The organism is Streptomyces sp. NPDC002680, assembly GCF_042889145.1.
Taxonomy (GTDB): Bacteria; Actinomycetota; Actinomycetes; order Streptomycetales; family Streptomycetaceae; genus Streptomyces; species Streptomyces adonidis.
On record NZ_JBIAQP010000018.1, the window covers coordinates 1 to 113,237 of the forward strand.

97 protein-coding genes, 2 pseudogenes and 1 riboswitch (1 of these 100 running past the window's edge) are annotated in these 113,237 nt (G+C 71.2%); of the genes and pseudogenes, 50 read left to right on the plus strand and 49 right to left on the minus strand.

Annotated elements, in window-relative coordinates; all coding sequences use genetic code 11:
* Positions 1–181: 181 nt before the first annotated feature.
* The gene (locus ACFYXF_RS37690) at positions 182–1,408 is read right to left on the minus strand and encodes a cytochrome P450 (RefSeq protein WP_389356481.1); all 1,227 of its coding nucleotides are present in this window, start codon (positions 1,406–1,408) and stop codon (positions 182–184) included.
* An 84-nt stretch (positions 1,409–1,492) separates the two neighbouring features.
* Complete coding sequence (locus ACFYXF_RS37695) at positions 1,493–2,143, minus strand: TetR/AcrR family transcriptional regulator (RefSeq protein ID WP_389356482.1); 651 nt, start codon at positions 2,141–2,143, stop codon at positions 1,493–1,495.
* A gap of 158 nt (positions 2,144–2,301) precedes the next feature.
* Here ACFYXF_RS37695 and ACFYXF_RS37700 point away from each other — a divergent pair, with 158 nt between their 5' ends.
* Both ACFYXF_RS37700 and hemC read left to right on the plus strand, forming a co-directional pair.
* The gene (locus ACFYXF_RS37700) at positions 2,302–3,825 is read left to right on the plus strand and encodes an MFS transporter (protein ID WP_389356483.1); all 1,524 of its coding nucleotides are present in this window, start codon (positions 2,302–2,304) and stop codon (positions 3,823–3,825) included.
* 31 nt (positions 3,826–3,856) lie between these two features.
* A complete protein-coding gene (gene hemC, locus ACFYXF_RS37705; protein WP_389356484.1) occupies positions 3,857–4,792 on the plus strand; it encodes a hydroxymethylbilane synthase in 936 nt (311 codons plus the stop codon).
* 33 nt (positions 4,793–4,825) lie between these two features.
* On the opposite strand, the gene ACFYXF_RS37710 is transcribed toward hemC, so the two are convergent.
* From ACFYXF_RS37710 to ACFYXF_RS37725, 4 genes are all read right to left on the minus strand, one after another.
* Entirely contained in the window at positions 4,826–5,383 is a 558-nt protein-coding gene (locus tag ACFYXF_RS37710; protein WP_389356485.1) for a hypothetical protein, read from the minus strand.
* A 202-nt stretch (positions 5,384–5,585) separates the two neighbouring features.
* Positions 5,586–6,437, minus strand: a complete 852-nt coding sequence (locus ACFYXF_RS37715) for an ABC transporter permease (protein WP_389356486.1) — start codon at positions 6,435–6,437, stop codon at positions 5,586–5,588.
* A complete protein-coding gene (locus tag ACFYXF_RS37720; RefSeq protein ID WP_389356487.1) occupies positions 6,397–7,284 on the minus strand; it encodes an ATP-binding cassette domain-containing protein in 888 nt (295 codons plus the stop codon). Before ACFYXF_RS37720 ends, ACFYXF_RS37715 begins: the two co-directional genes overlap by 41 nt.
* Positions 7,281–7,736, minus strand: a complete 456-nt coding sequence (locus ACFYXF_RS37725) for a MarR family winged helix-turn-helix transcriptional regulator (RefSeq protein WP_389356488.1) — start codon at positions 7,734–7,736, stop codon at positions 7,281–7,283. Before ACFYXF_RS37725 ends, ACFYXF_RS37720 begins: the two co-directional genes overlap by 4 nt.
* Before the next feature lie 266 nt (positions 7,737–8,002).
* Between ACFYXF_RS37725 and ACFYXF_RS37730 the strand changes: the two genes are divergently transcribed.
* A complete protein-coding gene (locus ACFYXF_RS37730; protein WP_389356489.1) occupies positions 8,003–8,842 on the plus strand; it encodes a SigB/SigF/SigG family RNA polymerase sigma factor in 840 nt (279 codons plus the stop codon).
* A 151-nt stretch (positions 8,843–8,993) separates the two neighbouring features.
* Here ACFYXF_RS37730 and ACFYXF_RS37735 read toward each other — a convergent pair whose 3' ends face one another.
* On the minus strand, positions 8,994–9,341 hold the full coding sequence (locus ACFYXF_RS37735; protein WP_389356490.1) for an ANTAR domain-containing protein: 348 nt from the start codon (positions 9,339–9,341) through the stop codon (positions 8,994–8,996).
* A 166-nt stretch (positions 9,342–9,507) separates the two neighbouring features.
* On the opposite strand from ACFYXF_RS37735, the gene ACFYXF_RS37740 reads away from it, so the two are divergent.
* Positions 9,508–10,323, plus strand: coding sequence for a VOC family protein (locus ACFYXF_RS37740; protein WP_389356491.1), 816 nt, complete (start codon positions 9,508–9,510; stop codon positions 10,321–10,323).
* Here the strand turns inward: ACFYXF_RS37740 and ACFYXF_RS37745 are convergent.
* Both ACFYXF_RS37745 and ACFYXF_RS37750 read right to left on the minus strand, forming a co-directional pair.
* Complete coding sequence (locus ACFYXF_RS37745) at positions 10,306–10,845, minus strand: hypothetical protein (protein WP_389356492.1); 540 nt, start codon at positions 10,843–10,845, stop codon at positions 10,306–10,308. The genes ACFYXF_RS37740 and ACFYXF_RS37745 overlap by 18 nt on opposite strands.
* Positions 10,846–10,946: 101 nt before the next feature.
* Positions 10,947–11,450, minus strand: coding sequence for a pep a2 (locus ACFYXF_RS37750; protein WP_389356493.1), 504 nt, complete (start codon positions 11,448–11,450; stop codon positions 10,947–10,949).
* A gap of 232 nt (positions 11,451–11,682) precedes the next feature.
* Here ACFYXF_RS37750 and ACFYXF_RS37755 point away from each other — a divergent pair, with 232 nt between their 5' ends.
* The 8 genes from ACFYXF_RS37755 to ACFYXF_RS37790 all read left to right on the plus strand — a co-directional run bounded on the left by ACFYXF_RS37755 (position 11,683) and on the right by ACFYXF_RS37790 (position 23,277).
* The gene (locus ACFYXF_RS37755) at positions 11,683–11,979 is read left to right on the plus strand and encodes a DUF5133 domain-containing protein (protein WP_389356696.1); all 297 of its coding nucleotides are present in this window, start codon (positions 11,683–11,685) and stop codon (positions 11,977–11,979) included.
* A gap of 63 nt (positions 11,980–12,042) precedes the next feature.
* Complete coding sequence (locus ACFYXF_RS37760) at positions 12,043–14,031, plus strand: alpha-1,4-glucan--maltose-1-phosphate maltosyltransferase (RefSeq protein ID WP_389356494.1); 1,989 nt, start codon at positions 12,043–12,045, stop codon at positions 14,029–14,031.
* A 4-nt stretch (positions 14,032–14,035) separates the two neighbouring features.
* A complete protein-coding gene (gene treS, locus ACFYXF_RS37765) occupies positions 14,036–15,754 on the plus strand; it encodes a maltose alpha-D-glucosyltransferase (RefSeq protein WP_389356495.1) in 1,719 nt (572 codons plus the stop codon).
* Positions 15,755–15,782: 28 nt separating this feature from the next.
* Positions 15,783–17,159: a maltokinase gene (locus ACFYXF_RS37770; RefSeq protein ID WP_389356496.1), complete on the plus strand. Its 1,377-nt coding sequence runs from the start codon at positions 15,783–15,785 to the stop codon at positions 17,157–17,159.
* 5 nt (positions 17,160–17,164) lie between these two features.
* Entirely contained in the window at positions 17,165–19,381 is a 2,217-nt protein-coding gene (glgB, locus tag ACFYXF_RS37775) for a 1,4-alpha-glucan branching enzyme (RefSeq protein WP_389356497.1), read from the plus strand.
* A 173-nt stretch (positions 19,382–19,554) separates the two neighbouring features.
* On the plus strand, positions 19,555–21,462 hold the full coding sequence (locus ACFYXF_RS37780) for an AMP-dependent synthetase/ligase (protein WP_389356498.1): 1,908 nt from the start codon (positions 19,555–19,557) through the stop codon (positions 21,460–21,462).
* Positions 21,463–21,563: 101 nt separating this feature from the next.
* On the plus strand, positions 21,564–22,457 hold the full coding sequence (locus ACFYXF_RS37785) for a Gfo/Idh/MocA family protein (RefSeq protein ID WP_389356499.1): 894 nt from the start codon (positions 21,564–21,566) through the stop codon (positions 22,455–22,457).
* 364 nt (positions 22,458–22,821) lie between these two features.
* Positions 22,822–23,277, plus strand: a complete 456-nt coding sequence (locus ACFYXF_RS37790; protein WP_369031211.1) for a cyclic nucleotide-binding domain-containing protein — start codon at positions 22,822–22,824, stop codon at positions 23,275–23,277.
* 20 nt (positions 23,278–23,297) lie between these two features.
* Here ACFYXF_RS37790 and ACFYXF_RS37795 read toward each other — a convergent pair whose 3' ends face one another.
* Both ACFYXF_RS37795 and ACFYXF_RS37800 read right to left on the minus strand, forming a co-directional pair.
* Entirely contained in the window at positions 23,298–24,599 is a 1,302-nt protein-coding gene (locus tag ACFYXF_RS37795) for an MFS transporter (RefSeq protein WP_389356500.1), read from the minus strand.
* A 34-nt stretch (positions 24,600–24,633) separates the two neighbouring features.
* Positions 24,634–25,374, minus strand: a complete 741-nt coding sequence (locus tag ACFYXF_RS37800; protein WP_389356501.1) for a TetR/AcrR family transcriptional regulator — start codon at positions 25,372–25,374, stop codon at positions 24,634–24,636.
* A 160-nt stretch (positions 25,375–25,534) separates the two neighbouring features.
* Between ACFYXF_RS37800 and ACFYXF_RS37805 the strand changes: the two genes are divergently transcribed.
* Positions 25,535–26,752, plus strand: coding sequence for a saccharopine dehydrogenase family protein (locus tag ACFYXF_RS37805; protein ID WP_389356502.1), 1,218 nt, complete (start codon positions 25,535–25,537; stop codon positions 26,750–26,752).
* A 37-nt stretch (positions 26,753–26,789) separates the two neighbouring features.
* Here the strand turns inward: ACFYXF_RS37805 and ACFYXF_RS37810 are convergent, their stop codons facing one another.
* Positions 26,790–28,214, minus strand: coding sequence for a M1 family metallopeptidase (locus ACFYXF_RS37810; protein ID WP_389356503.1), 1,425 nt, complete (start codon positions 28,212–28,214; stop codon positions 26,790–26,792).
* Between the two features lie 161 nt (positions 28,215–28,375).
* Between ACFYXF_RS37810 and ACFYXF_RS37815 the strand changes: the two genes are divergently transcribed.
* Positions 28,376–28,741, plus strand: a complete 366-nt coding sequence (locus ACFYXF_RS37815; RefSeq protein ID WP_389356504.1) for a DUF488 domain-containing protein — start codon at positions 28,376–28,378, stop codon at positions 28,739–28,741.
* Here the strand turns inward: ACFYXF_RS37815 and ACFYXF_RS37820 are convergent.
* Both ACFYXF_RS37820 and ACFYXF_RS37825 read right to left on the minus strand, forming a co-directional pair.
* On the minus strand, positions 28,738–30,411 hold the full coding sequence (locus ACFYXF_RS37820) for an FAD-binding dehydrogenase (RefSeq protein WP_389356505.1): 1,674 nt from the start codon (positions 30,409–30,411) through the stop codon (positions 28,738–28,740). The two genes, ACFYXF_RS37815 and ACFYXF_RS37820, sit on opposite strands and share 4 nt — an antisense overlap.
* A 17-nt stretch (positions 30,412–30,428) precedes the next feature.
* On the minus strand, positions 30,429–31,070 hold the full coding sequence (locus tag ACFYXF_RS37825) for a TetR/AcrR family transcriptional regulator (RefSeq protein WP_389356506.1): 642 nt from the start codon (positions 31,068–31,070) through the stop codon (positions 30,429–30,431).
* A gap of 126 nt (positions 31,071–31,196) precedes the next feature.
* Between ACFYXF_RS37825 and ACFYXF_RS37830 the strand changes: the two genes are divergently transcribed.
* The 3 genes from ACFYXF_RS37830 (at position 31,197) to ACFYXF_RS37840 (ending at position 33,974) form a co-directional block, all read left to right on the plus strand.
* Positions 31,197–31,826, plus strand: coding sequence for an alpha-ketoglutarate-dependent dioxygenase AlkB (locus tag ACFYXF_RS37830; protein ID WP_389356507.1), 630 nt, complete (start codon positions 31,197–31,199; stop codon positions 31,824–31,826).
* Positions 31,827–31,915: 89 nt separating this feature from the next.
* Complete coding sequence (locus tag ACFYXF_RS37835; protein ID WP_389356508.1) at positions 31,916–32,674, plus strand: MBL fold metallo-hydrolase; 759 nt, start codon at positions 31,916–31,918, stop codon at positions 32,672–32,674.
* Between the two features lie 46 nt (positions 32,675–32,720).
* Positions 32,721–33,974: a DUF4032 domain-containing protein gene (locus tag ACFYXF_RS37840; protein ID WP_389356509.1), complete on the plus strand. Its 1,254-nt coding sequence runs from the start codon at positions 32,721–32,723 to the stop codon at positions 33,972–33,974.
* Position 33,975: 1 nt separating this feature from the next.
* Here the strand turns inward: ACFYXF_RS37840 and ACFYXF_RS37845 are convergent, their stop codons facing one another.
* Positions 33,976–34,848 carry a universal stress protein gene (locus ACFYXF_RS37845; RefSeq protein ID WP_389356510.1) on the minus strand — a complete coding sequence of 291 codons (873 nt, stop codon included), beginning with the start codon at positions 34,846–34,848 and terminating at the stop codon, positions 33,976–33,978.
* Positions 34,849–35,093: 245 nt separating this feature from the next.
* Between ACFYXF_RS37845 and ACFYXF_RS37850 the strand changes: the two genes are divergently transcribed.
* Genes ACFYXF_RS37850 through ACFYXF_RS37865 form a run of 4 tightly spaced genes read left to right on the plus strand, consistent with a single transcriptional unit; the run spans position 35,094 to position 41,671 of the window.
* The gene (locus tag ACFYXF_RS37850; protein WP_389356511.1) at positions 35,094–36,770 is read left to right on the plus strand and encodes an FAD-dependent oxidoreductase; all 1,677 of its coding nucleotides are present in this window, start codon (positions 35,094–35,096) and stop codon (positions 36,768–36,770) included.
* The gene (locus tag ACFYXF_RS37855) at positions 36,767–38,257 is read left to right on the plus strand and encodes an ATP-binding protein (protein WP_389356512.1); all 1,491 of its coding nucleotides are present in this window, start codon (positions 36,767–36,769) and stop codon (positions 38,255–38,257) included. Before ACFYXF_RS37850 ends, ACFYXF_RS37855 begins: the two co-directional genes overlap by 4 nt.
* The gene (locus tag ACFYXF_RS37860) at positions 38,254–38,604 is read left to right on the plus strand and encodes a UBP-type zinc finger domain-containing protein (RefSeq protein ID WP_389356513.1); all 351 of its coding nucleotides are present in this window, start codon (positions 38,254–38,256) and stop codon (positions 38,602–38,604) included. Before ACFYXF_RS37855 ends, ACFYXF_RS37860 begins: the two co-directional genes overlap by 4 nt.
* Before the next feature lie 46 nt (positions 38,605–38,650).
* Complete coding sequence (locus tag ACFYXF_RS37865; RefSeq protein WP_389356514.1) at positions 38,651–41,671, plus strand: AAA family ATPase; 3,021 nt, start codon at positions 38,651–38,653, stop codon at positions 41,669–41,671.
* Positions 41,672–41,692: 21 nt separating this feature from the next.
* On the opposite strand, the gene ACFYXF_RS37870 is transcribed toward ACFYXF_RS37865, so the two are convergent.
* Positions 41,693–42,883 (minus strand): ROK family protein, encoded by a 1,191-nt coding sequence (locus ACFYXF_RS37870; RefSeq protein WP_389356515.1) that lies wholly within the window; start codon positions 42,881–42,883, stop codon positions 41,693–41,695.
* A gap of 148 nt (positions 42,884–43,031) precedes the next feature.
* Here ACFYXF_RS37870 and ACFYXF_RS37875 point away from each other — a divergent pair, with 148 nt between their 5' ends.
* The gene (locus ACFYXF_RS37875) at positions 43,032–45,161 is read left to right on the plus strand and encodes an alpha-galactosidase (RefSeq protein ID WP_389356516.1); all 2,130 of its coding nucleotides are present in this window, start codon (positions 43,032–43,034) and stop codon (positions 45,159–45,161) included.
* Between the two features lie 113 nt (positions 45,162–45,274).
* A complete protein-coding gene (locus ACFYXF_RS37880; RefSeq protein WP_389356517.1) occupies positions 45,275–46,771 on the plus strand; it encodes a CAP domain-containing protein in 1,497 nt (498 codons plus the stop codon).
* A gap of 51 nt (positions 46,772–46,822) precedes the next feature.
* Here ACFYXF_RS37880 and ACFYXF_RS37885 read toward each other — a convergent pair whose 3' ends face one another.
* A complete protein-coding gene (locus tag ACFYXF_RS37885; protein WP_389356518.1) occupies positions 46,823–47,638 on the minus strand; it encodes an SAM-dependent methyltransferase in 816 nt (271 codons plus the stop codon).
* A 149-nt stretch (positions 47,639–47,787) separates the two neighbouring features.
* Between ACFYXF_RS37885 and ACFYXF_RS37890 the strand changes: the two genes are divergently transcribed.
* The 4 genes from ACFYXF_RS37890 to ACFYXF_RS37905 all read left to right on the plus strand — a co-directional run bounded on the left by ACFYXF_RS37890 (position 47,788) and on the right by ACFYXF_RS37905 (position 52,440).
* The gene (locus ACFYXF_RS37890) at positions 47,788–48,465 is read left to right on the plus strand and encodes an AIM24 family protein (protein ID WP_389356519.1); all 678 of its coding nucleotides are present in this window, start codon (positions 47,788–47,790) and stop codon (positions 48,463–48,465) included.
* Between the two features lie 215 nt (positions 48,466–48,680).
* A complete protein-coding gene (locus tag ACFYXF_RS37895; RefSeq protein ID WP_389356697.1) occupies positions 48,681–50,357 on the plus strand; it encodes a serine/threonine-protein kinase in 1,677 nt (558 codons plus the stop codon).
* 169 nt (positions 50,358–50,526) lie between these two features.
* A complete protein-coding gene (locus tag ACFYXF_RS37900) occupies positions 50,527–51,669 on the plus strand; it encodes a hypothetical protein (RefSeq protein WP_389356520.1) in 1,143 nt (380 codons plus the stop codon).
* A gap of 99 nt (positions 51,670–51,768) precedes the next feature.
* Positions 51,769–52,440, plus strand: coding sequence for a DUF2238 domain-containing protein (locus tag ACFYXF_RS37905; protein ID WP_389356521.1), 672 nt, complete (start codon positions 51,769–51,771; stop codon positions 52,438–52,440).
* Here the strand turns inward: ACFYXF_RS37905 and ACFYXF_RS37910 are convergent.
* On the minus strand, positions 52,425–52,925 hold the full coding sequence (locus ACFYXF_RS37910) for a DUF6328 family protein (protein WP_389356522.1): 501 nt from the start codon (positions 52,923–52,925) through the stop codon (positions 52,425–52,427). The two genes, ACFYXF_RS37905 and ACFYXF_RS37910, sit on opposite strands and share 16 nt — an antisense overlap.
* A 151-nt stretch (positions 52,926–53,076) precedes the next feature.
* Here ACFYXF_RS37910 and ACFYXF_RS37915 point away from each other — a divergent pair, with 151 nt between their 5' ends.
* A complete protein-coding gene (locus ACFYXF_RS37915; protein ID WP_389356523.1) occupies positions 53,077–53,424 on the plus strand; it encodes a hypothetical protein in 348 nt (115 codons plus the stop codon).
* A 28-nt stretch (positions 53,425–53,452) separates the two neighbouring features.
* Here the strand turns inward: ACFYXF_RS37915 and ACFYXF_RS37920 are convergent, their stop codons facing one another.
* Positions 53,453–54,436, minus strand: coding sequence for an aldo/keto reductase (locus ACFYXF_RS37920; protein WP_389356524.1), 984 nt, complete (start codon positions 54,434–54,436; stop codon positions 53,453–53,455).
* Positions 54,437–54,557: 121 nt separating this feature from the next.
* Between ACFYXF_RS37920 and ACFYXF_RS37925 the strand changes: the two genes are divergently transcribed.
* Positions 54,558–56,279, plus strand: coding sequence for a cholesterol oxidase substrate-binding domain-containing protein (locus ACFYXF_RS37925; RefSeq protein ID WP_389356525.1), 1,722 nt, complete (start codon positions 54,558–54,560; stop codon positions 56,277–56,279).
* A gap of 7 nt (positions 56,280–56,286) precedes the next feature.
* Here the strand turns inward: ACFYXF_RS37925 and ACFYXF_RS37930 are convergent, their stop codons facing one another.
* The 5 genes from ACFYXF_RS37930 to ACFYXF_RS37950 form a co-directional block, all read right to left on the minus strand.
* Entirely contained in the window at positions 56,287–56,910 is a 624-nt protein-coding gene (locus ACFYXF_RS37930) for a TetR family transcriptional regulator (protein WP_389356526.1), read from the minus strand.
* Complete coding sequence (locus ACFYXF_RS37935) at positions 56,907–58,394, minus strand: MFS transporter (protein WP_389356527.1); 1,488 nt, start codon at positions 58,392–58,394, stop codon at positions 56,907–56,909. The genes ACFYXF_RS37930 and ACFYXF_RS37935 overlap by 4 nt, the downstream gene beginning before the upstream one ends.
* 105 nt (positions 58,395–58,499) lie before the next feature.
* A complete protein-coding gene (locus tag ACFYXF_RS37940) occupies positions 58,500–59,741 on the minus strand; it encodes an FAD-dependent monooxygenase (protein ID WP_389356528.1) in 1,242 nt (413 codons plus the stop codon).
* Positions 59,742–59,892: 151 nt separating this feature from the next.
* A complete protein-coding gene (locus ACFYXF_RS37945; RefSeq protein ID WP_389356529.1) occupies positions 59,893–60,585 on the minus strand; it encodes a ribonuclease H in 693 nt (230 codons plus the stop codon).
* A gap of 46 nt (positions 60,586–60,631) precedes the next feature.
* Positions 60,632–61,432, minus strand: a complete 801-nt coding sequence (locus ACFYXF_RS37950; RefSeq protein WP_389356530.1) for a VOC family protein — start codon at positions 61,430–61,432, stop codon at positions 60,632–60,634.
* A gap of 119 nt (positions 61,433–61,551) precedes the next feature.
* Here ACFYXF_RS37950 and ACFYXF_RS37955 point away from each other — a divergent pair, with 119 nt between their 5' ends.
* From ACFYXF_RS37955 to ACFYXF_RS37965, 3 genes are all read left to right on the plus strand, one after another.
* A complete protein-coding gene (locus ACFYXF_RS37955; RefSeq protein WP_389356698.1) occupies positions 61,552–62,568 on the plus strand; it encodes a zinc-binding alcohol dehydrogenase family protein in 1,017 nt (338 codons plus the stop codon).
* A gap of 84 nt (positions 62,569–62,652) precedes the next feature.
* Positions 62,653–63,042, plus strand: coding sequence for a hypothetical protein (locus ACFYXF_RS37960; RefSeq protein ID WP_389356531.1), 390 nt, complete (start codon positions 62,653–62,655; stop codon positions 63,040–63,042).
* 112 nt (positions 63,043–63,154) lie between these two features.
* Positions 63,155–63,790 (plus strand): DUF3105 domain-containing protein, encoded by a 636-nt coding sequence (locus ACFYXF_RS37965; protein WP_389356532.1) that lies wholly within the window; start codon positions 63,155–63,157, stop codon positions 63,788–63,790.
* Positions 63,791–63,848: 58 nt separating this feature from the next.
* Here the strand turns inward: ACFYXF_RS37965 and ACFYXF_RS37970 are convergent, their stop codons facing one another.
* The 6 genes from ACFYXF_RS37970 to ACFYXF_RS37995 are packed head-to-tail and all read right to left on the minus strand — an operon-like array spanning position 63,849 to position 71,685.
* The gene (locus ACFYXF_RS37970) at positions 63,849–64,553 is read right to left on the minus strand and encodes a TetR/AcrR family transcriptional regulator (RefSeq protein WP_389356533.1); all 705 of its coding nucleotides are present in this window, start codon (positions 64,551–64,553) and stop codon (positions 63,849–63,851) included.
* Complete coding sequence (locus tag ACFYXF_RS37975) at positions 64,520–66,538, minus strand: CocE/NonD family hydrolase (protein ID WP_389356534.1); 2,019 nt, start codon at positions 66,536–66,538, stop codon at positions 64,520–64,522. Before ACFYXF_RS37975 ends, ACFYXF_RS37970 begins: the two co-directional genes overlap by 34 nt.
* Positions 66,535–68,274, minus strand: coding sequence for a dipeptide ABC transporter ATP-binding protein (locus ACFYXF_RS37980; protein WP_389356535.1), 1,740 nt, complete (start codon positions 68,272–68,274; stop codon positions 66,535–66,537). Before ACFYXF_RS37980 ends, ACFYXF_RS37975 begins: the two co-directional genes overlap by 4 nt.
* Positions 68,274–69,140 carry an ABC transporter permease gene (locus ACFYXF_RS37985; RefSeq protein ID WP_389356536.1) on the minus strand — a complete coding sequence of 289 codons (867 nt, stop codon included), beginning with the start codon at positions 69,138–69,140 and terminating at the stop codon, positions 68,274–68,276. The genes ACFYXF_RS37980 and ACFYXF_RS37985 overlap by 1 nt, the downstream gene beginning before the upstream one ends.
* Positions 69,137–70,093 carry an ABC transporter permease gene (locus ACFYXF_RS37990; RefSeq protein WP_389356699.1) on the minus strand — a complete coding sequence of 319 codons (957 nt, stop codon included), beginning with the start codon at positions 70,091–70,093 and terminating at the stop codon, positions 69,137–69,139. Before ACFYXF_RS37990 ends, ACFYXF_RS37985 begins: the two co-directional genes overlap by 4 nt.
* A 5-nt stretch (positions 70,094–70,098) precedes the next feature.
* Positions 70,099–71,685 carry an ABC transporter substrate-binding protein gene (locus ACFYXF_RS37995; RefSeq protein WP_389356537.1) on the minus strand — a complete coding sequence of 529 codons (1,587 nt, stop codon included), beginning with the start codon at positions 71,683–71,685 and terminating at the stop codon, positions 70,099–70,101.
* A gap of 809 nt (positions 71,686–72,494) precedes the next feature.
* On the opposite strand from ACFYXF_RS37995, the gene ACFYXF_RS38000 reads away from it, so the two are divergent.
* Both ACFYXF_RS38000 and ACFYXF_RS38005 read left to right on the plus strand, forming a co-directional pair.
* Positions 72,495–73,379: an aminoglycoside phosphotransferase family protein gene (locus ACFYXF_RS38000; RefSeq protein WP_389356538.1), complete on the plus strand. Its 885-nt coding sequence runs from the start codon at positions 72,495–72,497 to the stop codon at positions 73,377–73,379.
* A gap of 92 nt (positions 73,380–73,471) precedes the next feature.
* Positions 73,472–75,241 carry an ABC transporter ATP-binding protein gene (locus ACFYXF_RS38005; RefSeq protein WP_389356539.1) on the plus strand — a complete coding sequence of 590 codons (1,770 nt, stop codon included), beginning with the start codon at positions 73,472–73,474 and terminating at the stop codon, positions 75,239–75,241.
* Positions 75,242–75,287: 46 nt separating this feature from the next.
* On the opposite strand, the gene ACFYXF_RS38010 is transcribed toward ACFYXF_RS38005, so the two are convergent.
* The 9 genes from ACFYXF_RS38010 to ACFYXF_RS38050 all read right to left on the minus strand — a co-directional run bounded on the left by ACFYXF_RS38010 (position 75,288) and on the right by ACFYXF_RS38050 (position 83,488).
* Complete coding sequence (locus ACFYXF_RS38010; RefSeq protein WP_389356540.1) at positions 75,288–75,767, minus strand: VOC family protein; 480 nt, start codon at positions 75,765–75,767, stop codon at positions 75,288–75,290.
* A 94-nt stretch (positions 75,768–75,861) separates the two neighbouring features.
* The gene (locus ACFYXF_RS38015; RefSeq protein ID WP_389356541.1) at positions 75,862–76,473 is read right to left on the minus strand and encodes a DinB family protein; all 612 of its coding nucleotides are present in this window, start codon (positions 76,471–76,473) and stop codon (positions 75,862–75,864) included.
* A gap of 40 nt (positions 76,474–76,513) precedes the next feature.
* A complete protein-coding gene (locus ACFYXF_RS38020; protein ID WP_389356542.1) occupies positions 76,514–76,903 on the minus strand; it encodes a VOC family protein in 390 nt (129 codons plus the stop codon).
* An 88-nt stretch (positions 76,904–76,991) separates the two neighbouring features.
* Complete coding sequence (locus ACFYXF_RS38025; protein ID WP_389356543.1) at positions 76,992–77,816, minus strand: ABC transporter ATP-binding protein; 825 nt, start codon at positions 77,814–77,816, stop codon at positions 76,992–76,994.
* On the minus strand, positions 77,813–78,805 hold the full coding sequence (locus tag ACFYXF_RS38030) for an ABC transporter ATP-binding protein (protein WP_389356544.1): 993 nt from the start codon (positions 78,803–78,805) through the stop codon (positions 77,813–77,815). The genes ACFYXF_RS38025 and ACFYXF_RS38030 overlap by 4 nt, the downstream gene beginning before the upstream one ends.
* Before the next feature lie 7 nt (positions 78,806–78,812).
* Complete coding sequence (locus ACFYXF_RS38035; RefSeq protein WP_389356545.1) at positions 78,813–79,679, minus strand: ABC transporter permease; 867 nt, start codon at positions 79,677–79,679, stop codon at positions 78,813–78,815.
* A complete protein-coding gene (locus ACFYXF_RS38040; protein WP_235472665.1) occupies positions 79,676–80,629 on the minus strand; it encodes an ABC transporter permease in 954 nt (317 codons plus the stop codon). Before ACFYXF_RS38040 ends, ACFYXF_RS38035 begins: the two co-directional genes overlap by 4 nt.
* Before the next feature lie 5 nt (positions 80,630–80,634).
* Complete coding sequence (locus ACFYXF_RS38045; RefSeq protein ID WP_389356546.1) at positions 80,635–82,281, minus strand: ABC transporter substrate-binding protein; 1,647 nt, start codon at positions 82,279–82,281, stop codon at positions 80,635–80,637.
* Between the two features lie 52 nt (positions 82,282–82,333).
* Positions 82,334–83,488, minus strand: coding sequence for a C45 family autoproteolytic acyltransferase/hydolase (locus tag ACFYXF_RS38050; protein ID WP_389356547.1), 1,155 nt, complete (start codon positions 83,486–83,488; stop codon positions 82,334–82,336).
* A 111-nt stretch (positions 83,489–83,599) separates the two neighbouring features.
* Between ACFYXF_RS38050 and ACFYXF_RS38055 the strand changes: the two genes are divergently transcribed.
* Positions 83,600–84,508 carry a MurR/RpiR family transcriptional regulator gene (locus tag ACFYXF_RS38055; RefSeq protein WP_389356548.1) on the plus strand — a complete coding sequence of 303 codons (909 nt, stop codon included), beginning with the start codon at positions 83,600–83,602 and terminating at the stop codon, positions 84,506–84,508.
* A 6-nt stretch (positions 84,509–84,514) separates the two neighbouring features.
* On the opposite strand, the gene ACFYXF_RS38060 is transcribed toward ACFYXF_RS38055, so the two are convergent.
* The 3 genes and pseudogenes from ACFYXF_RS38060 to ACFYXF_RS38070 form a co-directional block, all read right to left on the minus strand.
* On the minus strand, positions 84,515–86,947 hold the full coding sequence (locus ACFYXF_RS38060) for a SpoIIE family protein phosphatase (protein ID WP_389356549.1): 2,433 nt from the start codon (positions 86,945–86,947) through the stop codon (positions 84,515–84,517).
* 102 nt (positions 86,948–87,049) lie between these two features.
* A complete protein-coding gene (locus ACFYXF_RS38065; RefSeq protein ID WP_389356550.1) occupies positions 87,050–87,604 on the minus strand; it encodes an SMI1/KNR4 family protein in 555 nt (184 codons plus the stop codon).
* 76 nt (positions 87,605–87,680) lie between these two features.
* Positions 87,681–88,138 (minus strand): annotated as a pseudogene (locus tag ACFYXF_RS38070) (ABC transporter ATP-binding protein); the annotation flags it as partial.
* A riboswitch (cobalamin riboswitch) is annotated at positions 88,132–88,314 on the minus strand. It overlaps the preceding pseudogene by 7 nt.
* Positions 88,315–88,402: 88 nt before the next feature.
* On the opposite strand from ACFYXF_RS38070, the gene ACFYXF_RS38075 reads away from it, so the two are divergent.
* From ACFYXF_RS38075 to meaB, 3 genes are read left to right on the plus strand one after another with little or no spacing between them, the layout of a single operon-like run.
* Positions 88,403–90,211, plus strand: a complete 1,809-nt coding sequence (locus tag ACFYXF_RS38075) for a methylmalonyl-CoA mutase family protein (protein ID WP_389356551.1) — start codon at positions 88,403–88,405, stop codon at positions 90,209–90,211.
* On the plus strand, positions 90,211–92,385 hold the full coding sequence (gene scpA, locus ACFYXF_RS38080; RefSeq protein WP_389356552.1) for a methylmalonyl-CoA mutase: 2,175 nt from the start codon (positions 90,211–90,213) through the stop codon (positions 92,383–92,385). The genes ACFYXF_RS38075 and scpA overlap by 1 nt, the downstream gene beginning before the upstream one ends.
* On the plus strand, positions 92,382–93,365 hold the full coding sequence (meaB, locus tag ACFYXF_RS38085; RefSeq protein WP_389356553.1) for a methylmalonyl Co-A mutase-associated GTPase MeaB: 984 nt from the start codon (positions 92,382–92,384) through the stop codon (positions 93,363–93,365). The genes scpA and meaB overlap by 4 nt, the downstream gene beginning before the upstream one ends.
* A gap of 304 nt (positions 93,366–93,669) precedes the next feature.
* Here the strand turns inward: meaB and ACFYXF_RS38090 are convergent, their stop codons facing one another.
* Complete coding sequence (locus ACFYXF_RS38090; RefSeq protein WP_389356554.1) at positions 93,670–94,485, minus strand: sulfotransferase family protein; 816 nt, start codon at positions 94,483–94,485, stop codon at positions 93,670–93,672.
* Positions 94,486–94,654: 169 nt separating this feature from the next.
* Between ACFYXF_RS38090 and ACFYXF_RS38095 the strand changes: the two genes are divergently transcribed.
* Both ACFYXF_RS38095 and ACFYXF_RS38100 read left to right on the plus strand, forming a co-directional pair.
* On the plus strand, positions 94,655–95,317 hold the full coding sequence (locus ACFYXF_RS38095) for a hypothetical protein (protein WP_389356555.1): 663 nt from the start codon (positions 94,655–94,657) through the stop codon (positions 95,315–95,317).
* Between the two features lie 78 nt (positions 95,318–95,395).
* Complete coding sequence (locus ACFYXF_RS38100; RefSeq protein WP_389356556.1) at positions 95,396–96,121, plus strand: DUF1775 domain-containing protein; 726 nt, start codon at positions 95,396–95,398, stop codon at positions 96,119–96,121.
* 325 nt (positions 96,122–96,446) lie between these two features.
* On the opposite strand, the gene ACFYXF_RS38105 is transcribed toward ACFYXF_RS38100, so the two are convergent.
* Positions 96,447–96,806 carry an ArsR/SmtB family transcription factor gene (locus ACFYXF_RS38105; protein ID WP_389356557.1) on the minus strand — a complete coding sequence of 120 codons (360 nt, stop codon included), beginning with the start codon at positions 96,804–96,806 and terminating at the stop codon, positions 96,447–96,449.
* A gap of 180 nt (positions 96,807–96,986) precedes the next feature.
* On the opposite strand from ACFYXF_RS38105, the gene ACFYXF_RS38110 reads away from it, so the two are divergent.
* Positions 96,987–98,330, plus strand: a complete 1,344-nt coding sequence (locus ACFYXF_RS38110) for an MFS transporter (protein WP_389356558.1) — start codon at positions 96,987–96,989, stop codon at positions 98,328–98,330.
* A gap of 20 nt (positions 98,331–98,350) precedes the next feature.
* On the opposite strand, the gene ACFYXF_RS38115 is transcribed toward ACFYXF_RS38110, so the two are convergent.
* Positions 98,351–99,343, minus strand: a complete 993-nt coding sequence (locus ACFYXF_RS38115; protein ID WP_389356700.1) for a M23 family metallopeptidase — start codon at positions 99,341–99,343, stop codon at positions 98,351–98,353.
* A 213-nt stretch (positions 99,344–99,556) separates the two neighbouring features.
* Positions 99,557–101,215 carry a tetratricopeptide repeat protein gene (locus tag ACFYXF_RS38120; protein WP_389356559.1) on the minus strand — a complete coding sequence of 553 codons (1,659 nt, stop codon included), beginning with the start codon at positions 101,213–101,215 and terminating at the stop codon, positions 99,557–99,559.
* Between the two features lie 211 nt (positions 101,216–101,426).
* Here ACFYXF_RS38120 and ACFYXF_RS38125 point away from each other — a divergent pair, with 211 nt between their 5' ends.
* From ACFYXF_RS38125 to ACFYXF_RS38155, 7 genes are all read left to right on the plus strand, one after another.
* Positions 101,427–102,239 carry an SAM-dependent methyltransferase gene (locus ACFYXF_RS38125; protein ID WP_389356560.1) on the plus strand — a complete coding sequence of 271 codons (813 nt, stop codon included), beginning with the start codon at positions 101,427–101,429 and terminating at the stop codon, positions 102,237–102,239.
* Between the two features lie 96 nt (positions 102,240–102,335).
* Complete coding sequence (locus ACFYXF_RS38130; RefSeq protein ID WP_235472682.1) at positions 102,336–102,707, plus strand: DUF6479 family protein; 372 nt, start codon at positions 102,336–102,338, stop codon at positions 102,705–102,707.
* A 225-nt stretch (positions 102,708–102,932) separates the two neighbouring features.
* The gene (gene tgmA / locus ACFYXF_RS38135) at positions 102,933–103,124 is read left to right on the plus strand and encodes a putative ATP-grasp-modified RiPP (RefSeq protein WP_389356701.1); all 192 of its coding nucleotides are present in this window, start codon (positions 102,933–102,935) and stop codon (positions 103,122–103,124) included.
* A 16-nt stretch (positions 103,125–103,140) separates the two neighbouring features.
* The gene (gene tgmB / locus ACFYXF_RS38140; protein WP_389356561.1) at positions 103,141–104,133 is read left to right on the plus strand and encodes an ATP-grasp ribosomal peptide maturase; all 993 of its coding nucleotides are present in this window, start codon (positions 103,141–103,143) and stop codon (positions 104,131–104,133) included.
* A 62-nt stretch (positions 104,134–104,195) separates the two neighbouring features.
* The gene (locus tag ACFYXF_RS38145; RefSeq protein ID WP_389356562.1) at positions 104,196–105,158 is read left to right on the plus strand and encodes an LLM class F420-dependent oxidoreductase; all 963 of its coding nucleotides are present in this window, start codon (positions 104,196–104,198) and stop codon (positions 105,156–105,158) included.
* 86 nt (positions 105,159–105,244) lie between these two features.
* Positions 105,245–105,370 carry a hypothetical protein gene (locus tag ACFYXF_RS38150; RefSeq protein WP_389356563.1) on the plus strand — a complete coding sequence of 42 codons (126 nt, stop codon included), beginning with the start codon at positions 105,245–105,247 and terminating at the stop codon, positions 105,368–105,370.
* A 132-nt stretch (positions 105,371–105,502) separates the two neighbouring features.
* A complete protein-coding gene (locus ACFYXF_RS38155; protein WP_389356702.1) occupies positions 105,503–106,630 on the plus strand; it encodes a S1 family peptidase in 1,128 nt (375 codons plus the stop codon).
* A gap of 88 nt (positions 106,631–106,718) precedes the next feature.
* On the opposite strand, the pseudogene ACFYXF_RS38160 reads toward ACFYXF_RS38155, so the two are convergent.
* Positions 106,719–109,129, minus strand: a pseudogene (locus tag ACFYXF_RS38160) (GH92 family glycosyl hydrolase).
* A 960-nt stretch (positions 109,130–110,089) separates the two neighbouring features.
* On the minus strand, positions 110,090–110,959 hold the full coding sequence (locus ACFYXF_RS38165; RefSeq protein ID WP_389356564.1) for a DUF2236 domain-containing protein: 870 nt from the start codon (positions 110,957–110,959) through the stop codon (positions 110,090–110,092).
* Positions 110,960–111,135: 176 nt separating this feature from the next.
* On the opposite strand from ACFYXF_RS38165, the gene ACFYXF_RS38170 reads away from it, so the two are divergent.
* Both ACFYXF_RS38170 and rpmF read left to right on the plus strand, forming a co-directional pair.
* A complete protein-coding gene (locus ACFYXF_RS38170; protein ID WP_389356565.1) occupies positions 111,136–112,722 on the plus strand; it encodes a serine/threonine-protein kinase in 1,587 nt (528 codons plus the stop codon).
* 84 nt (positions 112,723–112,806) lie between these two features.
* Entirely contained in the window at positions 112,807–112,971 is a 165-nt protein-coding gene (gene rpmF / locus ACFYXF_RS38175) for a 50S ribosomal protein L32 (RefSeq protein ID WP_389356566.1), read from the plus strand.
* A gap of 9 nt (positions 112,972–112,980) precedes the next feature.
* Here rpmF and ACFYXF_RS38180 read toward each other — a convergent pair whose 3' ends face one another.
* On the minus strand, positions 112,981–113,237 hold the final stretch of the coding sequence (locus tag ACFYXF_RS38180) for a TIGR03943 family putative permease subunit (protein ID WP_389356567.1). Its footprint extends 463 nt past the window's final position; 257 of the gene's 720 nt are visible here — the last part of the coding sequence; its start codon lies beyond the right edge, outside the window; the stop codon is at positions 112,981–112,983.

Consider the following 113,237-nt stretch of genomic DNA (forward strand, 5'->3'; position numbering starts at 1 on the left):
ATCAGCCACCGCATCCCCTTCAACGAGGTCGACACCGCCTTCACCCTCGCCCTCACCCCCGGAGCCGCCGAAAAGGTCGTCGTCACCTTCGACGACCAGACCGGCGAGTAGTCAGTAGGGCGAGCAGACGGGCGGGCCCGGGGAGACACGGCTCCCCGGGCCCGCCGTCACGCACGAAGTGTCACCACTCGACCGGGAGTTCGTAGACCCCGTACACCGAGCCGTCGTGCTTGAAGGTGATGTTCTCCAGGTCCGTGGCCAGGCGCAGGGTCGGGATGCGGCGGTACAACGTGCCGTAGACGACCTCCAGTTCCAGCCTCGCCAGGGGCTGGCCGAGACACTGGTGCACCCCGAACCCGAAGGCGATGTGCCGGCGGGCGTCGCGGGTGAGGTCCAGGCGGTCGGGGTCGGGGAAGGTGTCGGCGTCCCGGTTGGCGAGGTCGTTCGGCGCGATGACGCCCTCGCCGGCCCGGATGACCTCCCCCGCGAACTCGATGTCCTCCAGGGCCGCCCGGCGCCGTCCGCTGTGGGCGATGTTGAGGTACCGCAGCAGTTCCTCCACCGCCGAAGCGATCAGCTTCGGGTCGTCCGAGTCGCGCAGCAGGGCGAGTTGGCCGGGGTTCTGGAACAGGGCGAGGGTGCCGAGGGCGATCATGTTGGCGGTCGTCTCATGGCCCGCGACCAGCAGCAGGACACCCATCTGGGCAGCCTCGTTGCGGCTCAGCTCCCCCGTCTCGATACGGCCGACCAGTCCGGAGAGGAGGTCGTCGCCCGGGGCGGCGATCTTCGCGGCCATCAGGTCGTCGAGGTAGTTGAGCAGATTGGTGCTGGCGGTCAGCCGCTCCTCGGGATCGATGTCCCGCTTGATCAGGATCTTGCTGTTGTCCTGGAAGAAGTCGTGGTCCGTGTACGGCACTCCGAGCAGGTCGCAGATCACCAGGGAGGGCAGCGGCAGGGCGAACGCCTCGACCAGGTCGACCGGCCGGGGACCGGCCAGCAGGCCGTCGATCAGGTCGTCCGTGAGTTTCTGGATGGCCGGTCGCATCGCCCGGGTGCGTTTCACGGTGAACGCGGCCGTCACCATCCGGCGCAGCCGGGCGTGTTCGGGGTCGTCCTTGAGGATGAAGCTGATGTTCGTCTCGCCGGTCACGGCGCTGGACAGCGGGTAGCCGGGGGTCGCGGGGTCGGAGCTGAGCCGAGGGTCGCCCAAAAGGGTCCGCTGGTCCTCGAACCGGGTCACCAGCCAGGGCGTACTGCCGTTCCACAGCCTGACCCTGCGCAGTCGGGCGTCCTGCTGGAGGTCCTTGAGGACGGGTGGGGGGTCGAAGGGGCAGCGGGCCGCCCGGGACATGGGGAATTCCGGGACCTCGGCCGGGTGTGCGGTGGGGGGTTGGGCTGTGCTCGTCATGACGTACTCCGGTACTCCGTGAGTGGGGGGAACGGTGCCTCGTACGTGGTTTCGGCTGCCTCCCGTCGGTGCTTGTCCCGGTGCTCAGCCGGTGTGCGTGACCGGTGCCAGCCAGAGGCCGACGATCGCGTCCACCAGACCGGTGGCCGTGTCGTGCCAGTTGGTGCGGGGGGTGGTGCTGTGGTCGGCCAGGGCGCGTTCGCGCTCGGCGCACATGTTCAGGATCAAATGGCGGGCCATGTCGCCCCGTTCGGCCCGGACGTCGGCCGGGAGGTGGGGCAGACAGCGGTTCAGACCGTCGATGATCTCCCGCAGTGTCGAGGAGGCGAGGGCCTCCTCGGTCATGATCTCGTAGAGGGCGGGGTCGGCCATGACCTGGACGCAGAACCGCGCGTACCAGGTGGGGTTGCCCAGGGCCGCGAGGTGCTCGGGGATCGGCCGGACCAGACAGTCCACCCAGTCCCGCAGGTCGGCGTCGGCGCGCAGACCGGCCAGCAGCCGCCGACGCACCTCCTCGATCTCCTGGGCGTGCTTGCGGACGATCGCCCGTACGAGGTCCGCCTTGGTGCCGAAGTGGTAGCCGACCGCCGCGTTGTTGCCCTGCCCTGCCGCCTCGCTGACCCGGCGGTTGGACACGGCGTACACACCGCGCTCGGCGAAGAGCCGCTCCGCCGCGGTGAGGATCAGCTCGCGGGTCGCGTCGGCCCGCTCCTCCCGCACCGTTCTGGCCGGCATGGTCCACCGCCTCACTGGGACCTCGCGCGGCCTGCGACTGGCGGTCCCTCCGGTCGCGGGGCGTTTCCTCAACCCCGCACGATCAGGCAACTCCTGTGGCTAGCCTAAGTCAAGCAACTGACTTAACTTGACGGAAACCGTTCGCTCGGAGGCGCCGCATGTCCGAAGCACCTGCCCGACCTGCGGATTCGGCCGGACCGGCCGAATCGGGGGTGCCCGGCCCGCCGCACGCGAACGCCGTCGTGGCGGTCCTCGCCTTCGCGGGGATCGTCGTGGCGCTGATGCAGACGCTGGTGATCCCGCTGCTGCCCGAGCTGCCGAAGCTGCTCGCCGCCTCGCCCTCGGACGCCACCTGGGCGATCACCGCGACCCTCCTGGCGGGGTCCGTCGCGACGCCGGTCGTCGGACGGCTCGGCGACATGTACGGCAAGCGCCGGATGCTGCTGGCGAGCCTGGCCCTGCTGGTGGCGGGCTCGGTGGTCTGCGCCCTCAGCGACAGCCTGGCCCCGATGCTCGTCGGGCGGACCCTGCAGGGGATGTCGTCCGGGGTGATCGCGCTGGGGATCAGCATCATGCGCGACGAGCTGCCGAGCGAGCGGCTCGCGGGCGCGACCGCGCTGATGAGCGCCTCGCTCGGGGTCGGCGGCGCCCTCGGTCTGCCGGCCGCCGCGTTGCTGGCCGATCACGCGGACTGGCATGTCCTGTTCTGGGCCTCCGCGGGCACGGGCGTCGTGGCCACCGCGCTCGTCGTACAGATCGTGCCGGAGTCGCCGGTGCGCACGGGCGGGCGCTTCGACGTGGTGGGCGCGGCCGGGCTGTCGACGGCGCTGGTGTGTCTGCTGCTGGCGATCTCGAAGGGCGCCGGCTGGGGCTGGGGCAGCGCCCGGACCCTGGGTCTGCTCCTCGCGGCGGTCGTCGTGCTGCTGGCCTGGGGCCGCTGGGAGCTGCGCGCCGGGCAGCCGCTGGTGGACCTGCGCACCACCGTCCGCCGCCAGGTGCTGTTCACCAACCTCGCGTCGCTCGTGTTCGGCTTCTCGATGTTCGCGATGGTGCTGGTCTTTCCGCAGATCCTGCAGTTGCCCGAGGCGACCGGATACGGTCTGGGCCGGACGATGCTGACCGTCGGCCTGGTCCTGGCCCCGCAGGGCCTGGTGATGATGGCGACGGCCCCGCTCTCGGCCCGCCTGTCGAGGACCAAGGGCCCCAAGGTCACCCTGATGACCGGCGCCCTCGTGGTGGCCGCCGGTTACGGCCTGAGCCTGTTCCTCATGGCCACCGTGTGGCAGCTCGTCCTGGTCTCCTGTGTGATCGGGGCGGGCGTCGGACTCTCGTACGGGGCGATGCCCGCGCTCGTCATGGGGGCGGTCCCGGTCTCGGCGACGGCCGCCGCGAACAGCCTCAACACACTGATGCGGTCCATCGGTACGGCGGTGTCGAGCGCGGTGGCAGGCGTCGTACTCGCCCGGATGACCACCTCGTTCGGCGGAGTGCCACTGCCCTCCGAGAACGGGTTCCGGGTGGTGATGGGCATCGGGGCCGGGGCCGCCGTGCTGGCCTTCGGCTTCGCCTCCTTCCTGCCCCGCGGGCAGGCCGGCGCACCGGCCGTGGAGCCCGCCGAGGGGCGGTTGGTGGCGTCCGCGCCGGGTGCGAACTCCCGCGACGAAGCGACCGGTTCGGAGTAGGAGGGTGCTCCTGAGGGTCTATCGTGTCGGCATGTCCGTCCCTGAACTGATCCGTATCGTCTCCCGTGACTCGCCCATGGCCCTGGCCCAGGTGGAGCGGGTACGTGCAGAACTGGCCGTCGTCCACCCGCACACGCGCACCGAGGTCGTCCCCGTGAAGACGACCGGCGACAAGTGGATGGGCGATCTGTCCAAGGTCGAGGGCAAGGGGGCGTTCACCAAGGAGGTCGACGCCGCGCTGCTCGCCGGTGAGGCCGATCTCGCGGTGCACTGCGTCAAGGACGTGCCCGCCGACCGACCGCTCCCGGCGGGCACGATGTTCGCCGCGTTCCTCAAGCGGGACGACATCCGCGACGCGCTGATCCACCCGGGCGGTCTGACCCTGGACGAGCTGCCGGACGGCACCCGGATCGGTACGTCCTCGGTGCGCCGGATCGCCCAGCTGGCCGCCTCGCACCCGCATCTGGAGTGCGTGCCGTTCCGCGGCAACGCCAACCGGCGGCTGGAGAAGCTCGCGGCCGGCGAGGCGGACGCGCTGCTCCTCGCGGTGTCCGGGCTCGAGCGCATCGGCCGGATGGACGTGGTCAGCGAGGTCCTCTCCCCCGAGACGATGATGCCGCCGATCGGGGCGGGCATCCTCGCCCTCCAGTGCCGTGAGGGCGACCACGAGCTGATCGACGCGGTCAGCGGCCTCGGTGACCCGGACACGCATCGGGAGGCGACGGCCGAGCGGATGTTCCTGCACGTGCTCCAGGGGCACTGCAACAGCCCGATCGCCGGGTACGCGAAGGTGTCCCGCAACGGTGAACTCTCGCTGCGCGCCTGTGTGTTCACCCCGGACGGCAAGGTCCAGCTGAACGCCCACGAGTGGGCGGGCCGTCTGGATCCGGCCACGCTCGGCACGTCCGTTGCGGTGGCGCTGCTGCGGCAGGGCGCGCGCGAGCTGATCGACAACATCGCGCACTGAGAGACGAGGGCGGGCAGCAGACGGGCGGGCGGGTCAGGTGGGTTCCGTCTGGCCCTTCTGGTCCCGCTGTTCCCTCAGGTCCCGCTGTTCCTTCAGGAAGTTGCTCGCCTGGACGGCCACGCCGTCCCGGGCCGTGCCGTGGTGCGCGCCGGTGCCGGTGAAGTCCTCGGGGAGGCCGATCCCGCCCGCCCAGAGGTGCCGGGCGGTCCACTCCTCCTCGACCCGCAGCTGGATCTGTACGTCCACCTGCGCCAGGGACGCTTCCGGTCCTGCGGCGTACAGGACGGCCGTGGCGCGGCGCAGCGGGTGGACGTCGAAGCCCTCGATGAACTGCGAGTTCCGCCAGTCGATGAAGGCGCCCTCGCCGTCGGGGCCGAGCCGGACATCGACCTGACCGTCCTCCAGATGGACGCCGTAGTGCCGGTCGCCACGGTTCTCGACGGTCACCCGGAGGCTGAAATAGGTCAGCCCCTCGGCGGCGTCGTCCCGCCCGCGCGGCGGTTCGGCCGCCACCAGACGGTGTACGCGGACACGCAGGCCGGCATGCTCGTCGTACTCGTGCCAGTCCCCGACCACGTTCGGCTCGCGCACAGTCCACCTCTCGACCTCGGATGGCTGCTTCCTATCCTTGTGCCCGGCGCACAGTCAAATGAGCGGAATGCGCTGTGGCCAGCGAATTCGCCCCCTTGATCACTGATCAAGCGGTGTGCAGCGGAAATCCACCGAAGGGCCGCCCAACCACGGCCGGGCGCGTGCCGCACATCACGTTCAGGTGCATGGTCGTGACCGGCGTTCAGCGGGCCAGCCGGCCGAGGAGCGAGGAGGCCGCCACGATGCTCAGAACGGCCGCGAGCAGCAGGACCCCGAAGTCGACGGCGAGGTTGGACGGGGTGCCGAGGAGGAGTCCGCGCAGGGCGTTCACCTGGTAGCTCAGCGGGTTGATTTTGCTGACCGTCTGGAGCCAGCCCGGCATCACGCTCACCGGGTAGAGGGCGTTGGAGCCGAAGAAGAGCGGCATGGTGATGGCCTGGCCGATGCCCATCAGCCGGTCGCGGGTGAGGACGATCCCGGCGATCGTCATCGACAGACAGGAGAAGAAGCCGGAGCCGAGGACGACGGCCGCCGCGACGCCGAGCAGCTTGAGCGGGTTCCAGGTCAGGGCAACCCCGAGCAGGGCGGCGATGACGATCACGACGACGGCCTGGATCAGCGCCTTCACACCGGCCGCGAAGGCCTTGCCGGTGACGAGGGCCGCGCGCGGGGTGGGGGTGACGAGGAGCTTGGTGAGGATGCCGGCGTCCCGCTCCCAGATGATCATGATGCCGTAGAAGATGGCGATGAACATCGCGGACTGGGCGATGATGCCGGGCGCCAGATAGTCGAGGTAGGGGATGCCACCGGTCGGTATCGCCTTGATCCGGGTGAAGGTCTCGCCGAAGATCAGCAGCCAGAGCGCGGGCTGGACGGCCCGGGTGTACAGCTCGGTGCGGTCGTGGCGGAGTTTCTGCAGTTCGACGGCGCACATGGCGCCGACCCGGGCGGGCAGCAGCCGCCAGCCCGTTCTGGGCGTGGGCGGTACGAGCAGCAGGTTCAGGGCGGTGGGGTCAGCCGACGCGGGACGCGGTGCGGCGGGTGCTGCGGACATCGCGGAAGTCTCCTGACCGTTCGTCGAGGCCGCTGCCGGCGATGTCCCGGAAGACGTCCTCCAGCGTGGGCGGCGGGGCGGTGTCGGACGCGCCCTCGGCCCGGCGCCGTTCGCCGAGTCCCGCGCGGAGTTCGTCGGGGGTGCCGAGGGCACGGATGCGGCCGTGGTGCATCAGGGCGACGCGGTCGCAGTACTGGTCGGCCTCGTCCATGTAGTGCGTGGTGACCAGGACGGTCATACCGGTGGCCGCGCGCACGGCGTCGATGTGCTCCCACACGCCCGTTCTGGCGATGGGGTCCAGCCCGATGGTCGGTTCGTCGAGGATGAGCAGCCGGGGCGCGCTGACCAGCGCCTGGGCCAGCTCCAACCGGCGCACCATGCCTCCGGAGTACGTCCCGGCGAGCCGGTCGGCGGCGTCGGTGAGCCCGACCGCCGCGAGCGCCTGTCCGACCCGCTCGGCGCGCTCGCGGCGCGGGACGTCGAAGACCCGTGCGAACAGGACGACGTTCTCGCGTCCGGTGAGCCCGGAGTCGGCGGACAGCTGCTGCGGTACGTACCCGAGCAGCCGGCGCACCGCCATCCGGTCCCGGGCGGCGTCGTGCCCGAAGACGCGGACCATGCCGGCGGGCACCGGAAGCAGCGTGGTGACACAGCGGATCGCCGTGGTCTTGCCCGCGCCGTTGGGCCCGAGGAGGCCGAACACCTCCCCCTCCCGGACGCCGAGATCGAGCCCGTCGACGGCGTTGGTCTCACCGAAGGCGTACACGAGTCCGGTACAGCTGACGGCTTCCCGGCTCTCGGCGATCTTGGTGCTCTCGGCGATCTCGGTGGTCCTGTCGTACGTCATGACTCCTCCGCCTCCTCGCGCAGGTTCCGGGCCAGTTTCCGCAGGGCCGGGAGCGCGGCCCGCAGGGCCTCCCGGTCGGCGTCGTCGAGACGCGCCACCTGCCGTCGTACGAGAGCGGTGCGCCGTTCCCGCCAGTCCCTGAGGCGTGCCTCGGCCGCCGGGGTGGGCAGCAGCCGGGCGGCCCGCCGGTCGGCGGGGTCCGTACCGCGGATCAGATAGCCGTCCTTGACCAGCTGGTTCACCAGCGTCGACACGGAGTTGCCCGCGAGGTACAGCTCCCTGGCCGCGTCCGAGATACCGATGCCGGGGCGGTCCATGACCAGGCGCAGCAGCTCGACCTCGGCGCCCCGCAGCCGGGGCACCTTGGTCCCGCCGCGCAGTCGGCGCCGGATGAGCCGCTGCACTCCGAGAAGCGCGTCGGCCAGTTCGTCCGCGAAGGTCACTGGTTCCACACGCCGAGATTAGCTCTGTGTCAGAGGTATTGAGACCACGGGCAAGGAAAGGAGAAGTCAAGAACACACCGGAAGCGATACATCACCTTTTAGGAGTATTTGTTTCCATACCGCCGAGAGCGGGAATTTCCTCTTCAGTGCTTCGGACAGGAGGCACGTCCGTGGGAGCCGGTTCGCCGGGCCTTCGGCCGTCCTCCGTGCGGTCCGTGAGCGCGCCCCTCCCGCGGTGTCTGTCCAGCCGGCACCGACCGAGGAAGGTGCGCGCGATGCGTATCGCCACGAGAACGAATCGCCATCCGCACGACGACGCCCCCGACACCGCCGCCGACTTCGAACGCCTCGTCGGCCTGCCCGAAGGGCCGGAGCACCGCGCCCTCCGCGACGACCTCGTACGGGCCTGGCTGCCCATGTCGGAGCGGATCGCCGTCCGGTTCCGGGGCCGCGGCGAGACCCTGGAGGACCTCTACCAGGTCGCGGCCATCGGTCTCGTCAAGGCCGTCGACCACTACGACCCGACGCGCGGCGCCGCCTTCGAGGCCTACGCCGTGCCGACCGTCACCGGTGAGATCAAGCGCCACTTCCGCGACCATCTGTGGGCACTGCATGTGCCGCGCCGGGTCCAGGACCTGCGCAACCGGGTCCGCAGCGCCTCGAAGGAACTGTCCGCCACCGTCCCGGGCCGGCCCCCGACCGTCGCCGAGATCGCCGCGTACACCGAGCTGAGCGAGAGCGAGGTGCGTACGGGCATGGAGGCCCTGGAGTGCTTCTCCGTGCTGTCGCTGGAGGCCGAGCTGCCGCGCACCGAGGGGTACGCGCTCGCGGACACGGTCGGCGGAGCCGATCCGGGCTTCGACCTCATCGTCGACCGCGTGGCCGTCGCTCCCTGTCTGCGGGCTCTGCCCGAACGGGAGCGGACCATCCTCTACCTGCGGTTCTTCGGCGGGATGACGCAGAGCCGGATCGCCGGGCAGCTCGGCATCTCGCAGATGCACGTCTCGCGACTGCTCAGCGCCTGCTGCGCACACGTACGCGAGGAACTCGATCTCGACGCCGCACCGTCCGACGCGGAACCGTCCGACGGAGAACTGCTCGCCGACGCCTGCTGAGGACGGGCCCCGTACACCCCAGTCGCCCGGGCAGGTCATTCACGGCCGGGCGACTGAGGGGCGGGCTCACTGCCGAACCCTCCCGGGAGCGATTCCCCAGTGTGCCCTGCTCCCCGGTGTCACCGCAGGGGCGGGGTTGAAACACTTCCGCTCAGGAATAGCGCTCCGTGTCCGGTGCGCCACCCGGAATCCGGGTGGGTCCGACGCGGTCCAGCACGTCTTCCAGTTCGGCACGGACGTCGGACGGCATTTCTCCGTTCCGTCCCCAGATCAGAATCATCTCCGCGAGATTGCGGAGTTTGATGTTGGTGTGCTGGGAGACCTCTTTCAGTACTTCCCAGCCCTGGTCCGGGGTGACCCGCCCCAGCGCGACCATCATGCCGATCGCCTGGTCCACGACGGCATGGGAGGTGACGGCCTCCTTGAGCTGATCGACCTCGGCCCGCAGGGCGACGACCTGGTCGTCCTCGCTCGGGCCACCGTCCATGGGCATGGACATGGTCACCTCCGGGTCGTGTCCAACGTACTCCCCCATCGTCGCCACTGGGCCCGCCCGGTGCCAACAGGCCCGATCGGGGTACTCGACATGGCACCGGGACGGGGTTCGGCCGGAGACTGGTGACTGGCCGGCGGACGCCGGTGGACGGAACCAGGACGCGAGTGCCATGAACCACGACACGACACAGCCCAGCGGCGCGACGGACGTCGTCTCGACCCATTCCGTGTTCGGCGCCCCCTGCTGGGTGAGTCTGACCAGCCGCGATCTGCGGGCCACCGAGGCGTTCTACAGCGCCGTACTGGGCTGGCGGTGGCGTTCGGCCCGGCTCGGCGACCGCTTCCGGGTGGCGCTGGTGCAGGGCACACCGGTCGCGGGGATCGCCGCGGTGGCCTCCGTATGGCAGGTGGCGGTCGCCTGGATCCCGTACTTCGCCGTGCCGAGCGCGGACGAGGCGGCGGCCCGGGCCCGCGAGCGCGGCGGTACGACGGCGGTCGGACCGATCTCCTTCCCGCCCGGCCGGGCCGCGCTGCTGGCCGACCGCGACGGGGCCACCTTCGGGATCTGGGAGGGCGAGCTGCTCGGCGGCTGGGAGGCCTGGCGACGCGCGGCACCGGCGTTCGTACGGCTGCACACCCGCGACGCGTTCGACGCGGCCATCTTCTACGGGGAGATCCTGGACTGGGCCTCGGACCGCCCCGGTTGCTGCGAGGTCCACTACGAGGCCGACGAGGTCGTGCTGCGCAGCCGGGGCGACGTCGTGGCCCGAATCGTCTCGGGCGCCCTGGAAGCGGCGCCCGATCCCACGATCCGGCCGCACTGGCAGGTCCACTTCGCGGTCGAGGACGTGGCGGCCTGCGTGAAGGCCGCGGAGAACAACGGCGGCAGCGTGCTGCGGTACGACGCCGGTTCGATGCCGTTCGAGGCGGTGCTGCGCGATCCGGACGGGGCACAGTTCACGGTGACCTCACGCGTTCCGCGCTGAATGCTCCGGCTGCCGGACCGACGAGTAGAGGTACTGGTCGTCCTCCAGCGGCTGGGTACGGATCCTGCCTCTCCAGAGCAGCAGGCCGTGCCGCCGCTCCCAGCGGGCGACCCACCATGCGCGGGCCGACCACGCCGGCACGAAGACCAGCGGGAAAAGGGCCAGATCGCGCTCCAAGAACAGACCGCCGCCCACAGCGGACGCGGCCAGGAGGACGAAGAACAACACGTTGACGCAGTTGCGGTACCCCTCGCCCCGCGTCGGCAGGACCGAGGCCGGGTCCCGCAGCGGAACGGCCTTGTCGAAGTCCCGCCCTTCACCGAACCACTTGATCCGGGAGACGGTGAGCACCCCGAACCCGGCGACGAGCGCCAGATAGACCAGCCCGAGGACGATCGCCCGGTCGGCACCCCCCGGCGTCTCGGGGACGCCCTCCACCCCGAACACCACCACCGCGCTCACCAGCGCCGCGCAGACCGCGAGGAGCGCGCAGATCACCTCGTAGTGGACGTACCTGAACACGGTGTTCCCCCTGCGCACGATGCTCCCCCTGTGCCCCACCCCGGCCCCGAGGCAGAGTGCCAACTCCACTATGCCCCGGGGGAGTCCGGAATGTGCCGCTCCTACACGTTCACGAGGGCGTCGCGCGCCCTGTCCGTCGCGCCGACGAAGGACGGGACCACTCGGGGCACCGGGCGCACCTCCCGCAGGGTCGGCGCGGGTCCGGTCGAGATCAGCGGGACACCTTCGCAGGAGCGGGCCCGGCGCGAGAACCAGATGATCTTGGCGCCGGTGTCCGTGGCGCAGCAGCCCCAGCCGTCGCTCAGGGCGGCGATCCACGCGAGGCAGCCGCGCAGTTCCCGGTCGGGGCGCAGATCGCGGTCGTGCTCGGCGATAGCGGTGATGAGGTGCTGGCCGTTCCACCACATCTCGATCACCGCGCGCTTGTCGGTCGCGTGCTCGTCGATGGCGCGCAACAGCACTTCGGTGCCGTGACAGACGGGTCCGACGAGGTGCTCCAGGTCCCAGAGGCGCAGGTGAGCCGCGAGGATGCGCTTGACCTGGCCGACCCGTTCGGGGCAGACATCCACGTCGAGGTGGTAGTAGCAGGGCTCTGCGGTCTTCATCGTCGTTGGCTCCTCACGGCGGACCCACTCTTCCGAACGCGAAGCGTGAGCACTGTTCGCTTCTGAGTCAGCTCCAGAGTGGGAGCGCTAGTCCATTCGTGCAACACGAGCGTCATCCGTGATTGTTGAAGACCCAACAAGACGCTGGGTCGCCACACATGCACCATGAGTGAAGGTCTCGCTGTAGAAGCAGTCCGTCACGGAGTCAGTCATGAGGAAGGGGACCAGCGCCATGCTGCTGCCCGCCAAAGCCGAGGTCGCCCGACAGCTGAACAAGTACCGGGCGTGGGAGCGCGTCATGCTCGCGGCCCCGTCCGACCGTTCGGCGCGCGACAGTTTCGAGGACTCGGGCTACACCTTGTGCGTACTGATGGGGAAGCGGTGCGCGCGGGAGGCCGCACACGCCGCCGAACGCTATCTCCGCACGAGCCTGGTCACCTACCTGCGCGAGCAGGCCGGCTGGACCCACAGCGACCGTTTCACCGGGCACGCTCCGCCCGCCGTCCAGCGCTCCGCCGCAGGCGGATAGCCGACAGCACCGCCCGCGACGCCCGTCCCGACCCCCCACCCCAGCACGGCAGAGGTGAGACCCATGAGCCCGACTCCGGCCATCGGCCGCATCCCGGTCCGGGACGTGCGCCCGGCCGTCGAGGGCGGCAGACGCCCGGCGAAGGCCGTCGTGGGAGAAACCTTCCAGGTCACCGCGACGGTCTTCCGCGAGGGCCATGACGCGGTCGCCGCGAACGTCGTGCTGTGCGACCCGGAGGGCCGCCCTGGCCCCTGGACGCCGATGCGCGAACTCGACCCCGGCTCCGACCGCTGGGGCGCGGACGTCACTCCGGACGCGACGGGCAACTGGACCTACCGGGTCGAGGCGTGGGGCGACCCGATCGCCACCTGGCGGCACCACGCGGGGATCAAGATCCCGGCCGGGATCGACACCGGGCTGGTGCTGGAGGAAGGCGCGCAGTTGTACGAGCGTGCCGCCGCGGGTGTGCCGCAGAAGGCGGCCCGTGCTGTCGTGCTGGCCGCCGCACGGGCCCTGGGCGACGACTCGCTCCCTGTCGCGGATCGTCTCGCGCCGGCACTGACCCCGGCGGTGGACGAGGTGCTGGACCGGTTCCCGTTGCGTGAACTGGTCACCGTGAGTGAGCCGTTGAAGCTCGTCGTGGAGCGGGAGCGGGCCCTGTACGGGGCCTGGTACGAGTTCTTCCCCCGCTCCGAAGGCACGCCCACGCAACCGCACGGGACGTTCCGCACCGCCGCGCGGCGGCTGGCGTCGATCGCCGCGATGGGCTTCGACGTCCTCTACCTCCCCCCGATCCACCCCATCGGCCACACCTTCCGCAAAGGCCCCAACAACACCCTCTCCGCCACCCCCGACGACGTCGGCGTGCCCTGGGCGATCGGTTCCGAGGCCGGCGGGCACGACGCCGTCCACCCCGACCTCGGCACCCTGGACGACTTCGACTTCTTCGTCGCCGAGGCCGCCCGCCACGGCCTGGAGATCGCCCTCGACTTCGCCCTCCAGTGCTCCCCCGACCACCCCTGGGTGCAGAAACACCCCCAGTGGTTCCACCACCGCCCCGACGGGACCATCGCGTACGCGGAGAACCCGCCGAAGAAGTACCAGGACATCTACCCCATCGCCTTCGACGCCGACCTCCCCGGCCTCATCGCCGAGACGGTGCGCGTCCTGCGGCACTGGATGGACCACGGCGTGCGGATCTTCCGCGTCGACAACCCGCACACCAAACCCGTCGTCTTCTGGGAACAGGTCATCGCGGACATCAACCGCACCGACCCCGACGTCATCTTCCTCGCCGAGGCCTTCACCCGGCCCGCGATGATGCACACCCTCGCCCAGACCGGCTTCCAGCAGTCCTACACCTACTTCACCTGGCGCACCACCAAACCCGAACTCACCGAATACCTCACCGAACTGTCCGGTGACCCGGCCGCGTACATGCGCCCGAACTTTTTCGTCAACACCCCCGACATCCTCCACGCGTACCTTCAGCAGGGCGGGCGCCCGGCATTCGAGGCCCGCGCCGTCCTGGCCGCCACCCTCTCCCCCACCTGGGGCGTCTACAGCGGCTACGAACTCTGCGAGAACACCCCTCTGCGCGAGGGCAGCGAAGAATACCTGGACTCCGAGAAATACCAACTCCGGGCCAGGGACTGGGAATCGGCCGAACGGAACGGACAGTCGATCGCCCCGCTGATCACCACGCTCAACCGGGTCAGGCGCGACCATCCCGCCCTGCGCCGGCTCAGGAATCTGCACTTCCACCGGACCGACAACGACGCGGTGATCGCGTACAGCAAGCGCACCGGCGACGACACGGTCCTGGTGGTCGTGAACCTCGATCCTCACCACACCCAGGAGGCGACGGTCTCGTTGGACATGCCGCAACTCGGCCTGGACGAGCGGGAACCCGAACGGCATTCCCTCGCGGTACATGACGAGTTGAGCGGCGAGACCTACCACTGGGGCCGGACCAATTACGTACGTCTGGAGCCAGGCAGGGCACCCGCACACGTCTTTCACCTGCTGCGGTACTCGACTGGAGGCCAGTAACGCCGTGACCGTCAACGATCCCGTCCCGGACACCTTCGAGGACACTCCCGCCAAGGACCGGGACCCCGAGTGGTTCAAACGCGCCGTCTTCTACGAGGTCCTCGTCCGCTCCTTCCAGGACAGCAACGGCGACGGAGTCGGCGACCTCAAAGGCCTCACCGCCAAACTCGACTACCTCCAGTGGCTCGGCATCGACTGCCTCTGGCTCCCCCCCTTCTTCAAATCCCCGCTCCGTGACGGCGGTTACGACGTCTCCGACTACACCGCCGTCCTCCCCGAATTCGGCGACCTCGCCGACTTCGTCGAGTTCGTCGACGCCGCCCACCAACGCGGCATGCGCGTCATCATCGACTTCGTCATGAACCACACCAGCGACGAACACCCGTGGTTCCAGGAGTCCCGGAGCAACCCCGAAGGCCCGTACGGCGATTACTACGTCTGGGCCGACGACGACAAGCAGTTCCAGGACGCGCGGATCATCTTCGTCGACACCGAGGCCTCCAACTGGACCTTCGACCCGGTCCGCAAGCAGTACTACTGGCACCGCTTCTTCTCCCACCAACCGGACCTCAACTACGAGAACCCGGCGGTACAAGAAGAAATTCTCGCGGCTCTCCGCTTCTGGCTGGACCTCGGAATCGACGGCTTCCGTCTCGACGCGGTTCCGTACCTGTATCAGGCCGAGGGCACCAACTGCGAGAACCTGCCGCGTACTCATGAATTCCTGAAGCATGTGCGCAAGGAGATCGACGCCCACTACCCGGACACCGTACTGCTGGCGGAGGCCAACCAGTGGCCCGAGGACGTCGTCGACTACTTCGGCGACTACCGCAGCGGCGGCGACGAATGCCACATGGCGTTCCACTTCCCGGTCATGCCACGCATCTTCATGGCCGTGCGCCGTGAATCGCGCTACCCGGTCTCGGAAATCCTCGCCAAGACCCCCGCCATTCCCTCGAACTGCCAGTGGGGCATCTTCCTGCGCAACCACGACGAGCTCACCCTCGAAATGGTCACCGACGAGGAACGCGACTACATGTGGGCCGAATACGCCAAGGACCCGCGTATGCGCGCCAACATCGGCATCCGGCGGAGGCTCGCCCCGCTCCTGGACAACGACCGCAACCAGATCGAGCTGTTCACCGCCCTGCTGCTGTCCCTGCCCGGCTCGCCGATCCTCTACTACGGCGACGAGATCGGCATGGGCGACAACATCTGGCTGGGCGACCGCGACGCGGTGCGTACACCGATGCAGTGGACCCCGGACAGGAACGCAGGCTTCTCCTCCTGCGACCCGGGCCGTCTCTTCCTGCCCACGATCATGGACCCGGTCTACGGCTACCAGGTCACCAACGTCGAAGCATCGATGTCGTCCCCGTCCTCGCTCCTGCACTGGACCCGGCGCATGATCGAGATCCGGAAGCAGAACCCGGCCTTCGGGCTCGGCTCGTACACCGAACTGCCCTCCTCCAACCCGGCCGTCATCGCCTTCCTGCGCGAACACAAGGACGACCTCGTCCTGTGCGTCCACAACTTCTCCCGCTTCGCCCAGCCCACCGAACTCGACCTACGGGCGTTCAGCGGCAGCCACCCCGTCGAGCTCATCGGCGGAGTCCGCTTCCCCGCCATCGGCGAACTCCCCTACCTGCTCACCCTCGCAGGACACGGCTTCTACTGGTTCAGGCTCACCCGAGCCACCCCGCGCACTGGCCGACGACATTGAGTGTGTGCCCGCGAAAGGACGCGTCACCATGCCGAAGACCGCTTCTCTTCGCCCGAGCAGGACGGACCTCGCCCGGCCGCTGACCTCGCTCGGTGGGCCGCTGCGCGAATGGCTGCCCCAGCAGCGCTGGTTCGCGGGCAAGGACCGGCCCGTCACGGACCTGGGCCTGCTCTCGATGACCGAGCTGTTTCCGGGCTGTCTGCACCTGCTCGTCCGCACCGGCCACACGCCCGTCCCCGCCCCCGGCGGCACTCCCCCGCCCGGCGACTGCTACCAACTGCTCCTCGGCGTACGGGACCGCATGTCACCGCACCTCCGCCGGGCCCTCATCGGCCGTGCGGAGGAAGGGCCCTTGGCGGGGCTGCTGGTCTACGACGCCCTCCAGGACCCCCGGGCGGCGGAACTCCTGCTGGAGCGCCTCCGGCGACCCGGAACGGCCGGCCCCCTGCGTTTCGAGGCCGACCCCGGCGTCACCGTGCCCGCCGGACTCGCCCCGCGGCTCCTCGACGTCGAGCAGTCCAACTCCTCGCTCGTGTACGGCGACTCGTTCATCCTGAAGGTGCTCAGACGCGTCCAGCCGGGTGTCCACCCCGACCTGGAAGTGCCCGCAGCTCTCGCCCGCCAGGGCTGTGCCCGCGTACCCGCCCCGGCCGCCTGGTTCCGGACCGACCTGCCGCAGGACGCGACTCTCGGCGTGCTCCAGCCGTTCCTGCCCGGCGCCTCCGACGGCTGGACGCTGGCCCTGCGCGCCCTCGCCTCGGGGCACCCGTTCACCGACGAGGCCCACGAACTGGGCCGCGCCACCGCCGACGTACACCTGGCGCTCGCGACCGCCTTCCCCGATGACACCCGCAGCATGCGGCACGACACACGTACGGCGGCCGCGATGGCCGAGCGTCTCGACGCCGCCGTACGCCATGTACCGGCGCTGCGGCCGTACGCCCGGGGGCTGCGAGCCGCCTTCGACGCGCCTGCCGGGTTCGACCCGGGGCCGGCCGCGCAGCGCGTCCACGGTGATCTGCACCTCGGGCAGGTGCTGTGCACCGGGGGTACCGGCGGGGACTGGTTCGTGATCGACTTCGAGGGCGAACCGTCCCGTCCACTCTCCGAGCGCCGCAGCGCCCAGTCGCCGGTGCGGGACATCGCGGGCATGCTGCGCTCCTTCGACTACGCCGCCCGTACGCGCCGGCCGTGGCACCCCGAGTGGGCGCAACGCTGCCGGGACGCCTACTGTGCGGGCTACGCCGCCCGCGCCGGGTGGGACCCGCGCCGTATCCCCGGGCTGCTGCGCGCGTACGAGACCGACCGGGCCGTGTACGAGGTCGTCTACGAGGCCCGGCACCGCCCCGACTGGCTCCCCGTCCCCATGGCGGCGATCGAGCGACTCGCCGTCCGAGGAGGCTGACCGCTGTGGCCCTGTACGACTCCGCCCTCCCCGACCCGTCCTCCCTGGGCAGACCCGATGCCCTGTGGGATGCCGACGAGAAGCAGCGCCTGCTCTCCGGCACCCATCACGACCCGCACGCACTGCTCGGCGCGCATCCCGTGCCGGGCGGCGGGGTCGTCTTCCGCGCCCTGCGCCCGCACGCGCTTGGCGTGAGCGTGGTCGTGGACGGGCTGGTCAGCGCGCTCGACGACGACGGTGACGGGTTCTTCAGCGCCGTACTCCCCCTCGATCGCCCCTTCGCCGAGTGCCCCGACTACACGCTGCTGGTGGCGTACGAGGGCGGTGAGTCGAAGGCCGAGGATCCGTACCGTTTCCTGCCCGCCCTCGGTGAGCTGGATCTGCATCTCATCCGTGAAGGGCGGCACGAGGAGCTGTGGCGGGCGCTGGGCGCCGAGCCGATGGCCCACCAGGGCGTCACCGGCACCCGCTTCACCGTCTGGGCGCCCAACGCACGCGGGGTCCGGGTGGCCGGGGACTTCAACTTCTGGGACGGCACCGGGTATCCGATGCGGTCGCTCGGCTCCTCCGGGGTGTGGGAGCTGTTCGTGCCCGGCGTCGGCGAGGGCGAGCGGTACAAGTTCGAGGTCGTGGCGCGGGACGGCGGCCGGGTCATGAAGGCCGACCCGATGGCCCGGCGTACCGAGGTGCCGCCCGCGACGGCGTCCGTCGTCGCCGTCTCCCACTACGAGTGGGGTGACGAGGAGTGGCTCGCGCGTCGGTCCGGCAGTACCGTGCACGAGGAGCCGTTCTCCGTGTACGAGGTCCATCTGCCGTCCTGGCGCCCCGGGTTGACGTACCGTCAGCTGGCCGATGAACTCCCCTCCTATGTCACGGACCTGGGCTTCACGCATGTGCAGCTCATGCCGGTCGCCGAGCATCCCTTCGGCGGGTCCTGGGGATACCAGGTCACCTCGTACTACGCCCCGACCGCCCGGCTGGGTTCCCCCGACGACTTCCGGTATCTGGTCGACGCGCTGCACCGGGCCGGTGTGGGCGTCCTGTTGGACTGGGTTCCGGCGCATTTCCCCAAGGACGACTGGGCGTTGGCCAGGTTCGACGGGGAGCCCCTCTACGAGCCCGGCGACTCGCGGCGGGCCGAGCACCCGGACTGGGGGACCTACGAGTTCGACCTCGGACGGACCGAGGTGCGGAACTTCCTGGTCGCCAACGCCGTGTACTGGTGCGAGGAGTTCCACCTCGACGGGCTGCGGGTCGACGCGGTCGCCTCGATGCTCTACCTCGACTACTCGCGCGACTCCGGCCAGTGGACGCCGAACGTGCACGGCGGCCGGGAGGATCTGGACGCGGTCGCCTTCCTCCAGGAGATGAACGCCACCGTCTACCGGCGGGTCCCGGGGGTCATGACGATCGCCGAGGAGTCCACCGCGTGGGGCGGGGTGACACAGCCGACCGACAGCGGCGGGCTCGGCTTCGGGCTGAAGTGGAACATGGGCTGGATGCACGACTCGCTCGGCTATGTGGGGCACGAGCCGGTCCATCGCAAGTACCACCACAACGAGATGACGTTCTCCATGGTGTACGCGTACAGCGAGAACTACGTCCTGCCCATCTCCCACGACGAAGTGGTCCACGGCAAGCGGTCGTTGGTGTCGAAGATGCCGGGCGACTGGTGGCAGCAACGGGCCAACGAGCGGGCGTACCTCGGTTTCATGTGGGCCCATCCCGGCAAGCAACTCCTCTTCATGGGACAGGAGTTCGCCCAGGGCTCGGAGTGGTCCGAGGCCGACGGGCCGGACTGGTGGCTGCTGGACAAGGAGTATGCGGCCGAGCCCGACCACCGGGGCGTGCGCGATCTGGTCCGCGATCTCAACACCGTCTACCGGCGCACCCCCGCTCTCTGGCAGCTCGACACCGACCCCGCCGGTTTCCGGTGGGTGGCCGGGGACGCCGCCGAGGACAACGTCTTCGCGTTCCTGCGCTACGACGCGGCCGGGGCGCCCCTGTTGGCCGTCAGCAACTTCTCGCCCGTGGTCCGCCACGACTACCGTCTCGACGTGCCAGGCTCGGTGCCCGCGTGGCAGGAGGTCCTCAACACCGATGCCGCCCGCTACGGGGGCAGCGATGTCCGCAGCTCCGGGCAGTTGAAGCCCCGTTCGTCGAGTGTCCGGCTGACATTGCCGCCGCTCGCCACGGTGTGGCTGGCGCCGGTGCGCGGGTGAGGTGACGCGCGGGGAAGTGCGGAAAGCGTCTTCCGAAACCACTTCCGTTGCCTCTTCCGGAAAGCTACTTCACAGTTCCCGACAACAACGTCCGCCACCTGAGCTAGATTCGTTCACCGTCGATAACTCCACTCGTCGGCGCGGTCACAGTCAGTACGATCCAGGAGCAGCGCATGCGCGACTTCGCCCTCGCTCCCCCCACCACCGCACCGCTGACAGGCGGTCTCGCCGACAGCGTCTTCGACACGGCGCTGCGGGAACCGAACCTGCCGCAGATCGCGCGGCGCCTCGACCCTGCCAGACCGGACTGGACCGAGGTGACGGCCGCCGAACTGCGGGACGAGGTCGTCGATCTCGCCAAGGGGTTCGTCGCCTCCGGCATCTCACCGGGCCACCGCGTGGCCATCATGGCCCGCACCCGCTACGAGTGGACGGTGCTCTGCTACGCGCTCTGGACGGTGGGCGCCGAGGTCGTGCCGATCTACCCGACCTCCTCGCGCGACCAGGTCGCCTGGATCCTCTCGGACTCGCAGTGCAGCGCCGTCGTCGTCGAGGACGAACAGGGCCTGATGACCGTCGGCTCGGTGTGCACCTCACTGCCCCTGCTGCGCAACGTGTGGCAGCTGGACGACGGAGCCCTGCCCCAACTCGTGGAGCTTGGGCGGCAGGTGCCGATGGCCACGGTCGACTCCCTGCGCCGGATCGTGCTGCCGGACTCGACCGCGGTGATCGCCTACACCTCCGGCACGACCGGGCATCCGCGCGGCTGCGCCCTGAGCCACCGCAACCTGGCCAGCCCCTGCGACACCCTGCTCGCGGGCTGGCGGCAGACGGCGGCACCGCCCGGCGAGCAGCCCAGCGTCCTCGCCTTCCTGCCCTTCTCGCACGTGTACGGCCTGATGATCCAGGGCCTGTGTCTGCGCGGCGGCATGCTGATGGGGCACGAGCCCGACCTGAGCGGGGAGGCGCTGTCGTCGGCGCTGCTCTCCTTCCGGCCGACGTATCTGTACGCGGTGCCGTCGGTGTTCGAGAAGATCTACAAGAACTTCCTGCGCGCCGCCCAGCAGGCCGGCCGGGGCACCCTGTTCGAGCGGGCCGTGGGCACCGCGCGGGACTTCGCGACGGCTGTCGAACGGCAGCGGCTGGGCACCGGCTCCGGACCCGGCTTCGATCTGCGGCTCCAACACGCCCTATACGAACGGACGGTGTACCGCAAACTCCGGGCCGCCCTCGGCGGGCGGGTGTGCGGCGCGGTGTCGGGCGGCTCGCCTCTCAACCGTGAACTGGCCCTGTTCTACGCGGGTATCGGCATCCTCGTCCACGACGGCTACGGCCTCACCGAGACCAGCGGCGGCATCACCGCGCAGCCCGTGGGCCGCGAGAAGTTCGGGACGGTCGGGCAGGCGCTGCCCGGCTCGGAGATCCAGGTCGCGGACGACGGCGAGATCATGGTGTACGGCGCCTCCGTCTTCCAGGGGTACGTCAACGACGACGCCTCCACCCGGGCGGCGTTGTACGGCGGCTGGCTGGCCACCGGGGACATCGGGCGGCTGGACCAGGACGGGTATCTGACGATCACCGGGCGCAAGAAGGACATCATCATCACCAGCAGCGGCAAGAGCGTCGCGCCGGCCGCCCTGGAACAGCGGCTGCGCGTGCATCCGCTGGTGCACCAGGCGGTGATCGTGGGCGACAACCGGCCGTGCGTGGGCGCCCTGATCACCCTCGACCCGGAGTTCCTGGCCCACTGGCGGGGCTCGCTCACCTTCCAGGAGGACGCCCCGGAGCGCCAGGCACGTGAGGAGAACGCCCTGCGGGAGGAGATCGGACGGGCCGTCGCCGCCGCCAACAGCACGGTGTCGCGGTCCGAGTCGATCCGGGTGTTCCGGGTCCTCGGGGAGCCCTTCGCCCTCAGCAACGGTCTGCTGACGCCCTCGATGAAGCTGCGCCGGGACGCGATCGTGCGGCACTACGCCGTCGAGATCGACGCGATGTACCAGGCCCGGGCGCCCATTCCCCGGCCGAACCCGGCGGCGGAGGAACTCGCGCGCTGGGAGGACGCCGACAACATGTTCCGCTGAGCGGACGGCGCGTACACGGGGCGGATGTTGGTTGACGGTACGGCGGGCGGGCCCGCAGAGTGATCTCCGTATCGGCCCTCCCGTACGGATTGGACCCTGTCGTGACCAGTACCTCCGCACCGTGGTCGCATCCGCCCGTCAAGGTCGGGCTCGTCGGCTCCGGGCCCTGGGCACGGGGAGTGCACGCGCGCGTGCTGGCCGCCGGGCCCGAGACCGAGCTGGCCGGGGTCTGGGCGCGCCGCCCCGAGGCCGCCCAGGAGACGGCGGCTCCGTACGGGGCGCCGGTCGCCGCCCGGTTCGAGGAACTGCTCGACTCCTGCGAGGCGTTGGCCTTCGCCGTGCCGCCCGCCGTACAGGCCGAGCTCGCCCTGCGCGCCGCGAAGGCGGGCAAGGCGGTGCTGCTGGAGAAGCCGATCGCCGAGGATCTCGGGGCGGCCCGGCGACTGGTGGACGCGATCGACGAGGCCGGGGTCGTCTCCCAGGTCACCCTGACCAACCGCTACCACCCCGAGACCCGGCGGTTCCTGGAGGCGGCGGGCGAGGCGGACGTGTTCGGCGCGCGGGCGGCCTTCCTGAGCGGCGCCTTCCTGGGCGGCGCGTTCTCGACCCCCTGGCGGCTCGAACACGGCGCGCTGCTCGATCTGGGGCCGCACGCCCTCGATCTGCTCGACGCGGCCGTGGGGCGGATCGTCCGGGTGCGCGGGGCAGGGGATTCGCGGCGCTGGATCGAACTGACCTGTGAGCACGAGAACGGCGCGGTCAGCCAGGCCTCCCTGTCCGGTTCGGTGAACGTGAGTCAGGGCGTCTCCCGCATCGAACTCTTCGGTTCGGGACCGGAGTTGGTGTTCGACAGTGACGCGCTCGACCACGAGGAGAGCTGGCCGGTGCTGCGCCGCGAGTTCGCGACCGCCGTACGCACCGGTGTCTCCGGCGAACTGGACGCCCGTCGGGGCCTGCATCTGCAGACGTTGATCGCCCAGGTGTCGGAGGGCTGAGCAGCCCCGGACACCCCCGAAACCGGACGTGACGTGGATCACGCCCCGCTGGAGAGTCGATGCGGAACAACCTGGAGGGGTCGGCCGTTCTTACCTACGTGGCTGCGGAGGGGACAGTGTCCCCGGGCCTCACCTATAGCCCATGGGGAAGATCGTTCGGCTGAAGCCCCATGGAGCCTTTCGCCGAGAGGCGACCGCCCTCCGCGTGCCACCACCTACGGCCCTGGCTGGTCTCCCCCGTCCAGCCAGGGCCTTCTCATGTCAAAAATCGGTCTTGTTCCCGCTGCCGAGGTGCCCGAGGCGTCCGCAACGGCTCAAATGGGGGTAGGGGAAGCATCCAGATCGCCGGCGAGGAGCCCTGCTCATGACCAAAGCGACCAAGCTGCTGTCCGCCCTTCCCCCGCCCCGCCGTGAGCGGCTGCTGGCACTCGCGACCGAGGTGTCCTTCGCCGAGGACCACACGATCTTCGAGGCGGGCGGCACCGCCGATCGCTTCTGGGTCGTCCGCTCCGGCGCGGTCTCCCTGGTCCAGCAGGTGACACCGGTGCAGCGGGTGACCGTGGCGAGCCTCGGCGCGGGCGATCTGCTCGGCTGGTCCTGGCTCTTCCCGCCCCATCAGTGGGACTTCGGCGCCGAGGCCTTCAGCCCCGTACGCGCGTACGAGTTCGACGCCGAGGCGGTGCTCAGGCTCTGCGACGAGGAACCGGCGCTCGGGCTGCAGCTGGTGCGGATCATCGCCGAGATCCTCGCCTACCGGCTGGAGCTGACCCGGGGCAAGCTCATGGACCACTACTCCCTGCACAAGCGGGGGCCCGGGTAAGGAGCGCTCCGGGCCGGTGCTCAGATGCGGTAGCGGCGCAGCGCCGGCATCGCGGCCGTCAGAGCCAGGGTGAGGGCGACGACCAGGAGGCCGCCGCCGGCGACGGCCGTGCGGGTGCCCAGGGCGGATGCCGTGGTGCCGTGCAGCAGGTCGGCCAGGCGGGGACCGCCCACGACGACCACCGTGAAGACGCCCTGCATCCGGCCGCGCATCTCGTCGGTCGCCGCCGACAGCAGGATCGCCACCCGGAAGACGCTGGAGACCATGTCGGCGATCCCGGCGGCGACCAGGAACGCCACGGCCACCCACAGGCTGGTGCTCAGCCCGAAGCCCGTGATCGCCAGCCCCCAGGCGACGACCGCCCCGATCACCATCCAGCCGTGCCGCCGCGCCCGCGAGAACGTGCCGGAGAACAGTCCGCCGACCACCGCGCCCACGGGGATCGCCGCGAACATCAGCCCGAGGGCGAGTCCCTCCCCGTACGGGGCGTACGTCTGGGCGGCGAGCTGCGGGAACAGGGCGCGGGGCATGCCGAAGACCATGGCGACGATGTCCGCGAGGAAGGACAGCAGGAGCACCTTGTGCAGGGCGATGTAGCGGAATCCGGCGACGACCTCCCGTGGGCCCGCCTTCCGGGAGGCCGCCGCCGACGGCGGGAGCGCGGGCAGCCGTACGACGGACCAGAGGGTGACGCACAGGGCCAGCGCGTCGATCAGATACAGCTCGGCGAGGCCGATGACGGGTATGAGGGTGCCGGCGAGCAGCGGGCCCGCGACCAGGCCGGTCTGCATGACGGTCGTACCGAGGGCGTTGGCCGCGGCGAGTTCCTCCTCGGGAACCAGCTGGGCGACGACGGACTGTCGGGCCGGTGAGTTCAGGCCGAAGAAGGCCTGCTGGAGGGCGAGCAGGATCATCAGGGTCGCCACCGAGTCGAGGCCGACGAGGGCCTGGATCCAGAACAGCAGCGAGGTGACGGCGATGCCGGTGTTGGTGATCAGCAGGAGCTTGCGGCGGTCCATGCTGTCGGCGATCGCGCCGCCCCACAGGGCGAACACGACGAGGGGCAGGAGTCCGGCGAGGCTCGCGTAGCCGACCCAGGCGGAGGAGCCGGTGATGTCGTAGATCTGCTTGGGCACGGCGACGGCGGTGAGCTGGCTGCCGACGGCGGTGACGGCGGTCGAGGACCACAGGCGGCGGTAGGCGGGGCGGCGCAGGGGCCGGGTGTCCATGGCCCAGCGGCGTCCGGCCGGGCGGGGCTCGTCCGTGGGGTTCTTCGGCTGGGACTCCTCGTCGCTGCCGGTACTGCTCTCGCTGGGGTCCACTGATGTCCTGGTTGCTCGTTACATCCAAATCGGCTCAGCTTTCAATATCACAAGAGCCAGAGGGGCTGCCGGGGCCTTCCACGGCGAGCGTCCGGGCGGCGCTGTCCAGCAGCATGTCGAGGGCCGTCGGATAGGCGCTGGCGACCATACGGGCGGCGAGCAGCGGGGCCGCCTCGGCGATACGGGGGTGGGTGCTGCGGGGCAGGCGGGCGTAGGTCGAGCGCCACATGTCCTCGTCGGCGGTGAGGCTGGCGCGCGGCAGGGCCAGGGAGGCGGCGTCGAGGGCGGCGAAGGCCAGCGTCTGGTCGATGAAGGCATGGTAGATCCGTACCGTCTCGGGCAACGGGAAACCGGCGGTGCGCAGAACATCGAGGATGGCCTCGTCGGCGGCCAGTTCGTTGGCTCGGCCCGTGACGCGGCTGGCGGTCAGGACGGCGGCCTGCGGATGGCCGACGTACACGGCGTGGATGCGCAGCCCGATGGCCCGTAGGTCCGCCGACCACTCCCCCGTCGGTTGCCAGCCGTGGAGCGCCTGGCCGATGAGGGCGTCGCCGATGGCGAGGGTCAGGTCGTCCATGCCGCGGAAGTAGCGGTAGAGGGTGCTGGGGTCGGCGTCCAGGGCGAGGCCCAGGCGGCGGGCGGTGAGGCCGGCGCTGCCGTGTTCGCGGAGCATGCGCAGGGCGGTGTCGACGATCAGCCGCTCGGACAGCACGGTGCCGCTCCTGGTGGGGCGGCGGCGCCGTCGTTTCTCCTCCGGTACCACCGGTTTCGGCACGGTCGGTCGCCTCCGTGGTTCGTTCGTGGTCCGTTCGCGGGGTCTTATGCCAACGCCATTGACCTTAGACGACGGCGAGGCGTTGGATCGGCGGACAACGGCAGCGGAACCGCCGTAACCATCAGATACTTCGGAACCTTCACAAACAGGGAGTTCTGCCATGCGTGTGCTGCTCGTGGGCGCCGGCGGTGTAGGGACCGCGATCACCCGGATCGCCGCCCGGCGCTCCTTCTTCGACCGGATGGTCGTGGCCGACTACGACCCGGCGCGGGCCGAGGCGGCGGTCGCCGGGGTCGGGGACGGGGACCGGTTCGTGGCGGAGCGGGTCGACGCGTCCGACGAGGGCGCGGTGGCGGAGCTGCTGGCCCGGCACGAGTGCGACGTGCTGCTCAACGCGACCGACCCGCGCTTCGTGATGCCGCTGTTCCGCGCGGCCCGCGCCGCCGGGGCCACCTATGTCGACATGGCGATGTCCCTGTCACGTCCGGATGCCGAGCGGCCGCACGAGGTGTGCGGGGTGAAGCTCGGCGACGAGCAGTTCGCGGCGGCCGACGAGTGGGCGAAGGCGGGCGCGCTGGCCATCGTCGGGATGGGTGTGGAGCCGGGCATGTCCGATGTCTTCGCCAGGCACGCGGCGGACGAACTCTTCGACGAGATCGAGGAGATCGGCATCCGCGACGGAGCGAACCTCACCGTCGACGGCTATGACTTCGCGCCGTCCTTCAGCATCTGGACGACGATCGAGGAGTGCCTCAACCCACCGGTCGTCTACGAGTCCGGCCGGGGCTGGTTCACCACCGAACCCTTCAGCGAGCCCGAGGTGTTCGACTTCCCCGAGGGCATCGGCCCGGTGGAGTGCGTGAACGTCGAGCACGAGGAGGTGCTGCTCGTGCCGCGCTGGATCGACGCACGCCGGGTCACCTTCAAGTACGGCCTGGGCGACGAGTTCATCCAGACCCTCAAGACGCTGCACCTGCTGGGCCTGGACCGCACCGACCCCGTGACCGTCCCGAGCGCCGCAGGACCGGTCGCCGTGTCGCCCCGGGACGTCGTCGCCGCCTGTCTGCCCGACCCGGCGACGCTGGGCGAGCGCATGCATGGCAAGACGTGCGCGGGGACGTGGGTCAAGGGTACGAAGGACGGGGCGCCGCGCGAGGTGTACCTGTACCACGTGGTCGACAACCAGTGGTCCATGGCGGAGTACGGCTCCCAGGCGGTGGTGTGGCAGACGGCGGTCAATCCCGTCGTCGCCCTGGAACTCGTCGCCACCGGCGCCTGGACCGGCTCGGGTGTCCTGGGCCCGGAGGCGTTCCCGGCCCGCCCCTTCCTGGACCTGCTGGAGGCGTACGGCTCGCCGTGGGGCATGCGCGAGCAGTGATGCCCTCCCCGGGCCGAAACCCGGGGAGGCTGGAGCCCTAGGGAGCGGACGGCTTGCCCTTCGTGCCGATCCAGGTCTTGAACAGCGGGTCCAGGTCCTTGCCGGAGACGTGCTCGGCGAGGGCGGTGAACTGGGCGGTCGTACCGTGACCGTTGCGGTGCTGGGCGGCCCAGGTGCGCAGGATCTTGAAGAACGCCGTGTCACCGACCGCCTTGCGGAGCTTGTGCAGGGCCATGGCGCCACGGTCGTAGACGGGCCTGCCGAAGATGTTCGCGCCGCTGCCCGGGTCGGCGGGCGGGAAGGACCACAGGTCGTCGTCGGCCGCCGTGGCGTACAGGTCGTCGAAGGTCTTCTGGGCGCTCGGGCCGCCGTGCTGCTCCGTGTACAGCCACTCCGTGTACGTCGCGAAGCCCTCGTTGAGCCAGATGTCCTTCCAGCTGGTGAGGGCGACGGAGTCGCCGAACCACTGGTGCGCGGACTCGTGGACGAGGGTGCTCAGGTCCGGTGCCTGGTCGTACACGGGCCGGGTCTGCGTCTCCAGCGCGAAGCCGACCTGCGGGGCGCGGTCGACGATGGCTCCGGCGGCCTTGTACGGGTAGGGGCCGAAGAGCTTGGCCTCCCACTCCAGGACGGACGGCAGCTTCTTCAGCACGGGCGCGGCGGCGGTGGCCTCGCGCGGATCGACGGCGTTGTAGACCTTGATGCCGCTCCGGGTGGTGTACTGCTCGACCTTGAACCTGCCGACCGTGGCCGTGGCCAGGTAGGAGGCCATCGGCTCGGACTGGCGCCAGCGGAAGGTGCTCTTGCCGCCCGCGGTCCTCTGGCCCAGGAAGACACCGTTGGCGACCGCGGTGCGCCCCTGGGGGACGGTGATCGTGAAGTCGTACGAGGACTTGTCCTTGGGGTGGTTGTTGCCGGGGAACCAGCTCATGGAGCCCTGCGGCTCCCCGGCGACGAACACGCCGTCGTCGGTGGGGATCCAGCCGTCCTTCGAGCCGTCCGGGTCGATGACCGTCTTCGGGACGCCGGAGTAGGTGACGGCGACCTGGAAGGTCTGGTTCTTGTTCAGGGCGCGGCGCGGGCTGACGATCAGTTCCTGCCCGGAGCGCCGGAAACCGGCCTTGACGCGGTCGACGGTGAGGGCGGTGACCTTCAGCCCGCTGAGGTCGAGGTTGAAGCGGGTCAGCTTCTGGGTGGCGCGGACGGTGAGCACGGCCTTGCCGTCGAGGCGGCGGCTGGTGGGGTCGTAGCGGAGGTTCAGGTCGTAGTGGCCGACGTGATAGCCGCCGTTTCCGGACAGCGGGAAGTACGGGTCCCCGACACCGGAGGTGCCGGTGGTCGCGGCTCCCGCCGGTCCGGCGGCGGCCAGCAGGGCCGCGAGGGCGACGGGCACGGTTGCGAGGACGGCGTCCCGGCGGAGGACCGCGGTGCGTGTGCCGACGTACTTCCTGGGGGGTCTCACGCGAGCTCCTACGGTGTTCGGTCTGATCATCTTCAGGCTTTTCACCCTAGAGGCGCCACCGCACGGAATCCTCCTCCTTTTGGTCAAGTTGCGAGCCCCGGCGGCCGACCCCATCATTCTTTCGGCCAGTGAACCCGTCTCTCCCCCGCCGGAGGCCGCTCGTGACCGTCCGCGTCCGCCGTGTCTACGACCCTCCCGAGCCGGACGACGGCGTACGCGTCCTGGTCGACCGGCTGTGGCCGCGCGGCCTGTCCAAGGAGGCGGCGCAAGTCGACGAGTGGCCGAAGGCGCTCACCCCGTCGACCGAACTGCGCCGCTGGTACCACGCCCAGGAGGCCGACGCGTACGAGGAGTTCCGGCGCCGGTACGAGGCGGAGCTGGCCGCACCTGCGGCGGCCGAGCCCCTCGACGCGCTGCGTGAACTGGCCGCCAAGGGCCCGGTGACGCTCGTGAGCGCCACCAAGTCCCTTGAGCGGAGCCATGCTTCGGTACTGGTCGGCCTATTGACGTCCGGCGACGGACCCTAGGCCGTCGCGCGTGCCGCCGCCCGTCCTGCCGCGCGGCCCGAGAAGAGGCAGCCGCCGAGGAAGGTGCCCTCCAGGGCGTTGTAGCCGTGGACACCGCCACCGCCGAAGCCGGCCACCTCACCGGCCGCGTACAGCCCCTCGACGGGTTCGCCCGTCGCGCCCAGTGCGCGTGAGTCGAGGTCCGTCTGGATGCCGCCCAGGGTCTTGCGGGTGAGGGTGTGCAGTTTGACGCCGATGAGCGGGCCCGCCTCGGGGTCGAGGATGCGGTGCGGGGTGGCGGTGCGGCCGAGCCGGTCGCCGATGTAGCGGCGGGAGTTGCGGATGCCCTGGATCTGCGCGTCCTTGCTGTACGGGTTGGCGATCTGGAGGTCGCGGGCCTCGATCTGGCGGCGCACCCGGTCCGCTTCGAGCAGCGGCTTGTCGGTCAACCCGTTCATCTTGCCGATGAGTTGGTCGAGGTTGTCGGCGATCACGAAGTCCGCGCCGTGCTTCACGAAGTCGGCCACGGGGCCGGGGGCGCCCTTGCCGAGGATGCGCTCCTTGAGGAACGCCTTGCGGTTCTTGGCCGTGATGTCGGGGTTCTGCTCGGAGCCCGACAGCGCGAACTCCTTCTCGATGATCCGCTGGGTGAGGATGAACCAGGAGTGGTCGTGCTCGGCCAAATCCTCGGTGGTGCGCAGGTACTTGAGGGTGCCGAGGGTGTCGTACCCGGGCAGGCAGGGGTCCGGGAGGCGGCGGCCCAGCGCGTCGAACCACATCGAGGACGGGCCGGGCAGGATGCGGATGCCATGTCCTGGCCAGATCGGGCTCCAGTTCTGGATGCCCTCGGTGTAGTGCCACATGCGGTCGCGGTTGACCAGCCGGACGCCGGCCTCGGCGCTGATGTCGAGCATGCGGCCGTCGACGTAGGCGGGCACACCGGTCACCATCTGCGCCGGGGCCTTGCCGAGCCGCTCGGGCCAGTACTGGCGCACGATGTCGTGGTTGGCGCCGATGCCGCCGGTGGTGACGATCACGGCCTGGGCGGTGAGTTCGAAGTCGCCGATGCGGTCCCGATTGGACGCCACTCCGCGCGGTGAGGTGTCCTCGGCGAGGACCGTGCCGCGTACCCCGCGCACGGCGCCGTCCGTGAGGACGAGCTCGTCGACCTGGTGGCGGTGGTAGAAGGTCAGCAGCCCCGCGCGGGAGGCCTGCTTGGCGCTGAGCACGAACGGCTCGACGACTCCGGTGCCGGTGCCCCAGGAGACATGGAAGCGGGGTACGGAGTTGCCGTGGCCGTGGGCGCGCAGATCGCCGCGCTCCGCCCAGCCGACCGTCGGCAGGAACGAGATGCCGTGACCGGCGAGCCAGGACCGCTTCTCCCCCGCCGCGAACTCGACGTAGGCGCGCGCCCATTTGACCGCCCAGGAGTCCTCGTCGTCGACGCGGTCGAACTGGGCGCTGCCCTGCCAGTCGCTCCAGGCGAGGTCGAAGGAGTCCTTGATGCCGACGCGCCGCTGCTCCGGCGAGTCGACGAGGAACAGCCCGCCGAAGGACCAGAAGGCCTGCCCGCCGAGGTTGGCGGCGTTCTCCTGGTCGACGAGCGCGACCCGTCGGCCCTTGCTGGTCAGCTCGTGCGCCGCGACCAGTCCGGCGAGGCCGGCTCCGACGACGATGACGTCCGCATCCATGGCGACCGTTCCCTTTCTCATCCGCCGCTGCGCGCGGCCGGGTTGTCGCTGCCGTGGGTGAGCAGTGCGGTGAGCAGCTGCTTGAGCCACGCGCGCGCGTGCTCGACGTCCTTGTCGAGCAGCAGTTGGGTGGTGACCCCGTCGTACGCGGCGATCACCGCGTGGGCGGCGCCCTCGGCGTCGCCGAGTACGGCGGGCAGTTCGGTGTGCCCGGTGGCCCGGGCGAGCCGGTCCGCGATGGCTCCCCGGAGGCGTTCGCGGTGCTCCAGGAGGGTCTGGGCGACGGCTGGGGACCTGGCCGCGTGGACCAGGAAGTCGGTCTTGACCAGCAGCCAGTCCAGGTCGAGCAGCAGGACCTCGGTGACCCGGTCGACGGCGGCGGGCACGTCGAGGTCCGGGCCGTCCAGGGCGAGGGCGCCCGCGACCTGGTCGGCGATCAGGCCGGCGCGTTCCCCGTAGAGGGCGAAGAACAGCTCGTCGAGGCTGTCGAAGTTGGAGTAGAAGGCGCCTCTGCTGTAGCCGGCGGCCTCGCAGACCTCTTCGATGGAGACCCGCCCGAACCCCTTCGCGGCGAACACCGCGAACGCGGCCTCCAGCAGATTGGCCCGCGTGCGGACCCGGCGCCTGGTCACCCGCCCGGTTGCTCCCTCGACCGCCATGTCCAGCCCTCCGTTCGATACGGGAATGTATCCGATACATCGATGTATCCAAAGTGGTCGGGAGGGACAAGATTTCGCCACGCCCAAATAGGAACACGTATTCGAATAGCGGAGTACGCTGGTTCCATGACCGCGCATCTCCAGGGCTCCCTCTTCGACCAGACCGACGAGCTGCGGCTCGGCGCGCTGACCGGAATGCGCCGTACGACGCTCGGTCACGGTGCCTGGATCGACGAACTGCCCGGCTGGCTGGGCGGCGCCGACGCCCTGTTCGAACAGCTGGCCGCCGAGGTCCCCTGGCGGGCCGAGCGCCGCAAGATGTACGACCAGGTCGTGGACGTACCCCGGCTGCTGGCCTTCTACGGCGAGGGGGACGAGCTGCCGCACCCGGTGCTGGCCCGCGCGCGGGACGCGCTCGGCGCGCACTACGCCGCCGAACTCGGGGAGCCGTTCACCACGGCCGGGCTCTGCTACTACAGGGACGGGCGGGACAGTGTCGCCTGGCACGGTGACCGGTTCGGGCGTGGTGCGCGGGAGGACACCATGGTCGCGATCCTCTCCGTGGGCGCGCCGCGCGACCTGCTGCTGCGGCCGATGCGCGGCGGCGGCGAGACGGTACGGCGTCCGCTGGGGCACGGGGACCTGATCGTGATGGGCGGCTCCTGTCAGCGGACCTGGGAGCACGCCGTTCCCAAGAGCACACGGGCCACGGGCCCACGGATCAGCGTCCAGTTCCGGCCGCACGGGGTGCGGTAGGGCAGCGGGGCCCGCCCCGTGGTGAGCCACTCCCCCGCCGTCTGCTTTGCTGTGCGTCATCCGGCAGCGAACTGCAGAACGGGAAGATCATGCGGGCAGACGTCCAGCAAGTCGCCGATGGCATTTACCTCGTGCACGGAAGCAACACCAACTGGGTGATCATCGGCGAGGGGGACGCCGTCACCCTGATCGACACGGGGTACCCCGGCGACCGCCAGCTGGTGCTCGACTCGCTGTCCCAGGTGGGCAGTTCACCGGAGGCGGTCGCGGCGATACTCGTGACGCACGCCCACAACGACCACATCGGCTCGGCCGAGTACCTGCGCTCCACGTACGGCACGCCGGTGCTGACCCACGAGGCCGAAGTGCCGCACGCGCGCCGGGACTTCCTGCACCAGGTGAGCGTCGGCGAGGTGCTGAAGAACGGGTGGCGGCCCGGCGTACTGCCGTGGGCGGTGCACGCGATCCGTTCCGGGGGTACGGCGCAGGTGCCGGTCATCGAGCCGCAGCCGTTCCCGGAGTCGCTGGACCTGCCGGGCGGGCCTGTTCCCGTGCACACGCCTGGGCACACCGACGGGCACTGTGCCTTCCATCTCCCGGACGCAGGGGTCGTCATCTCGGGCGACGCCCTGGTCAGCGGTCATCCGACATCCCGCCTGAAGGGCCCGCAGCTGCTGCCCGACATGTTCCACCGCGAGCGGGCGCGTGCCGTGGCCTCACTGGACCTGCTGGAGGGACTCGCGGCGGACGTCGTACTCCCCGGCCATGGTCCCGTGCACCACGGCAGCGTGCGGGAGGCGGCCGGGCAGGCGCGGGAACGGGCCCAGCGACGTGGCGTTCTAGAGTGAGCTGCCGATCACCGGCGGGACGAGAACGAACGAGAACGGTCAAGCCATGGCATTGCAGATCAGCGCCACCAACCCCGAGCACCCCGTACTCCTGCTCGAACTGCCCTGGCACCTCCCCCTGGAGGAGTGGCCCGACCGCTATCTCGTTCCGCTGCCGCGCGGTATCTCCCGCCACGTCGTGCGCTACGCACGCGCCGGCGACGAGGTGATCGCCGTCAAGGAGCTGGCGGAGCGCCCGGCGCTGCGCGAGTACGAGCTGCTGGTGGACCTGGACCGGCTCGGCATCCCGGCCGTGGACCCCCTCGGTGTGGTCACCGGTCGGGCCGACGACGACGGTGAGCCCCTGGAGCCGGTGCTGATCACCCGGCACCTGGGCGGCTCGATGCCGTACCGCTCGATGTTCGAGACGACCATGCGTCCGGCCACCATGCACCGCCTGATGGACGCGCTGGCCGTCCTGCTGGTCCGCCTCCACCTCGCCGGCTTCGCCTGGGGCGACTGCTCCCTCTCCAACACCCTCTTCCGACGCGACGCGGGCGCGTACGCCGCCTACCTCGTCGACGCCGAGACCGGCGATCTGCACCCGCAGCTCAGCGACGGGCAGCGCGAGTACGACCTCGACCTGGCCCGCGTCAACATCAGCGGTGAGCTGCTGGACCTGGAGGCGTCGGGGGCGCTGCACCCCTCCGTGGACCCGATCGAGTTCGGCATGGAGATCTGCGCCCGCTACCAGCGGCTCTGGCAGGAGCTGACCCGCACCTCCGTCTATCCGGCGGGCAAGTACCACTACATCGAGCGCCGCATCCGGCGCCTCAACGAACTCGGCTTCGACGTGGCCGAGATGCAGATCCAGCACTCCTCGAACGGCGACACGGTCACCTTCGTACCGAAGGTCGTCGACGCGGGCCACCACCAGCGGCAACTGCTGCGGCTGACCGGGCTCGACACCGAGGAGAACCAGGCGCGGCGGCTCCTGAGCGACCTGGAGAGCTGGATGGCCACCCAGGACGACTACGAGCCGGGCGACCCGCTCGGCGCCAGCCCGGAGGTGCTCGCGCACCGCTGGGTGCGGGAGGTGTTCCGGCCGACCGTGCGCGAGGTGCCGCGCGAGCTGCGCGGCAACGTGGACCCGGCCGAGATCTACCACCAGCTCCTGGAACACCGCTGGTACCTGTCCGAGCGGGCGCAGCACGACATCGGGCTGGGCGAGGCGGTCAAGGACTACATCGTCAACATCCTCCCCAAGGCCCGCGAGTCGCTGCCCCTGCCGACGGACGAGGAGGCGGCGCCGCCCGTCTGAGTCAGTCGTGCGGTACGACGGCCACCGGGCAGTGCGCGTGGTGCAGTACGCCGTGGGCGACCGAGCCGATCCGCGCGCCCACGGCCGAGCGGCGGGCGCGCCTCCCGACGACCAGGAGCTGTGCCCGCGAGGCCACCGACAGCAGCACCTCGCCCGCGCTGCCCATCTCCACGTGCTGGGTGACGGGCACGTCGGGGAAGCGTTCGATCCAGGGTTCCAGCGCGGCGGCGAGCGCGTTCCTCTCGTACGGTTCCATGCCGCCGGCCTCGTCGAGGAGCTTCAGCGAGCCCGGGCTGTACGCGAACAGCGGCGGCAGGCTCCACGCCCGTACGGCGCGGACGGAGGCGCCGCGAGCCGCCGCGGCCTCGAACGCGAACCGGAGGGCCGGTGCGCTCTCCTCCGGGTCGCCGTGCTGCCCCACGACGACCTCGCGCCCGCCGGCCTCGCCGGAGGCGCGGTCCTCCGCCCGTACGAGCACCACGGGCCGCGTCGACTCGGCGATCACGTGCTGCCCGACGGACCCGAGCAGGAACCCGACGAGGACCCCGTGCCCACGGGAGCCGAGCACCAGCAGCTCGGCCTCCGCGGCGGCCTCGGCGAGGGTGTGCGCCGTGCTGCCCTCGATCACGTCGACGGTGACGTCCAGCTCGGGGTGGCGTTCGGCGACGGTCCGCGCGGCCTCGTCCACGCCCTCCCGCACCCACGCGTCATGGGTCTCCCGGGAGGCGGCCCCGAACGCCTGGTCCGGCACCAGCTGCCAGGCGTGCAGCACGCGCAGCGCGAGGTTCCGGCGTACGGCCTCACGGGCCGCCCAGTCCAGCGCCGCGTGACTTTCGGGCGTTCCGTCCACCCCTGCCGTGATCGGGCGCGTCATACGGTTCCCTCCGTGTCGTGGTCCGGTCGTGGTCAGTCGTGATCATGCGTACCGGACCCCAGTCTTCACTACCGTGTGCCCACGACTTCGGAGCGGGAACAGGTGATCGTGGACGCGGCGGACCTGGCAGCGCCGGGGAACCGAACCGGAGCGAAGCGGGGCCATCGAACATACGATGGGGCGGAGGCGGCGCGCCGCACCGGTGACGCCGCCCGGTGAATCCGACCACTCGGGGTGGGAGACGTATGGCACAGGCCGCGGACGCAGCGCGGACCGTCATCATGACCGTGGACGACGATCCCGGAGTGTCCCGGGCCGTCGCCCGGGACCTGCGGCGGCGCTACGGCGAGTCGTACCGGATCGTGCGCGCGGAGTCCGGCGAGTCCGCGCTGGACGCGCTGCGGGAGCTGAAGCTGCGCGGTGATCTGGTGGCGGTGATCCTGGCCGACTACAGGATGCCGCAGATGAACGGCATCGAGTTCCTCGAACAGGCTCTCGATGTCTATCCGGGCGCCCGGCGGGTGCTGCTCACCGCCTACGCGGACACCAACGCCGCGATCGACGCGATCAACGTCGTCGACCTCGACCACTACCTCCTCAAGCCCTGGGACCCGCCGGAGGAGAAGCTCTATCCGGTGCTCGACGATCTCCTGGAGGCGTGGCGGTGCAGTGACTTCCGGCCGGTGCCGAGCACCAAGGTGGTCGGGCACCGGTGGTCGGCGCGGTCGTCGGACGTAAGGGAGTTCCTGGCCCGCAACCAGGTGCCGTACCGCTGGTACTCCACCGAGGAGCCCGAGGGGCAGCGGCTCCTGGCGGCCTGCGGGCAGGACGGACAGCGGCTGCCGGTCGTGATCACGGCCGAGGGTGCGACGCTCGTCGAGCCGGAGGTGCCGGAGCTGGCCGCGCAGGTGGGCCTTGCGACGACCCCCACGGCCGAGTTCTACGACCTCGTCGTCATCGGCGGCGGGCCGGCCGGCCTTGGCGCTGCCGTGTACGGGGCCTCCGAGGGGCTGCGGACCGTACTGGTGGAGCGGTCGGCGACCGGTGGGCAGGCCGGGCAGAGTTCGCGCATCGAGAACTACCTCGGGTTCCCGGACGGGGTGTCCGGCGCCCAGCTCACCGACCGGGCGCGGCGGCAGGCCACGAAGTTCGGCGCCGAGATCCTCTCCGCGCGGGAGGTGACCGGCCTGGAGGTGAGCGGTGCGGCTCGGCTCGTGCGGTTCGCGGACGGGTCGGCGATCGCCGCGCACAGCGTGATCCTGGCGACCGGTGTGTCGTACCGGCAGCTGGAGGCGCCGGGGGCCATCGATCTGTCGGGCTGCGGGGTGTTCTACGGGTCGGCGCTGACCGAGGCCGCCGCCTGCCAGGGCCACGACGTGTACATCGTGGGCGGCGCCAACTCGGCGGGGCAGGCGGCGATGTACCTGTCCCGGGGCGCCAAGTCGGTGACGCTGCTGGTGCGCGGGGCGGATCTCACCGCGTCGATGTCGTACTACCTGATCCAGCAGATCGCCGAGGCACCGAACATCTCGGTGCGGGCCGCCACGGTCGTCGAGGCCGCGCACGGCGGCGACCACCTGGAACAGCTGACGTTGCGCGACACGGCGAGCGGACAGACCGAACTGGTCGACGCGCAGTGGCTGTTCGTGTTCATCGGCGCGGCCCCGCTGACCGACTGGCTGGACGGCACGGTACTGCGCGACGAACGCGGCTTCATCCTGGCCGGCCCCGACCTGACCGCCGACGGGCGGCCCCCGGCGGACTGGGAGCTGGACCGGCCGCCGTACCACCTGGAGACCAACATCCCCGGCGTGTTCGTCGCGGGGGACGCTCGCGCGGAGTCCGCCAAGCGGGTCGCGTCCGCCGTCGGAGAGGGAGCCATGGCAGTGATGCTCGTACACCGGTATCTGGAGCAGTCGTGAGCGGGCGGCTGATGCCGTGCAGCCCGGCGGAGATCGGCGCGCTGTTCCTGTTCGAGAAGCTGACCGCCGAGCAGCTCGGCAGGCTGTGCGGCGAGGGACGGGTCGAACTGTTCGACCCCGGGCCGGTGTTCACCGAGGGCGACCCGGCCACCTGCTTCTACGTGATGATCGAGGGCACGGTCGTGATGTCGCGCCGGGTGGGCGGCGACGACGTCGAGGTGAGCCGTACGTCCCAGACCGGGGTGTACGCGGGGGCCGTGCAGGCGTATCTCGGGGACCGGAAGCCACAGGTGTACCGGAACTCGCTGCGGGTCCCGGAACCGACCCGGTTCTTCGTGCTGCCCGCCGACTCGTTCGCGGACATCATGCACGAGTGGTTCCCGATGGCGGTCCATCTCCTGGAGGGGCTGTTCCTCGGTTCGCAGAACACCCAGCGGGCCATCGGACAGCGCGAACGGCTGCTGGCGCTGGGCTCGTTGTCCGCCGGTCTCACCCATGAACTCAACAACCCGGCCGCCGCGGCCGTACGGGCCACCTCGTCGCTGCGGGACCGGGTCGCGCACATGCGGCAGAAGCTCGGGATCCTCGCCTCGGGCCCCTACCGGGGCGACTCCCTGAAGAGCCTGGTCGCCATCCAGGAGCGGACGGCCGAGCGGGTCGCCAAGGCCCAGGCGCTGAGCCCCCTCGAAGCCTCCGACCGGGAGGACGAACTCGCCGACTGGCTCGACGACCACGGCGTCCAGGGCAGTTGGCAGATCGCGCCGACCTTCGTGCAGGGCGGCCTCGACGTCGACTGGCTGGAACAGGTCGCGGCGGCCGTGGAGGCGGAGATGCTCCCGAACGCCATCGGGTGGCTCAACTACACGATCGAGACCGAGCTGTTGATGAACGAGATCGAGGACTCCACCACCCGTATCTCGCACCTCGTCGACGCCGCCAAGCAGTACTCGCAGCTCGACCGCGCCCCCTACCAGGTGGCCGACGTGCACGAACTCCTCGACAGCACCCTGCTGATGCTGTCGGGCAAGATCGGCGCGCAGGTCAAGGTCGTGAAGGAGTACGACCGTTCGCTCCCGAGGATTCCGGCGTACCCCGCCGAGCTGAACCAGGTGTGGACCAACCTCATCGACAACGCGGTCTGCGCGATCAAGGGCGAGGGCGGCGGGGAAGGGACGTTGACCGTACGCACGGCGCTGGTGCACGACCGGCTGCTGGTGGAGTTCCGCGACACGGGCCCGGGGGTGCCGGCGGAGATCCGTGGCCGGATCTTCGACCCGTTCTTCACCACCAAGCCGGTGGGCGAGGGCACGGGTCTGGGGCTCGACATCTCCTGGCGGATCGTCGTCAACAAGCACCACGGCGACCTGAAGGTCGAGTCCGTCCCCGGCGACACCCGCTTCCAGGTGCTGCTGCCCCTCACCGCTGTCGACCCCGACAGCGACACCGACACCGCCGGGGGCTCCGCCCCGGCCGAGGAGCCGTCATGACCAAGGACACCGGAATCGACCCCAGCGTCCCGCCCAGCGGTGCCGGATGCGTCGAGTGCGACGCCGTCGGCGGCTGGTGGTTTCATCTGCGGCGCTGCGCCCAGTGCGGTCACATCGGCTGCTGCGACGACTCCCCGGCCAAGCACGCCACCGGCCACTTCCGGGAGACCGGCCATCCGGTGATCGCCAGTTACGAGCCGGGCGAGCACTGGTTCTGGAACTTCGAGACCAGCGAGCTGTACGAGTCCGGCCCGGCCCTCACTCCCCCGGCGAGCCACCCGGCGGACCAGCCGGCTCCGGGGCCCGCGGGGCGCGTGCCGGCGAACTGGGCGGAGACCTTGCGCTGAGCCTTGGTGGGCCTGGGTTGTCAGTGGTGTCTGTCAGGATTCGTTCGTGTCTCAAAACCTCTTCAACACCCCTCTCATCGGCCGTGACGACGAGCTGAGCCGTCTCTCCGGCGTCCTGGACCGTGCCCGGGTCCGTGAAGCCCGGGCCGTGCTCATCGCCGGAGACGCCGGGGTGGGGAAGACTCGGGTGCTCGCGGAGGTCGCCGGGCAGGCCTCGGACCGGGGTATGACCGTGCTCACGGGGCACTGTGTCGATCTCGGTGATGTCGGTCTGCCCTATCTGCCGTTCACCGAGGTTCTCGGGGTGCTGGCCGCCGACGAGCGGTTCGCGGGGGCGCTTGCCGCGCATCCCGTGGTCGGGCGGCTGCTCGGGAGCGGGGCCGAGGAGGGGATACGGGACGCCGGTGGGCGGCTGCGGCTGTTCGAGGGGATGGCCGGGCTGCTGGCCGATGTCACCGAGGTCGCTCCGCTGCTGCTCGTCCTGGAGGACCTGCACTGGGCCGACCAGTCGTCCCGGGATCTGCTGCGGTTCCTGCTCAGCCGGGGCGTGCTCCAGGGGCCCACGGGCGGGGCGCCGGGGCATCGGCTCGCGGTGTTCGCGTCGTACCGCGCGGACGATCTCCATCGTCGGCATCCGCTGCGTCCACTCCTCGCGGAGCTGGTGCGGCTGCCCGCCGTGGAGCGGCTGGAGCTGCGGCCGATGGACGACGCCGAGGTGGCCCGCCTGGTGCGTGCCCTGGGCGAGGGGCCGCTGCCCGACACGACCGTGCGGCGGATCGTCGAGCGTGCCGAGGGCAACGCCTTCTACGCGGAGGAGCTGCTCGCGGCCACCGACACGGAGTCGGGCGGCGTACCCAGCGGACTCGCCGACGTTCTTCTCATCCGCTTCGAGCAACTGTCCGACACCGCCCAGCAGGTGCTGCGCACGGCCGCCGTCGCCGGGCGGCGCGTCGAGCACGATCTGCTGAGCGACGCCGTCCGACTGCCGGAGGACGAGCTGGAGTCGGCGCTGCGCGAGGCGGTGGGACGGCAGCTTCTCGTCCCCGGTGAGGGCGACACGTACTCCTTCCGGCACGCGCTCGCCCGCGAGGCCGTCTACGCGGATCTGCTCCCGGGCGAGCGGTCGCGGCTGCACGGGGCGTTCGCGCGGCTGCTGTCCGGGCGGGGCCACCTTGCCGAGAGTGCGGCGGAGCGCGCCCATCACTACCGGGAGAGCCACGACCTGACCGAGGCGCTCACCGCGTCGCTGGAGGCCGCCGAGCACGCCGACTGCGTGGGCGCGCCCGCCGAGGAGCTACGGCATCTGGAGGCCGCCCTCGACATGTGGCCGGCGGTGGAGGCGAGTGCACGCCCCAAGGGTGAGGGCCTGGACACGGTGACGCTGATGCTGCGGGCGTCCGCCGCGGCGGCGCACGCCGGGGAGTCGCACCGCGCGGTGTCGCTCACCCGGGCCGCGCTCGCCGGGGTCGGCCAGGACACGGACGCCGAACTCGCGGCCCGCGTCCGCTACACGCTCGCCGACAACCTCATGAACGTCGACCATCTGGCGGCGGCGTTCGCGTACAGCAGCGAGGCGCTGGCCATGATCCCGGCCGATCCTCCGTCCCGGACATGGGTGTGGGCGGCGGCCACCCATGTCATGGCGGCACGCCAGATGGGCGACAACGACACCGCGCTGCGGGTGGCCCGCCAGGCCCTCTCGGTCGCCGAGGAGCTTCGGATCCTGGACGCGCAGGCCGATCTCCTGATCTCCCTGGCGGCTCTCGAAGCCGGGGGCCGTCGGACACCCCAGGGCCGCGAGCGGCTCCGGGAGGCCCGTGAGCTGGCCCGGCGGGCGGGCAGTCCGCCGGTGGAGATGCGCGCCCTGTTCAGTCTCGCGATCGGCTGCTACGAGTCAGGAATGCTGGACGAGTGCCTGCCGTGGCTCTCCGAGGGCCTGGACCGCGCCCGCCGCGCCGGTCTTCTCTCCTCGCCCTATCCCCGGGAGATGCGCTACCTGCAGTCCTTGGTGCTGTACACGCTGGGCCGCTGGGACGAGTGCGTCCGCGCGGCGACGGCCGACACCGAGGTGCTCCCCGCGGCCGTCGGCTATGTGGTGGGGCCTTCGCTGTACGTGGCACTGGCACGCGGCGACCTGGGGGCCGTCGACCGTGCGCGGGCCCTTCTCGACGGTCCGTTCGACTGGATGGCCACCATGGTCGCGAGCGTCGTGCTCACGGACGCCGCCGCCCGAGCGGGGGACCCGGAGGCGGCCGTCGAGCGTGCGCACAGCACGGTGAAGGCGCTCACCGACGACGCCGGAGCCCGCCCGGAGGTGTCGGTCCGGCTCGCCGCCCTCGCCCTGGCCGCCGTCGCCGACACAGCCGTACGGCTGCGCGGGTCCGGCGACGAGGCGGGGACGATCCGCTGGACGGACACGGCGACGGAGCTGCTGGAGCTGGCCCGGTCCCAGGCCCTGAGCGGCCGGGACGGCACCCCGCAGGGCCCGGAAGGGCTGGCGTGGCTGGCCCGTGCGGAGGCGGAGTGGACACGGGCGACGGGTGGTCCCGAGGCCGAGGCGTGGGAGCGGGCGGTCACCGCGTTCGGCTTCGGTGAGGTGTACGAACAGGCGCGCTGCAGAAGGCGGCTCGCCGAGGCCCTGCTGGCGGACGGCCGCCGCGAGGAGGCTGCCGCACAGGCCCGGACGGCTCGCGAGACGGCGGTACGGCTGGGTGCCGCGCCCCTGCTCCGGGAACTGGACGCCCTGATCGGACGCAGCGGGCTCACCACCCCCTCCCCCGCCGAGGGTTCCCGCGCCGCCTCGACGCCTCTCACCGCCCGTGAGCAGGAGGTTCTGCGGTTGCTCGCCCTCGGCCGCAGCAACCGTCGGATCGGCGAAGAGCTGTTCATCAGCGGCAAGACGGCCAGCGTCCACGTCTCCAACATCCTGGCCAAGCTGGGCGTCGCGAACCGGGGGGAGGCGGTGGCGGCCGCCTATCGGGAGGGGCTGATCCCGTCGGGCGGGGAGGCAGGGAGCGGTACGACAGGGACCGGGGCGGGTCCGGCACCGGGTTCGGGTTCGGGCTGACTCCGAAGTCCTGACCTGCCGCTACTGATCCGCCCTGATGAAGGCCCGGATCGCCGTCGCCGCCGCTCCACGCGCCCACTCCTCGAAGGGCAGCGGCCGGGTCACCAGATCGCAGCGGGCGGCGGAGCCGAAGGCTGCGGCGGTGAACGCGTCGCGGATCTGCTCGGCGAACAGGTCGTACGCGGCCAGCCCCTCGCCGGAGATGATCACCCGCTGGGGGCCGAGCAGATTGGCCACCGTGGCGATGCCCCGCCCGATCGCGTCACCGGCCCGCGCGTACACCTCCCGCGCTCCCGGATGGCCGGCGTGGGCCAGGGCGACCGCCTCGGCGCTGTCGGTGATCGAGGCGCCCGTGATCTCCCGGACCCTGGCGACGATCTCCGCGTCCCCCGCGTACGCCTGCAGGCAGCCCCGCTTGCCGCAGTGGCAGGCCGGGCCGGCCGAATCGATGGTGACATGCCCGATCTCGCCGGACACCGAGTGCGCCCCCGCGACCACGCGACCGTGGACCACGAGCCCGCAGCCGATGCCCGCGCCGACGGTCACCACGGCGAAGTCGGACAGTCCCACGCCCGCGCCGAACCACTGCTCGGCAACGGTGAGCGCGCGCACGTCGTTGTCGACCGCGACGGGCAACCCCGTGGTCATGGCCGCGAGTTCGGCGAGCGGCACGTCACGCCACTCCAGGAACGGCGAATAGCGTACGGCCCCTTCGACGCGGTCGACCTCTCCGGCGACGGCGATGCCACACCCCAGCACCGGCACCCCGAAGCCGTCCGCCTCGGTGAGCAGCTCCCGGACCAGCTCGGCGACCGAGGCCAGCACCGTCTTGGGGGCACGGGCGGGCAGCGGAAGGTTCCGGGCGACGCGGATCCGGCAACACAGGTCGGTGAGCACGCCGAAGATCTCGTCGCCGGTGATCTTGATGCCGATGAACAGCGCCCGCCCGCCGTCGACGCGGACAAGGCTCGCGGGCCGCCCCACCACAGGACGTACCTCGTCGTCCGTGTCCTCGACCAGATAGCCGGCCTCGATCAGCGGCCGGACCGCCTTCGTGACGGCTGCGGCGGAGAGGCCCGCGCGCCGGGCGACATCGGCGCGGGTGAGCGGGCCGTGGGACAGGACCGTGGTGAAGATCTGCGAGGCGGCCGGCGTATGGGCCGGAAACACCTCGGCACCGAAGGCCGAGCGTGTCGAGGACATCGAGGGCATGGCCGGAACCTAGGTCGCTTATTTTCCGCTGTCAATGAAAGAAGCAGGGATGGAACGAAGTACCACTGCGACCGCCCCTAGACTTACGAAAGACCGAAACCAGCACCCCATTGACACATGATCGATGGTCACGCGAACGTGAGGCACCATGCCGCTGATCTCCCACGACCCGGACACCGGGGTCTGGCTGCTCACCACCCCGCGCACGTCGTACGCGCTGCGGATCGACGAGACCGGCGCGCCCTGTCATCTCGCGTGGGGACCGCGGCTGACCCTGCCGGAGGCGGGCGCGCTCATCGTTCCGCCAGTCGAGACGGCGAGCAGCTTCGAGGGCCGTCCTCCGGTGGGCGAGGAACTCCCCGTCGACGGCGGCACCCGCTACGGCCCGCCCTCGCTCCAGGTCCGGTACGCGGACTCCTCCCGTGGCTTCGAGTGGGTGCCGACCGGCCACGAGATCCTCGAACCGGCGTCCGGGGCGCACGAGTTGGTGCTGGAGTTCCGTGACCGCCGCTACCCCCTGCATGTCGCACTGCACTACGCGGTCCGCGCCGACACGGACGTCATCGAGCGCCGGACCGTGATCCGCAACGCGGGTGACGAGCACATCGACCTGCTGCGCGCCGACTCCGCCGCCTGGACACTGCCGCCGCTCCCCGGCTACCGGCTCAGCCATGTCACCGGCCAGTGGTCGGCCGAGAGCCAACTCCGGCGCGACGCCCTGCCGTTCGGGGAGACGGTGCTCACCAGTCGGCGCGGTATCACGAGTCACCACGCCAACCCGTGGGTGATGCTCGACTCGGGCGAGGCGACCGAGGAGCACGGCCGGGTGTGGAGCGCGGCCCTCGCCTGGAGCGGGAGTTGGCGGATCACGGCCCAGCGGACCCCCGACGGGCTGGCCGGCTTCACCGGAGGCGTCGGCCACGAGGGGACCTCGGTCCCCCTCGCGCCGGGCGAGGAGTTCACCACGCCGGTGTTCGCCGGGCTGTGCACGGACGGCGGGTTCGGGGCGGCGAGCCGTGCCTGGCACTCGTACACCACGACCCATGTGCTGCCCCGGGCACGGGAGTTGGCGCCGGTGCTCTACAACTCGTGGGAGGCCACCGGCTTCGACGTCGACGAGGCGAGCCAGAAGGCGCTGGCCGAGCGGGCCGCCGTACTCGGGGTGGAGCTGTATGTCGTGGACGACGGCTGGTTCGGGGCGCGACGCAGTGACCGCGCGGGTCTTGGCGACTGGACGCCGACTCCGGAGCGGTTCCCCGAGGGCCTCGGTCCGCTGGCCGACGCCGTGCACCGGCTCGGGATGCGGTTCGGGATCTGGGTCGAGCCGGAGATGGTCAATCCGGACAGCGCGCTGTATCGCGAGCACCCCGACTGGGTGCTGCATGTGCCAGGACGGGCCCGTACCGAGATGCGCAACCAGCTCGTCCTGAACTTCGCGCGCGACGAGGTCGCCGAGTGGGCGTACGGCTGGCTGACCCGGCTGGTCGGGGACCACGGGGTCGACTTCCTCAAGTGGGACATGAACCGGGCGTTCGGCGAGTCGGGCTGGCCGGAGCAGCGGGACGGCAACGACCGGCTGTGGACGCGGTACGTGGCGAATCTGTACGGCGTCATCGACCGGCTGCGCGCCGACCATCCCGGACTGCGGGTGGAGACGTGCAGTGGCGGTGGTGGCCGGGTCGACCTCGGCATCCTCTCCCGAACGGATCAGGCGTGGACGTCCGACAACACGGACGCCGTGGACCGGCTGGTGATCCAGCACGGGTTCGGGCAGGTGTACCCGGCGCGTGCCATGTCGGCGTGGGTGACCGACGTACCCAATCAGCTCACGGCGCGTTCGGTGCCGCTGCGGTTCCGATTCCACGCGGCGATGTGCGGGCTGCTCGGGATCGGCGGTGATCTGACGCGCTGGTCCGAGGAGGAGCTGGCGGAGGGCGCGGCACTGGTGGCCGAGTACAAGAAGGTGCGGCATGTCGTGCAGCACGGGGAGCTGTACCGGCTGTCGGGGCCGCTCGGTGAGGAGCCGACGGTGGTGGAGTACGTCGGTGAGGACGCGGCCGAGGCGTTGGTGCTGGGCTTCCGGTACGGGCCTCGGCACGGCCTGCCCCGGATTCCGGTGCGGTTGCGGGGGCTGACGCCCGGCGCCCGGTACCGGGACGCGCGTACGGGTGCCGTGCACCATGCGAACGTGCTGAGCGAGTACGGGATGCGGCTCGATCTCGCGCCCGGCGGCTGGTCCAGCACGGCCGTGCATCTGGTGCGCGTCGAGGAGTCGTAGTCGGCCGCTTTCCCCGGTCGGCTGTCGTCGGCCGGGGAACTGCGGCGCCCTGGCCGGGCGTTATAGGGGCAACGCCCCCATGGGGCACGAACGACGACCCCAGGGCAGGCGCGATGAGCGAGTTGGTCCCCGGGGGCAACACGCCCCTGCCGGGCGGCACCCTCACGCTCCGGGTGCCGGGCCCGTTCGATGTGAGCGCGCTGGTGACGGACGACGGGGGCAAGGTCGGCGGCGACGCCGACTTCGTGTTCTACAACCAGCCGACAGCGCCGGGAGCCCGGCTGCACGGCGACACCCTCACCGTCGACCCGGCAGGCCTGCGCCCCGGCGCGACCCGCGTCACGGTGGTGGTCAGCGCGGCCGACCCCGGTACGGCGCTGGGCGGACTGCCCGCGCCGACGCTCGTTGTCTCCGGCCCCGGGGGTCGCCCGCTGGCCCGGTTCACGCCACCGCGCCCGCGCCAGGAGACGGTACTGCTGCTCGCGGAGCTGTACCGGCGGGGCACGGGCTGGAAGCTGCGCGCGCTCGGGCAGGGGTACGCGGACGGGCTGGCGGGCCTGGCCCGGGACTTCGGGGTGGATGTCGCGGACGACGACCCCTCGGCGGGGCCTGCCTCACCATTCCCGGCGGCAGGCGCGCCCCTGCGTACGCCGTCCCGCTGGTCCGACGCGGCCTCGCGGTTGTCGGGCGCCGCCTCGCGCCTCTCGGAGGCGGCGGCTTCACGCCGGTCCCGGTCGACGGGCACCCCGTCACCGGCCGCCGCGCCCGCCACCGGTGCGCGTCCTGGGTCGGTGTCCCCGGGTGCCTTCACCGCAGGACCGGGCCCGTTCTCCCCCGCCGACGGCTTCCTCACGCTCGTCAACTCCGCCCGTGCCGCCGCCGGTTCCCCGCCCGTCTCCCTCGACCCGCGACTCGCCGCCGCCGCTCAGGCGCACGCCGCCGACATGGCCTCGGCCGGCCGTCTCGGCACCGAGAGCCGGGACGGCACCTCCGTCCACCAGCGGGTCACCGCCGCCGGATACACGTATCTGACGGTCGGCGAGCACCTCGTCTCCGGTCCGCGTACGCCCGAGGAGTTCGTCGACTACTGCCTGCGCACGGAGCAGGCCCGACGAACCCTGCACGACCCGGCGTTCACCCAGGTCGGCCTGGCCTACGTCACCGGGTCCCGTACGGGTGACACGTACTGGACCGCTCTCTGGGCCCGGCCCCTCCTGCCCGGGGACCTGGACCGGACGGCCGCCGAGGTCACGGACCTCACCAACCGGGAGCGGGCCCGGGCGGGGCTGCCACCGCTGGCCACCGACGCGCTGCTCACCCGAGCCGCGCAGGCGCACAGTACGGACATGGTGGTCCGCCAGTTCTACTCCCACACCGGGCCCGACGGCAGCCAGCCGTGGGACCGGGCCGCCGCGGCGGGGTCCACGCGGCGCACGATCGGCGAGAACATCGCGTGCGGGCAGCGCTCCCCCGCCGAGGTCGTGGAGGGGTGGATGAACAGCCCCGGGCACCGTGCCAACATCCTCAAGCGGGAGTTCACTCACATAGGCATCGGTTTCGCCGGTGGTGGCAAGGCGGGCACGTACTGGACTCAGCTCTTCGGCGCCTGAAGGCCTGGCCGAATCTCTGCGTCAATGCCTTCTCGGTGATCCCCCGTCTGCCTACGGCTTGCGCGCGACGCCCCCCAGAGCGATCACGTCCCCCACCCCACGCGCCGTGTCGGGATCGGGGCGCCAGTCGGTGATGGGGACGACACCGGGGGCCAGCAGCTCCAGGCCGTCGAAGAAGCCGGCGAGTTCCTGCGGGCTCCTCAGGTAGTAGGGCACCGCCCCGCTCTCGTTGTAGAGCCGGGTGGCCTCGACGTTGGCCTTGTTGGTGTCCACGCTGTCGTTGAAGGCGAACCAACTGCCCGGCGGCAGAGCGTCCATCAGCGCGCGGACGATGGCCCGTGCCTCGTCGTAGTCGGCGATATGCCCGCTGACCTGCATCAGCGTGAGTGCCACCGGCCGGCTCAGGTCCAGGATCCGCGCCGCTTCCCTGAGCACGGTGTCCGGGTCGTGCAGATCGGCGTCGATGTAGCCGGTCTCGCCCTCGGGCGCGCTGGTGAGCAGGGCCGCGGCATGGGTCAGGACGAGGGGGTCGTTGTCCACGTAGACGATGCGGGCATCGGGGGCGACGCGCTGGGCGATCTCGTGGGTGTTGTCCGCCGTCGGCAGGCCCGTGCCGATGTCGAGAAACTGCCGGATCCCGACCTCACCGGCCAGATGGCGCACAGCCCGGCCGAGGAAGGCGCGGGAGTCGCCGGCGAGGTCGGTGATGCCGGGGAAGATCTCGCGGAAGGCGTCGCCCGCCTCGTGGTCGACCGGGTAGTTGTCCTTGCCGCCGAGCCAGTAGTTCCAGATCCGGGCGGAGTGCGGCACCGTGGTGTCGATCTTCTCCGGCGTCTGTGTGCCGAGGGCGGACGAGTCCTGCGTCACCGGGCAACCTCCTTGAGGGGAAACATAGTTGGCCCTGCCCTACAACGTAGCGTCACCGAGCGGCCGACAACGGGTGGTCGGATGCGCAAGGGGGCGCTTCCGGCCGTGTTCTCCTGGCGGAACGGCGCCCTCCGGGACACGATGACCCCATGAAGGGTGACCTCTTTTCAAGTCAGTACATGGTGCAGCCGGCCACAGCGCCCGGGATGACCGTCGAGAACCCCAAGTCCATCAAGTACGCGGTGAACGGGGAGATGTTCGCCCGGCAGGGCGCGATGATCGCCTTCCGCGGCAACCTCCAGTTCGAACGCAAGGGGCAGGGCGTCGGCGGCATGCTGAAGCGTGCGGTCACGGGCGAGGGGCTGCCCCTGATGGCGGTGCGCGGGCAGGGCGAGGCGTGGTTCGCGCACGAGGCGCAGAGCTGCTTCATCGTCGAGATCGACCCGGGTGACGTCTTCACCGTCAACGGCCGCAACGTGCTGTGTTTCGACGCGTCGCTGGCGTACGAGATCAAGACCGTGAAGGGGGCGGGGATCAGCGGTGGCGGCCTGTTCAACAGTGTCTTTACCGGACAGGGCAAGCTGGGGCTGGTCTGCGAGGGCAGTCCGCTGGTGATCCCGGTCTCGCCGCAGTATCCGGTGTACGTCGACACGGACGCGGTCGTCGGCTGGTCTGCCAACCTCCAGACGTCGCTGCACCGTTCGCAGTCCTTCGGCTCGATGATCCGCGGCGGTTCCGGCGAGGCCGCCCAACTGATGCTCCAGGGCGAGGGGTTCGTCGTCGCACGGCCGAGCGAGGCGACCCCGCAGAAGGCGCAGCAGCACTGACGACGGCTGCAGCTGTGCGGGAGATCACGTGTCGCGATCGTGTACAGGCCGTCACTCCAGGTCCAGTGAATTCGCCCAATTCTTCGCACACGTGCTCGGCGCAGATGAATAAAAGGAGAATCGGGCCCGGGAGTTGCCGAATATTTGAACACACCCCGCCGCACCCGTCGTACCTGTGGGAAAGGTGAGAGCCAGGGGTTCAGCGAGGGATGGCCATGGTCAAGGCGCACGTCTCCACACACGAGTTGGTGGCCGGCAGGTACCGACTCCTCGATGTCGTCCATCGCGAAACGAACCGGGTCTCCTGGTACGGCGAGGACACCGCATCCGAGCGCCCGGTCGTCCTGACCCAGCTCCAACTCCCGCCCGATCCCCGGGAGCAGACCGCGCGCCGGACGATCGCCCGGGTGATGCGCGCGTCCGAGATCCTCGGGCTGGTCCTGCCCGGACGGGTGGGCGTCGTGATCGACGTGGTCGAGGAGTTCGGCACGCTGTGGACGGTCGCCGAGTGGATCGACGGCACACCGCTCAGTGAACTCCTGGAGCGGCAGGGCACGTTCAACTACGTACGGGCGGCGCGCATCACGCTCGAAGTGCTGGATGTGCTCGACGCCGCGCACCGCGAGGGCATCGTGCACGGCGAACTCAGCCCCGGCCAGGTGTTCGTGCGGGACCAGGGCCCGGTCGTGGTGACCGGCTTCGGCCTGGCCTGCGCCACCTCCGCGGCCAGGGTCGGCGCACCCGCGTACGCCTCGCCGGAGCAGGCCCACGGGGCGCGCGCCGAGCCGTCGGCCGACCTGTGGGCGCTCGGCGCGATCCTCTACGCGATGGCCGAGGGCCGGCCGCCGTTCCGTGACCGGGGGCGGCCCGACGCCACGCTGCGGGCGGTCGACCGGCTGCCGCTGCGCAGCCCGGTGCGCTCCGGTCCCCTCACCCAGGCCATCACGGGTCTGCTGCGCAAGAACGCCCGGGAAAGGCTGACCGCTCCGGTGGTACGGGACGCCCTGGTCCGTGTCATCAGGGAGGACCCCGACACCTCGGACGAGCCGGTGCCGACCGCCCGGCTGCGCGACGCCTGTGCAGGTGCCGCGCGGCGCGCCGGCCGGACCTGGAACAGACGCGGCACCGGCAGGCTGGCCGTCGCCGGTACGGCCCTGGCCGCTGTCACGGTCACCGTCGCGGTCCTCGCCACGACGGACAATCTGCCCGGCCTCGACGTCTCGGCGTCCGGCGCTGACACCAGCCCCTCGGTCGCCGCCCCGGCCCCTCCGTCGGCCTCCTCCGCCGGTGGGAACACCGCCCTGCCCGAGCTGCCCCCCGAGCCGAGCGCGACCGCCTCCGGGCCGGTCTCACCGTCGCCGTCGGCCCCGGCCGCGTCCCCCAAGCCCTCGCCCACCGCCTCGGGCCCCGCCACCGACGCCAACGTGCTGCCCGCCGGGTTCCGGGTGTACAACGCCCCGGAGGGGTTCTCCGTCGCGCTTCCCCAGGGCTGGAAGCGGCTGAGCGAGGACATCTCCCCCGGCAACGTCGCCTATCGCATCGTGTTCGGCGCCGACGACGACCCGCGCACGCTGACCGTCACCTACAGCGAGGCGCTCCGGGCCGATCCGGTCGCCGTGTGGCGCGACGACGTCCAGCCCGGTCTGATCGCGGCGGGCATCGGCTTCCAGCGGATCGGCGAGATCCGGGCGACGAACTATCGCGGCCGGAGCGCCGCCGACATGGAGTGGACGTCCGACTTCCAGGGCATCCGAATCCGTACGTTCGGCCGGGGCTTCCTCACCGGCCAGAACACGGGCTACTCGCTGCGCTGGACGACACCCGCCGCCGACTGGAACGACACCGCCAACCGCCAGGCGCTGGACACCTTCCTGCGGACCTTCAGAGAGTGAACCGCGTTCAGGCATGGGCGGGGACACGTGTCGACCACCGCGTGTACGGGATCAGTGACAGGCCTGGATCCGGGTCGGGCCCGGTCTGTCAAAGCAGCGTCAATGAGCGCATATAGGCTGCCTGTCTGCACCTTCGCAGTCCGTCCAGCCATGCCCGGGAGAGTCACCTGTGACCGTAGCGATCGCCCCGTCCGAAGCATCGGAGATGCCCGAGCCGTCCGAGACACCGGAGGTGTCCCCCGTGTCCGAGGAGTTCGACGGGTCCGACTGGTCGGAGCCGTCCGCGGAGCCCGACAACGTTTCCTCAGAGGCCTCCCTCGACGTCGATGTGTCTCCGCTCGTGGCGCGTGACGCACAGGAGTTCGGGGCCTACGCGCGGACCGGGGGCTGGGCCTTCGCGCTGAAGGTGGCGCGGAGCGTGCGGCCCGGCGGTGAGTCCGCCGGTGAGACGCCGAAGGTCTCCGCCAAGGAGTTCGCCGGGCTCGCCGACTGCTCGCCGGAGCGGGTCATGCGCTACTACAAGGCGTGGGACAAGGCCGCCGACGACGGTGTCGTCCCGCACTTCGAGGCGCTGGCCCCGGGCCAGGAGGTCGAACTCCCGGGCTACGACCTGTGGCTCACGTACTACAGCTCCCGTTCCAGCGCCGGTTCGGAGCGCGGCACCGCCATCGCGGAGGCCGCCGAGGCCGAGGGCATCCGGCCGACGAAGGCGCTGGAGGTCGCGGAGAACCCGACCGCGTTGCGGGCCGCGATCATGGCGGACCCCTCGACGGCGCGTGCCGCCCGGCACGCCCTGCTCGACCGGATCAAGGAAGACCCCGATCTCCAGGCCGAGTTGGCCCGCGACATCGTCCGCACCGACGACCTGAAGAAGGCCGTCGCGACCGAGTCCCGCTCGGCCGACCGGGTCGGATACGTCCGCCAGATCGCCGAGTCCGGCCAGGTCAAGACACCCGCCGGACAGACCATCGACGCGCCCGTCGATCTGCGTCAGGAAGCCGAGCGTCACCTCTCCCTCCTCGACGAGCTGGACGAGGACGAGGACACCGGCGAGTGGGCGAGCGAGGCCTACGACACCCTCAAGAGCCTCGTCGTCGAGGCTGTGGAGGCCGACCCCGAACTGCGCGTCCAGGAACGGCGGACGAAGTTCTACAACAGCCTGTCGAAGGCGACGAAGGCCTTCGAGGAGCTGACCTTCGACGACGTCGAGGAGTTCGCCGAGGACGACATGGTCCAGCAGTTGGAGGAGCTCCAGGAGGCCATCTCCTCGTGCATCTCGGCGCTGCGCGCATCGCGCACCGCACCCGCGTAGGGACCTGGGGACCATGAGCGCCCTGGGCTGAGTACTCGTACTCATGCCCGGGGCCGGGCGCTCCTCCACTCTGGTGCTCCCACCACAAGGAGCGTCCCGATGCCCGCAGTCGACACCCCCTCCCCCTCCCTCCAGGCGGCCACCGGCGCCCCGCGACGGCACCTTCCCGTGCTGCTCGCCGGGCTGGTGGCCGTCGGACTCGCGGTCTCGGTGTGGCAGCCGCACGATCTGACGACCTGGTTCCTGGAGACGGTCTGGATCCTGATCGGGCTGCCCCTGATCGTCCTGACCTGGCGCCGCTTCCCGCTCACCAACCTGCTGTGCTGCCTCCTCGCCCTGCACGCGCTCGTCCTGATGGTCGGCGGCCACTACACCTACGCGCAGGTCCCGCTCGGCGACTGGGCGCGCGACACGTTCGGCCTCGACCGCAATCCGTACGACCGGCTCGGCCACCTCATGCAGGGCTTCGTGCCGGCGATTCTCGTACGGGAGCTGCTGAGCCGTACGTCACCGCTGCGCGGCAGCCGCTGGCTCGCGCCGCTGACCGTGTGCGCCTGTCTCGCCTTCAGCGCGGTGTTCGAGATGTTCGAGTGGGCGGCGGCCGTGATCGGCGGCGCCGCGGCCGACGACTTCCTGGCCACGCAGGGCGATGTGTGGGACACGCAGTGGGACATGTTCTGCGCGCTGATCGGGGCGAGCGTCTCGCTGCTCGTGCTGAGCCGCGTCCACGACCGGCAGCTCGCGGCGGTGCCTGCTCAGTCATCGGTGTAGCGGTGGCGCGTCCACATCGGCAGCGCGAACCAGCAGGCCAGGTACCAGGCGGCGACCCCCGCGACCAGCCAGGGCACATACCTGTCGTGGGTGGCCACCCGGAGGACCAGCAGCAGCGCGGAGATCATGGTGGCGAACAGCAGCACCAGACCCGCGAAGGTCAGTCGTGAGGCCCAGTGCACGGCCTGGGGTTTCACCTGGCGGCCGGAGACGATCCGGTGCAGGGCGACCGGTCCGATCAGGGCGCCGGTGGCGGCGGCGCCCAGGACGACGGTGACGATGTAGATCGTGTGTTCCGTGTCGCCCAGTTGCTCGTAGCGCGGGGTGAACACGACGGTCAGCAGGAAGCCGAACAGGATCTGCACGCCCGTCTGGGCCACCCGGACCTCCTGGATGAGCTCGCCCCACTTGCGGTCGGCGCGCTCCTCCTCGGTCTCTTCCCGTCCCCGGTCGAGCGTGCCGACCTCACCGTCGGTGTCCGACATGGTTCCTCCCGGCATCCGCGTGCTGACCGATCTCTCGGCTCCGAGTGCCCCGTCGAGCGCGGTTCGATCAGATCCCGGCCCGGCGGTTTGGATGATCGGTGGGCGGTTACCCGAGGTGCACCACGGTGGCCACAGTGGAGGAGGTCCGGCCATGTCCGGAACGCAGCTCACCCTCACGGTCAGCGGCGGCAACGCCGCCGACGCGCAGACGGTCGTACGGGCCCTGGAGTCGGCCTTCGGACCGGCGGACGAGTTCCCGGGGGACGACGACGGGCACTCCACGGTGCACACGGCCGCGTTCACGGTCGGTACGGAGTCGCACGCGCCCGGTCATCCGAAGCACGAGCCGTTGTCGGCGCCCGTGACGGTCACCGTGCAGGGCACGCCCGAGGCCGTCCGCTGCGCGGGCGCCACCCTCACCGGCACGTTCACCGCCCACGACCGGGGCAGCGTCTCCGGGGACCAAGAGCAGCAACGGCAACTGCTCCTGGAACCATGACACGCCGTGACAGGTGTACGTCCGTCCGCTACCAGCGGCTCTCCACCTGGGCCTTGATCCGGCGGTCGTAGAGGTCCTGGATCGCGGTGAGCGTCTCCTGCGACAGCGGCGGCAGGGCGGCGGTCGCCGCGTTGGCGAGGGCCTGCTCGGCCGAGCGGGCGCCCGGGATCACCGTGGTCACACCCGGCTGCTGGAGGATCCAGCGCAGGGCCAACTGGGCCGGGGTGTACCCCTCGGGGGCCAGCGCGGCGAACTCGGCCGCCGCCTCGACGCCGGTCGCGTAGTCGACGCCGGAGAAGGTCTCGCCCTGGTCGAAGGACTCGCCGTGGCGGTTGTAGGTGCGGTGGTCGTTCTCGGGAAACACCGTGTCCTTGGTGTACTTGCCCGACAGCAGACCCGAGGCCAGCGGGACTCGGACGATGATGCCGACGCCCGCCTTCTCGGCGGCCGGGAGCACCTCGGCCAGCGGCTTCATACGGAACGCGTTGAGGATGATCTGCACGCTGGTCACACCCGGGCGGGCGATCGCTGTGAGCGCCTCCTCGCAGGTCTCGACGCTGACCCCGTACCGCGCGATGCGCCCCTCCTCGACCAGGGTGTCCAGGGCGTCGAAGACCTCGTCGGAGGAGTAGACCGGGGTCGGCGGGCAGTGCAGCTGGACCAGGTCGATCCGCTCGACGCCGAGGTTGCGCCGCGAACGGTCGTTCCAGGCACGGAAGTTGTCGAGGACGTAGTTCTCGGGGATCTGGTCGACCCGGCGACCCATCTTGGTGGCGACCAGAACGTCCAGCTCGGGCCTGCCGCGCAGGAAGGTCGCGATGGTCTGTTCGCTGCGCCCGTCGCCGTACACGTCGGCGGTGTCGAAGAAGGTCACTCCCGACTCGACCGCCGCGTCCAGCACCGCGAGGGCGTCCTTGTCCTCCACGTCGCCCCAGTCGGCGCCCAACTGCCACGTTCCGAGGCCGATGACCGACGCCCGCTGACCCGACCTACCGATTACACGCTCGTCCATGGCGTCAGTCTGTCATCCGTCAGCGGCAGCGCCCCAAAGGGGCGCGGGGAACTGCGCGACCGGCCACGACGGACCCGCAGGCGATCTACCGCCCTTTCACCAGAGCACCTAGCGTGATCAGGTGACTGATCAACTGACGCCAACCAACAGCTCCCCCTGGACCCGCCGGGGCTTCCTGCTCGGCGCCGCCTCCCTCACCCTCGTGGCGATCGCGGCCGATCCCGCGGTCGCCGCAGCCGAGCTGCCCGACTTCCCCGCGAACGTCACCCCCTACCGCTCCGGCTACCGCAACTGGGTCGGCGAGATCACCGCCGACGGACTCTGGGCCTGCGCGCCGGCCGACCCCGGCCAGGTGGTCGACGTCGTCAACTGGGCCTGGCGGCACGGCTGGACGGTCCGCGCCAGGGGCTCCGCGCACGGCTGGTCGCCCCTGACGATCACCGCCGGTACGGAGTCCGACGCACCCGTACTCCTGGTCGACACAGCTCCCCATCTCACCGGGCTCGCCCTGGAGTCGACCGGCCCCGCCGCCGTGCGGGCCGGCACCGGAGTCACCCTGGAGGCCCTGCTCACCCACCTGGAGCAGCACGGACTCGGGGTCACCGCCGCGCCCGCACCCGGCGACCTCACCCTGGGCGGCGCGCTGGCCGTCGACGCCCACGGCACCGCCGTACCGGCCGACGGGGAGACCCGGCAGCCCGGACACACGTACGGCTCGCTCAGCAATCTCGTGCTGTCGCTGACGGCGGTCGTCTGGGACGAGGACGCCGACGCCTACGTCCTGCGGACGTTCAACCGCGACGAGGCGGACTGCGCGGCGCTCCTCACCCACCTCGGCCGTTCCCTGGTCGTCGAGGTCGTCCTACGAGTGGGGGCCAACGCGAACCTGCGCTGTGTCAGCCGTACGGACATTCCGGCGTCCGAACTGTTCGCGGCGCCCGGCACCGGTTCCGGCAGTCGTACCTTCGCGAGCTTCCTCGACGAGGCCGGGCGGGTGGAGACGATCTGGTTCGCCTTCACCGAGTTCCCGTGGCTGAAGGTGTGGAGCGTCGCCCCGACCAGACCGCTCACCTCACGGCGCGTGTCGTCGCCGTACAACTACCCCTTCTCCGACAACGTCCCGACCCTGGTGGCGGACCTCGTCGGGCGGATCCTGTCCGACGGTGCCTGGTATCTCGCGCCGGTGCTCGGCAACGCGCAGTTGGACGTGGCCGCGCTCGGGCTGGTGGCGACGCTGTCGGCGGACATCTGGGGGCCGTCGAAGAACACACTGCTGTACGTCAGGCCGACGACCCTCCGGGTCACCGCGAACGGCTACGCGGTGCTGACCAGCCGGGATCAAGTGCAGCGCGTGATCGCCGAGTTCACCGCCTTCTACCGGGAACGCCTCGCCGCGTACGCCGCCCTGGGCCGCTTCCCGGTCAACGGCACCGTCGAGATCCGCGCCACCGGCCTCGACCGGCCGGGCGACACCGACTCGGCCGGCGCCCAGGCCCCGCTGCTGTCCGCGCTGCGGCCCGTCGACGGGCACCCCGAGTGGGACACCGCCGTCTGGCTGGACGTCCTGACGCTGCCCGGGACGCCGTACGCGGAGGCGTTCTTCCGCGAACTCGAACAGTTCCTGCTCGACACGTACGACGGCGGGCACGCGCTCACCCGGGTCGAGTGGTCCAAGGGATGGGGGTACACGGACACGGCCGCGTGGAGCGACGAGGAGGTCATCGGTACCGCCGTACCTGCCTCCTACGGGGATGGCGTGTGGCAGCAGGCCGTCGGCACCCTGGACCGGCTCGACCCGCACCGGGTGTTCGGGAACTCGTTCCTCGACCGGCTGTTGCGCTGACGCTCCGTCAAGGGGTCAGCAGGGCCTGCACGGTGGGCGCGTACCGGTCCACGATGTCGTCGATCGTCGCCTCCCGCAGATGCGTTCCCCGGGCGATGCCGTACATGACTCCCAGGCCGAGCAGCGTGCCGACGGCCAGTTCGGCGCGCAGGCCAGGGTCGGGGCCGGTGAGACGGGCGGCGAGGCGTTCGCTCACCTGGGTGCGGAAGTTGGCGCGCATGATGTCGCCGCGGTCGCCCTGGAGGGGGGCGAAGACGATCCGCAGGACGGGGTCGACGCCGCGCTCGGACTGGCCGGTGAGGAGCAGACGGACCATGTGGCGGCCGAGGCCGTCGAGGGGGGCGTCCAGCAGTGCCTCGGCGTCCTGGTCGAAGGACATCACTCGGGTGAAGAGGGCGTCCTTGTTGCCGAAGTACTTGAGGATCAACGGCGGGCTGACACCGGCGCGTTCGGCGACCGCCTTGAGCGTGATGTCCGCCTGCGAGTGGCGGGCGAGGAGGTGACGGGCGGCGCGCAGGATGGCGGCCTTCGTCTGCTCCGCGTCCCTGCGCGGGGGCGCCGCCGGGGTCGGTCCGGTGTCGGTGCCGTCGGTGCCGGTATCGGTCGTCGGTGGGGTGCGCACGGCACTCATGCTCCCTCCATCGCCCCGTCCCGGACGCCCTTGGTACGGCCACGGGCGCGCCGGGTGCCGCCGGTGACCGGGTCGCCGGGGATGGTGAGGGCCGCCGTGCAGGCCAGCAGGGCGACGACGCCCGCCATCCCGAAGGCGAGCAGATAGCCGTGCAGGGTGGGTACCGCCGTACCGGCGACCGGGCTGGTGTGCCGTACCAGCACGGCGACGACGGCTGCACTGCACATGGCCTGGCCGATCGTGCGCATCAGGACGTTGACGCCGTTGGCGGAGGCGGTCTGGCCGGGCGGTACGGCCCGCAGGATCAGTGTGGGCAGGGCCGAGTAGGCGAAGGTGGTGCCCAGGCCGACGACCGAGGCGCCCACGATGATCATCCACAGGTCGCGGCTGTCCGCGATGCGCACCACATAGCCGAGCGCGATGACGGCCGTGCCGATGACCAGGGTGACGCGCGGCCCGTACTTCGCCGAGACCCGGGCCGAGACGGGCGAGAACACCAGCATGACGACGCCGCCGGGGAGCAGGACGAGGCCCGTCTCGACGATGGATAGGCCGAGCCCGTACCCGGTGGCCTCGGGCGCCTGCACCAGCTGGGCCGTCACCAGGGAGTTGGAGTAGAAGGCGAACCCGGTCAGCAGGGCGGCGACATGGGACAGTCCGACCCGGGGCCTGGCCACCAGCCGCAGGTCCACCAGGGGCTCCTGGGTGCGCAGTTGCTGCCACCACCACAGGCCGAGCACCCCGACGGCCCCGAGGAACAGTCCCAGGACGCGCGCACTGCCCCAGCCCCACTCGCCGCCCTCGACGATCCCGATGAGCAGACACACCAGCCCGACGGCCAGCCCCAGCGCGCCCACGACGTCGAAGCGCCCGGGTTCCCGCACGGGCGACTCGCGCACCGCCCACCACACGGCGGCCACGCCCGACGCACCGAGCCCGGCGGTCGCCCAGAACATGGCGTGCCAGTCCGCGTACTGGACGATCAGCGCGGCCAGCGGCAGCCCCAGCGCGGCGCCGATCCCGACGGTGGCACTCATCAGCGCGACCGCGCTCCCCGTGCGTTCCGGCGGCAGTTCGTCACGGAGGATGCTGATCGAGAGCGGTACGACGGCGGAGGCGGCGCCCTGTAGGGCACGCGCCGTGATGAGCACACCGATGTGCGACGACAGGGCACACATCACCGAGCCGACGACCATCAGCCCGAGGCCCGCGATGAGCACCCGCCGCTTGCCGTACATGTCGCCGGCCCGTCCCAGTACCGGGGTGAGGACGGCGCCGGACAGCAGAGTCGCGGTCACCATCCAGGAGACCGCGCCGGGCGAGGAACCGGTCAGCCGGGGCAGATCGGGCAGGAGCGGGATGACGACGGTCTGCTGGACCGCGTAGAGCATCCCGCCGAACGCCAGCGCCGGAACGGTCATCCGCTCCCGCAGGCTCCGCGGAGGTGGGGCCGACGGGTCGGATATCGGGACAGGCTGGTCCATCGGTACTCCAGCGGCCGGCCGCTCTGCGCGACAAAAAATAGGGTGAATGGCGATTCACCATAGCGGTGAATCGCCATTCACCCAATGCCGGCCGCCATGACCAGGCTATTTGCCGGAGACCTCGGCCTCTTCGCGGGTACGGGAGGCCAGCACCCGGCTCTGCGCGGTGCGGGCGAGCTTCGGCCCGAGCCAGCGCTTGAACCGGCGCAGCGCTTCGAGGCGCCCCGCCGCCCGGTCGATGCCGTAGTACAGCTGGGGCGGCACATAGGGCAGCAGCGGCGAGTGGCGCTGGCCGAGCAGGGCGAACATCTGGGCCGGGGGCAGCCGGATGTAGCGCGGCAGGTTCTCGTACCACTGGGCGCTGTAGCGGGCCGCGCTCTGGATGGAGAGCAGTTCCGACTTGCGCCGCCTCTCGTACGCGGTGAGGGCCGCGGGGAGTTCGGGGTGCGTGCGGAGGGCGTCGGCCAGGGCGAGGGCGTCCTCCAGGGCGAGGGTGGTGCCGGCGCCGATGGAGTAGTGCGTGGTGTGGGCGGCGTCGCCGAGCAGGACGAGGTTGCCGTGCTGCCAGGTCTGGTTGGTGAGGGTGCGGAAGTTGAGCCACTGGGCGGCGCCGTCGGCGGCGGAACGGCCGATCAGGGGGTGGCCGTCCAGTACGTCGGCGAAGAGCTTCTCCAACTGGGCGAGACCGTCGGCCTCGTTGGCCTGGTCGAGGCCGAGGCCGCTCCAGGTCTCGGGGGAGCATTCGACGACGCAGGTGCTGTGGTCCTGGCTGTAGCCGTAGCCGTAGCACCAGATCCAGCCGTGCTCCGTCTCCTTGAAGGCGAAGGTGAACGCGTCGAAGACCTTGGTGGTGCCGAGCCAGATGTACCGGTTGCGTCCGGCTCGCAGGCTGGCGCCGAAGTGTTCGGAGTGCTGTTCGCGCAGCGCGCTGTTGACGCCGTCGGCGGCCACGACGAGGTCGGCGTCGGCCAGTTCGGCGGCGTCGGTGATGCCGTGCTCGAACTCCAGCCGTACGCCCAGCTGTCGGGCCCGGTCGGCGAGGATGTCGAGGAGCTTGTGGCGGCCGATGCCGAAGCCCTCGTCGCCGGGGTGCCGGGTCGCGCTGTCGCCCACGTGGGCGACTCCGTGGTTCCAGGACACCGAGGCGTCGGCGACGGTCCGCGCGGACTCGGGGTCGTGCGCTTCGAGTTTGTCGAGCAGTCCCTGCCAGTAGGTGACGCCCCAGCCGTAGGTCGAGCCCGCCGGGTCGCGCTCGTACACGGTGATGTCGTGGGACGGATCCTGGAGCTTCAGCAGGATCGAGAGGTACAGGCCGGCGGGCCCGCCTCCGACACAGGCGACCTTCACACACACCCCTAGCGATTACAGAAGGTGGTCAGTTCGCGTCGGAGAGTAGCAGGGTGTGGGGGTGCGAAAGGTGCAGTTCGTCGGCTGCCGGCCGGTGGGGGCTGGTCGCGCAGTTCCCCGCGCCCCTGAGAGGCTGCCCCTGCGGGGCGCCTCAGGGGGCCTCTGCTGTGCGGCACTCCGGGTGGCCCCAGCCCTGGGGGTTCTTGGCGATCGTTTCTCCTGCCGCGTAGGCGCGGCCGCAGACGCAGCGGCCCGGGAACTTTGCCTTGAGGGTGCGGTTGTTCGAGGAGTTGGCGGTGCGTGGCCGGGGCGTCTTCGTGGCCTTGGGGCGTGGGGTGTCCGGTGAGGCCGGGGGTTCGGGGGAGCCGAGGTCGCTGCCCGCCGACTGCTGGACGATCGCGGCCTGGCTGGCGGCGCGGTCGGCGAAGTCGTTGAGCTTGTCGCCGTCGACCTGATGGGCGGGGACGTAACGGAACTCGACCGAGCGGCCGTCGAGCAGCTCGTCGATCCGGACGACGAGTTCCTGGTTGGCGACCGGCTTGCCGGTGGACGTCTTCCAGCCCTTGCGCTTCCAGCCGGGCAGCCAGGTGGTGACGGCCTTCATGGCGTACTGGGAGTCCATGCGGATCTCCAGCGGCACGTCCGGGGCGACGGCGGTCAACAGCCGTTCCAGCGCGGTGAGTTCGGCGACGTTGTTCGTGGCTCTGCCCAGCGGCCCGGCCTCCCAGCGAGCGGGGCTCTCCGAGCCGTCGGCCACCACCCAGGCCCAGCCCGCGGGTCCCGGATTTCCCTTCGAGGCCCCGTCGCAGGCGGCCACCACTCGTTCACGCATGCGCTCGATCATGCCATGCGCGAACCGGGCCCCCGGCCGCCCGCGTTCGGTGCCTCCCTCAGCCCACGTCCGTCGACTTGGGCATCTCACCGGCCGTCGTCGTCATGTCGATGACGGAGAAGTTGGCGCCCTGCGGATCGCTCAGCGCGGCGAACCGGCCGAACGGACTGTCCATCGGGCCGAAGCGCAGTACACCGCCGAGCTTGGTGGCGGTGGCGACGGCGTCGTCGCAGTTGCCGACGCTGAAGTAGACGTTGATGTACGGCGGCACCTCGGGCGGGAAGTCGTCCGTCATCTTCATCCGGCCGAGGACGGTGTTCTCCCCCAGGTCGTACATCCGGAAGTCCATGGCGTCGTCCTGCATCTGCTTCGCCGAGTAGCCGAAGACGGCAGGGAAGAAGGTGTCCGACTTCTCGACCTCGCGTGTGAAGACCTCGGCCCAGCAGTAGGCGCCGGCCTGTTCCGGTCCCGCCTCGAAGCCTTCGTGGGTCCCGGCCTGCCAGACGCCGAAGACGACGCCGCTGGGGTCGCGGGCCAGGCACATGGTGCCGAACTCGCCCACCTGCATCGGCTCCATCAGCAGCTCGCCGCCGTTCTCACGGATCTTGGCGGCGGTGGCGGCGGCGTCCGGCGAGGCGAGATAGAGACACCACGCGGACTGCCCTTCCTGCCCGGGCATGGGCGGGACGACGGCGGCGACCGCCTTGCCGTCGGCGTAGGCCTGCGTGTAGTTGCCGTACTCCGACGACGACTCGCCGAAGGTCCAGCCCAGCACCTCGCCGTAGAAGTTCTTGGCTCCCTCGACGTCGCTGAACATCGCGTCGGCCCAACAGGGGGTTCCCTCAGGTTGCACGGCCATGATTCCGGCCTCTCCGGTCTCGTCGGGTGGTCCGGATTCTCACGCTAGTCAGGCTTCGCCCGGGGCGCGCGCCGAGCGGCCCGGGCTGTTACAGACTGGAGGGCATGGCCGACGGGACGATGCGTGCGTGGGCGGTGGACCGGCCCGGCCCGGTGGGGCCCGGGGAGGGGCCGTTGCGGCTGGTGGAGAAGCCGGTCCCGGTGCCCGGCGCCGACGAACTGCTGGTGCACGTGCGCGTGTGCGGGGTGTGCCGGACCGATCTGCATGTCGCCGAGGGGGATCTGCCCGTGCACCGGACCGGGGTGACGCCCGGGCACGAGGTGGTGGGCGTGGTGGCCGGGGCCGGCCCGGCCGTGCGCGGTTTCGCGCTCGGTGACCGGGTGGGCGTGGCCTGGCTGCGTCGCACGGACGGTACCTGCGTCCACTGCCGGCGCGGGGCGGAGAACCTCTGCCCGGCCTCCGAGTACACCGGCTGGGACGCGGACGGCGGTTACGCCGAGTACACGACCGTCCCGGCCGCGTTCGCCCACCGACTGCCCTTCGGAGACATCGACGACATCGCCCTGGCTCCGCTGCTCTGCGCGGGCATCATCGGTCATCGCGCGCTGCTCCGGTGCGCGCTGCCGCCGGGTGGGCGGCTCGGGCTGTACGGGTTCGGCGGCAGCGCGCATCTGTGCGCGCAGGTCGCGCTCGCCGAGGGCGCCAGGGTGCATGTCCTGACCCGGGACCCGGCCGCGCGGCGGCTGGCGCTCGCGCTCGGCGCGGCCTCGGCGCAGGGGGCGTACGACCCGCCGCCGGAGCCGCTGGACAGCGCGATCCTGTTCGCGCCGGTCGGTGACCTCGTGCCGGTGGCGCTGCGGGCGCTCGACCGGGGCGGGGTGCTGGCGGTCGCGGGCATCCATCTCAGCGACATTCCGCCGCTGCGCTACGACACCGACCTGTTCTACGAGAAGGAGCTGCGCAGCGTCACCTCCAACACCCGCGAGGACGCCCGCGAGTTCCTGTCACTGGCCGCGCTGCACGGCGTACACGCGACCACGCACACCTATCCGCTGTCGCGGGCGCCGGAGGCGTTGCGGGATCTCAAGGGCGGGCGGTTCGACGGGGCGGCGGTGCTGGTCAATGACCTGGGGTAGGGCGCGGCAATAACACACCCCTGCGGTCTGATAATTTCATCGGCGCTTGTCTCCTTGGCCCCTCCCCTATCTTCAGGTGTCCCGATGTCCGCTGCACGGGTGCGTCGCCTCGCGACGCGGCATGCCCGCGGCGGCCTCCCGCATCTGCTGGGCGTCCTGGTTCTCGTCCTCGCGACGTTCGCGTTCTCCTGCGCCGGCTCGCTGCCCTCGCCGGACGCCGGGCCGTCGCGGTCGACGTCGGCGCACGCCGTGCACGCGGCCGACCGGGACCCCTGTCAGGAGGGCCCGCTCCACGGCTGTCACACCTCGGGCCACCACGGTGTCCTCAACCACGCGCCCTTCATCGGCGCGGACCGGGCCGCCGCCCTGGACCAGCTGAGCACCGCGCCCGCCCGGCGCGCTCTCGGCCCGTCCCGGATCCCGGGCAGCGCCCGCCCTCCCGACCTCCACGAGCTGCAACTGCTCCGGGTCTAGGCCGTGTTCGGGCCCGCACCCGCCGGCCCGGCCCGTTCGGCCCCGACCACGATCATCACCCCAGTTCGCAGCGCCGTGCCCGGAGACGGTACGGCCCGGAGAAGGACATCCCATGGGTACATCCAATGCCAAGGCGAAGACCGCGGCCCGCCGCGCCCACATGGAAGAACTGCGCAAGGCCGAGCAGTCCCGTGAGCGCCGGATGCGGCTGCTCACGCTCGGCGCGACCGCCGTCATCCTCGTCGGCCTGGCCGGCGGCGGCTGGCTCCTGATCGACAACGCCCAGGACAAGGAGGAGGCGAAGGCGGCGCCCATATCGGGCGTGAAGAGCTGGTCCAAGCTCACCCAGAACCACGTCGACACGGCCGTTACCTACAAGATGAGCCCGCCCGTCGGCGGCGACCACAACCAGGTGTGGGTCAACTGCGACCGGCAGGTCTACACGAAGGCCGTCCCCAACGAGAACGCCGTGCACGCCCTCGAACACGGCGCCGTCTGGATCACATACAACGACAAGGCCGCCAAGGCCGACGTCGAGACCCTGTCCGAGCGCGTGACCAACACGTCGTACACCTTCATGAGTCCGTACGAGGACCAGTCGTCGCCGATCGTGCTGAGCGCCTGGGAGCACCAGCTCAAGGTGGACAAGGCCTCGGACCCGAGGGTCACGAAGTTCCTCGACAAGTACGTCCAGGGCGAGCAGACGCCCGAGCCCGGTGCCGCGTGCACCAACGGGATGACGCCGTGAACTGAGCGCCGGGCGCGGGGCGTTCACATCGGACGCCCCGCACCGACGCCCGCGTCGCTCACGCGGACGGCCGAAGTTCCGTCCCGATCAGCCGGTTGAGGTGCCGACGCGCGTCGTGGGTGCTCAACGGGGGTGCCTGGCGCAGCCGTTGCAGGGCCAGGCCGTCGGCGAGGGCGGCGAAGCGGACGGTGAAGCCGTCGAGGTCGTCGCAGGTGAACTCCCCGTCGGCGACGGCTCGTTCGGCCAGTGCGCGGATCTGGCTGTGCCAGGCCTCGTAGCGCTGGGCCTGGCCGCGTGCGAAGGCCTCGTCGGTCGCGCCCCCTTCAACCAAGGAGCCCGCGTTCCAGTAGTCGAACCACATTCGCCAGTGCCGGTCGGTGTCCTCGGTGAACAGCGCGTCGACGAGCAGCCGTAGCGCCTCGGCCCCGCTGCTCGCCCGGTCGGCGGCCTCGTTGAGCGCCGCGTAGTACCGCTCGATGTGCAGCACCATCGCCTCGGAGAGGATCTCCTGGACGCTGCCGAAGTGATAGGTGACGGTGCCGACCGACACCCCGGCCGCGGCGGCGACATCGCGTACGCCCACCGCCGCGTATCCGCGCTCCGCTATCAGCGGCACGGCCGCCTCGACGATGAGCCGCCGGCGCACCTCGGTGGGCTGCCGGGTGCGGTCGGCGGCGGCCACCGCGCGGCGGGGGGCCTTCGCTGCGGGCCGGGAGGGCTTGGCGGCCGTCATCCCGAGGTCCTCGGGGTGGTGCGGTGCCATGCGCGCTTGGCCACTGTCTCTCCGTTCGCCCGTGCTTCGACGCGACTGTCCATGACGAACTCCGCGGCCGTGGCCCGCAGCTCCGTCCGCGCCATGATCTCAGCGTCCCACTCGTCGCCGCCCGTCCCGCGCCGCAGCCGGATGCGCCACTCGGAGACGGCCCGCGCGGACAGCGGGTCGTCGGAGCGGATCCGGTACGTCTCGCGTGCGCTCTCCTCGTACCGCAGGCCGTCCGGATAGGTGCGCGAGCCCCCGTAGTTGGGGTCGACCTCCAAGGTCCACTCCCCCTTGGCGACATCGTGCGTGACGAGCCGTTCGGGTGCCGGGGCGGCGGGCCGGTCGTAGGTCACGGGCAGCGGCGGGGCCTGCTCGGGCTCCTCGAACACGATCGGCACCTGCTCGTCCAACGCTTCCCTTACCGGCAGGAGTACGGCGCTCTCGCCCGGTACGACGCGCAGTTCGCCGCGTTCGCCGTGCGGCCAGACCCACGGCCAGTAGGCGTCGGAGACGGCCACCCGGATGCGGTGGCCGGGCGGGAAGGCGTAGCCGATGCCGTTCAGCTCGAACTCGACGTCCTCGTACGTCCCCGGGCTCCACTGCACGGCCTTGTCCCGCCCCTGCCTGCTCAGCAGGTTGAGCACCCCGCGCGTGACGAGCGTCGACGACCCGTCGGGGGCGACGTCGCACAACCGGGCGATCACATGGGCGCGCGAGGTCGCGCTGTCGAGGCGCAGTCGGACACGCGGGCGCCCGAGGATCTCGACCCGCTCCTCCAGTACCGGCGAGTCGAAGCACACCGAACGCCCGTCCTCCTCCCGCTGATCGGGCGGCAGGTCGCTCGCGTTGCCGAAGGGGAAGAAGCGCCCGGCGTCGAGACCGGTGTGCTGCGGCGAACGCACGAGGACGGGAGTGTCGTCGGTGCCGAGCGGGCGCGTGTCCCAAGTGACGTTCGGGGAAGGCCAGTTGCTGTCCCCCACCCACCTGCCCGGCATCTCCTCGTACGAAGTCGCGGGCGGCACGGGGTCGTTGATCCACGCCCGGAGCAACGGCTCCCGCATGACACCGGTGTCGATGCCCTTGAGGTGCTGGTCCCACCAGCGCAGGGTCTCCTGGAGGAAGCCGATCGCGGGACCGGGCGGCAGCCCTCGGTCCGGGTACTGGTGCGACCAGGGGCCGATCAGACCCCGTACGCGGTCCCCGGGCAGCTGTTCCACGAGTCGCAGTACGGCGTCCCGGTACGGGTCGTGCCAGCCGCCGACCGCGAGGACGGCCGCGCCGATGGCGTCGTAGTCCTCGCAGACGCTGCCGTGCTTCCAGTAGTCGTCGCGCTGCTGATGGTCCAGCCAGGTGTGCAGGAAGGGTTCGAGGGCGTCGAGGCGCTCGCGCCACATCGGCAGCCAGCGGTCCGCGCCGACGACCGTCGGGTCCGGCGGGCGGGCCGCGAAGGCGAGCATCGTGCCGGCCCAGGCGAGCATGTCGATGCCGAGGACGGCGCCGCCCGTGTAGTGGACGTCGTTGTCGTAACGGTCGTCGGTCGAGCAGACGGTGACGACCGCCTTCAGGGGTTCGGGGGCGAGGGCGGCGATCTGGAGGGAGTTGAAGCCGCCCCAGGAGATTCCGAACATGCCGACCCTGCCCGTGCACCAGGGCTGTGCGGCAAGCCAGTTGACGACATCGACGCCGTCCGCGAGTTCCTGCGCGTCGTACTCGTCGCCGGGCGTGCCCTCGCTGTCCCCGTGCCCCCGGATGTCGACGCGCACGGAGGCGTAGCCGTGTCCGGCGTACCAGGGGTGGCGCTGGGCGTCGCGCGGGGCCGTCCAGTCGCTCTTGCGGTACGGGAGGTATTCGAGGAGCGCGGGCACCGGGTCCGTGACGGCGTCCGCCGGGCGCCAGATACGGGCGTGCAGGCGGGTCCGGCCGTCCCGGGTGGGGATCCAGACGTCCTCGCGGACGACCTGGCGCTCGAACTCCTCGCGGTACTTCACGAAACTCCTTCGGTGACAAGGGCGTCGGCCGTACGCCAGCGGCGGACCCGGTGTCCGTCGCCGTGCTCGGTCCACTGGTCGTCGGGGTCGGCCGCGTCCTCCCAGTCGAGGTCGCCCGTCCCGCCCTCGACGAACGGGAGGGCGTCGGGGTCGGGTTTGAGGGCGGCGGCCATCAGCTGGCGGGTGTACGGGTGTCCGGGCGAGGTGAACACCGCGTCCGTCGGGCCTTCTTCGACCACGACCCCGTTCCGCAGCACCACCACCCGGTCCGCGATGCCCCGGACGACGGCCAGGTCGTGGCTGATGAAGAGACAGGCCAGTTGGCGTTCCCGGCGCAGGTCGTCGAGGAGGCGCAGGACGTCTGCCTGGACGGAGACGTCGAGGGCGGTGGTGATCTCGTCGGCGATGAGGACGTCCGGCTCGCCCGCCAACGCCCGTGCGATGCCTATGCGTTGGCGCTGGCCGCCGGAGAGCTGGGCGGGCAGGCGGTCGGCGAGGTCGGGGTCGAGCCGGACGTCGGTGATGAGCTGCCGAGCCCGTTCGGCGGCCTGCGTACGGCTGTCCGCCGTACCGAAGAACCGGAGCGGGCGGCGGATCGCGTCGCCCACCGAGCGGCGGGGGTTGAGGGAGGTGTCGGCGTTCTGGAAGACGAGTTGCACCCGGCGGCGCAGGGACAGCGGACGCCGTCCGGCGGGCCGGGCCAGGTCGCCCGATTCGTGGGTCATCGTGCCGCCGGACGGGGTGCGCAGCCCGGCGAGGGTCCAGGCGAGTGTCGACTTGCCGCTGCCCGACTCGCCGACGAGGGCGAGGACTTCGCCGCGCCGGACGTCGAAGGAGACGCCGTGCACGGCCCGGGCGGAGCCGTAGTCGACGGTGACGTCGACGGCCGAGACGGCGACGGGTGAGTCGTCGGGCACGGTCGCCTTCGCGCGCACCTCCCGCTCGCCCGTCTCGCCGACGACCGCGAGCCCGGTGTCGTCGAGGCGCGGCACGCTCGCCAACAGGCGTCTGGTGTACGGGTCCTGGGGCGCCGTGAAGAGCGTGCGCGTGGGCGCCGCCTCCACCACTCGCCCTGCGCGCAGCACGGTGACCTCGTCGGCCATGTGCGCGACGACGCCGAGGTCGTGGCTCACCAGGACGGCGGCCAGGCCGAGTTCGTCGCGCAGGGCGGCGATCAGGTCGAGGACTCCGCGCTGGGTCACCACGTCCAGGCCGGTCGTCGGCTCGTCGAGGACGAGGACCTTGGGGCGGGCCGCGACGGCCATGGCGATGGCGACACGCTGCTGCTGGCCGCCGGACAGTTCGTGCGGGTAGCGCCGGGCCAGTTCGGCGGGGCGCGGCAGCCGGACCTGTTCCAGCAGATCGACGACGGGGACGCTGCCGCCCGCCTCCGCGATCTGCCGCCCGATCCGCATCGAGGGGGTGAGTGCGTGGCCCGCGTTCTGGCCGACCAGGGCGACAGTGCTGCCCCTCAGCCGCCTCAACTCCCGTGCGGGCAGGGCGAACACGTCCTGTCCGTCCACGACGACCGAGCCGCCGGCGATCCGCGACCCGTGTCTCAGATGCCCCAACAGGGTGGCCGCGACAGTGGACTTGCCGCTGCCGGACTCGCCGACGAGGGCCAGCGTGCGCCCTTGGGCGACCTCCAGCGACACCTCGTGCACGACGGGTACGTCACGTCCGCCCGAACGGTAGGCCACGGAGAGGGATTTCACGGAAACGATCGAGCCGGGCATCAGTTGCCCTCCCTGATCCTGTCGACGCCCCACGCCTTGGACAGGCCGTCGGCCGCGAGGTTGAGCCCGACCACGAGCGTGGCGAGGGCGATGATCGGTGCGAGGCTCGCCATCGGGACGACGGTGATGGCGGTGCGGTTCTCGGCGACCATCAGCCCCCAGTCGGGGGTCGGCGGGTCGGCGCCGAAGCCGAGGAAGGACAGCGAGGAGATCAGCAGGACCACCCAGGAGGCCCGCATCGCGAACTCCACGCACACCACGTCGGTGATGTTCGGCAGGATCTCCCGGCGCAGAATCGCCCAGGTGCCCTCGCCGCGCGCCCGAGCGGCGGTGACGTAGTCGGCGGGTACGACCGCGAGAGCCGCGCCGCGCACGACACGGACGACCTGGGGGACGTACACGACGGCGATGGCCAGGACGATGACCGACGGGCCGGTGCCGAGGGCGGTCACGATGACGAGCAGCGCCAGGATCGACGGCACGGACAGGATCGCGTCCAGCACACGGCCCAGCACGTCGTCGAACCAGCCGCCGCGCAGAGCCGCCGCGCATCCGACGACCATGCCGAGGGCGACGGTCAGCAGAGTGGCGGCGACCGAGACACCGAGGGCGTAGCGACCGCCGTACAGGACCCGGGCGAGGACGTCCCGGCCGTACTGGTCGGTGCCCGCCCAGTGGGACCAACTCGGGCCGAGCAACGCCTCCGAGGAGTCGTTGGCGATGGGGTCGTAGGAGGTGAGGACGGGGGCCAGCAGGGCGATCAGGACGTGTACGGTGACGATCGCGAGGCCGATGAGCGCGGTGCGCGAGGTGCGCAGGGTGCGCCAGGCGCGGCCTGCCACGGGGGCGAGGGTGAGGGTGGTCATCGGGTCCTCCCGCGCGTACGGAGCTTGGGGTTCAGGGCCATCGCCGCGAGGTCGGCGGCGAGGTTGCAGCACACGTACACGACCGCGCTGACCAGGGCGATGGCCTGGATGACGGGCAGGTCCCGGTTCTGCACCGAGGAGAGCATCAGCTTTCCGATGCCGGGGTAGTTGAAGACGTTCTCGACGACCGCGACCCCGCCCGCGAGCCAGGCGACGTTGAGGGCGATGACGTGCAGGGTGGGCAGCAGGGCGCTCGGCAGGGCGTGCCGGGTGACGACCCGCCAGGTCGACAGGCCCTTCAGGCGGGCGGTCGTCACGTACTCGCCGGCCATCACGTCGATCACCGAGGTGCGGGTCATCCGCACGATGTACGCGGCCATGACGATGGCCAGCGCGAGCGCCGGAAGCCATACGGCGGGCAGGAGTTGGCCGACGGTCGCCTCGGGTCCGTACAGCACGACTGCCGGGAACCAGGGCAGCGCGACGGAGAAGCACAGCACCAGGACGGTCGCGACGACGAACTCGGGGACGCTCATGCCGACCAGGCTGACCGTGGAGATGAGGTGGTCGGGCCAGCGGTCGCGGTACAGGCCGGCGACGATGCCGAGGACGATCGAGCCGGTGACCGCGAACAGGACGGTGATCAGGGCGATCAGCGCCGAGTTGCCGAGGTACAGGGACACTTCGCCGCCGACGGCCTTGCCGGAGACGAGCGAGGTGCCGAAGTCTCCGTGCAGCGCACCTCGTACCCAGTCGAAGTAGCGCTCCCAGGCGGGCTGGTCGAGGCCCAGTTGGGTGCGCAGGGCGGCGACGGCGTCCGGGGTGGCGTCCTTGCCGAGGATCTGGGTGGCGACGTCGCCGGGGAGGGCCTGGACGGCGAGGAAGACCAGGACGGAGGAGAGGAGGAGGGTGCCGAAGGCGGCGGCGATCCGGCGGGCGACGAAGGTCAGCATGCTCATCACGCCCCGCCCTTCAGGCCGATGCCGCGGTAGTCGAACTCGAAGCCGTGCTCGGCGTATCCGCGCACCTTGCGTGAGATCCCGACGAGCCGGTCGGCGAACATCGGGGTCATCGCCCCGCCCTTCTCGATCACCAACGTCTGTGCCTCGCCGTACAGTTCGCGGCGTTTCGTGTCGTCGGTCTCGCGGCGCGCCCGGTCGAGGACGGCGTCGAAGGCCTTGTCGGACCAGGCGGTCTCGTTGTACGAGGAGCCGCTGCGGAAGATCTGGGTGAAGAGCTGGTCGACGGGTCTGCCGGTGAACCAGTAGGTGGCCATGAGCGGCTTCTTCATCCAGATCTGGGTGTAGTACGAGTCCGCCGCCGCCGTCTTCACCTTGATCCGGATGCCGGCCCGCTTGGCGGAGTCCTGGTAGGCGAGCGCCATCGGCGTGAAGATCGGGTCGTAGGAGGAGGTGTAGAGGTCGACGGCCAGCCCCTCCTGCCCCGCTTGCTTGAGCAGGTAACGGGCCTTCTCCGGGTCGTGCGCCGGGTGTGCGGAGAGATGGTTGGGGTCGCTCGGCGGTACGGGGTTGTCCCAGCCGGCGGCGCCCGCGCCCTGCAGCGCGACCTTCACCACGTGCTCGGGGTCGTAGGCGAGCTTCATGGCCTGCCGGACGCGTACGTCCGTGAAGGGCTTCTCCGTGGTGAGCATCGGCAGGACGTACCACTGGGCGTTCTTGACGCGGGCGACGGTCGCGCGGTCGGAGGCGGCGACCACTCGGGCGGTGGCGAAGTCGAGGTTGGTCTGGGAGAGCAGATCAACTTGCCCCGCCAGCAGGGCATTTGATCGCGCGGACATGTCGGCGACCGAGTAGAACGCGATCGCGTCGAGGACGGGACGCCCCGCCCAGTGATCCACGTACGCGGTGACCCGGCCGGGTCCGGCGGGCGCGAACGACTCCAGCTTGAAGGGGCCGGTGCCGATGCCCGTACGGCCGATCGAGCGGGCGCTCCCGTCGGGGACGACGTAGCAGTTGTAGTGGGTGAGCAGGCTCGGGAACTCGGCGTTCGGGGTCTTCAGCGGGACGACGAGGGTGTGCTCGTCGGGGGTGCGCAGCGCGGCCGGGTCGATCAGCGGGGCGAGAACGGCTGCCTGCGGGGAGGCGGTTGCCTTGTCGAGGATGTGACGGAGCGTGTAGGCCGCGTCGGCGGAGGTGAAGGCACGTCCGTCGTGGAAGGCGACGCCCTTGCGCAGCCGGAAGGTCCAGGTGCTCGCCTTGGTGTCCGGCTCCCAGGACTCGGCGAGGTCGGGGGCGAGGGTGCCGTCGGCGGCGACACGGACGAGGCGGTTGTAGAGGGCGCCCAGATATTCGTACGCGGACAGGGCGCTCGCCGGATCGAGGGTCTCGGCGTCGGAGGCGGGCGGCCGGGCGATGCGCAGCGTGCCGCCACGGCCGGGGGCGCCCTCCTGCACAGCGGTGGGCAGCACCGGCGCGGACGCGGCGCCCGTACAGCCGGTCAGCAGCCAGGACCCGCCGAGCGAGGCCGCCGAGGCCACACCCGCGGCGAGCACCGACCGCCGTGCCGGGTGGTGGATGTCGGACATGGACCGACCGCCCTTCCCGCTATTCGTTCAGCGGAACGATTGAGTGAAGTGCGTGAACGATAACGAGGCGACGGTTTCCCGCCAACCCTTCGGCGGCGGAAATTAACCGGGGAAACGCAGTGGTTACGCGGGGACGGCGCCGGCCCGGTCGGCGCGGCGGCGGGCCGACGCGCGCGATGACGGGCGGGCGAGCGGTCCTGGAGGGGCCGGCGCGCAGTCCCGGACAGACCGGCCGGCGGCCCCGTGACGGAGCAACCAGCAGCCCCGGACGGACCGACCCACGGCTCTGTGACGAGCCAACCCACGGGTCCCGGACAGGCCCGCCCGCAGCCCGTGACGAGCCAATCGACGGGTCCCGGACAGGTCCCACCCGCAGCCCCGGATAGGCCGATCCGCAGTCCCGCGACAAGCCGACCGGCGGATCCCCGACAGACCGAACCGCGCTCCCGCAACAAGCCAACCCACGGCTCTCGAACAAGCCCGCCCGCAGCCCGTGACGAGCCAACCGACGGGTCCCGGACAGGTCCCACCCGCAGCCCTGTGACGAGCCAACCCACGGTCACGGGACCCGGACAGGCCGACCCGCAGCCCCGTGACGGGCCAACCCACGGGTCCCCGACAGGCCGACCCGCAGTCCCGCAGTCCCACAACAGGCCGATCCGCGGCCCCTCGACGGGCCGGCCCACAGCCCCGGACACCCAGCCCGCGGTCCCGCGACAAGCCGACCCCCGGCCTCGGCCGCCCCCACGCCCCCGCCGCACCGCCAAATTCGTTGGACTGCGCGCCCGTCGGCCGCTGGGATGGTCAACATGTGTGCCCTGAAGATGCATGCCGACGAGGCGGAGGTCGACGCCCCGCTGGTCCAGCGCCTGATCGCCCGGCAGTTTCCCGAGTGGGCGGAACTGCCCCTGGAGCGGCTGGAGTCCGCCGGGACCGAGAACGCCATGTTCCGGCTCGGGGGCGAGTTGGTGGTCCGGCTGCCGAGGCATCCCGGGGCGGTGGGCGCCATCGAGCACGAGCAGCGCTGGCTGTCCCTGCTGGGGCCCCGGCTGCCGGTCGCCGTGCCCGAGCCGGTCGGGCGGGGCCATGCCGGCGAGGGGTTCCCGTGGTGCTGGTCCGTGTACGGCTGGCTGGACGGGCGGAATCCGGTCGCGGGCGCGCTCGACTCCCCCGAGACGCTGGCCAAGGAACTCGCCGACTTCATCCGTGCCCTGCGCCGTGTCGACGCCGGGGACGGGCCGGCCCACTACCGGGCGGTTCCGCTGTCGGCCCGGGACGCGGACACGCGTGCGGCCCTCGCCCAGCTGGCGGGCGAGGTGGACACGGAGGCGGTGACGGGCCTGTGGGAGCAGGCCATGCGGGCGCCCGAGCACACGGGACCGGCGCTCTGGGCGCACGCCGACCTGTCGCCGGGGAACGTGCTGGTCACCGAGGGGCGGCTCAGTGCCGTGATCGACTTCGGCTGCACCGGGGTGGGCGACCCGGCCGTCGATCTGATCGTGGCCTGGAACCTGCTGCCCGCCGGTGTCCGTGACACCTTCCGCGAGGCGGTGGGCGCCGACGACGCCGAGTGGGCGCGCGGGCGCGGCTGGGCGCTGTCGATCTCGCTGATCCAGCTGCCGTACTACCGGGAGACGAATCCGGTGCTCGCGGCGAACTCCCGGCATGTGATCAGGGAGATCCTGGCCGAGTGAAGGAGATCCTCCCATCGGGGTGGTGTAGGCCGACGCACAGAGGGCAGAAAGCGCTTGCCCCAATGCCAGGTTCCCAAGGAGGACCCCCGTCCATGGCGTCGTCCGAGCAGCCACTCGACCACCGTTACCGGGGCGAGCACCCGATACGCACCCTCGCCTATCTGTTCCGCGCCGACCGGTGGCGGCTCGGCGTCGCGCTGGTCGTCTTCACCGTCAAACACAGCCCGATCTGGCTGCTGCCCCTCATCACCGCGGACATCATCGACACCGTCGTCCAGCACCGTCCGATCGGCGGGCTCTGGCTCAGCTCCGGGGTCATCATGCTCATCCTGGTGATCAACCCGCCGCTGCATCTGCTGTACGTACGGCTGCTGTACGGCAGTGTGCGCCGCATGGGGACCGATCTGCGCTCCGCCCTGTGCACGCGGATGCAGCAGCTGTCCATCGGCTACCACTCACGGGTCAGCGCGGGCGTGCTCCAGGCCAAGGTCGTCCGTGATGTGGAGACCGTCGAGCAGATGATGCAGCAGAGTTCCGACTCGGGGCTCGGCGCGCTCACCGTGCTCATGGGCGGGCTGGTCGTCATCGGGATCCGTACGCCCGAGTTCCTGCCCGTGTTCCTGCTGGTAGTGCCGGTCGCGGCCCTGCTGATCGTCCGGCTGCGGACGCGGCTACGGGCTCAGAACGAGAGTTTCCGGCACGAGGTCGAGCAACTGTCGTCGCGGGTGAGCGAGATGACCCGGCTGATCTCGGTCACGCGCGCGCACGGCCTTGAGGGCAAGGCGCTGGGCCGGATGGACCGCACCCTGCGCCAGGTGCTCACCTCCGGGCTCCGCCTCGATCTGCTCAACGGGCGGTTCGCGTCGCTGGCCTGGGTGTTCCTGAACGCGGTCGGCGTGCTGTTCCTGACGGGCGCGGCGCTCGTCTCGTACTACGGCGTCTGGGGTGTCACCCCGGGCGATGTGGTGATGCTGAGCGCGTTCCTGACCACCCTCACCAACTCGACGACCACGCTCGCGGGGCTCGCGCCGGTCATCACCAAGGGCCTGGAGTCGGTGCGCTCGGTCGGCGAGGTGCTGGAGGCGCCCGAGCTGGAGGACAACGCGGGCAAGATCGCCGTGACCGGGCTGCGGGGCGAGGTGACGTTCGAGGGCGTGGGGTACGCGTACGACGAGGGCGGGCGGTCCGCCGTACGGGACTTCGGGCTCACCGTGTCGCCCGGCGAGACGGTCGCGCTGGTCGGTGCCTCGGGGGCCGGGAAGTCGACCGTGCTGAACCTCGTGATCGGGTTCATCCGGCCGACCTCGGGGCGGCTGCTGCTCGACGGGACCGACATGAACACGCTGGACCTGCGGACGTACCGGCGGTTCGTGTCGGTGGTGCCGCAGGAGTCGATCCTGTTCGACGGGACGGTCCGGGAGAACGTGGCGTACGGCATGGACGACGCCGACGACGCGGCGGTACGGGCCGCCTTGCGGGACGCCAACGCGCTGGAGTTCGTCGACCGGCTGCCGCACGGCGTCGACACCCTGGTCGGCGAGCACGGCGCCCGGCTGTCCGGGGGCCAGCGGCAGCGCCTCGCCATCGCGCGGGCGCTGATCCGCGACCCCCGGGTGCTGATCCTCGACGAGGCGACCTCGGCGCTGGACACCCGGTCCGAGGCGCTCGTGCAGGAGGCGCTGACGCGGCTGATGCACGGGCGTACGACGTTCGTCGTCGCGCACCGGCTGTCGACGATCCGGGGCGCCGACCGCATCGTGGTGATGGAGGACGGCGCGGTCCGGGAGATCGGCTCGCACGAGGAGCTGCTGGGGCGCGGCGGGGTCTACTCGGCGCTGCACAGCAGCGGTCAGCCGGCCTGAGCCACCCGGACGGGCGTGGGGCGCCTCGGGCCGGCCGGGGTCGCCCCTACTCCCCCGCGTACGCCTTCTTCAGGGCGGCGATGTCCAGCTTGCCCATCGCGTACATGGCCTTGGTGGTGCGGACGGCCTTCTCCTGGTCGGGGTCGCTGATCATCTCGATCAGGCCGTCCGGGATGACCTGCCATGACACGCCGTACTTGTCCTTGAGCCACCCGCAGGGGCCGCCCTCGCCGCCTTCGGTGAGCTTGGCCCAGTAGTGGTCGACCTCGGCCTGGTCGGCGCAGTAGATCTGGAAGGAGATCGCCTCGGTGAACTTGAACATCGGGCCGCCGTTCAGGGCGACGAACTTCTGGCCGTTGGCCACGAAGTCGACGGCCATCACGCCGCCGGCGGGGGCGGGACCGGCCTCGTTGTAGTAGCCGATCTTTCCGAGGGACGAGTTCTTGAAGATCGAGACGTAGAAGTGCGCGGCTTCCTCGGCTGTGCCGTCGAACCAGAGACACGTGGTGAATCCGTCGGTGGTCACGGGATACCTCCTGGAGCGGGAACGCTGTCACCCCTTTCGACCGATCCTCGCGCGGAAACTCATCGGTGGCGCGGCGGATTCCCCGAAAGACGGCTCACTGGCCCACGCGGCCGTCGATCCGTTCGCGCAGGAGGTCGGCGTGGCCGCAGTGCCGCGCGTACTCGTTGACGTGCGCCGCCAGGACGTCACGGACCTGGAGTTGCCCGCCGTGTTCGGCGCCGAAGTCGGAGAAGCCGGTGTTCGTGGTGCCGAGGTCGGCGACGCTCGCGATGAAGCGGTCGGTGCGTTCCGTCTCCAGCCGCCACTGCCGCCAGGCGTCCTCGACGACCGCCGGATCGGCGACCGCGCCGTTCCAGTCGCCGTCCCGGTCCTCCTCGGTGCGGTACAGCTTGGGCGCGTCCTCGCCGGCCATGACCCGGCGGAAGTGCCGCTCGTCCTCGGTGAGATGCCTGATCAGCCCGAGCAGGGACATCGTGGACGGCGGTACGGAGCGCCGGGCCATCTGTTCGGCGTCCAGGCCCGCGCACTTCATCTCCACGGTGAGGCGGAAATGGCGCAGGCCCTCCAGCAGCACACCGCGTTCGTCGACGATCTCGGTCTCGGTCTCACGCGGATCGTCGTCCGGGTCGACCCACATGTCGTCATAGACGGTCGCGACCGTCCACCGAGTCGTCGTCGTGTCGGTTTCGTGCTCGCGCGAGTCCATGGGGGCATCGTGGCGCCCGTCACCGGGCTCCGCCAACCGATTATTCGGCCTGGTGCACGATCTGGATCAGGTTGCCGCAGGTGTCGTCCAGCACCGCGATAGTGACCGGGCCCATCTCCGTAGGCTCCTGGGTGAAGCGCACGCCGAGCCCGCGCAGCCGGTCGTACTCCGCGTGCACATCGTCCACGGCGAAGGCGGTGGCCGGGATGCCGTCCTTGACCAGCGCGTCCTTGTACGGCTTCACCGCGGGATGGCCGGAGGGCTCGAGGAGCAGTTCGGTCCCGTCGGGATCCTCGGGCGAGACCACGGTCAGCCAGCGGTCCGCGCCGATCGGGACCTCGGTCTTCTTCACGAAGCCCAGCACGTCCGTGTAGAAGCGCAGGGCCTTTTCCTGGTCGTCGACGAAGACGCTGGTCAGGTGGATCCTCATGATGCCCTCTCTCGGTTCGGCGCATGGGATGTTCGGCGAGCATGGGGTGTGCGGTCCGCATGGGGTGTGCGCTGCCCCTCCCGCATCATCACGCAACCAGCGGTCGGACGCCGCCGGGGTCCCAGCCCTCGTGCGGCACCGAGTCGAGCAGGAGTCGGGTGTACGGATCCTGCGGATCGCTCAGTACCCGCGCCGTCGGTCCCTGCTCGACGACGACTCCGCGCCGCATGACCACCGTCTCGTCCGTGATGTGCTGGACGACGGCCAGGTCATGGCTGACGAAGACCAGGGCGACCCCGGTGTCCCGGCGGATCTCGCCGAGGAGCTGGAGGATCTGCGCCTGGATCGACACGTCCAGCGCGGCGACCGCCTCGTCGAGCACCAGGATGCGGGGGTCGACGGCGAGGGCGCGGGCGATGGCGAGGCGCTGCCGCTGGCCGCCGGAGAGGGCGTGCGGCCGTGCGTCCGCCTCCCGGCTGCCGAGGCCGACCTGGTCGAGCAGCGCGGCGACACGCGCGTCCGGGTCGGGGTGCCGGTGCAGGCGCAGGGCCGTGAGCAGGCACTGACGGGAGGTCAACCGGGGGTCGAGTGAGACATAGGGGTCCTGGAAGACCATCTGTATGTCGCGGGCGCGGGTCAGCCGGTCGCGTCGGCCGAGTCGGCCCCGCCCGTGGGCGCGGTCCTTGCCCTCGACGGTGATCGTGCCGGAGTCGGGCCGGAGCAGACCGACGAGCATGCGCGCGACCGTGCTCTTCCCTGAGCCCGATTCGCCGACGATGCCGACGGATCCGCCTCGGGGCACGGTGAAGGACACCTGGTCAGCGGCGGTCAGCCGCTCGCCGCCGGGCAGCCGGTAGGTCTTGGTCACGCCGTCCACGACGAGCAGCGGCTGGGTCGGAGGGGTGCCGGTCATGACGTACTCCTGACGGCCGGGGCGGCGGGTTGCGCGGACAGGTCGGGGAGGCGTCGGCAGGCTGCCGTACCGCCGCCCTCGACAGGGACCGGCTCCGGCGGCGCGCTCTCGCACTCGGGCTCGGCGTGGGGACATCGCGGGGCGAACGGGCAGCCCGTGAAGTGCTCGGCCAGGGACGGGGGTTTGCCGGGGATCGGGCGCAGGACCCGGGCGGTGTCGCCCAGTTCGGGCGAGCAGTCGAGCAGGCCTCGGGTGTAGGGGTGCCGGGCGTCCGTGAAGAGTCGGCCGGCCTGCTGTTCCTCGACGATCCTGCCCGCGTACATGACGTACACCCGGTCGCAGTAGGCGGCGGCGAGCTGCAGGTCGTGGGTGATGAAGAGGAGTCCGAGGTCGCGTTCGGCGCGCAGCTTGCGCAGCAGGGCGAGGATCTCGGCCTGGGTGGTGACGTCCAGGGCGCTGGTCGCCTCGTCGGCGAGGAGGAGTCGGGGTTCGGCGGCGAGGGCGCCGGCGATGACGACGCGTTGCAGCATGCCGCCGGACATCTCGTGCGGGTGCTGGCGGACGCGCTGTTCCGGGTCGGGCAGGCCGACGGCGTCAAGGAGTTCGACGGCACGGAGCTGAGCGGCGCGCTTGTCCAACTGCCCGGTGGCAAGCAGCCGTTCGACGAGGAAGTCGCCGACGCGGCGGACCGGGTTGAGTGCGGAACGGGGGTCCTGGTGGACCATCGCGACCGTCCTGGACCGGTGTTCGCGCAGGCGCGGGCCGTTCATCGTCAGCACGTCGGTGCCGTCGACGAGGGCCCGGCCGGTGGCCCGTGCTCCGTCGGGCAGGATACGCAGGGCGGCCTTGGCGGTGGTGGACTTGCCGGAGCCGGATTCGCCGACGAGTCCGACGACCTCGCCGGTGCGGACCTGGAGGGAGACGTCGGCGAGCAACGGCCGGGCCGCGCCCGGGAGTTGGACGGTCAGGTTCTCGATGTCGAGCAGCATGTGCGCGCTACCTCCTGGCGCCGAGCCGGTCGGCGGCCCAGACGCCGACCACGTTGAAGGCCACCACGACGGCGGCGATGGCGGTGCCCGGCACGAGTGCGGGGAGCAGGGCGTTCTGGACGATGGCGGCCTGGCCCTCCTGAACCATCAACCCCCAGTCGGAGCTGGGCGGCTGGGCGCCGAAGCCGAGGTAGCTGAGGGTGGCCAGGCTCATCAGGGCCTCGCCGAACAGGACGACGAGGTAACCGACGACGGACCGGGCCAGGTTGGGCACGAGATGGGCCACGCAGATACGGGTGCCGCTCATACCGAGGACGCGATAGGCGTCGATGTACGCCTTGGACCGTTCGGTCAGCGCGACACTGCGTGTGTACTTGGCGATGGTCGGGGCGTAGGCCAGTCCGAGGGCGATCACGGACGTGGTCATGCCGGCACCGAAGACCGCGATGATCAGCACGACGAACAGCAGGCCCGGGAAGGCGTACATGACGTCGGTGATCCGGGACAGCAGCGTGTCGACCCAGCCGCCGCGCCACGCGGCGACCGTCCCGAGGGTGACGCCCAGCACGGAGGCGAGCAGCAGCAGGAGCAGCGGCGCGAGCAGGCTGGTGCGGGCGCCGTACAGCACCCGGGAGAGGAGGTCCTGTCCGGAGGCGTCGGTGCCGAGCGGGTGGGCGCCGCTGGTGCCGACCAGGGAGGACGACAGGTCGATGGCGTCCGGGGCGTAGGGGGCGAGGAGCGGGGCGAAAACCGCGGCGAGCACCACGAGGGCGAGGAAGACGGCTGCGACGGTCACGCCCCAGGGGCGGCGGGCCCGTTTCACGGTGACCGGCAGAGCGGCCGCCGGGACGGCCTCGGCGGGCAGGGCAGTCATGCGGTGCTCCTCATGGCGGTCAGGCGGGGGTCGAGCAGGGGGTGCACGAGGTCCACGACGGTGGTGACGACGATGTAGGAGGTGACCATCAGCAGCAGGACCGCCTGGGCGACAGGGAAGTCATGGGTGTTGATGGCGCCGACGAGCAGGGAGCCGATGCCGCTCAGTCCGAAGACGGTCTCGACGGCGACCGTCCCGGCGAGCATGCCCGCGGTGACCAGACCGCACATGGTCACGATCGGCCCGAGGGCGTTGCGCAGGATGTGCCGTCTGATGATCTGCCGTTCGGGCAGTCCCGCCGAGCGGGCCACCGCCACGTGTTCGGCGGCGCCCGCCTCCACCATGGCCTGCCGGGTGACGCGGCTGATGACGGCGAGCGAACCGAGTGCCATGGCCACGGCGGGCAGGGTGAGGTGGTGGAGGGTGCCGCCGACGCCCTCGCCGCTGCCGGTCACGGGGAACCAGCCGAGCTTCACCCCGAAGAGGGCGACGAGGGCGATGCCTCCGACGAAGGAGGGCACGGACGCGGCGAGCGTGGTGGTGCCGACGACGGCCGAGTCGACCCAGCCGCCCTGGCGGATCGCCGCGAGGATGCCCGCGCCGACCCCAAGCACCACGAACAGCACGGTTGCGTACGCGACGAGGACGAGGGTCGTCGGGAAGCGGGAGGCCAGCAGGTCGGAGACCTGGTCGCTGTACTGGAAGGAGCGGCCGAGGTCGAGGTGGACGCAGTCCCACAGCCAGCGGCCGTACTGGACGACCAGGGGCTCGTCCAGGTGGTACTGGGCGCGGACACTGGCCAGCCGTTCGGGGGTGAGCTTGTCCCGGCCGCCCGCGAGGAAGACGGCGGGGTCGCCGGGGGCCGCGTAGACGGCGGCGAAGATCACGAACGAGGAGGCCAGCAGGGTGGCCAGCAGTCCCGAGAGCCGCCGGCCGATGGCGACGATCATGCGGTTCAGCCCTTCTTGGCGCCGAGCTGTGCGGCCCAGGGAGAGTAGAGGTAGGCCATGGAGGCGGGCGGGCCGGTCAGCTCGCTGTTCAGGGTGAGGACGGTGGGCGTCTGTGCGACCGGGATCCACACGGCCGCGTCCGCGAACTCGCGCTGGATGTCCACGACGAGGGCGGCGCGCTTCTTGTCGTCGATGGTACGAAGGGCCTCCTCGACCTTGGCGTCGTAGTCGGCGCTCTTGAATCCGACCCAGTTGTTCGAGCTGTCGGACAGGGCGTTGTCGTAGAAGCCGATGGGGTCGCTCTTGGAGATGTACCAGTCGGCGACGAGGACGTCGAAGTCGGCGCGGGCGCCCTTGTCTCCGTAGGCCTCCTGGTAGGCGGAGGAGGGCAGGGTCTTGATCTCGCCTTTGAGGCCGAGCTGGGTGAGGGCGGCGCGGACGGCGTTGGCGATGACCAGGCGGCCCTGGGTGCTGTCGGTGCCGATCACGATGGGTCCGGTCGGCGCGGACTTGGCCTGCTTCACGAGTTGCTTGGCCTTGGCGAGGTCCTGGGTGGACGGGGTCGCCGGGGCCTCGGTGAGCTGCTTCTGGGCGGCGGCGAAGGCCGCCTTCGCGTAGCCCCAGGAGCCGGAGCCGACAGGGGTGGCCCAGGGTTCGGCGAGGCCGCCGTAGCCGGCCTTGGCTATGCCCGCGCGGTCCAGGACCAGGGAGAGCGCCCTGCGGATGTCCGGGTCGGCGAGGCCGCCGCGTTCGGTGGGCAGGAGGGCCAGGGTGGCAGTGCTCGGGCCGTAGTACTGGGTCAGGCCCTTGGTGCCGCGCAGGGAGGCCGCCGCGCCGGGGGTGTCGGCGTAGGCGCCGTCGGCAGCGCCGGTCTTCAGCGCGTTGACCATCGCGCTGTCGTCGGCCCAGCGGAAGACGACCTTCTCGGTGAGCGGCTTCTCGCCCCAGTAGCCGTCGTAGGCGGTGAGGGTGACGGAGTCGCCGGACTTCCAGCCGCTCAGCTCGTACGGGCCCGAACAGGCGTCACCCTGGCCGGGGGTGCCGAAGTCGTCGCCCGCCTTCTTGACCTGCGCGTCGTTGTAGACAAGCCCCGCGTCGCCCGCGAGGGCCTTGGTGAACAAGGCGTCGGGCTGCTTGAAAGTGACGGTGATCTCGCGGTCGCCGGTCTTGGCCATCTTGTCGACGTTGCCGAACTCGTCGGACTGTTCCATCTCCGGCTCTGCGTGGCGGCGCAGGCTGAACAGGACGTCGTCGGCGGTCATCGTGGAACCGTCGTGGAAGGTGACGCCGTCCCGCAGGGTCAGGACGAGGGTCTTCGCGTCCGGTCTGCCCTCCTTCGCCACGAGTGAGGGCCGCACGGACATGTCGGGCTGGAGCTGGTAGAGGCGCTCGCAGACGTTGCTGAGGACGGTGCGGCCGGCGCTGCCGCCCTGGGTGTCGAGGTCGAGGGACTCCGGCTCGTCCGCCAGCAGCCAGTTCACGGAGGCGACGGAACCGGTGGCGGGGGCCGTGGTGGGAGTGAGGTCGAGCTTGGTGACGTCGACGGCGGCGCCGTCGCCCGCGGAGGAGCCGGTGTCGGCTCCGCTGCAGGCGGCGGTGAGGGCCATCGCCCCGGCGAGGCCGGCGGCCGCGACAGCGGACTTGAGCTTCATGGCAGTGCTCCTGGGCGGAAAGCGGGGATCCGGGATTCGGGGGTGGGGGCGTTCAGTTCGGGGCGTGGGGGCCGTCGTAGAGGTTCCAGGGGAGGTGCTGGTACTCGTGGTCGCAGGGGGTGCCGGCCGTGACGTGGTAGTCGCCGGCGGTGAGGTCCACACAGGAGGACACCAGTGTCGTCCAGTGCTTGATCTCGGGTTCTCGCGGGTCGGCGTGGGTGCAGAGCGACTCGGGGTGGCCGAGGTGGTCCGACATCGACTGCTTGATCAGCTTGCGGGTCTCGTCCGGGCCGGTGGCGTCGCGCAGCCGACGCAGACCCTCCTCGGCGCGCGGGACGCGTACGAGGGAGTCGGGTGACAGGGGCCGGTATCCGGCGGCCAGGGCCGTGGGGACACCCGCCTGGTAGTGGTTGCCGTGCACCAGGAGGCCGTCGGTGGGATACAGCCAGCCGTGCCCGGCCGGGGTGGTCTCCAGGTCGACGGCGAAGCCCTCCCGGCAGGTGAGCAGGGCGTTGCTGGCGATGTGGGCGCGGGTGCGGCACAGCACGTTGAGGGCGTCGGTGATGCTGGGCTGGTCCAGGACACTGCGCCGGATCACGGTCTGGGGCAGGCCGACGGCCTCGTCGAAGCGGCCGCCGAGACCGTTGGCGTTGAGGGCGATGCCCGCCGAGCTGGCTCCCTGGCGGCCGATCTGCCCGGCCTCCACCTGCATCAGCAGGGTCGGCTTGGGCGGCTGGACGATCCGGAGCATGACCACCGTGTCCTGGACCCCGGCCCGCCAGTCCCAGTTCTGTCCGGCCCAGACATGGCCGTCGCCGCTGGCGGGCCCGTAGGCCGCGAAGGAGGTGCAGCCCTCGGCGGGCTCCTCCTCGCGCACCTCGCCGAACTCGCGCATCCCGCTGAAGGAGTCGTCGTAGATGACCTCGCCGCGCGCGTTCAGCGCCAGTACGTCGAGCAGGTCGACGCCCGCGCCGTCGGCGATGCCCTGCATCTCCTCCACCAGGTGGGGCGCGTAGTCCCGGACGGGGCCGAGCCAGCGGTTTGCGCGGGCGGTGACCTGCTGCCAGGTGAGACCCGACGAGGCGCCGAAGGCCTCCTCGTAATAGGCGAGGGAAGCCGCCAGTTGTCCGGCCACGGCCTCTCCGTACTGCCTGCCACGCTGGGCCGGAGTACCGGAGATCTCGACGACCGGAAGACTGTGCTGCATACGGGGGCTCCTCGAAAGACACACGTGCCGTAACATTCGTTCCGAAAGTTCGACTTTCTGGAACGCGATGTTCAGAGAGTAACGTCGGTGACGTAGGAGTCAATGGCTGTAATGGCGATTTCAAAAACGGGCAGTGCCGCCCCCGGAGGGCTCACGCGTCTGCGCGCCGCCGTCCGCGACCAGTGGGACGAGCTGTCCGCCTCCGAGCAGACCGTCGCGCAGTACCTGGTCAGCGCCCCTGCCGAGAAACTGATGTTCGCCAGCGCCCAGGAGCTGGGGACCGCCAGCGGCACCAGCAACGCGACGGTCGTACGGGCTCTGCAACGAATCGGTTACGCCGGTCTGCCGGCGCTCAAGCGGGAGCTGGCGGCCGACTTCACCGCGGCCACCGCCCCCGATGTCCGGCTGGCGCAGCGCATCGCACATGTCGGCAAGGACCTGGAGAACATCTGGAGCGACATCTTCGACGAGACCCAGGAGCGCATCGACCAGTGCCGGCGACTCACCGGCACAGAGGCGCTCGAACGGGCGGTCGCCGCGCTCGCCGACGCCCGTGAGGTGCTGTGTTACGGGGCCGTCGCGTGCGAACTCGGGGCGCGCCATCTCGCCCGGTCGCTCGGCCGGATCGGCCGCCGTGCCCGGTTCGCGGGCGACACCGGCTTCGCGCTCGCGGACGCGCTGCTCACCCTGGGGCAGGGCGACGCCGTGGTCATCTTCCAGCCGGGGCGGCCGCTGCCGGAGCTGACGGTCCTCGTGGAGCGGGCCCGCGCGGTCGGCGCCAAGGTCGTGTTCGTCACCGACGAGCTGAGCGAGGCCTTCGAGGACCGCGTCGACGCCGTACTGATCGCGCCCGGCACCCCGACCGGGATCACCAACGAGGTCCTGACCGCCCTGATCGTGGCGGACGCGCTGCTGCTTGCGCTGACCGCCCTGGACGAGACGTCGGCGGTCGAGCACTCGCATCAACTCAACGCCCTGCGGGCCCTGTTGCCTGGAGAACAGGGGAACCGCCGCAGCTGAGGAGCGCTACAGGGTGACGCCGTCCCACACGGCGGCGAGACCGGTGTCCGGCACCGGATCGCCGTCGATCGGCTGCTCCGCCCAGATGGTCTTGCCGCTGGGGTGGTACCGGCTGCCCCAGCGTCTGCTGAGCTGGGCGACGAGAAACAGGCCTCGTCCGCCTTCGTCGCCCGCCAGGGCCCGGCGGAGTCGCGGCTGGGTGTTGCTGGAGTCGCGGACCTCGCACACCAGGGTGGTGTCGTCGTGGAAGAGACGCAGACCGACGGTGCCGCCCGCGTACCGCATGGCGTTGGTGACCAGTTCGCTGACGGTCAGTTCCGTGGTGAAGGTGAGGTCGTCGAGCCCCCACTCGGCGAGTCTGCGCGCGACGGCGTTGCGGGCCTCGGCCACCGCCGCCGGATCGTCGGGGAACTGCCAGTCGGCGATGTCCGCCGCCGGAAGCAGCCGGGGGCGGGCCAGCAGGAGCGCCATGTCGTCGCGGGGCGGCGCCTCGGCGGCGCCGGCCATGACGGCACGGCCGATCTCCTCCAGCGTCCCGTCGCCCCGGCAGAGCGACGCGAGGGTGTCGAGCAGCTCCCGGGTGCCCTGGTCGGTGTCATGGCAGCCCCGTTCCACAAGGCCGTCGGTGTAGAGCGCGAGGGTGCTGCCTGCCTCCAGGGCGACGGTGGTCACCTCGAAGGGCATGCCGCCGACTCCGAGCGGAGGCCCCGGGGACACCTCGACCGGCCGGGCGGTGCCGTCGGGCCCGATCACCGCGGGCGGCGGATGTCCGGCACTGGCGAGGGCGCAGCTGCCGGTGAGCGGGTCGTAGACCGCGTACAGGCAGGTGGCGCCGATGGTGTCCCTGTCCTCGGGATCGGCCTCGTCGGCGAGTTGCTGGACGAGGTCGTCGAGGTGGATGAGGAGTTCCCCCGGCTCCAGTTCGAGGTCGGCGAGCGTACGGATCGCGGTCCGCAGGCGGCCCATGGTCGCCGCGGCGTGCAGTCCGTGGCCGAAGACGTCGCCGACGACGAAGGCCACCCGCAGCGAGGGCAGCGGGATGGCGTCGAACCAGTCGCCGCTGATGTCGGCCCCGCCGCCGGCCGGCACATAGCAGCCCGCCGACTCGGCCGCCGCCGTGCTGGTGGTGGCCCTCGGGAGCAGTCGCTGCTGGAGCGCGACCGCCGCCCGGTGCTCGCGGGTGTACCGGCGGGCGTTGTCCACGCTGAGCGCGGCCCGCGAGGAGATGTCGAACACGAGGTCCGCGTCGTCCTGGTCGAACGGTTCCGGCTGCTCGGTCCGCCAGACGGTCGCGAAGCCCAGCAGCAGACCGCGCGCGTACAGCGGGGACACCACGGCTGAGTGTCCCCGCGCGGGCATCACGGCCCGGATCAGGTCCGGATCGCCGAGGAGGTCGAGCATCTCCTGCCTGGTCGTGTTGTAGACGGTGTCCCCCTGGATGGCGGCCTGCCGCACCTGCGGGACGTCGGGGAAACGCGGGATCACCCCGCCGACGGGAACGAGTTCGGCGGGCCAGGGTCCGGTGGCCGAGGCGACGGCCACCCGGCGCAGCCGCAGCCAGTCGCCGGGTCGGATCACCTTCGACGGCTCCTCGCCCTCGAGCACGGCCTCGGCGATCTCGACCGACGCCATGTCCCCGAGGGCCGGTACCAGTACGTCGGCGATGTCCTGTGCGGTGCGGGTCACGTCCAGCGAGGCGCCGATGCGTGCCGACGCCTCATGGCCGACCTCGGTGCGCCGCCGGGCCCGCCGCTGCTGTGTGCTGTCGGTGAAGAACGCCGCGATCCCGGTCGGCCGGTCGTGACCGTCCGCCAGCCGGAAGGCGGACACGGACACATACCGCTCCCGCCCGGACCCGTCCGGCGCGGACATCCGCTGTTCCCGGGCGAGCAGCGGCACCCCCGTGTCGAGCACCTGCCGCAGCTGGCCCCCGACCTCCTTCACGTCCGCCGGGGAGAGAACGTCTTCGAGGCGATGCCCGGGGCGCACAAGCGGCCAGCCGTGCCCCCCGTCGATGACATTCGTGCGGACGACTCTCAGCTCGGCGTCACAGAGGACGACCCCGAGCAGTGACTGCTCCAGCAGGGCGGTCAGCAGGGACGATCCCTGTTCCTGTGCGCCGTCCTCGCGGCTCGGCGCCAGCAGCAGGACGCGCTGGGAGGACCCGCCCAGGGACACCTCGTCGACGGTGGCCTCGACGGTCCGGCCCGAGGCATGCCGGAACGCGACCCGCCCCGCCGGTACGGCCGGGGAGTCGCCCCGCACCGGTTCGGCGAGCAGTCGCGCCAGTGGCTGCCCGCAGACCTGCTCGGCGGGCCGCCCCAGCAGGTCCGCCGCCGCCCGTGACCACCCCTGGACGATCCCCGCGCTGTCGAGCAGGACGACGGCAGCCTCGTCGGCCGGGATGTCCACGCCGTCGTGCTCGCTCAGGGCTGCCATGCGCACCTCACCTGCGGCGCTGTCTCCCGCGCCGCGCTCCCCTTCATTATGGTGCGCCGCCCTGCGCCACGCCCGGCGCCCGCCAGAGGCCCCTCAGGCGGGTCACCTCCCCTTGCGCCAGTGCTCGAAGCTCGGTTCGGGCGTGAACTCCATGCTGAACGAGGCGAGCTCGCCGACGAGGAGTCTGCGCAGGAACTCGACCATGCCCAAGGGGACGACCTCGCACGTCTGCGAGCCATGACGGGCGAAGAGCAGGACGGGCCACTTGTCGGGGTCCGGATCGCTGGTGAGCCAGCACAGTATGTCGGCGTGGGACGTGTAGCCCCAGGCGAGGATGTGCTCCGGGTCGAGGTCCAGGTCGTCCTGGTCGGCGCCCTCCTCCTCCCAGGCCAGCCGGGCGTTCCCCGTCTCGTCCTCGAAGTCGTCGGGGGAGAACGGGTAGGCGCCCGTGGGAAACGGACCGAGGATTCCGACCTCGCCGATCTCCTCCTCCGATTCGATCCCGCCGACGCCGTACACGGACATGAAGTCCCTGTAGTCCCGGGGGAACCCGGTACCCCACCGCTCCTCGGCCGCCTGCCAGTCGATGTCCTCGCCCGCGCCGGGAGGCGGCGGCAGGAGCTGCCGCAGCGCCTCGATCCCCGTGAGGTCTTCCATGGTGGTCCCCGCCCTTCGATCAGGTCGTTCGAAAGTCTAGGGAGCACCACTGACAACGCCTGGTTCCCGGCTCTCCTCACCCGGGCCGGAGCGTCCCGAGGAACCGCACGTGCGGCCGGTCGCCGGGCTCGTCGCGGCTGACGGCGCCTTCACGCCGTACACGTCGGCGATGAGGTCCTCGGTCAGGACGTCGCCGGGGCTGCCCGTCGCCACCACCCGGCCCTCCTTGAGCACGACGAGTGCGTCGCAGTACATCGCCGCCAGGTTCAGGTCGTGCAGGGCGACGACGGTCGTGACCGGCAGTTCGGCGACCAGGGTCAGGAGGTCCAACTGGTGCTGGATGTCGAGGTGGTTGGTGGGTTCGCCGAGGAGGAGTTCGCGGGGTTCCTGGGCGAGGGCGCGGGCGATCTGGACGCGTTGGCGTTCGCCGCCGGAGAGGGTGTGCCAGAGGCGGGCCGTCCGGTCGGTGAGGCCGGTGCGTTCCAGCGCGGTGTGTACGGCCTTGTCGTCGGCCGGTGTGGCGGGGGTCCAGGCTACGGTCGGCCAGCAGGTCTTCGGACTCGGGGTCACCCGGACGGAGCGCCTTCCCGGATCCTGGTCAGATTCGACCGTCGTCCAGTGGCTCGTGTTGCTCCGCCCGTCACCCTCACCGCTGCGCGTCAGCTCCGGATTCACACCGGATTCCCTTGACTGGCCTCAGGAAATCACCACGTGAGGCCGAGGTCACATTTCGGCCGAGGCCAAGGTCACAGCCTGGCGCTCTGCTGCGGCCGGACCTCTCTGGCCTAGCATCCGGGCATGACAGTCCTGCCCAACGACGGGCTCTCGCTGGCCGCCGAGTTCCCTTCCACGACCCATGAGCAGTGGCAGCGCCTCGTGGAGGGCGTCCTGCGCAAGTCGGGCAAGGAGGTCTCGGGCGCGGCAGCCGAGGCCGCGCTGTCCACCGCGCTGGAGGACGGGATCACCACCCCGCCCCTCTACACGGCGCGCGACGAGTCCCCCGAACCCGGTTTCCCTGGCTTCGCCCCCTTCGTACGCGGCGGGCGGCCCGAGGGGAACACCGTCGGCGGCTGGGACGTACGGCAGCGGCACTCGACCCTCGTCGGCGACGCGGTGCTCGCGGACCTGGAGAACGGCGTCACCTCGCTCTGGCTGACCGTCGGCCCGGACGCGATCCCGGTGTCGTCGCTCGCCCGGGCGCTCGACGGCGTCTATCTCGACCTGGCCCCCGTCGTCCTCGAAGCCGGACAGGAAGTGGAGCCCGCCGCACGGGAGTTGCTGCGGCTGTACGAGGAGCGGGGCGTCGCCAAGGAGACGGCGCGCGGCAATCTCGGCGCCGACCCGCTGGGCCACGAGGCCCGTACGGGTGAGGAGTTGGCCTTCGCGCCGGTCGTCGAGCTGGCGCGGCTGTGCGCCGAGCAGTACCCGGGGCTGCGCGCGCTGACCGTGGACGCGCTGCCGTACCACGAGGCGGGCGGCTCGGCCGCGCAGGAACTGGGCGCGTCCCTGGCCACCGGGGTGGCCTACCTCCGCGAGCTGACCGAGGCCGGGCTGACCGTCGAACAGGCCTGTGGACAGCTGGAGTTCCGGTACGCGGCCACCGCCGACCAGTTCCTGACGATCGCCAAGCTGCGCGCGGCCCGACGGCTGTGGGCGCGGGTCGCCGAGGTGTCCGGGGCGCCGGCGGCCGGGGCCCAGGTGCAGCACGCCGTGACCTCGCCTGTGATGATGTCCCGCCGCGACCCGTGGGTGAACATGCTCCGCACGACGGTCGCCACGCTGGCCGCCGGAGTCGGCGGCGCCGACTCGGTCACCGTGCTCCCCTTCGACCACGCGCTGGGCCTGCCGGACGCGTTCGCGCGCCGGATCGCCCGCAACACGTCGACGATCCTGGTCGAGGAGTCGCATCTGGCCCGGGTGATCGACCCGGCGGGCGGCTCCTGGTACGTGGAGCGGCTCACCGACGAACTCGCCCACGCGGGCTGGGAGTTCTTCCAGTGGATCGAGGGTTCCGGCGGTCAGGGGGCGGCCCTCCGCTCCGGGGCCCTCGGTGAGGCGCTGGCCTCCACCTGGGCGGCCCGTTCCGCCAAGCTGGCCAAACGGCGCGAACCCATCACCGGTGTCAGCGAGTTCCCGAACCTCGCCGAGCGCCTCCCGGACCGCGAGCCCGCGCCCGAACCGCCGTCCGGAGGACTCCCCCGGGTGCGGCGCGACGAGGCGTACGAGGCGCTGCGCGCCCGCTCCGACGCCCACCTCGCAGCCACCGGGACCCGGCCGCGGGTCTATCTGGCGACCATCGGCCCTGCCGCCGCGCACACCGCACGCACGACCTTCGTCTCGAACCTCTTCCAGGCCGGCGGCATCGAGCCCGTCACCACCGGCACCTTCGAGGAGAGCGGCGCCACCGAGGTCTGCCTCTGCTCCAGCGACACGCTGTACGAGGAGCAGGCGGCGGCCGTGGCGGCGGAACTGAAGGCCGCAGGCGCCTCGCATGTGTTCCTCGCCGGCCGTCCCGGGCAGTACTCGGACGTCGACTCGTACGTCTTCGCGGGCTGCGACGCCGTAGCCGTGCTCTCCGCCACCCTCGACCGCATGGGAGCGTCCTGATGGGAATCCCCGACTTCTCCGGAATCGAACTGGGGACCCCGACCGCCGGTACCGGCGCCACCGACTGGCGTACGGCCGTGAAGGCGGCCACCGGCTCGGACGAGACCTTCTGGGAGACCCCGGAGGGCATCGCGGTCAAGCCGCTCTACACGGGAAGCGACCTGGAGGGCCTGGACTTCCTGGAGACGTACCCGGGTGCCGCCCCGTACCTGCGTGGCCCGTACCCGACGATGTACGTCAACCAGCCCTGGACGATCCGCCAGTACGCGGGTTTCTCCACCGCCGAGGAGTCCAACGCCTTCTACCGCCGCAACCTCGCGGCCGGCCAGAAGGGCCTGTCGGTCGCCTTCGACCTGCCCACGCACCGGGGGTACGACAGCGACCACCCGCGCGTGACCGGTGACGTCGGCATGGCGGGCGTGGCCATCGACTCGATCTACGACATGCGGCAACTCTTCGACGGCATCCCGCTCGACAAGATGACCGTGTCGATGACCATGAACGGGGCTGTCCTGCCCGTTCTCGCGCTCTACATCGTGGCGGCGGAGGAACAGGGCGTACCGCCCGAGAAGTTGGCCGGGACCATCCAGAACGACATCCTCAAGGAGTTCATGGTCCGCAACACCTACATCTATCCGCCGAAGCCGTCGATGCGGATCATCTCCGACATCTTCGCGTACACCTCGCAGCGGATGCCCCGCTACAACTCCATCTCGATCTCCGGCTATCACATCCAGGAGGCGGGTGCGACGGCCGATCTGGAGCTGGCGTACACGCTCGCGGACGGGGTGGAGTACATCCGGGCGGGGCGGGACGCGGGGATGGACGTCGACGCGTTCGCGCCCCGGCTGTCCTTCTTCTGGGCGATCGGCATGAACTTCTTCATGGAGATCGCGAAGATGCGCGCGGCGCGGCTCCTTTGGGCCAGGCTGGTCAAGCAGTTCGACCCGCAGAACGCCAAGTCCCTCTCCCTGCGCACCCATTCGCAGACCTCCGGCTGGTCGCTCACCGCGCAGGACGTGTTCAACAACGTGACGCGTACGGCCGTGGAGGCGATGGCCGCGACCCAGGGCCACACCCAGTCGCTCCACACCAACGCCCTCGACGAGGCGCTGGCCCTCCCCACCGACTTCTCGGCGCGCATCGCCCGCAACACGCAGCTGCTGATCCAGCAGGAGTCGGGCACGACCCGGGTCATCGACCCGTGGGGCGGCAGCGCGTACGTGGAGAAGCTGACGTACGACCTCGCGCGCCGCGCCTGGCAGCACATCGAGGAGGTCGAGGCGGCGGGCGGCATGGCGCAGGCCATCGACGCGGGCATCCCGAAGCTCCGGGTCGAGGAGGCGGCAGCGCGCACCCAGGCCCGGATCGACTCGGGGCGCCAGCCGGTGATCGGCGTCAACAAGTACCGCGTGGAGACCGACGAGCAGATCGATGTCCTCAAGGTCGACAACTCCTCCGTACGCACCCAGCAGATCGAGAAGCTGCGGCGGCTGCGGGCCGAGCGCGACGAGCGGGCCTGCCAGGACGCGCTGGACGCCCTCACGCGGGCGGCCGGGGGCGAGGGCAACCTGCTGGAGCTGGCGGTGAACGCGGCGCGCGCGAAGGCGACGGTCGGGGAGATCTCCGACGCGCTGGAGAAGGTGTACGGGCGGCACGCGGGCCAGATCCGTACGATCGCCGGGGTGTACCGCAACGAAGCAGGCGAGTCCCCGTCCGTCGACCGCACCCGGACCCTGGTCGACGCCTTCGAGGAGGCCGAGGGGCGCCGTCCGCGCATCCTGGTCGCCAAGATGGGCCAGGACGGCCATGACCGGGGCCAGAAGGTGATCGCCACCGCCTTCGCCGACCTCGGTTTCGACGTCGACGTCGGCCCGCTGTTCCAGACGCCGGGCGAGGTGGCACGGCAGGCGGTGGAGGCGGACGTGCACATCGTCGGGGTGTCCTCGCTGGCCGCCGGGCACCTCACCCTCGTACCGGCGCTGCGCGAGGAGCTGGCGGCGGAGGGCCGGGAGGACATCATGATCGTCGTCGGGGGGGTGATCCCGCCGCAGGACGTGCCGACCCTGCTGGAGATGGGCGCGGCGGCCGTGTTCCCGCCCGGGACGGTGATCCCGGACGCGGCGTACGACCTGGTCCAGCGGCTCTCTGCCGACCTCGGGCACGACCTGTGATCGATCTCGACGCGTACGTCAAGGGCGTGCTCGACGGGAAGCGGGCGATCGTGGCGCGTGCGATCACGCTCGTCGAGTCGACGCGCCTCCAACACCGGTCGCTGGCGCAGGAGTTGCTGACGGCGCTGCTCCCGCACAGCGGCCGGGCGCGGCGGATCGGGGTCAGCGGGGTGCCGGGGGTCGGGAAGTCGACCTTCATCGACGCGTTCGGCACGATGCTGACCGGGCTCGGGTACCGGGTGGCGGTGCTCGCGGTGGACCCGTCGTCCAGCCGCACGGGCGGCTCGATCCTGGGCGACAAGACCCGGATGGAACGCCTGGCGGTGGACCCGGCGGCGTTCATCCGTCCCTCCCCCACGGCCGGCACGCTCGGCGGGGTCGCCAAGGCGACGCGCGAGTCGATCGTGGTGATGGAGGCGGCGGGTTACGACGTGGTGCTGGTGGAGACGGTCGGCGTCGGCCAGTCCGAGACGGCGGTCGCGAACATGGTCGACTCGTTCCTGCTGCTGACGCTGGCCCGCACCGGCGACCAGCTCCAGGGCATCAAGAAGGGCGTCCTGGAACTGGCGGACGTCCTCGCCGTCAACAAGGCGGACGGCCCGCACGAGCGCGACGCCCAGTCGGCGGCACGGGAGTTGGCAGGTGCCCTGCGGCTGATGCACGGCAGGGACACGGCCTGGACACCACCCGTCCTGACGTGCAGCGCCCGCGAGTCGACCGGCCTGGACACCGTCTGGGACCGCCTCGAACAGCACCGCGTCCTGCTCGACTCGACCGGCCGCCTCGCCGCCAAACGCCGTGACCAGCAGGTCGACTGGACCTGGACGATGGTCCGCGACGAGCTGCTGGGCCGCCTGCACGCGGACGAGGGCGTACGAGCCGTCACGCCCGACCTCGAACGGCAGGTGAGGGACGGCGAGTTGACGGCAACGCTCGCGGCCGAACGCATCCTGAAGGCATTCGGCGCCGGGGACCGCTGAGGGCAAGGGAGGTCCGTGCGGGCCCCTGTGCGGGACATCGAGCCGCAGAGCCCGAACCGCCTCGCCTTCGCCCGCCGGAAGTCGACCGGGATCGCCGCGCCTGCAGAGGGCATACCCCTCGACGCCAGGGCCGTCACCGCGCAACGGGCCGTCGGCACGGGCGACTTGGCCACGCGCGCCGCATCACCGGCCACCCGCCACGGCGCCGTACGGGCCCCACGTGGCACGGAACACGGCCCGGGCCTGCCCCCGCGTCGCCGGGAGCCCCGGTCAGCGCCACCCGGGTGGCCGGCTCACCTCCGGCTCAACAGGCGTACCCCCAGGCGCGGGCGAGGTCGCGCAGCGCCTCCGGGACCTCCTCCGCGTCCGGGAGCGGGCGGGCCTTCTGGATCTTCCCGGACTTGATGTTCTCGCTCCAGTCGCCGATGAACGGCACGAAGGGGCCGTGGTCGCCCTTGCGGTAGTCGAGCATCTTCGGTGTCCAGGGCACACCGAGATACGTACACAGCTCCCGGGTGACCGCCTCGGGCCGCTCCGTCAGGTCCTCGTAGCGGACCGTGAGACCGTCCAGCCCGTTGCGGGCCGCCTCGACCGCCTTCACGTACATGCGCACCTCGCGGACGGTCGCGTCCAGGTCGCGGTCGGGGCGGTTGTTGATCAGGGAACTCACCATCGACGCGGGGTGGCGCAGCAGGAAGACGTACCGGGCCTGCGGCCAGCCCTCCGCGAGCCGCTCCCAGAATCCGGCGTTGCCCGGTGTCTTGTCGACGATGATCTGCTTGCCGCTGCGCACGAGTTCCCGGTGCATGACCCGGTCCCACAGCAGATGCTCCAACTCGCGCTGGTCGAGGTCGAGTTGGGCCATGGCCTTGCCGGTGTACGGCTTGGTGAGGTCGACCGACAGGGTGCGCAGGTGCATCTCGTGGGGCGCGCGGATCTGGGGGTGACTGTTGAGCAGGACCCGCAGGAGTGTGGAGCCGGAGCGCACGGAGGAGATCACGAACACCGGGTCCGGGACGAGCCGGTGGGCCGACTGCGGCACAGAGGGCTCCGCGAGCCGCCGTACCCGCCGCCTCAACCCGCGGGCCACTCGGCGTACTTCCGGACCGACCAGGACCATGACTGTGCCTCCTTGATCCCCCGGTGTACAGAACCCGCACGCCCCTCGAATCCCCCTTGGGTGCTTGACCATTCTGTGACCAAAGCCTGGGTCCGCCATGGGAAAGGAATGAGAAATTCCTGAGACCCGACCCCTGCCCGGCCTCCGCATGGTCGATGATGGGCGGATCATGACCATGCCCCGTACGCCGACGACGACGCACTCCGCGCCACTGCCCGTGTTCCGGGCAGCGGTGTTCGCGGTCGTCGGTACGGTGCTCGGGGTCAGCGCGCATCATCTGGTCGCCGAGGGGCCGGCTCCGTGGCGGTCGAGCGTGACGGCGGCGGCGCTGCTGTTCGTGGTGGGGCTGGCCGGTACGCGGCGCCCGCGTTCGCTGGCCGCGGTGGTGGTGACGAGCGCGACGGCGCAGTGCGGACTGCATGTGTGGCTGTCGGCCACGCACGCACGCCACACGGCGGTCACGGCCACGGACATGCCCACGCACGCGCATCACGCGATGCCCGCTCATGGGGCCTGGCCGGAGTGGCTGCACGACTCGGGGGCGATGACGGTCCTGCATGCCGTGGCCGCCGTGCTCGTCGCCGTGCTGCTGCACCGGGCGGACGCGGCCTGCTGGTCGCTGGCGCGCGGTCTGACCGGGGCGGTCGACGCGGTACGGACGCGGATCGCGACGGTACGGGCGCTGCTCGACGGCCGGCCGACCTCGGCCGGGCGCGGATCGCGGGTGCGCCACCCGCGCCGGACGGAATCGCCGCTGTTCAGAGCGGCGCTTCTCTCGGACGTGGTGGTACGACGGGGTCCTCCGGCGGCGTGGCTCGCGATCGCCAACTGACCCTGACCCTGCCGGAACGGCCCGCCGCGAGTCAGCCGTTCCGTGTCACCGCACGCCCGGAAAGACCCGGAGAACACCATGTTCACTGCCACCACCCAGCACTTCACCGCACGGCGCCTGGCCCTCACCGCCGCCGCTGCCACCGCCCTCGTCCTCCTCACCGCCGGGCCGGCCGCCGCCCATATGGAGGTCGAGTCCGACAAGGCGCAGGCCCTCGCCGAGAACGTCGAGATCTCCTTCCACGCGGAGGCGGAGTCCGACAGCGCCGGGATCGCCGAGGTCCGCGTGATCCTGCCGGAGGGCATCGCGCCCGGCGACGTGACGTACGGCGAAGGTCCCAAGGGCTGGAAGTTCGCCACCGCCGACGACGGCTACACGGTCAAGGGCCCGGCCCTCAAGACCGGCGTGAGCGCGGAGTACTCCGTCGTCGTACGGCAGCTTCCCGATGCGAAGCAGCTCGCCTTCAAGTCGCTGCAGACGTACAGCGACGGCAGTGTCGATCGGTGGATCGAGCTGGACGAGGGTGGGGAGCAGCCGGCGCCGGTGCTGAAGCTGAAGGCGGCGGCGCCTGGCGCGAAGCCGATCGGTAGCCCGTCGCCGAGCGAGACGCCGTCGGCGACGCCGACGCCGACGCCGAGTGCCGAGCCCACGAAGGCGTCGGCCTCCCCGGACGTGGAGGCGACGGCGAGCGAGGACGACGGTGGGGTGTCGGCGGGTGTCTGGATAGGCATCGGGGCGGCCGTGGCCGTGGTGGCGGGTGCGGCTGTCTATCTGGTACGCCGCCGGGGAGCCACCCAGCAGTAGCCGCTTTTCTCGCCCCCGCCGCCCCTACCCGTTCCCATCCTTCTGGGGGCTGCGCCCCCAGACCCCCCCTGTCGCGCTGAACGCGCTCGTCCTCAAACGCCGGACGGGCTGGAGGGTGACGGCCGGTGCTGAAGTGCGGCGGGGGCGGGTGGGCGGGGAAAAAGGGTGGGCTGAGCATGGTTGTCCTCAAACGCCGGCCGGGGCTTGACCTTTTAGCCCGTCCGGCGTTTGAGGACAAGGCCCGTTCAGGGCCGTAGCGGGGGTCTGGGGGCGCAGCCCCCAGAAGGATGGGAACGGGTAGGGGCGGCGGGGGCGAGGAGATCCCTCAGTCGTGCGCCGCCTTGCCGCTCACCCTGTGGTCCGCATGGCTCAGCGCCTCCATGACCAGGCGCCGCAAGTGCCCATCACGCAAGCTGTAGTGCACGTACCGCCCCTCCCGCCGCGTCTCCACCAACCCCGCGAGCCGCAGTTTCGCCAGATGCTGGCTCACCGCCGTCCGCGACGCCTCACACCGCTCCGTGAGCGAACCGACGTCCGACTCGCCCTGCGCCAGCAGCCACAGCAGATGCAGCCGCGTCACATCGGACAGCAGCGCGAACACCTTGGTCGCCTCCGCGAGCCGCGCACTGTCCGGGGCACGCAGATGCGCATCGGCCGCAGATGGCAAGGTCTCGCGAGCAGGCATGCCCTCAGGGTAGAGGGAGGACGGTCCGTCGAGAGCGACCGCTCACCGATTCCCGGATTCCCTCCTCTTCCCTCCCCTTCCATCCTCTTCCCTCCTCGCCCATATGTGCGTAGGTGCGCACCTGTAGATATAGTCGTGAAGGGTCTCGCCCGTTCCCCGCAACCGCCCAGGGACCGCCGCATGCTCTCGATCCTCCGCAACCGCACCTACCGCCACCTCTTCACCGCCCAGCTCGTCGCCCTGACCGGCACCGGCCTGGCGACGGTCGCCCTCGCCCTCCTCGCGTACGACCTCGCGGGCGCCGACGCCGGTTCGGTGCTGGGCACGGCACTCGCGGTCAAGATGGTGGCCTACGTCGTCATCGCCCCGGCCGTCGGCGCGGTCGCCGACCGGCTGCCGCGGCGCGCGCTGCTGGTGGGGTCGGATCTCACGCGGGCCGGGGTCGCGCTGCTGCTGCCGTTCGTGGACCAGGTCTGGCAGGTGTACGTCCTGATCTTCCTGTTGCAGGCCGCGTCGGCCGCGTTCACCCCGACCTTCCAGGCCGTCGTACCGGACGTACTGCCCGCCGAACGCGACTACACCCGGGCCCTGTCCCTGTCCCGGCTCGCCTACGACCTGGAGAGCCTGTTCAGCCCGGCCCTCGCCGCCGCGCTGCTGTCACTGATCACGTACAACTGGCTGTTCCTCGGCACAGTGGCCGGCTTCCTGGCCTCGGCCGCCCTGGTCACCTCCGCAGTCCTGCCCAAACGCGTCGTCGCCGCCACCGCCCCGCCCACCGGCGGCGTGTACGCCAGGGCGACCACCGGAATTCGGCTCTTCCTCGCCGTCCCCCAGCTGCGCGCCCTGCTCGCCCTCGACCTGGCGGTGGCCGCCGCGAGCGCCATGGTCACCGTCAACACGGTGGTGTACGTCCGTGACCTGCTCGGCCGGAGCGCCTCCGACGTACCTCTCGCGCTCGGCGCGTTCGGGGCGGGCTCGATGGTCGTGGCGCTGCTCCTGCCCCGGGTTCTCGAGCGAATACCGGACCGTACGGTGATGCTGCGGGGAGCGCTCCTGCTCACCGCCGTCTTCGTCGCGCTCGGCGCCATCACCTCGGCGGGCGACGGCAGTTGGCGCTGGCCCTCGCTGCTGACCGTCTGGGCCACGTTCGGTGCCGCCTGTTCGATGGTGCTCACTCCGACCGGGCGGCTGATCCGTCGGGCGGCGCCGGCCGAGGAGCGGACGTCCGCGTTCGCGGCCCAGTTCTCCCTGTCGCACAGTTGCTGGCTGCTCACGTATCCGCTGGCCGGCTGGCTCGGCGCGGTGGCGGGGCTCCGGTTCGCGGTGTTCGCTCTGGGTGCCGTCGCGCTCGGGGGCGCGCTGCTCGCCGTACGTCTGTGGCCTGCGAGGGAGCCCGCACCCGTCGAGCACGAGCACGCCGGTCTGCCCGCCGGGCACCCGCATCTGGCCGACGCGCGCCGGGTCGGCGGCGGCTGGCGGCACAGCCACCACCCGCTCCTCGACGGACTGCACGCCCACGGCTGACCGGACGGGTCAGGGACGGGTCAGTTCGCCGCCAGCCAGGGCTGCGGATCGGCGTAGTAGCCGTCGTAGATCACCTCGAAGTGCAGGTGGGGGCCGGTGGACAGGCCGGTGGAGCCGACCCGGCCGATCGTGGTGCCCGCGGACACCGTCTGTCCTGCGGTGACGTCGAACGCGGACAGATGGCTGTACGTCGTCTCCAGGCGCTTGCCCTCGATCGTGCCGTGGTCGATGACGACGCGGTTGCCGTACGCCTTGGTCATGGCCGCGAAGACCACCTGGCCCTGGCGGGCGGCGAAGACCTGCGCTCCCTGGGGCGCGCCGAAGTCCACGCCGGTGTGGAGTTTGGTCACGCCGGTGAGCGGGTGCTGACGTGATCCGAAGGGGGAGGTGATGACGAGGGTGCTCACGGGGGCGGCGAGGATCGCGTCCGCCGGTCCACCGCCGGTCACGGGTTCCCGGTCGAACGTCTCGTAGCGCGGGAGCAGTTCCTTGACCTCGGCGAGGTAGGTCCGGGCGCCGTCGGGCACGCGTCCCGCTTCGGTGACCTCGTCGATTCCCACGGCGTACGCGGCCAGGGTGAGGTCCACCAGTTCGCCGTTGACGGTGCCCTCGGTTCTGAGGTCCGTGATCTTCCGGGCGAGGGAGCAGTCCTGGCGGCCGAGGGCCATGATGGCGTCGGCCTCGTCACGCGGTGAGGCGGTGCCGTTGCCGTCGTCGTCCTTGCCCCAGGTCCGCCACTGGGCGGTGGTGAATCCGGCGATGCCCTGCTCGCCCGTGAGTTCGCCGGTGTCGTCGCGCCAGCCGGTGAGCTGGTCGATCTGGGCGGCGAGCACGGAGGGTGCGACGACGGTGCAGGCGGCGGCCTTGCGCAGCCACGGCCCGTAGGTCTCGTTGACGCCACCCGCGATGCCCTGCCGCGTGTCCGCGCCCGAGGACCCACCCCCGGGCAGACCACCCGTCAGGGCAAGAAATCCGGCGACGACAGCGAGGGTCACCAGACACGGCAACACCATCAGCGTGAAGAAACCCGGCCCACGCCGACGGGGGCCCTGCCGGGCGTTGTCGTCACTCACACACGGACGCTAGCCCGCCCTCCACGGAAGGTCACCGCCCGCAAAGGCAGACCAGAAGGCACCGACGAGGGCCCACAAGGGCACGCCTACAGGGGCGCGGGGAACTGCGCGACCAGCCCCCACCGCCCCGCAGACGACGAACGACCGAAGCCCCTAACAACAACCGACGTCCAAACGACAAAAGCACGACGCCCGGATCGGCACATCCGCCAAAGCAACCGCAATCTTCAACTGCTGAGCAACAATCCCCGCCTCCCCCACCCGCCCCAGCCGGACCAGACACTCATGAAACCCGTGCAACGCCCACACGTTGCCGGGATGCTGCACCGCACGCGGAAGCGTGTCATCGAGGCCGAGATCGGCCCGATAGACCGCCTCCGCCTCGGCGACCCGCCCCTGTTCGAGCAGCAACGCCCCGTACGCGTGCCGAGTCGGCTGCATCCACCCCCACGGCTCGTCGTACGGCAAGTTGTCGTCCAGCGAGATCGACCGCTCCAGCGAGGCGAACGCCGCGTCGAAGTCGCCCTTCCGGTACTCCAGTTCACCGTCGAGCATCGCCGACGCGACGGCCAGGACATCGGCGCAGGTGTTGTTGAACAGCATCCGGGTCTCCGGGACCCGGCCGACCGCCGCGCGGAACAGTTCGCGCTCCGCCTCGGCCTCCGTGATGCGGCCGGTGGCGGAGAGGGCGACCCCTCGGGCGTACCGGATCATCGCCGTCGTCACGCAGTACAGCGACGGGTCGGCGGGCAGCGGCAGTTCGAGGATGTCCGCCCAGCGGCCGAACCGGATCAGCACATGGACCCGCATGGCGAGGAAGCCCTCCAGCCAGTCGGCCATGGGCGGGCTCTCCACCCGAAGCAGCTCCTCCGGGATGGAGGCCTCCAGTTGTGCGGCGGCCTCCAGCGCGGTCCTGGACTGGCCCAGGAACATCGCGCCGTAGATCTTGAAGTGGTGGTTGTGCGACCGGTAGAGGGTGTAGAAGTTCATCGCGCCCGACCGGGCACGGAACTTCTCGTCGGCGACGATCGCCGTGCTGTTGTCCGCGACCACGCGCCGGTAGTCGCCGCAGAGCACGTCCAGGTGGGTGGGCATGTGCTGGAGGTGGCCGGCGTCGGGGACCAGGCCGCGCAGCCGGTCGGCGGCGGGCAGGGCGGTCTCCGGGGTGGTGGACATCTCCATCAGGTGGATGTAGAGGTGCAGGAGGCCCGGGTGGTGTGAGCCGGCGTCGGTCGCGATCGCCCGCTCCAGGACGGCCTTGGCGGCGAGGGTGCGCGAGCCTTCGGCGGGCTCGCCGGTGCGTACGTCCCACAGCTGCCAGGGGGTGAGGTTCATCAGCGCGTCGGCGTACAGGGTGGCCACGTCGAGGTCGTCGGGGGCGAGTTCGTACGCCGTGCGCATGCTGTCCGCGTACGGCTCGTTCCACACCGAGCAGTCCTCGACGGCCTCCGCCTGCGGGTAGCGGGCCCGCAGGGCGCCGATCAGAGCCTGTTCGACAGGTGTGGCACCGGTCGCCTTGCGCTGCGCGAGTTCTACGGCGGCGTGGGTGCGGGCGACGGTCGCCGCGAGGTCCTCGCCGTCGAAGAACTCCCACGGCTTGTTGTAGTTCGGGCCGAGGGCGTACGCGATGCCCCAGTGGGCCATGGCGCAGTCGGGGTCGGCAGCGGCGGCGGCCTCGAAACAGGCGACGGCCTCCTCGTGGTGGAAGCCGTACGTCCACACCAGGCCCCGGTCGAACCACTTCTGGGCCTCGGCGGACGACGTCGTCACGGTCCGCCCGTGGGTACCGAGGTCGTAGTCGTAGTGATCCATCCGTGTTCTCTCCCGGTCTCCCGCTCCGCTGGGGCCTGTCCGGCGAGACTAGAGGCCGCCCGCGGCCTGCGGCAGCACCCCTTCCCGCTGCCTCCCGCCCTGGCCCCGGAGAGCCCGGTCATAAGATCACCCTCGTAGGCGCGAACGATGTTGACGGCCGGGTGCGGGTCAACGTCCGTGCGGGGTGCGGGAAGTGACGAAAGGAAACGGCGTGAGCGAGCAGGGCAGCACGTCAGAGGGACGCGGCCGGCTGGACACCTCGGTGGCCCACAACGCGAGGGTGTGGAACTACTGGATCGGCGGCAAGGACAACTACGTCGTCGACCAGGCGGTCGGGGACCACATCGACGCCATGTTCCCGCTGATCCGCAGCGTGGCCCGCGCGGACCGCGCCTTCCTCGGGCGAGCCGTGCGCTTCCTGGTCACCGAGCGGGGAGTACGGCAGTTCCTGGACATCGGGACGGGGCTGCCCACGGTGGACAACACCCATGAGATCGCCCAGCGCATCGCGCCCGAGTCGCGGATCGTGTACGTCGACAACGACCCGATCGTGCTCGCGCACGCCCGGACGCTGCTGACCGGCACCGGCGAGGGGGCCACGGACTACATCGACGCGGACGTCCACCACCCCGACGCCATCGTCGCCCGCGCCGCGGAGACCCTCGACTTCGACCGGCCCGTGGCCGTCATGATGCTCGGCATCCTGAACTTCGTGCTCGACACCGGCCAGGCGCAGGACATCGTGCGCAAGGTCATGGCGTCGGTGCCCTCGGGCAGCTATCTGGTGCTGACGCACCCGACGACCGACTCGGAGCTCGGCGGTGAGGGAAATATCGAGGCGATGAAGTTCTGGAACGAGAACGCCACCCCGCCGATCACCGCACGTCCCCGTGGAGAGGTCGCCGCTTTCTTCGACGGCCTGGATCTTCTCGACCCGGGGCTCGTCTCCTGCGCTCAGTGGCGTACGGAGAGCGACTCCGCCGCTACTCTTCCGCAATTCGGTGCGGTCGCCCTGAAGCCTTGACCGCCCCCGACCGCACAAAGAACGAACAAGAGCCGGACAGCGATTTCTCAGGGTCATTTCAGACGCGTATTCATATGCGTCGGCGATAATTGAGACATGAGTACGGCAACGTCTGAACTACTGGCCGCGTCGAGCGATCTACTCAACGTAACGGCCGCATTTATCGCGGGCCTGTTCATCGCTGGTGCACTGATCTGGGCCTTCTGGTTCGGCATGCGGGTCCGGGACCGGGAATCCGCCCGGCCCCGCCCCGACGAACAACCCACACTCCCGCCCTCCGGTCCCGTCCACGAGGTCCGCGAGATGAGGGAGCCCGACGAAATGCCGCGCGCGGCGGCCGAGCGGGAACGGCTCATGCCGTACGAACTCCACCCCGCGTCGACGAAACGACGCAAGGACCAGCAGCGGGGGCGCTGGGACCCCGGTTCCAGCGGCTCCTTCGGCAGTGGCGGTCTGGGACGCCACTGATCCCCCTCCGTTCCCTCTGATCCTGCCGCGCCTCGGCCCCGCGACCTGCGGAGCGTGGTGCGCGGACTACGGAGAGCTGTCCGGACGCGGTTGTACACAAGATGAGGCAACCATTCACTCGTTCGATTCGTATAACTCCTTGGAGGCGGGGCACGGGGGACGGGACGGTAATCCCGGAGTGTCAGCGTCCACTTGACCGACGTCGTCGCCGATCGAGGAGAAGCGATGCAGCTGTTCGTTCTGAACTACGCGCGCCCAGCTGAGCAGTTGGAGGTGAGCACTCCGTACAGCTATGACTGCGCACTGCAGTTGAACGTGCTTCCGGGCGGGCGGATAGCGGCTCATGACCAGGCTGTGATGCGTGAATTCGGGGCCACTACGTCGACCGCCGGTTCCAAGACACACTTCGACGACTGAACATGGATCTGACTCGATGACGGTCCTGGTTCTGACGTCCGAACAGGATGTGACGGCGGATCTCGTGGTGGCCCGGCTGAACAGCACGGGTATTCCCGTGGTCCGGCTCGATCCCGCCGATCTGCCCGGCGATGTCGCCCTGTCCGGCGAGTATGTGCACGGCGCTTTTCGCGGGCATCTGTCCGTCGGCGGGCGGCTGGTCAGCATGGGCGGGCTGCGGTCCGTGTGGGTGCGCAGGCCGGGGGTTCCGGGGGCGCGGGCCAGCGAGCCGTCCGGCTGGCTCACCGAGGAGGCCTCGCAGGCCTTCTACGGCATGCTCCGGGGTACCGGCGCGCGCTGGATGAACCATCCCGACGCGGCTCGCCGGGCCCGCCACAAGCCCTGGCAGCTGCATCTCGCCCAGCGCAGCCGACTTCCGGTGCCGGCGACGCTGATCACCACGTTCCCGCAGGCCGCCCGTGATTTCGCACAGCGGTTTCCCGACCTGGTCGTCAAGCCGGTCTCCGGGTCGCATCCGCAGGAGCCGCCCAGGGTGGTGCCGACGAGCAGGGTGGCACCGGATGTCGACTTCACCGCCGTGGCCTTCGGGCCGACCCTGCTGCAACGCCGGGTCGACAAGCGGGCCGACATCCGTCTGACGGCGGTCGGCGACCGGATCCTCGCCGCACGCAAGGCGGTCGCGCCGGACGCCCACCCGGACGACGTCGACGTCCGCTTCGCGCCCTCGGACGAGCCCTGGCGGCCGGTCGAGGTGTCGCCGCGCATCACCGAGGCCGTGCAGCGGTATCTGGGAGAGGCCGAACTCGCCTACGGGGCCTTCGACTTCGCCGAGGACGCCGACGGCATCTGGTGGTTCCTCGAATGCAACCAGTCGGGCCAGTTCGGCTTCGTCGAGATGGACACCGGGCAGCCGATCGCCCACTCCGTCGCCGACTGGCTGGCCGGTGAAGGGCCCGACAGACAGCCCCGTCCGAATGGCCCGCAGGGGTCCGTGCGTACGGCTCCCTGAAACGGGCCGTCGCTCTCCGAAAGGGCCGTCGCCCTCAACACGTCACCCCCTACCGTGAGTTCATGGACTTCAGCGTGGTCGCCGCGGCGCGTGAGGACGGCGGTCCGGTCGACGAGCCGGTGCGGGTCGGGGTGGTCGCCGACCGGCTCGGGTACCGCGAGGTGTGGGCCGGTGAGGGGCCGACGTGGGACGCGTTCGTCCTCGCCACGGCCATCGGCCTCGCGACCGGGCGCGTCGCCCTGACGGCCGGTCCCGTACCCGTCTCCGTACGCGATCCGCTGACGATCGCGCGGGGCGCGGCCTCCGTCGCCGCTGTCGTGGGGCGCCCGGTCGGGGTCGCGCTGGGGACCTCCAGCAGGCGGGTCGTCGAAGGCGTGCACGGAGTGCCCCGAGTCCGGCCTGCGGCGGCGCTCGCGCACAGCGCGGAGGCGGTACGGAGTCTCCTGCACGGGGAGCCGGGCGAGCCGCTCGTGCCCGGGAGCGTCTTCCTGCGGCGACATCGGCCGCCCGGGGGCCCGCTCACGGTGGCGGCGTTCGGCGACCGGGCGATCTCCGTGGCGGCCGCGCACGCCGACCGGATGGTTCTCGACGTCGTCTCCCCCGAGCAAGTGCGTGAGCTGCGGGGCAAGTTGGACGCGGCGTCGAAGCGGGCGGGCCGCGTCTCGCCACCCCGACTGGCGGCCTGGCTGCCGGTCGCCGTCGACCCCGGGCCCGAGTCGCTCGACCAGGTCCTGCGGAGTGTCGTCGGCTATCTGGCCGTACCGGGCTACAGCGAAGCGTTCGCCACGGCCGGCTTCGGAACGGCGGTGGAACTCGCGCGTTCCGGTGCCCCGACGGACGCGCTGCTCGCCGCATTGCCGCCTCAGGCCGCGGGCACGGTCGCACTGGTGGGCGACATCGACGCCGTACGCGCCCGGACCGACGCCTATGCCGACGCCGGGCTGGACGAGATCGCCCTGGTGCCGGCCACCGTCGGTGATCCGGCGGGCGAGCGGACGCTCACGGCTCTGGCGGGCCTCGTCTGATCGCTCGTCAGCCGTGCCGCCCGGGTGACACCACCCCGGCGCATTGGTTCGGAACGGCGGTGGGGCCCGCGCGTTCCCGTACTCCCGTGGACGCGCTGCTCGCCGCGTCGCCACCTCAGGCCTCGGGCACGGTCACGCCGTTGGGCGACATCGACGCCGTGGACATCACCGTGGCGCACATTGGTATGGACCTGCCAATGGTCAGCCGCTAGGCTCTGCCGAGCCACACGTGTGAGAGCGCTCTCAGAGTACCGCCGTTCCACCCCACCTTGCTGGAACAACGAAGGGCAACTCCCTTGAGACGCAGGACGATCACGCGCGCCTCCCTGGCCGCGACACTGCTCATGCTCGGCACCTTCGCCACAACGGGCGTCATGCCCGCCGCCGCCGACTCCTCCCCCACCGCCAGGACGACAACAACCACCGAGGCACCGGCCTCCGCCGGGCTTCTCGCCGCCATGCAGCGCGACTTCGGGCTGACGAAGCCGCAGGCCGAGGCGCGCCTCGCCGCCGAGAAGACGGCGACGGCCGCCGAGCCGAAGGCCCGCCGGGCCGCCGGTGCCTCCTACGGCGGCTCCTGGTTCGACGCCGACAGCGGCCGGCTGTCCGTCGCCGTCACCTCGGACGCCTCCCCCGCCACCCTCAGCGCCGTCCGGGCCACCGGCGCGACCGTCCGCACGGCAGCACACAGCGCCCGCCAGCTCGACGCCACGCGGGCCCGCCTCGACAAGCTGGACGCGCCCGACGGAGTCAGCGGCTGGCACGTCGACCCGAAGGGCGGCGCGGTCGTCGTGACCGTCGTCGCCGGCCGACAGGGCGACAACGATGTCGAGCGGTTCCTCGACCGCGCCCGTGCCGCGGGTCCCGTCACGGTCGAGAAGACCGCCTCCGCCCCGAGCACCTTCGCCGCCGGAACCGTCGGCGGCGACCCGTACTACACGGGCAACGTCCGCTGTTCCATAGGGTTTTCGGTGTACGGCGGATTCGTGACCGCCGGACACTGCGGCAGCACCGGCGCCGGGGTCAGCGGCTGGGACCGGTCCTACATCGGCAACTTCCAGGGCTCCTCGTTCCCCGGCGACGACTACGCCTGGGTCAACGTGGGCAGCGGCTGGTGGACCGTCCCGGTCGTGCTCGGCTGGGGCACGATCCCCGATCGGCTCGTGCGCGGCTCGGCCGTGGCACCTGTCGGCACCTCCATCTGCCGGTCGGGGTCGACCACGCACTGGCACTGCGGGACGGTGCAGGGCCTCAACGAGACCGTCAACTACAGCCAGGGCGCGGTCTATCAGATGACCAAGACGAGCGTCTGCGCCGAACCGGGCGACTCCGGCGGCTCGTTCATCAGCGGCGACCAGGCGCAGGGCGTCACCTCCGGCGGCTGGGGCAACTGCACCAGCGGGGGCCAGACCTGGTTCCAGCCCATCAACGAGATCCTCAGCCGGTACGGCTTGACCCTGCACACAGCCTGAACATGCCTCTCCTGAAACGGTGTTGGTGAACTCCCCCGTTGGCGGCACGCGGAGCGTACGCGTGCCGCCAACGGGCTTGTCCGGTCGGTCAGTTCGGCAGGTCCGCCGGGTCGGTCGCCCAGCCGGTGTCCGGCTGCTCGGCGAGACCGAAGGAGAGCGTGCCGCCCCGCAGGGTCAGACCGGGGCCGACCCAAGACCTGGGTTCAGTACGGCCGTTGAGGCGCACGGCATCGACGTACGCATGCGTGCTGTCGGCCTCGGGCGCGCTGATCCTGATGTCGGTGCGGCCCGGGCGGTCCAGCACGGCGGAGGTGAAGACCGGGGCACCCAGGAGCAGGTTCGCGCTGCCCGGGGTCTGCGGGTACAGCCCCAGGCCGACATGGTGCCGAGGTCGTCGTTGCCGGGCAGACCCGAGGGCCCGGTGCCGTACACGGTGTTCAGGATCTGGCGTACGGTCGCCTGGGTCTTCGAGGGCTGTCCCAGGGCGTTGTAGAGCCAAGGGGCGTGGATTCCGGGCTCGTTGGTGGGGTCGTAGCGCAGCGCGTCGCCGCCCCGGACGGACCAGGAGCCGTCCGCGTTGTGGAAGAAGCCGTCGAGACGGGCGGCGGCCTGTTCGCGGCCGCCCATCGCGGCGGCCAGGCCCTGGACGTCCTGGGGCACCATCCAGGTGTAGGTGGCACTCGTGCCCTGGGCGAAGCCGCGGTCGCTGCCGGGGCTGAAGGGGGTCACCCAGGAGCCGTCGAGGTTGCGGGCCTGGATGTAGCCGCCGGTGGCAGTCGCGTTCGGGTTGAAGACGTTGCGCCAGTAGGCGCCGCGTTCGGCGAGGGCGGCGGCCTCGGTGTCCCGGCCGAGCAGCTTGGCCCACCGGGCGAGCGCGTCGTCGGCGACGGCGTCCTCCAGGGTCTCGGCGGCGCCGCCCCAGCAGTGGCACACGTCCTGGGCGGCGTAGTGCGAGGTCAAGTACTGGGCCAGGTTGGGGCGTTGGCCGACGCACTGGCCCGGGCAGCCGGCGTCCAGGAGGCCGTCGGGATGGGGGACGGTGGCCTGCCTCAGGAGCGAGTCGAAGGCGCCCTCGTAGTCGAAGTTGCGTACCCCCATGGCGTAGAAGGTGGCGAGGGTCGCGGCCGACGGGTCGCCGGTCATGACGTGGGTGGCGCCGCTGATGTGCACCCAGCGGTCCCAGACTCCGCCGTTCTGGCGGGCGAAGTTGTAGAGCGACTGGGCGAAGTCGCCCGCGACCGTGGGTTTCAGCAGGGCGAGCAGCTGTATCTGCGCCCGGTACTGGTCCCAGCCGGAGAAGTTGCTGTACTGGGCCCGCTGTCCGCGCGCCAGCCGGTGCACGGCGCCGTCCATGCCGTAGTAGCGGCCGTCGGTGTCGCTGATCAGGTTCGGCTGCATGAGGGCGTGGTAGAGCGCGGTGTAGAAGGCCGTACGGCGGGCCGGCTCACCGCCCTCGACGCGTACGGTGTCCAGCTCCCGGTCCCAGGCCCGCGCGCCGGTCTCGGCCACGTCGGCGACGGTCGCGCGCGGCGGGATCTCCCGGCGGAGGTTGGTCTCGGCGCCCGCCTGGCTGACGTACGAGATGCCGATCCGCATCCGGACATCGTTGTCGGAGGATGTGTCGAAGCCGACCCAGCCGCCGGAACCGCGTCCCGCGCGGTCGGCGCCGGTCGCGTACCCCTCGCCTCCGGAGTCGGTGATCGAGCCGGGTGAGAGTGTGCTGTCGTGCCAGGTGCCGGTGGTGGCGAAGGCGCGGTCGAAGGAGGCGCTGAAGTAGAGCTTGTAGTAGCTCTTGCGGTTGTTGACGCCGCCGTTGGCGCGCCGCCCGCAGAAGGCGCCGGTGAGCACCCAGCCGGTCACCTTGCGGTGGGCGGCGTCGATGTCGATGTGCGCGTTCTCGCTGCCGTTGAGGGAGTTGGAGACGCGGAAGAGGAGGTTCGCGGGCTTGTCGCTCGGGAAGGTGAAGTCGGCGACCCCGGCGCGCCTGCTCACCGCGAGGTCGGCTTTCGCGCCCGACTTCAGACCGAGCGTGTAGCGCCCGGGCACGGCCTTCTCGTCGGCGTGCGAGAAGTCGGCGGCGTAGACGGCGTCCCTGGTGTCCGCCGACGGCGAGGAGGTGACGTCCCCGACGAACGGCATGATCGGTACGTCCCCCGCGGCGCCCGGGTTGCAGCCGGCGCCGTTGACATGGGTGAGGCTCAGACCGCGGATGCGGGTGACGCCGTACTGGTAGCCGTTGGCCGCGCCCGTGCTGGTCTGGTCGCCCGTCGTACTGGTCGGGGACCAGGCGATCATGCCGTACGGGAGGGTGGCGCCGGGGTAGGTGTTGCCGCCGTTCGCGGAGCCGATCAGGGGGTCCACGAGCGAGGACGGTCGCTCTGCAGCCGCCTGGACGGCGGTGGCCGGGGCGGGAACCGCCAGCGCGAGGGCGGTGGTTGTGAGGGCGGCGGCAAGTCTGTGTACCAACCGTCTTGCGTTGCGCGTCCGTTGAGGGCGCATAAGCGCGATCGCCTTTCGGATAGGGGCATGTGGGCATGGGGATGCGAATGAGGGTGGCGCCTGAGGTTAGGAGGTCGCGCGGAGGGTGGGAAGTGACGTCGGCGACGGGGTGGTGAAGGGGAGGTGAACGGTGGGGCGGGCGTGGGGAGTTGGGGCCACGGGGTGTTGACGCCCGGGGCCCGTCGAACCTCGGGCCTCGGAGGCCGGAAGCTCAGGGCCGGAGCCCGAGGCCGGGGGCCGGGGACCGGAGCCCGAGACCGGGGCCCGGGGACCCGAGGCCGGGGCCCGGAGACCCGAGGCCGGGGCCCGGAGACCCGAGGCCGGGGCCCGTCGAGCCTCGGCACCCGGGGCCGGAGCCCGGAGCCGGGGCCAGGGGCCGGAGGCCGGGGCCGGAGGCCGGGGCCGGAGGCCGGGGCCGGAGGCCGGGGCCGGAGGCCGGGGCCGGAGGCCGGGGCCGGAGCCCGGGGCCGGAGCCCGGAGCCGGGGCCAGGGGCCGGGGCCAGGGGCCGGAGCCGGGGCCAGGGGCCGGAGGCCGGGGCCGGAGGCCGGGGCCGGAGCCGGGGGCCGGAGCCGGGGGCCGGAGGCCGGGGCCGGAGGCCGGGGCCGGAGCCGGGGGCCGGAGCCGGGGGCCGGAGGCCGGGGCCGGAGGCCGGGGCCGGAGCCGGGGCCGGAGGCCGGGGCCGGAGGCCGGGGCCGGAGGCCGGGGCCGGAGGCCGGGGCCGGAGCCGGGGCCGGAGGCCGGGGCCGGAGCCGGGGCCGGAGGCCGGGGCCGGAGGCCGGGGCCGGAGGCCGGGGCCGGAGGCCGGGGCCGGAGGCCGGGGCCGGAGGCCGGGGCCGGAGGCCGGGGCCGGGAGCCGGGACCGGAGCCGGGAACCGGTAACCGGGACCGGAGGCTGAGGCCAGGGGCTCAGAAACCGGTGGCCGGGGGCCGGGGGCTCGTTAAGTTTCGGGTCTCGGGGTTCAGGGTTCGAGTTTCCTGAGTTGTGCGTTGGTGTGGCGGGTTCGGCGGAGGCGGTCCGGGAGGGGGGTGCGGTAGTCGGGGAGTAGGCGCTGGGCGCGGAACGTGGTCTTCAGGAAGGCGCGGACCAGACGCTCGCGGCGGGGGCTGAGCCAGCCGATGTCGTGGAGGTGGCAGACGCGCTCGCCTGCCAGGTAGCGGGTCAGGTCCCGGCCGAACGGGCGTAAGGGGGACGGGAACCAGCGCTCGGCGAAGAAGTCCATCATCGCGGTCGCCACCCGGTGACCGGCCTCCGTCCGCTCGTACGGCCGGGCGTCGAACTTCGCGGCGAACTCGGTCATCGCGCTCCAGTCCTCGGGGAACGCCTCGTCGGCCAAGGGACCGGACTCGCGTTCCAGGAGGCCGAAGAGGGTCTGCGCCCAGTGGTGCCACGCCGTCTTCATGTTCTCGCTCGTGCCGGGCAGGCCCAGTGAGGTCTGCAGCCGGTCGCCGAACGTGGCCAGCAGGACCAGGGGGTAGACGAAGTCGTCGATGTCGTCGAAGTTGCCGGGGAGGTGCGGGGTCCGGCGGGCGACGGCCAGGTGGATGCGGTTCAGGCGTTCGGCGGCCTTGCGGCCCGCCTCGCTGGACGGGCCGTCCACCATCCAGGCCGTCAGGAAGTCGTTGCCGTCCTGGAAGCGCCGACGCGGCCGCGTCTCCAGCTTCGCGGTGTGGGCCAGGGTCGCGGAGCCCATGCTCGGCTGCATCATGCGCATGGTGCCCGGATAGATCATCATCGCCAGGGCGAACTCCGGGACACGGTGGCCGATGTAGAGCGAGATCATGCGCTCCCAGTCGGTCTCCGGGTCCATTCGGGCAAGCTCACGGTCCACCCATCTGTACCTTCGGTGCAACGCCGCTGCCCTCCCCGTACAGAACGGCACATGCCGTCAAATTCCTTACATGACAAGGTAGTTGACCGGCCACGGACCACGATGCGCTCCGCTATGCTCGGCCCCCTTCGAACGAACGACGACCGGCCGACAGAACAGGAAACGTGAGAGCGCACGTGACTTCCGGAGATGGCGATCACCCATCGGCGACACGTTCGGACCGGGGCCCGGGACACGGCTCGGGACATGGTTCGGGGCGGCTGATCGCCGGACGGTATCTGCTCCACGACATCCTCGGCAGGGGCGGCATGGGCACGGTCTGGCGCGCCCACGACCAACTGCTCGACCGGCCGGTCGCCGCCAAGGAACTGCACATCCTCACCCACGGCGACGAGGAGCACCGCATCCGGGTGCGCCGCGCCATCCGTGAGGCGCGCGCGGTCGCCCGCGTGCCGCATCCCCATGTGGTCGGCGTCCATGACCTGGTCGAGGCCGAGGACCGGCTGTGGATCGTCATGGAACTCGTCAACGGGCCCTCACTGGCCCACCGGACCGCCGAGACCGGCCCCCTCACACCGCGGCACACGGCCGCCCTGGGCCTCCAGCTGCTCGACGCGCTGGAGGCCGTGCACAACGCCGGCACCCTGCACCGTGACGTCAAGCCCGCCAACGTCCTGCTGCGCCCGGACGGCAGCGCGGTCCTCACCGACTTCGGCATCGCGGCCCTGGACGACGGCGAGTTCCTCACGACCACCGGCGAGCTGATCGGCTCCCTGGAGTTCATGGCGCCCGAGCGGGTGACGGGTGCGGAGGCCGGTCCGGCGTCCGACCTGTGGTCCCTGGGCGCGACCCTCGCCACGGTCTGCGGCGGGCAGTCCCCGTTCCGCAGACCGGCGGCGCCCGCGACGCTGCACGCGGTGGCGTACGAGGAACCCGTTCTGACGGTGCGGCTCGGCCCGCTGCGCCCGGTCGTCGAGGCGCTGCTGCGCAAGGCCCCGGCGGAGCGCCCCTCGGCAGCCGTCGTACGTTCCGCGTTGCAGCGGGTCGCGGCCGGGGAGACGTCGGAGATGTCCGCCGAGCCGCTGCCCCCGGCGACCGTGCGGGTACGTCGGCCCGAGCATCCGACGGCCGACGCGGACACGGTGACCAGCGGGCACGGGCGGCCCGTCCCGGCCGGACAGACCGTACCGACGGCGCGGCACACCACATCGCTCAAGCCCCGGCAGCACCGGCCGTCCCGCTCGACGGGGCCGAAACGGCTGCTGTGGGCACTGGCCGGGACAGCCGTACTGGCGACGGGCGTCGTGGGCGGTCTCTTCCTCACCGGGACGCTGCCGTTGAAGGAGGGCCCGAAGACGACGACCGTCAGTCAGGTCGTGCAGTCGGCGACCGGCTGGCAGCCGGTGACCGGAGCGGCCGTTCGGCGCGGAGACCAGGTCACCGTGCGGTTCGTCTCGGGTGCATGGACGGTCGACCACCGGAACATCCCCATGACCGGGCCGGCCGGCTACGACGCGGACACCGACGCGTCGCTGGACGGTGCGAAGGACTGCAAGGTCGAGCCCTCGGCACCGTTCGGCACCCTGCTGGCCGTCCTCACGGGCACCAAGGACTTCCCCGTCCACTCCGTCGGACGGAAGCTGACCTTCCGGGCGACCGGGAACGGCACCCTGCAACTGGGCATCAACGACTCCGCCGGGGCCTGCTCCGAGGACAACCGGGGCACGCTGACCGTGCAGGTGAGTGTCACGCACCAGCCTTGACGGACCGGTCCTCGACACCGACATTGTTAATGGGATCCATTTTCATGTAGCGTCCTTCTCGCTTGCCAACCGAGGAGGATTCCCATGGCCGTTCCCAAGCGGAAGATGTCCCGCAGCAACACCCGGCACCGTCGCGCCCAGTGGAAGGCGGCCCCGACCCAGCTGGTGCCGGTCACCGTCGACGGGGTCGCGCACATGGTGCCGCAGCGCCTGGTCAAGGCGTACGAGCGCGGGCTGATCCAGCCCTGACCGGGCGCCTCAGCCGTTCCAGCTCTCGTCGTACGGGTCGCGCGGCGTCGGGACCGGCTTCGCCTCGGTGATGTCGAAGAACGGGATGATGCCGTTGTTCACCGGGTCCTTGGTCCGCCTGTCGGTGTAGGTGCCGGTGAGTTCGAGCCAGGTGTCCGGTTGCAGGACCGGGGGGATCTTGCCGGTCAGGCCGACCTTGACCGGCTGGGCGTCGGCCGCGCAGCAGTTCAGGGCCATCCGAACCAGGTACGGGGTACCCTTGCCGT

Excerpts from the sequence above, each read along its gene's own strand:
- ACFYXF_RS37690 (WP_389356481.1), bottom strand. The coding sequence starts at position 1,408 with ATGACGAGCACAGCCCAACCCCCCACCGCACACCCGGCCGAGGTCCCG.
- ACFYXF_RS37695 (WP_389356482.1), bottom strand. The coding sequence starts at position 2,143 with ATGCCGGCCAGAACGGTGCGGGAGGAGCGGGCCGACGCGACCCGCGAG.
- ACFYXF_RS37700 (WP_389356483.1), top strand. The coding sequence starts at position 2,302 with ATGTCCGAAGCACCTGCCCGACCTGCGGATTCGGCCGGACCGGCCGAA.
- hemC (WP_389356484.1), top strand. The coding sequence starts at position 3,857 with ATGTCCGTCCCTGAACTGATCCGTATCGTCTCCCGTGACTCGCCCATG.
- ACFYXF_RS37715 (WP_389356486.1), bottom strand. The coding sequence starts at position 6,437 with ATGTCCGCAGCACCCGCCGCACCGCGTCCCGCGTCGGCTGACCCCACC.
- ACFYXF_RS37720 (WP_389356487.1), bottom strand. The coding sequence starts at position 7,284 with ATGACGTACGACAGGACCACCGAGATCGCCGAGAGCACCAAGATCGCC.
- ACFYXF_RS37730 (WP_389356489.1), top strand. The coding sequence starts at position 8,003 with ATGCGTATCGCCACGAGAACGAATCGCCATCCGCACGACGACGCCCCC.
- ACFYXF_RS37735 (WP_389356490.1), bottom strand. The coding sequence starts at position 9,341 with ATGTCCATGCCCATGGACGGTGGCCCGAGCGAGGACGACCAGGTCGTC.
- ACFYXF_RS37740 (WP_389356491.1), top strand. The coding sequence starts at position 9,508 with ATGAACCACGACACGACACAGCCCAGCGGCGCGACGGACGTCGTCTCG.
- ACFYXF_RS37750 (WP_389356493.1), bottom strand. The coding sequence starts at position 11,450 with ATGAAGACCGCAGAGCCCTGCTACTACCACCTCGACGTGGATGTCTGC.
- ACFYXF_RS37755 (WP_389356696.1), top strand. The coding sequence starts at position 11,683 with ATGCTGCTGCCCGCCAAAGCCGAGGTCGCCCGACAGCTGAACAAGTAC.
- ACFYXF_RS37760 (WP_389356494.1), top strand. The coding sequence starts at position 12,043 with ATGAGCCCGACTCCGGCCATCGGCCGCATCCCGGTCCGGGACGTGCGC.
- ACFYXF_RS37770 (WP_389356496.1), top strand. The coding sequence starts at position 15,783 with ATGCCGAAGACCGCTTCTCTTCGCCCGAGCAGGACGGACCTCGCCCGG.
- ACFYXF_RS37780 (WP_389356498.1), top strand. The coding sequence starts at position 19,555 with ATGCGCGACTTCGCCCTCGCTCCCCCCACCACCGCACCGCTGACAGGC.
- ACFYXF_RS37790 (WP_369031211.1), top strand. The coding sequence starts at position 22,822 with ATGACCAAAGCGACCAAGCTGCTGTCCGCCCTTCCCCCGCCCCGCCGT.
- ACFYXF_RS37805 (WP_389356502.1), top strand. The coding sequence starts at position 25,535 with ATGCGTGTGCTGCTCGTGGGCGCCGGCGGTGTAGGGACCGCGATCACC.
- ACFYXF_RS37820 (WP_389356505.1), bottom strand. The coding sequence starts at position 30,411 with ATGGATGCGGACGTCATCGTCGTCGGAGCCGGCCTCGCCGGACTGGTC.
- ACFYXF_RS37825 (WP_389356506.1), bottom strand. The coding sequence starts at position 31,070 with ATGGCGGTCGAGGGAGCAACCGGGCGGGTGACCAGGCGCCGGGTCCGC.
- ACFYXF_RS37830 (WP_389356507.1), top strand. The coding sequence starts at position 31,197 with ATGACCGCGCATCTCCAGGGCTCCCTCTTCGACCAGACCGACGAGCTG.
- ACFYXF_RS37835 (WP_389356508.1), top strand. The coding sequence starts at position 31,916 with ATGCGGGCAGACGTCCAGCAAGTCGCCGATGGCATTTACCTCGTGCAC.
- ACFYXF_RS37840 (WP_389356509.1), top strand. The coding sequence starts at position 32,721 with ATGGCATTGCAGATCAGCGCCACCAACCCCGAGCACCCCGTACTCCTG.
- ACFYXF_RS37845 (WP_389356510.1), bottom strand. The coding sequence starts at position 34,848 with ATGACGCGCCCGATCACGGCAGGGGTGGACGGAACGCCCGAAAGTCAC.
- ACFYXF_RS37850 (WP_389356511.1), top strand. The coding sequence starts at position 35,094 with ATGGCACAGGCCGCGGACGCAGCGCGGACCGTCATCATGACCGTGGAC.
- ACFYXF_RS37860 (WP_389356513.1), top strand. The coding sequence starts at position 38,254 with ATGACCAAGGACACCGGAATCGACCCCAGCGTCCCGCCCAGCGGTGCC.
- ACFYXF_RS37870 (WP_389356515.1), bottom strand. The coding sequence starts at position 42,883 with ATGCCCTCGATGTCCTCGACACGCTCGGCCTTCGGTGCCGAGGTGTTT.
- ACFYXF_RS37875 (WP_389356516.1), top strand. The coding sequence starts at position 43,032 with ATGCCGCTGATCTCCCACGACCCGGACACCGGGGTCTGGCTGCTCACC.
- ACFYXF_RS37880 (WP_389356517.1), top strand. The coding sequence starts at position 45,275 with ATGAGCGAGTTGGTCCCCGGGGGCAACACGCCCCTGCCGGGCGGCACC.
- ACFYXF_RS37890 (WP_389356519.1), top strand. The coding sequence starts at position 47,788 with ATGAAGGGTGACCTCTTTTCAAGTCAGTACATGGTGCAGCCGGCCACA.
- ACFYXF_RS37895 (WP_389356697.1), top strand. The coding sequence starts at position 48,681 with ATGGTCAAGGCGCACGTCTCCACACACGAGTTGGTGGCCGGCAGGTAC.
- ACFYXF_RS37905 (WP_389356521.1), top strand. The coding sequence starts at position 51,769 with ATGCCCGCAGTCGACACCCCCTCCCCCTCCCTCCAGGCGGCCACCGGC.
- ACFYXF_RS37910 (WP_389356522.1), bottom strand. The coding sequence starts at position 52,925 with ATGTCGGACACCGACGGTGAGGTCGGCACGCTCGACCGGGGACGGGAA.
- ACFYXF_RS37915 (WP_389356523.1), top strand. The coding sequence starts at position 53,077 with ATGTCCGGAACGCAGCTCACCCTCACGGTCAGCGGCGGCAACGCCGCC.
- ACFYXF_RS37920 (WP_389356524.1), bottom strand. The coding sequence starts at position 54,436 with ATGGACGAGCGTGTAATCGGTAGGTCGGGTCAGCGGGCGTCGGTCATC.
- ACFYXF_RS37930 (WP_389356526.1), bottom strand. The coding sequence starts at position 56,910 with ATGAGTGCCGTGCGCACCCCACCGACGACCGATACCGGCACCGACGGC.
- ACFYXF_RS37935 (WP_389356527.1), bottom strand. The coding sequence starts at position 58,394 with ATGGACCAGCCTGTCCCGATATCCGACCCGTCGGCCCCACCTCCGCGG.
- ACFYXF_RS37945 (WP_389356529.1), bottom strand. The coding sequence starts at position 60,585 with ATGATCGAGCGCATGCGTGAACGAGTGGTGGCCGCCTGCGACGGGGCC.
- ACFYXF_RS37950 (WP_389356530.1), bottom strand. The coding sequence starts at position 61,432 with ATGGCCGTGCAACCTGAGGGAACCCCCTGTTGGGCCGACGCGATGTTC.
- ACFYXF_RS37955 (WP_389356698.1), top strand. The coding sequence starts at position 61,552 with ATGCGTGCGTGGGCGGTGGACCGGCCCGGCCCGGTGGGGCCCGGGGAG.
- ACFYXF_RS37960 (WP_389356531.1), top strand. The coding sequence starts at position 62,653 with ATGTCCGCTGCACGGGTGCGTCGCCTCGCGACGCGGCATGCCCGCGGC.
- ACFYXF_RS37965 (WP_389356532.1), top strand. The coding sequence starts at position 63,155 with ATGGGTACATCCAATGCCAAGGCGAAGACCGCGGCCCGCCGCGCCCAC.
- ACFYXF_RS37970 (WP_389356533.1), bottom strand. The coding sequence starts at position 64,553 with ATGGCACCGCACCACCCCGAGGACCTCGGGATGACGGCCGCCAAGCCC.
- ACFYXF_RS37980 (WP_389356535.1), bottom strand. The coding sequence starts at position 68,274 with ATGCCCGGCTCGATCGTTTCCGTGAAATCCCTCTCCGTGGCCTACCGT.
- ACFYXF_RS37985 (WP_389356536.1), bottom strand. The coding sequence starts at position 69,140 with ATGACCACCCTCACCCTCGCCCCCGTGGCAGGCCGCGCCTGGCGCACC.
- ACFYXF_RS37990 (WP_389356699.1), bottom strand. The coding sequence starts at position 70,093 with ATGCTGACCTTCGTCGCCCGCCGGATCGCCGCCGCCTTCGGCACCCTC.
- ACFYXF_RS37995 (WP_389356537.1), bottom strand. The coding sequence starts at position 71,685 with ATGTCCGACATCCACCACCCGGCACGGCGGTCGGTGCTCGCCGCGGGT.
- ACFYXF_RS38000 (WP_389356538.1), top strand. The coding sequence starts at position 72,495 with ATGTGTGCCCTGAAGATGCATGCCGACGAGGCGGAGGTCGACGCCCCG.
- ACFYXF_RS38005 (WP_389356539.1), top strand. The coding sequence starts at position 73,472 with ATGGCGTCGTCCGAGCAGCCACTCGACCACCGTTACCGGGGCGAGCAC.
- ACFYXF_RS38015 (WP_389356541.1), bottom strand. The coding sequence starts at position 76,473 with ATGGACTCGCGCGAGCACGAAACCGACACGACGACGACTCGGTGGACG.
- ACFYXF_RS38020 (WP_389356542.1), bottom strand. The coding sequence starts at position 76,903 with ATGAGGATCCACCTGACCAGCGTCTTCGTCGACGACCAGGAAAAGGCC.
- ACFYXF_RS38025 (WP_389356543.1), bottom strand. The coding sequence starts at position 77,816 with ATGACCGGCACCCCTCCGACCCAGCCGCTGCTCGTCGTGGACGGCGTG.
- ACFYXF_RS38030 (WP_389356544.1), bottom strand. The coding sequence starts at position 78,805 with ATGCTGCTCGACATCGAGAACCTGACCGTCCAACTCCCGGGCGCGGCC.
- ACFYXF_RS38035 (WP_389356545.1), bottom strand. The coding sequence starts at position 79,679 with ATGACTGCCCTGCCCGCCGAGGCCGTCCCGGCGGCCGCTCTGCCGGTC.
- ACFYXF_RS38040 (WP_235472665.1), bottom strand. The coding sequence starts at position 80,629 with ATGATCGTCGCCATCGGCCGGCGGCTCTCGGGACTGCTGGCCACCCTG.
- ACFYXF_RS38045 (WP_389356546.1), bottom strand. The coding sequence starts at position 82,281 with ATGAAGCTCAAGTCCGCTGTCGCGGCCGCCGGCCTCGCCGGGGCGATG.
- ACFYXF_RS38050 (WP_389356547.1), bottom strand. The coding sequence starts at position 83,488 with ATGCAGCACAGTCTTCCGGTCGTCGAGATCTCCGGTACTCCGGCCCAG.
- ACFYXF_RS38055 (WP_389356548.1), top strand. The coding sequence starts at position 83,600 with ATGGCGATTTCAAAAACGGGCAGTGCCGCCCCCGGAGGGCTCACGCGT.
- ACFYXF_RS38060 (WP_389356549.1), bottom strand. The coding sequence starts at position 86,947 with ATGGCAGCCCTGAGCGAGCACGACGGCGTGGACATCCCGGCCGACGAG.
- ACFYXF_RS38065 (WP_389356550.1), bottom strand. The coding sequence starts at position 87,604 with ATGGAAGACCTCACGGGGATCGAGGCGCTGCGGCAGCTCCTGCCGCCG.
- ACFYXF_RS38075 (WP_389356551.1), top strand. The coding sequence starts at position 88,403 with ATGACAGTCCTGCCCAACGACGGGCTCTCGCTGGCCGCCGAGTTCCCT.
- scpA (WP_389356552.1), top strand. The coding sequence starts at position 90,211 with ATGGGAATCCCCGACTTCTCCGGAATCGAACTGGGGACCCCGACCGCC.
- ACFYXF_RS38090 (WP_389356554.1), bottom strand. The coding sequence starts at position 94,485 with ATGGTCCTGGTCGGTCCGGAAGTACGCCGAGTGGCCCGCGGGTTGAGG.
- ACFYXF_RS38095 (WP_389356555.1), top strand. The coding sequence starts at position 94,655 with ATGACCATGCCCCGTACGCCGACGACGACGCACTCCGCGCCACTGCCC.
- ACFYXF_RS38100 (WP_389356556.1), top strand. The coding sequence starts at position 95,396 with ATGTTCACTGCCACCACCCAGCACTTCACCGCACGGCGCCTGGCCCTC.
- ACFYXF_RS38105 (WP_389356557.1), bottom strand. The coding sequence starts at position 96,806 with ATGCCTGCTCGCGAGACCTTGCCATCTGCGGCCGATGCGCATCTGCGT.
- ACFYXF_RS38110 (WP_389356558.1), top strand. The coding sequence starts at position 96,987 with ATGCTCTCGATCCTCCGCAACCGCACCTACCGCCACCTCTTCACCGCC.
- ACFYXF_RS38115 (WP_389356700.1), bottom strand. The coding sequence starts at position 99,343 with ATGGTGTTGCCGTGTCTGGTGACCCTCGCTGTCGTCGCCGGATTTCTT.
- ACFYXF_RS38120 (WP_389356559.1), bottom strand. The coding sequence starts at position 101,215 with ATGGATCACTACGACTACGACCTCGGTACCCACGGGCGGACCGTGACG.
- ACFYXF_RS38130 (WP_235472682.1), top strand. The coding sequence starts at position 102,336 with ATGAGTACGGCAACGTCTGAACTACTGGCCGCGTCGAGCGATCTACTC.
- tgmA (WP_389356701.1), top strand. The coding sequence starts at position 102,933 with ATGCAGCTGTTCGTTCTGAACTACGCGCGCCCAGCTGAGCAGTTGGAG.
- tgmB (WP_389356561.1), top strand. The coding sequence starts at position 103,141 with ATGACGGTCCTGGTTCTGACGTCCGAACAGGATGTGACGGCGGATCTC.
- ACFYXF_RS38145 (WP_389356562.1), top strand. The coding sequence starts at position 104,196 with ATGGACTTCAGCGTGGTCGCCGCGGCGCGTGAGGACGGCGGTCCGGTC.
- ACFYXF_RS38155 (WP_389356702.1), top strand. The coding sequence starts at position 105,503 with ATGCTCGGCACCTTCGCCACAACGGGCGTCATGCCCGCCGCCGCCGAC.
- rpmF (WP_389356566.1), top strand. The coding sequence starts at position 112,807 with ATGGCCGTTCCCAAGCGGAAGATGTCCCGCAGCAACACCCGGCACCGT.